The 110774-nt window shown below is 60.5% G+C and carries 116 protein-coding genes, 1 tRNA gene, 1 pseudogene and 2 riboswitches (1 of these 120 cut by a window edge); of the genes and pseudogenes, 57 read left to right on the top strand and 61 right to left on the bottom strand.

The genetic code is table 11. From position 1 onward, the window contains the following. Together ACSQ26_RS08755 and ACSQ26_RS08750 are read right to left on the bottom strand one after the other, a co-directional pair. On the bottom strand, positions 1-298 hold the beginning of the coding sequence (locus ACSQ26_RS08755; RefSeq protein ID WP_436008193.1) for an AAA family ATPase. Its footprint begins 632 nt before the window's first position; 298 of the gene's 930 nt are visible here — the first part of the coding sequence; its start codon is at positions 296-298; its stop codon lies beyond the left edge, outside the window. A gap of 42 nt (positions 299-340) precedes the next feature. Continuing rightward, positions 341-850 carry a flavin reductase gene (locus ACSQ26_RS08750; protein ID WP_436008192.1) on the bottom strand — a complete coding sequence of 170 codons (510 nt, stop codon included), beginning with the start codon at positions 848-850 and terminating at the stop codon, positions 341-343. 134 nt (positions 851-984) lie between these two features. On the opposite strand from ACSQ26_RS08750, the gene ACSQ26_RS08745 reads away from it, so the two are divergent. From ACSQ26_RS08745 to ACSQ26_RS08685, 13 genes are all read left to right on the top strand, one after another. Further along, on the top strand, positions 985-2064 hold the full coding sequence (locus ACSQ26_RS08745) for a branched-chain amino acid ABC transporter substrate-binding protein (protein WP_436008191.1): 1080 nt from the start codon (positions 985-987) through the stop codon (positions 2062-2064). Next, positions 2061-3059 (top strand): P1 family peptidase, encoded by a 999-nt coding sequence (locus tag ACSQ26_RS08740; RefSeq protein ID WP_436008190.1) that lies wholly within the window; start codon positions 2061-2063, stop codon positions 3057-3059. The genes ACSQ26_RS08745 and ACSQ26_RS08740 overlap by 4 nt, the downstream gene beginning before the upstream one ends. 315 nt (positions 3060-3374) lie before the next feature. Continuing rightward, positions 3375-4562, top strand: coding sequence for a hypothetical protein (locus ACSQ26_RS08735; protein WP_436008189.1), 1188 nt, complete (start codon positions 3375-3377; stop codon positions 4560-4562). Further along, entirely contained in the window at positions 4559-4765 is a 207-nt protein-coding gene (locus tag ACSQ26_RS08730) for a hypothetical protein (RefSeq protein ID WP_436008188.1), read from the top strand. The genes ACSQ26_RS08735 and ACSQ26_RS08730 overlap by 4 nt, the downstream gene beginning before the upstream one ends. Before the next feature lie 50 nt (positions 4766-4815). Further along, positions 4816-5208: a hypothetical protein gene (locus ACSQ26_RS08725; protein ID WP_436008187.1), complete on the top strand. Its 393-nt coding sequence runs from the start codon at positions 4816-4818 to the stop codon at positions 5206-5208. A gap of 18 nt (positions 5209-5226) precedes the next feature. Beyond that, the gene (locus tag ACSQ26_RS08720) at positions 5227-5691 is read left to right on the top strand and encodes a YaiI/YqxD family protein (RefSeq protein ID WP_436008186.1); all 465 of its coding nucleotides are present in this window, start codon (positions 5227-5229) and stop codon (positions 5689-5691) included. A 45-nt stretch (positions 5692-5736) separates the two neighbouring features. Continuing rightward, on the top strand, positions 5737-6114 hold the full coding sequence (gene crcB / locus ACSQ26_RS08715) for a fluoride efflux transporter CrcB (RefSeq protein WP_436008185.1): 378 nt from the start codon (positions 5737-5739) through the stop codon (positions 6112-6114). A 23-nt stretch (positions 6115-6137) separates the two neighbouring features. Then, on the top strand, positions 6138-7130 hold the full coding sequence (locus ACSQ26_RS08710; protein ID WP_436008184.1) for an RluA family pseudouridine synthase: 993 nt from the start codon (positions 6138-6140) through the stop codon (positions 7128-7130). Continuing rightward, positions 7127-7360, top strand: coding sequence for a hypothetical protein (locus tag ACSQ26_RS08705; RefSeq protein ID WP_436008183.1), 234 nt, complete (start codon positions 7127-7129; stop codon positions 7358-7360). The genes ACSQ26_RS08710 and ACSQ26_RS08705 overlap by 4 nt, the downstream gene beginning before the upstream one ends. Further along, a complete protein-coding gene (locus ACSQ26_RS08700; protein ID WP_436008182.1) occupies positions 7357-8007 on the top strand; it encodes an HAD-IA family hydrolase in 651 nt (216 codons plus the stop codon). The genes ACSQ26_RS08705 and ACSQ26_RS08700 overlap by 4 nt, the downstream gene beginning before the upstream one ends. A gap of 10 nt (positions 8008-8017) precedes the next feature. Next, a complete protein-coding gene (locus ACSQ26_RS08695) occupies positions 8018-8812 on the top strand; it encodes an ATP12 family chaperone protein (RefSeq protein WP_436008181.1) in 795 nt (264 codons plus the stop codon). A 33-nt stretch (positions 8813-8845) separates the two neighbouring features. Beyond that, a complete protein-coding gene (locus ACSQ26_RS08690) occupies positions 8846-9634 on the top strand; it encodes a GH12 family glycosyl hydrolase domain-containing protein (protein ID WP_436008180.1) in 789 nt (262 codons plus the stop codon). A 77-nt stretch (positions 9635-9711) separates the two neighbouring features. Further along, complete coding sequence (locus tag ACSQ26_RS08685; RefSeq protein WP_436008179.1) at positions 9712-10518, top strand: hypothetical protein; 807 nt, start codon at positions 9712-9714, stop codon at positions 10516-10518. Positions 10519-10537: 19 nt separating this feature from the next. Here ACSQ26_RS08685 and ACSQ26_RS08680 read toward each other — a convergent pair whose 3' ends face one another. From ACSQ26_RS08680 to ACSQ26_RS08630, 11 genes are all read right to left on the bottom strand, one after another. Then, positions 10538-11020 carry a VOC family protein gene (locus ACSQ26_RS08680; RefSeq protein ID WP_436008178.1) on the bottom strand — a complete coding sequence of 161 codons (483 nt, stop codon included), beginning with the start codon at positions 11018-11020 and terminating at the stop codon, positions 10538-10540. After that, positions 10996-11838: an S-formylglutathione hydrolase gene (fghA, locus tag ACSQ26_RS08675; protein WP_436008177.1), complete on the bottom strand. Its 843-nt coding sequence runs from the start codon at positions 11836-11838 to the stop codon at positions 10996-10998. Before fghA ends, ACSQ26_RS08680 begins: the two co-directional genes overlap by 25 nt. 2 nt (positions 11839-11840) lie before the next feature. After that, positions 11841-12875, bottom strand: coding sequence for a hypothetical protein (locus ACSQ26_RS08670; protein WP_436008176.1), 1035 nt, complete (start codon positions 12873-12875; stop codon positions 11841-11843). Positions 12876-12908: 33 nt separating this feature from the next. Further along, positions 12909-14216, bottom strand: coding sequence for a replication-associated recombination protein A (locus ACSQ26_RS08665; RefSeq protein ID WP_436008175.1), 1308 nt, complete (start codon positions 14214-14216; stop codon positions 12909-12911). After that, the gene (locus ACSQ26_RS08660; protein ID WP_436008174.1) at positions 14213-15601 is read right to left on the bottom strand and encodes a DegQ family serine endoprotease; all 1389 of its coding nucleotides are present in this window, start codon (positions 15599-15601) and stop codon (positions 14213-14215) included. The genes ACSQ26_RS08665 and ACSQ26_RS08660 overlap by 4 nt, the downstream gene beginning before the upstream one ends. 128 nt (positions 15602-15729) lie before the next feature. Continuing rightward, positions 15730-17361 (bottom strand): FMN-binding glutamate synthase family protein, encoded by a 1632-nt coding sequence (locus tag ACSQ26_RS08655; RefSeq protein ID WP_436008173.1) that lies wholly within the window; start codon positions 17359-17361, stop codon positions 15730-15732. Between the two features lie 420 nt (positions 17362-17781). Then, positions 17782-18969 carry a hypothetical protein gene (locus ACSQ26_RS08650; RefSeq protein WP_436008172.1) on the bottom strand — a complete coding sequence of 396 codons (1188 nt, stop codon included), beginning with the start codon at positions 18967-18969 and terminating at the stop codon, positions 17782-17784. A gap of 107 nt (positions 18970-19076) precedes the next feature. Further along, positions 19077-20240: an AI-2E family transporter gene (locus ACSQ26_RS08645; RefSeq protein WP_436008171.1), complete on the bottom strand. Its 1164-nt coding sequence runs from the start codon at positions 20238-20240 to the stop codon at positions 19077-19079. 107 nt (positions 20241-20347) lie between these two features. Then, positions 20348-20806: a hypothetical protein gene (locus tag ACSQ26_RS08640; protein ID WP_436008170.1), complete on the bottom strand. Its 459-nt coding sequence runs from the start codon at positions 20804-20806 to the stop codon at positions 20348-20350. Between the two features lie 287 nt (positions 20807-21093). Further along, on the bottom strand, positions 21094-21231 hold the full coding sequence (locus tag ACSQ26_RS08635) for a DUF1127 domain-containing protein (protein ID WP_436008169.1): 138 nt from the start codon (positions 21229-21231) through the stop codon (positions 21094-21096). A 162-nt stretch (positions 21232-21393) separates the two neighbouring features. Beyond that, the gene (locus ACSQ26_RS08630; protein WP_436008168.1) at positions 21394-21669 is read right to left on the bottom strand and encodes a hypothetical protein; all 276 of its coding nucleotides are present in this window, start codon (positions 21667-21669) and stop codon (positions 21394-21396) included. 191 nt (positions 21670-21860) lie between these two features. Here ACSQ26_RS08630 and ACSQ26_RS08625 point away from each other — a divergent pair, with 191 nt between their 5' ends. Beyond that, positions 21861-22217: a YbaN family protein gene (locus ACSQ26_RS08625; RefSeq protein ID WP_436008167.1), complete on the top strand. Its 357-nt coding sequence runs from the start codon at positions 21861-21863 to the stop codon at positions 22215-22217. A 658-nt stretch (positions 22218-22875) separates the two neighbouring features. After that, entirely contained in the window at positions 22876-23220 is a 345-nt protein-coding gene (locus tag ACSQ26_RS08620) for a hypothetical protein (protein WP_436008166.1), read from the top strand. A gap of 31 nt (positions 23221-23251) precedes the next feature. Here the strand turns inward: ACSQ26_RS08620 and greA are convergent, their stop codons facing one another. The 9 genes from greA to ACSQ26_RS08575 form a co-directional block, all read right to left on the bottom strand. After that, entirely contained in the window at positions 23252-23734 is a 483-nt protein-coding gene (greA, locus tag ACSQ26_RS08615) for a transcription elongation factor GreA (RefSeq protein ID WP_436008165.1), read from the bottom strand. Between the two features lie 417 nt (positions 23735-24151). Next, positions 24152-26074, bottom strand: coding sequence for a methyl-accepting chemotaxis protein (locus ACSQ26_RS08610; RefSeq protein ID WP_436008164.1), 1923 nt, complete (start codon positions 26072-26074; stop codon positions 24152-24154). A gap of 251 nt (positions 26075-26325) precedes the next feature. Beyond that, complete coding sequence (locus ACSQ26_RS08605) at positions 26326-27684, bottom strand: hypothetical protein (protein WP_436008163.1); 1359 nt, start codon at positions 27682-27684, stop codon at positions 26326-26328. 1 nt (position 27685) lies between these two features. Beyond that, positions 27686-31477, bottom strand: coding sequence for a vitamin B12-dependent ribonucleotide reductase (locus tag ACSQ26_RS08600; protein ID WP_436008162.1), 3792 nt, complete (start codon positions 31475-31477; stop codon positions 27686-27688). Positions 31478-32228: 751 nt separating this feature from the next. Then, the gene (locus ACSQ26_RS08595) at positions 32229-32804 is read right to left on the bottom strand and encodes a hypothetical protein (protein ID WP_436008161.1); all 576 of its coding nucleotides are present in this window, start codon (positions 32802-32804) and stop codon (positions 32229-32231) included. Positions 32805-32874: 70 nt separating this feature from the next. Beyond that, positions 32875-34779, bottom strand: coding sequence for a methyl-accepting chemotaxis protein (locus tag ACSQ26_RS08590; protein WP_436008160.1), 1905 nt, complete (start codon positions 34777-34779; stop codon positions 32875-32877). Positions 34780-34988: 209 nt separating this feature from the next. Beyond that, a complete protein-coding gene (gpt, locus tag ACSQ26_RS08585) occupies positions 34989-35486 on the bottom strand; it encodes a xanthine phosphoribosyltransferase (RefSeq protein WP_436008159.1) in 498 nt (165 codons plus the stop codon). A gap of 132 nt (positions 35487-35618) precedes the next feature. Continuing rightward, entirely contained in the window at positions 35619-36449 is an 831-nt protein-coding gene (locus tag ACSQ26_RS08580) for a universal stress protein (protein WP_436008158.1), read from the bottom strand. Between the two features lie 79 nt (positions 36450-36528). Continuing rightward, a complete protein-coding gene (locus ACSQ26_RS08575) occupies positions 36529-37311 on the bottom strand; it encodes a competence/damage-inducible protein A (RefSeq protein ID WP_436008157.1) in 783 nt (260 codons plus the stop codon). Positions 37312-37526: 215 nt separating this feature from the next. On the opposite strand from ACSQ26_RS08575, the gene wrbA reads away from it, so the two are divergent. Together wrbA and ACSQ26_RS08565 are read left to right on the top strand one after the other, a co-directional pair. Beyond that, positions 37527-38150, top strand: a complete 624-nt coding sequence (gene wrbA / locus ACSQ26_RS08570) for an NAD(P)H:quinone oxidoreductase (RefSeq protein ID WP_436008156.1) — start codon at positions 37527-37529, stop codon at positions 38148-38150. 120 nt (positions 38151-38270) lie between these two features. Then, positions 38271-38355: transfer RNA gene (locus ACSQ26_RS08565), tRNA-Leu, on the top strand. Positions 38356-38519: 164 nt separating this feature from the next. Here the strand turns inward: ACSQ26_RS08565 and ACSQ26_RS08560 are convergent. Then, on the bottom strand, positions 38520-39548 hold the full coding sequence (locus ACSQ26_RS08560) for a DUF2778 domain-containing protein (RefSeq protein ID WP_436008155.1): 1029 nt from the start codon (positions 39546-39548) through the stop codon (positions 38520-38522). 651 nt (positions 39549-40199) lie between these two features. Between ACSQ26_RS08560 and ACSQ26_RS08555 the strand changes: the two genes are divergently transcribed. Beyond that, positions 40200-40928, top strand: a complete 729-nt coding sequence (locus tag ACSQ26_RS08555) for an SDR family oxidoreductase (protein ID WP_436008154.1) — start codon at positions 40200-40202, stop codon at positions 40926-40928. A gap of 78 nt (positions 40929-41006) precedes the next feature. Here ACSQ26_RS08555 and ACSQ26_RS08550 read toward each other — a convergent pair whose 3' ends face one another. Then, entirely contained in the window at positions 41007-41543 is a 537-nt protein-coding gene (locus ACSQ26_RS08550) for a GNAT family N-acetyltransferase (RefSeq protein ID WP_436008153.1), read from the bottom strand. A gap of 207 nt (positions 41544-41750) precedes the next feature. Here ACSQ26_RS08550 and ACSQ26_RS08545 point away from each other — a divergent pair, with 207 nt between their 5' ends. The 7 genes from ACSQ26_RS08545 (at position 41751) to ACSQ26_RS08515 (ending at position 50065) form a co-directional block, all read left to right on the top strand. Further along, the gene (locus ACSQ26_RS08545; protein WP_436008152.1) at positions 41751-42092 is read left to right on the top strand and encodes a hypothetical protein; all 342 of its coding nucleotides are present in this window, start codon (positions 41751-41753) and stop codon (positions 42090-42092) included. A 126-nt stretch (positions 42093-42218) separates the two neighbouring features. Further along, positions 42219-42307: riboswitch (glycine riboswitch) on the top strand. Next, a riboswitch (glycine riboswitch) is annotated at positions 42308-42400 on the top strand. 70 nt (positions 42401-42470) lie between these two features. Continuing rightward, a complete protein-coding gene (gcvT, locus tag ACSQ26_RS08540; RefSeq protein ID WP_436008151.1) occupies positions 42471-43607 on the top strand; it encodes a glycine cleavage system aminomethyltransferase GcvT in 1137 nt (378 codons plus the stop codon). A 239-nt stretch (positions 43608-43846) separates the two neighbouring features. Continuing rightward, positions 43847-44209 (top strand): glycine cleavage system protein GcvH, encoded by a 363-nt coding sequence (gene gcvH / locus ACSQ26_RS08535; RefSeq protein ID WP_436008150.1) that lies wholly within the window; start codon positions 43847-43849, stop codon positions 44207-44209. Further along, a complete protein-coding gene (gene gcvP, locus ACSQ26_RS08530) occupies positions 44209-47073 on the top strand; it encodes an aminomethyl-transferring glycine dehydrogenase (protein WP_436008149.1) in 2865 nt (954 codons plus the stop codon). The genes gcvH and gcvP overlap by 1 nt, the downstream gene beginning before the upstream one ends. A 265-nt stretch (positions 47074-47338) precedes the next feature. Beyond that, on the top strand, positions 47339-49228 hold the full coding sequence (locus ACSQ26_RS08525) for an ABCB family ABC transporter ATP-binding protein/permease (RefSeq protein WP_436008148.1): 1890 nt from the start codon (positions 47339-47341) through the stop codon (positions 49226-49228). A 115-nt stretch (positions 49229-49343) separates the two neighbouring features. Then, complete coding sequence (locus ACSQ26_RS08520) at positions 49344-49640, top strand: alkylphosphonate utilization protein (protein WP_436008147.1); 297 nt, start codon at positions 49344-49346, stop codon at positions 49638-49640. A gap of 116 nt (positions 49641-49756) precedes the next feature. Next, on the top strand, positions 49757-50065 hold the full coding sequence (locus tag ACSQ26_RS08515) for a flagellar basal body protein (RefSeq protein ID WP_436008146.1): 309 nt from the start codon (positions 49757-49759) through the stop codon (positions 50063-50065). Positions 50066-50136: 71 nt separating this feature from the next. On the opposite strand, the gene sufA is transcribed toward ACSQ26_RS08515, so the two are convergent. The 10 genes from sufA to ACSQ26_RS08465 all read right to left on the bottom strand — a co-directional run bounded on the left by sufA (position 50137) and on the right by ACSQ26_RS08465 (position 58634). Continuing rightward, positions 50137-50526: a Fe-S cluster assembly scaffold SufA gene (sufA, locus tag ACSQ26_RS08510; protein ID WP_436008145.1), complete on the bottom strand. Its 390-nt coding sequence runs from the start codon at positions 50524-50526 to the stop codon at positions 50137-50139. A 69-nt stretch (positions 50527-50595) separates the two neighbouring features. Then, the gene (locus ACSQ26_RS08505; RefSeq protein ID WP_436008144.1) at positions 50596-50907 is read right to left on the bottom strand and encodes a type II toxin-antitoxin system RelE/ParE family toxin; all 312 of its coding nucleotides are present in this window, start codon (positions 50905-50907) and stop codon (positions 50596-50598) included. Then, on the bottom strand, positions 50904-51185 hold the full coding sequence (locus ACSQ26_RS08500) for a ribbon-helix-helix domain-containing protein (protein WP_436008143.1): 282 nt from the start codon (positions 51183-51185) through the stop codon (positions 50904-50906). The genes ACSQ26_RS08505 and ACSQ26_RS08500 overlap by 4 nt, the downstream gene beginning before the upstream one ends. A gap of 45 nt (positions 51186-51230) precedes the next feature. Further along, positions 51231-51614 carry an SUF system Fe-S cluster assembly protein gene (locus tag ACSQ26_RS08495; RefSeq protein WP_436008142.1) on the bottom strand — a complete coding sequence of 128 codons (384 nt, stop codon included), beginning with the start codon at positions 51612-51614 and terminating at the stop codon, positions 51231-51233. A gap of 11 nt (positions 51615-51625) precedes the next feature. Next, positions 51626-52858, bottom strand: a complete 1233-nt coding sequence (locus ACSQ26_RS08490; protein ID WP_436008141.1) for a cysteine desulfurase — start codon at positions 52856-52858, stop codon at positions 51626-51628. Between the two features lie 226 nt (positions 52859-53084). Then, the gene (gene sufD, locus ACSQ26_RS08485; RefSeq protein ID WP_436008140.1) at positions 53085-54356 is read right to left on the bottom strand and encodes a Fe-S cluster assembly protein SufD; all 1272 of its coding nucleotides are present in this window, start codon (positions 54354-54356) and stop codon (positions 53085-53087) included. Between the two features lie 15 nt (positions 54357-54371). Continuing rightward, entirely contained in the window at positions 54372-55127 is a 756-nt protein-coding gene (gene sufC / locus ACSQ26_RS08480) for a Fe-S cluster assembly ATPase SufC (RefSeq protein ID WP_258162410.1), read from the bottom strand. A gap of 482 nt (positions 55128-55609) precedes the next feature. Further along, positions 55610-55780 (bottom strand): hypothetical protein, encoded by a 171-nt coding sequence (locus ACSQ26_RS08475; RefSeq protein WP_436015163.1) that lies wholly within the window; start codon positions 55778-55780, stop codon positions 55610-55612. An 82-nt stretch (positions 55781-55862) separates the two neighbouring features. Then, positions 55863-57332, bottom strand: a complete 1470-nt coding sequence (gene sufB, locus ACSQ26_RS08470; protein ID WP_436008139.1) for a Fe-S cluster assembly protein SufB — start codon at positions 57330-57332, stop codon at positions 55863-55865. 138 nt (positions 57333-57470) lie between these two features. Continuing rightward, positions 57471-58634: a cysteine desulfurase family protein gene (locus ACSQ26_RS08465; protein ID WP_436008138.1), complete on the bottom strand. Its 1164-nt coding sequence runs from the start codon at positions 58632-58634 to the stop codon at positions 57471-57473. 222 nt (positions 58635-58856) lie between these two features. On the opposite strand from ACSQ26_RS08465, the gene ACSQ26_RS08460 reads away from it, so the two are divergent. Genes ACSQ26_RS08460 through ACSQ26_RS08450 form a run of 3 tightly spaced genes read left to right on the top strand, consistent with a single transcriptional unit; the run spans position 58857 to position 60168 of the window. Beyond that, entirely contained in the window at positions 58857-59534 is a 678-nt protein-coding gene (locus ACSQ26_RS08460) for an alpha/beta hydrolase (RefSeq protein ID WP_436008137.1), read from the top strand. Beyond that, positions 59462-59965 (top strand): putative toxin-antitoxin system toxin component, PIN family, encoded by a 504-nt coding sequence (locus tag ACSQ26_RS08455; protein ID WP_436008136.1) that lies wholly within the window; start codon positions 59462-59464, stop codon positions 59963-59965. The genes ACSQ26_RS08460 and ACSQ26_RS08455 overlap by 73 nt, the downstream gene beginning before the upstream one ends. Then, positions 59962-60168, top strand: coding sequence for a hypothetical protein (locus tag ACSQ26_RS08450; RefSeq protein ID WP_436008135.1), 207 nt, complete (start codon positions 59962-59964; stop codon positions 60166-60168). The genes ACSQ26_RS08455 and ACSQ26_RS08450 overlap by 4 nt, the downstream gene beginning before the upstream one ends. Here ACSQ26_RS08450 and ACSQ26_RS08445 read toward each other — a convergent pair. Together ACSQ26_RS08445 and ACSQ26_RS08440 are read right to left on the bottom strand one after the other, a co-directional pair. Beyond that, positions 60165-60641, bottom strand: a complete 477-nt coding sequence (locus ACSQ26_RS08445; RefSeq protein ID WP_436015161.1) for a GNAT family N-acetyltransferase — start codon at positions 60639-60641, stop codon at positions 60165-60167. The genes ACSQ26_RS08450 and ACSQ26_RS08445 overlap by 4 nt on opposite strands. Positions 60642-60665: 24 nt before the next feature. Next, positions 60666-61781, bottom strand: a pseudogene (locus tag ACSQ26_RS08440) (anhydro-N-acetylmuramic acid kinase); the annotation flags it as partial. 122 nt (positions 61782-61903) lie between these two features. Here ACSQ26_RS08440 and tyrS point away from each other — a divergent pair. Further along, complete coding sequence (gene tyrS, locus ACSQ26_RS08435) at positions 61904-63157, top strand: tyrosine--tRNA ligase (RefSeq protein ID WP_436008133.1); 1254 nt, start codon at positions 61904-61906, stop codon at positions 63155-63157. 18 nt (positions 63158-63175) lie between these two features. Next, positions 63176-63904 carry a class I SAM-dependent methyltransferase gene (locus tag ACSQ26_RS08430; protein WP_436008131.1) on the top strand — a complete coding sequence of 243 codons (729 nt, stop codon included), beginning with the start codon at positions 63176-63178 and terminating at the stop codon, positions 63902-63904. 10 nt (positions 63905-63914) lie between these two features. Here ACSQ26_RS08430 and ACSQ26_RS08425 read toward each other — a convergent pair whose 3' ends face one another. Then, positions 63915-67160 (bottom strand): YhdP family protein, encoded by a 3246-nt coding sequence (locus tag ACSQ26_RS08425; protein WP_436008129.1) that lies wholly within the window; start codon positions 67158-67160, stop codon positions 63915-63917. A 230-nt stretch (positions 67161-67390) separates the two neighbouring features. On the opposite strand from ACSQ26_RS08425, the gene bcp reads away from it, so the two are divergent. The 6 genes from bcp to ACSQ26_RS08395 all read left to right on the top strand — a co-directional run bounded on the left by bcp (position 67391) and on the right by ACSQ26_RS08395 (position 73001). After that, positions 67391-67858, top strand: a complete 468-nt coding sequence (bcp, locus tag ACSQ26_RS08420; RefSeq protein WP_436008127.1) for a thioredoxin-dependent thiol peroxidase — start codon at positions 67391-67393, stop codon at positions 67856-67858. Between the two features lie 43 nt (positions 67859-67901). Continuing rightward, positions 67902-68729: a ferritin-like domain-containing protein gene (locus tag ACSQ26_RS08415; RefSeq protein WP_436008125.1), complete on the top strand. Its 828-nt coding sequence runs from the start codon at positions 67902-67904 to the stop codon at positions 68727-68729. 119 nt (positions 68730-68848) lie between these two features. Next, positions 68849-70153 carry a M23 family metallopeptidase gene (locus ACSQ26_RS08410; RefSeq protein WP_436008123.1) on the top strand — a complete coding sequence of 435 codons (1305 nt, stop codon included), beginning with the start codon at positions 68849-68851 and terminating at the stop codon, positions 70151-70153. A 185-nt stretch (positions 70154-70338) separates the two neighbouring features. After that, positions 70339-71874 (top strand): DEAD/DEAH box helicase, encoded by a 1536-nt coding sequence (locus tag ACSQ26_RS08405; protein WP_436008121.1) that lies wholly within the window; start codon positions 70339-70341, stop codon positions 71872-71874. 8 nt (positions 71875-71882) lie between these two features. Further along, positions 71883-72296: an NUDIX domain-containing protein gene (locus ACSQ26_RS08400; RefSeq protein WP_436008119.1), complete on the top strand. Its 414-nt coding sequence runs from the start codon at positions 71883-71885 to the stop codon at positions 72294-72296. A 72-nt stretch (positions 72297-72368) separates the two neighbouring features. Beyond that, entirely contained in the window at positions 72369-73001 is a 633-nt protein-coding gene (locus ACSQ26_RS08395; RefSeq protein ID WP_436008117.1) for a LysE family translocator, read from the top strand. On the opposite strand, the gene ACSQ26_RS08390 is transcribed toward ACSQ26_RS08395, so the two are convergent. The 4 genes from ACSQ26_RS08390 to ACSQ26_RS08375 all read right to left on the bottom strand — a co-directional run bounded on the left by ACSQ26_RS08390 (position 73002) and on the right by ACSQ26_RS08375 (position 79142). Next, entirely contained in the window at positions 73002-73325 is a 324-nt protein-coding gene (locus ACSQ26_RS08390; RefSeq protein WP_436008115.1) for a TfoX/Sxy family protein, read from the bottom strand. Positions 73326-73383: 58 nt separating this feature from the next. Next, positions 73384-75555: a TonB-dependent receptor domain-containing protein gene (locus tag ACSQ26_RS08385; RefSeq protein ID WP_436008113.1), complete on the bottom strand. Its 2172-nt coding sequence runs from the start codon at positions 75553-75555 to the stop codon at positions 73384-73386. A gap of 195 nt (positions 75556-75750) precedes the next feature. Further along, entirely contained in the window at positions 75751-77370 is a 1620-nt protein-coding gene (locus ACSQ26_RS08380; protein ID WP_436008111.1) for an NTP transferase domain-containing protein, read from the bottom strand. 98 nt (positions 77371-77468) lie between these two features. Beyond that, the gene (locus tag ACSQ26_RS08375) at positions 77469-79142 is read right to left on the bottom strand and encodes an NAD+ synthase (protein ID WP_436008109.1); all 1674 of its coding nucleotides are present in this window, start codon (positions 79140-79142) and stop codon (positions 77469-77471) included. A 154-nt stretch (positions 79143-79296) separates the two neighbouring features. Between ACSQ26_RS08375 and ACSQ26_RS08370 the strand changes: the two genes are divergently transcribed. From ACSQ26_RS08370 to ACSQ26_RS08360, 3 genes are read left to right on the top strand one after another with little or no spacing between them, the layout of a single operon-like run. Continuing rightward, the gene (locus ACSQ26_RS08370) at positions 79297-79827 is read left to right on the top strand and encodes a DUF1003 domain-containing protein (RefSeq protein ID WP_436015159.1); all 531 of its coding nucleotides are present in this window, start codon (positions 79297-79299) and stop codon (positions 79825-79827) included. A gap of 51 nt (positions 79828-79878) precedes the next feature. Further along, positions 79879-80106 carry a hypothetical protein gene (locus tag ACSQ26_RS08365; RefSeq protein ID WP_436008107.1) on the top strand — a complete coding sequence of 76 codons (228 nt, stop codon included), beginning with the start codon at positions 79879-79881 and terminating at the stop codon, positions 80104-80106. After that, positions 80103-80393: a type II toxin-antitoxin system RelE/ParE family toxin gene (locus tag ACSQ26_RS08360; RefSeq protein ID WP_436008105.1), complete on the top strand. Its 291-nt coding sequence runs from the start codon at positions 80103-80105 to the stop codon at positions 80391-80393. Before ACSQ26_RS08365 ends, ACSQ26_RS08360 begins: the two co-directional genes overlap by 4 nt. A gap of 35 nt (positions 80394-80428) precedes the next feature. On the opposite strand, the gene ACSQ26_RS08355 is transcribed toward ACSQ26_RS08360, so the two are convergent. Continuing rightward, positions 80429-80848, bottom strand: coding sequence for a GFA family protein (locus ACSQ26_RS08355; protein ID WP_436008103.1), 420 nt, complete (start codon positions 80846-80848; stop codon positions 80429-80431). A 185-nt stretch (positions 80849-81033) separates the two neighbouring features. On the opposite strand from ACSQ26_RS08355, the gene ACSQ26_RS08350 reads away from it, so the two are divergent. Together ACSQ26_RS08350 and ACSQ26_RS08345 are read left to right on the top strand one after the other, a co-directional pair. After that, positions 81034-81264 carry a hypothetical protein gene (locus ACSQ26_RS08350; RefSeq protein WP_436008101.1) on the top strand — a complete coding sequence of 77 codons (231 nt, stop codon included), beginning with the start codon at positions 81034-81036 and terminating at the stop codon, positions 81262-81264. After that, complete coding sequence (locus ACSQ26_RS08345) at positions 81261-82316, top strand: metalloprotease (protein WP_436008099.1); 1056 nt, start codon at positions 81261-81263, stop codon at positions 82314-82316. The genes ACSQ26_RS08350 and ACSQ26_RS08345 overlap by 4 nt, the downstream gene beginning before the upstream one ends. 63 nt (positions 82317-82379) lie before the next feature. Here ACSQ26_RS08345 and ACSQ26_RS08340 read toward each other — a convergent pair whose 3' ends face one another. The 3 genes from ACSQ26_RS08340 to ACSQ26_RS08330 form a co-directional block, all read right to left on the bottom strand. Then, positions 82380-83753, bottom strand: a complete 1374-nt coding sequence (locus tag ACSQ26_RS08340; protein ID WP_436008097.1) for a class II 3-deoxy-7-phosphoheptulonate synthase — start codon at positions 83751-83753, stop codon at positions 82380-82382. 207 nt (positions 83754-83960) lie between these two features. Continuing rightward, entirely contained in the window at positions 83961-84131 is a 171-nt protein-coding gene (locus tag ACSQ26_RS08335) for a hypothetical protein (RefSeq protein WP_436008095.1), read from the bottom strand. A gap of 118 nt (positions 84132-84249) precedes the next feature. After that, positions 84250-84486 carry a hypothetical protein gene (locus ACSQ26_RS08330; RefSeq protein WP_436008093.1) on the bottom strand — a complete coding sequence of 79 codons (237 nt, stop codon included), beginning with the start codon at positions 84484-84486 and terminating at the stop codon, positions 84250-84252. 156 nt (positions 84487-84642) lie between these two features. Between ACSQ26_RS08330 and ACSQ26_RS08325 the strand changes: the two genes are divergently transcribed. Then, the gene (locus ACSQ26_RS08325; protein WP_436008091.1) at positions 84643-85503 is read left to right on the top strand and encodes a LysR family transcriptional regulator; all 861 of its coding nucleotides are present in this window, start codon (positions 84643-84645) and stop codon (positions 85501-85503) included. Here the strand turns inward: ACSQ26_RS08325 and ACSQ26_RS08320 are convergent. The 4 genes from ACSQ26_RS08320 to rpiA form a co-directional block, all read right to left on the bottom strand. After that, the gene (locus ACSQ26_RS08320) at positions 85500-85859 is read right to left on the bottom strand and encodes a VOC family protein (protein WP_436008089.1); all 360 of its coding nucleotides are present in this window, start codon (positions 85857-85859) and stop codon (positions 85500-85502) included. The genes ACSQ26_RS08325 and ACSQ26_RS08320 overlap by 4 nt on opposite strands. 9 nt (positions 85860-85868) lie before the next feature. Next, entirely contained in the window at positions 85869-87257 is a 1389-nt protein-coding gene (gene gor, locus ACSQ26_RS08315) for a glutathione-disulfide reductase (protein ID WP_436008087.1), read from the bottom strand. A gap of 101 nt (positions 87258-87358) precedes the next feature. Beyond that, positions 87359-87889, bottom strand: coding sequence for a DUF2059 domain-containing protein (locus tag ACSQ26_RS08310; protein WP_436008085.1), 531 nt, complete (start codon positions 87887-87889; stop codon positions 87359-87361). A 23-nt stretch (positions 87890-87912) separates the two neighbouring features. Further along, complete coding sequence (gene rpiA / locus ACSQ26_RS08305) at positions 87913-88611, bottom strand: ribose-5-phosphate isomerase RpiA (protein ID WP_436015157.1); 699 nt, start codon at positions 88609-88611, stop codon at positions 87913-87915. Between the two features lie 162 nt (positions 88612-88773). On the opposite strand from rpiA, the gene ACSQ26_RS08300 reads away from it, so the two are divergent. Then, complete coding sequence (locus ACSQ26_RS08300; protein WP_436008083.1) at positions 88774-89472, top strand: HAD family hydrolase; 699 nt, start codon at positions 88774-88776, stop codon at positions 89470-89472. 5 nt (positions 89473-89477) lie between these two features. Here the strand turns inward: ACSQ26_RS08300 and ACSQ26_RS08295 are convergent, their stop codons facing one another. The 3 genes from ACSQ26_RS08295 to ACSQ26_RS08285 all read right to left on the bottom strand — a co-directional run bounded on the left by ACSQ26_RS08295 (position 89478) and on the right by ACSQ26_RS08285 (position 92368). Next, positions 89478-89945 carry an SRPBCC domain-containing protein gene (locus ACSQ26_RS08295; protein WP_436008081.1) on the bottom strand — a complete coding sequence of 156 codons (468 nt, stop codon included), beginning with the start codon at positions 89943-89945 and terminating at the stop codon, positions 89478-89480. Beyond that, positions 89942-90274 (bottom strand): ArsR/SmtB family transcription factor, encoded by a 333-nt coding sequence (locus ACSQ26_RS08290; protein ID WP_436008079.1) that lies wholly within the window; start codon positions 90272-90274, stop codon positions 89942-89944. The genes ACSQ26_RS08295 and ACSQ26_RS08290 overlap by 4 nt, the downstream gene beginning before the upstream one ends. A 156-nt stretch (positions 90275-90430) precedes the next feature. Further along, positions 90431-92368: a L,D-transpeptidase family protein gene (locus tag ACSQ26_RS08285; RefSeq protein ID WP_436008077.1), complete on the bottom strand. Its 1938-nt coding sequence runs from the start codon at positions 92366-92368 to the stop codon at positions 90431-90433. Positions 92369-92856: 488 nt separating this feature from the next. Between ACSQ26_RS08285 and fumC the strand changes: the two genes are divergently transcribed. After that, positions 92857-94245, top strand: a complete 1389-nt coding sequence (gene fumC, locus ACSQ26_RS08280; protein WP_436008075.1) for a class II fumarate hydratase — start codon at positions 92857-92859, stop codon at positions 94243-94245. 18 nt (positions 94246-94263) lie between these two features. Here fumC and ACSQ26_RS08275 read toward each other — a convergent pair whose 3' ends face one another. Next, positions 94264-94494 (bottom strand): DUF4189 domain-containing protein, encoded by a 231-nt coding sequence (locus ACSQ26_RS08275; protein ID WP_436008073.1) that lies wholly within the window; start codon positions 94492-94494, stop codon positions 94264-94266. Positions 94495-94666: 172 nt separating this feature from the next. Between ACSQ26_RS08275 and ACSQ26_RS08270 the strand changes: the two genes are divergently transcribed. From ACSQ26_RS08270 to ACSQ26_RS08255, 4 genes are all read left to right on the top strand, one after another. Continuing rightward, the gene (locus ACSQ26_RS08270) at positions 94667-95731 is read left to right on the top strand and encodes a GGDEF domain-containing protein (RefSeq protein ID WP_436008071.1); all 1065 of its coding nucleotides are present in this window, start codon (positions 94667-94669) and stop codon (positions 95729-95731) included. 115 nt (positions 95732-95846) lie between these two features. After that, positions 95847-96185, top strand: coding sequence for an ArsR/SmtB family transcription factor (locus ACSQ26_RS08265; RefSeq protein WP_436008069.1), 339 nt, complete (start codon positions 95847-95849; stop codon positions 96183-96185). Next, positions 96172-96675, top strand: coding sequence for an SRPBCC family protein (locus ACSQ26_RS08260; RefSeq protein ID WP_436008067.1), 504 nt, complete (start codon positions 96172-96174; stop codon positions 96673-96675). Before ACSQ26_RS08265 ends, ACSQ26_RS08260 begins: the two co-directional genes overlap by 14 nt. 236 nt (positions 96676-96911) lie before the next feature. Next, positions 96912-97562 (top strand): L,D-transpeptidase, encoded by a 651-nt coding sequence (locus ACSQ26_RS08255; RefSeq protein WP_436008065.1) that lies wholly within the window; start codon positions 96912-96914, stop codon positions 97560-97562. Between the two features lie 75 nt (positions 97563-97637). Here ACSQ26_RS08255 and ACSQ26_RS08250 read toward each other — a convergent pair whose 3' ends face one another. The 6 genes from ACSQ26_RS08250 to ACSQ26_RS08225 all read right to left on the bottom strand — a co-directional run bounded on the left by ACSQ26_RS08250 (position 97638) and on the right by ACSQ26_RS08225 (position 101629). After that, positions 97638-98147: a GNAT family N-acetyltransferase gene (locus ACSQ26_RS08250; RefSeq protein ID WP_436008063.1), complete on the bottom strand. Its 510-nt coding sequence runs from the start codon at positions 98145-98147 to the stop codon at positions 97638-97640. Beyond that, the gene (locus ACSQ26_RS08245; protein WP_436008061.1) at positions 98135-98404 is read right to left on the bottom strand and encodes a DUF1778 domain-containing protein; all 270 of its coding nucleotides are present in this window, start codon (positions 98402-98404) and stop codon (positions 98135-98137) included. Before ACSQ26_RS08245 ends, ACSQ26_RS08250 begins: the two co-directional genes overlap by 13 nt. Positions 98405-98461: 57 nt before the next feature. Then, positions 98462-99079: a nucleoside 2-deoxyribosyltransferase gene (locus tag ACSQ26_RS08240; protein ID WP_436008059.1), complete on the bottom strand. Its 618-nt coding sequence runs from the start codon at positions 99077-99079 to the stop codon at positions 98462-98464. Positions 99080-99091: 12 nt separating this feature from the next. Further along, entirely contained in the window at positions 99092-99886 is a 795-nt protein-coding gene (locus ACSQ26_RS08235; RefSeq protein WP_436008057.1) for a M15 family metallopeptidase, read from the bottom strand. Positions 99887-100088: 202 nt separating this feature from the next. After that, on the bottom strand, positions 100089-100697 hold the full coding sequence (locus ACSQ26_RS08230) for a pyridoxamine 5'-phosphate oxidase family protein (protein ID WP_436008055.1): 609 nt from the start codon (positions 100695-100697) through the stop codon (positions 100089-100091). Positions 100698-100744: 47 nt separating this feature from the next. After that, positions 100745-101629, bottom strand: coding sequence for an alpha/beta hydrolase (locus ACSQ26_RS08225; RefSeq protein ID WP_436008053.1), 885 nt, complete (start codon positions 101627-101629; stop codon positions 100745-100747). Between the two features lie 43 nt (positions 101630-101672). On the opposite strand from ACSQ26_RS08225, the gene ACSQ26_RS08220 reads away from it, so the two are divergent. Together ACSQ26_RS08220 and ACSQ26_RS08215 are read left to right on the top strand one after the other, a co-directional pair. Further along, positions 101673-102173, top strand: a complete 501-nt coding sequence (locus ACSQ26_RS08220; protein WP_436008051.1) for a MarR family winged helix-turn-helix transcriptional regulator — start codon at positions 101673-101675, stop codon at positions 102171-102173. A 43-nt stretch (positions 102174-102216) separates the two neighbouring features. After that, the gene (locus ACSQ26_RS08215) at positions 102217-102957 is read left to right on the top strand and encodes a DUF3800 domain-containing protein (protein WP_436008049.1); all 741 of its coding nucleotides are present in this window, start codon (positions 102217-102219) and stop codon (positions 102955-102957) included. Between the two features lie 106 nt (positions 102958-103063). Here ACSQ26_RS08215 and ACSQ26_RS08210 read toward each other — a convergent pair whose 3' ends face one another. Further along, the gene (locus ACSQ26_RS08210; protein ID WP_436008047.1) at positions 103064-103438 is read right to left on the bottom strand and encodes a gamma-butyrobetaine hydroxylase-like domain-containing protein; all 375 of its coding nucleotides are present in this window, start codon (positions 103436-103438) and stop codon (positions 103064-103066) included. A 139-nt stretch (positions 103439-103577) separates the two neighbouring features. Here ACSQ26_RS08210 and moaA point away from each other — a divergent pair, with 139 nt between their 5' ends. The 7 genes from moaA (at position 103578) to ACSQ26_RS08175 (ending at position 108665) form a co-directional block, all read left to right on the top strand. Further along, on the top strand, positions 103578-104615 hold the full coding sequence (gene moaA / locus ACSQ26_RS08205) for a GTP 3',8-cyclase MoaA (RefSeq protein WP_436008045.1): 1038 nt from the start codon (positions 103578-103580) through the stop codon (positions 104613-104615). Continuing rightward, positions 104615-105268, top strand: a complete 654-nt coding sequence (locus ACSQ26_RS08200; protein WP_436008043.1) for a DUF1176 domain-containing protein — start codon at positions 104615-104617, stop codon at positions 105266-105268. The genes moaA and ACSQ26_RS08200 overlap by 1 nt, the downstream gene beginning before the upstream one ends. A gap of 107 nt (positions 105269-105375) precedes the next feature. Next, complete coding sequence (locus ACSQ26_RS08195; RefSeq protein WP_436008041.1) at positions 105376-106284, top strand: DMT family transporter; 909 nt, start codon at positions 105376-105378, stop codon at positions 106282-106284. 7 nt (positions 106285-106291) lie between these two features. After that, positions 106292-106930, top strand: coding sequence for a molybdenum cofactor guanylyltransferase (mobA, locus tag ACSQ26_RS08190; RefSeq protein ID WP_436008039.1), 639 nt, complete (start codon positions 106292-106294; stop codon positions 106928-106930). 278 nt (positions 106931-107208) lie between these two features. Beyond that, a complete protein-coding gene (mobB, locus tag ACSQ26_RS08185) occupies positions 107209-107715 on the top strand; it encodes a molybdopterin-guanine dinucleotide biosynthesis protein B (RefSeq protein ID WP_436008037.1) in 507 nt (168 codons plus the stop codon). A 59-nt stretch (positions 107716-107774) separates the two neighbouring features. Further along, a complete protein-coding gene (locus tag ACSQ26_RS08180) occupies positions 107775-108257 on the top strand; it encodes a hypothetical protein (protein ID WP_436008035.1) in 483 nt (160 codons plus the stop codon). Positions 108258-108278: 21 nt separating this feature from the next. Then, complete coding sequence (locus ACSQ26_RS08175) at positions 108279-108665, top strand: acyl-CoA thioesterase (RefSeq protein WP_436008033.1); 387 nt, start codon at positions 108279-108281, stop codon at positions 108663-108665. A 3-nt stretch (positions 108666-108668) separates the two neighbouring features. Here ACSQ26_RS08175 and ACSQ26_RS08170 read toward each other — a convergent pair whose 3' ends face one another. After that, a complete protein-coding gene (locus tag ACSQ26_RS08170; protein WP_436008031.1) occupies positions 108669-110645 on the bottom strand; it encodes a putative bifunctional diguanylate cyclase/phosphodiesterase in 1977 nt (658 codons plus the stop codon). Positions 110646-110774 lie beyond the last annotated feature (129 nt).

The raw sequence follows: 110774 nt of genomic DNA, 5'->3' as shown, positions 1-110774 counted from the left end.
CGAGCCGGATCTCCAGCATCTGGGCGGGATAATTCCACTCATAGACCGCCGAGGAAACGTCGAGCCCCTCGTAGCATTGCAGCCGTATCAGGTCGCGTCCCAGTGCCGTCGCAAGCACCTTGGCGATCTCGGTCTTGCCGACGCCGGCGTCGCCTTCGAGGAAGAGCGGCCGCTTGAGCTTCAAGGCGAGATAAACCACCGTCGCCAGCGACCGGCCGGCCAGGTAGTCATGCGCTTCGAGCAGCGCAATCGTCTCGTCTATCGATTGGGGTAGTGATGACTTCGAAGGTTCCGGCATAGGCACTCCAGGGAGCCATAAGCCGGCTCCATCCGGGCGACTCTATAATGTGCGGTACGACCGGTCCATATAGACAAGCGCCGGATTTTGCCCGCCGAGTCGCAAGGCTGCGACTTCGCCGACCACGATCGTGTGGGTCGACTGCGGTATCATATTGACGACCCGGCAGTCGTAGGTGGCGATCGCATCGACAAGCGCGGGCGCGCCGGTGACCAGCGTATCCCAGTTGCCATGCCCAAACCGCTCGTCCATCGTCAGCTTTTCCAGGCCTGAAAAGGCATGGCTCAACGCCTGGTGATGGAAGGCAAGCGAATTGAGCGCGAAAATGCCGCTCTCGAAGAAGATACGGTTCTTCTCGTTATGGTGATTGAGGCAGACGAGCACCGTCGGCGGGCTGTCGGAAACGCTGCAGGCGGCGGTCACGGCCAAGCCGCGGCGCTCGCCGTTGAACGCAGTGGTGACCAACTGCACATGACCCGCATAACGCGCCATGGCATCGCGATAGAGTTTCCCGTCGGCCACCGACAGTTCCGCCAGATTCCGCTTCAGCATGTAGCTCCTATATAGGCAAACAATTGAAAAAGTCGAAATCAGGTTGCGTCAAATTTTAGGGAAATGCGACAAAACCGGTAATCCGCCTTGCGGATGGTCAAATCACCGCTACATTCGCCGGCAATGATGATGGAATGACCATGAAACTGCGCTACGCCCTCGCCTGCCTCCTCCTCGCTGCCGCGCCCCAGGCCGGGTTCGCGGCCGAGCCCCGGATCGCCGTCGTCGCGCCGATGTCGGGCAATCTCCAGATCCTCGGCGACCAGATCAGGCTCGGCGCCGTGCAGGCCGCCGACGGCAAGGCGGAGATCGTCACCATCGACGAGACCTGCACCGAAAAATCCGGACCGTCGATTGCCGAACAGATCAGGCAAGCGAATGCCGTCGCTGCGATCGGCTTTCTCTGCGTCGATTCGCTGGATGGCGGATTGCCCATTCTCGCCGAAGCAAAAATCCCGGCAATCACGCTCTCCGTCCGTTCGCCGGTGCTGATGGAGGATTCGCTGAAGAAGGGGTGGCCGTTCTTCCGGCTGGCGCCCTCGACTTCAGCCGAACGCGACATGATCGTCCAGGAAATCTTTGCGCAGTGGAAGGACAAGCCCTTCGCACTACTCGACGACGGCACGATCATGAGCCGGGAAATGATCGACAATGTCAGGCAGGCCCTCGAGCAGAAGGGCATGAAAGCCGCCTTCATCGATAATTTCCGCCCCGCGCAGGAGGTCCAGACACAGCTGATCCGCCGCCTCGCCAAGGCTGGCATCACCCATGTCTTCGCCGCCTCCGACCGCAACGATATGTCTGTTATGGCTCGCGATGCGAAGGCAGCGAAAATCAACCTGACCTTCATGGGCGGCGATGCGCTCAACGGCACCAACCAGCCGGTGCCGCTGGAGCCCGGCACCTTCGCAGTGACCCTTCCGGACCCGCAAACGATTGCCAGTGCCAAGCCCGTTGTCGAGATAATCCAACAGCAGAAGAAAAGCGCCGAAGGTTATGTTCTACCTTCATATTCCGCTATCACCATAATCCTCGACGCAAACGAGATCGCATCCGGCAGCGGTGCGCCATTGGCCGATGCACTGTCCAATACACCGTTTGAAACACCCATCGGCGAAGTCCGCTTCAACAAGAACCACGAGCTTTCGACCAATCCCTTCCGGATGCTGGTCTGGGATGGCGATGCCTTCGTTCTGCCGCCGGTGACCGAGTGAAACCGGGACCGAAAAACCTCATCACCGATGTCGGCGGCCTGACCGTCGGCAATGCCGAGGATCGGGCACTGAAATCCGGCGTCACGGTGGTGGTCTGCGATTCCGCCGCCACGGCTGCTGTCCACGTCATGGGCGGAGCGCCCGGCACCCGCGAGACCGACCTGCTCGAACCCCACAATACCGTGCAGGCGGTCGATGCAGTGTTTCTCTCCGGCGGCTCTGCCTTCGGGCTCGATGCCGGTTCGGGCGTCCAGGCCGCCTTGCGCGAGGCGGGTCGCGGCTTCCAGGTCGGTCCCGTCCGGGTGCCGATCGTGCCGGGCGCCATCCTGTTCGACCTCATCAATGGCGGCAACAAGGACTGGGGGCGCTATCCGCCCTATCGCGATCTCGGCTTCGATGCCGTGCAGAACGCTGCTCGCGATTTCGCGCTCGGCTCGCATGGCGCGGGCACCGGCGCACTGACGGCGGGGCTGAAAGGCGGCCTCGGCTCGGCATCGACCCTGCTGTCGAACGGCGTGACGATCGGCGCGCTGGCGGCAGTCAATGCACTCGGCTCCGTCACCTATGGCAGTTCCCCCCATTTCCGCGCTGCGGCTTTCGAAATCGGCGACGAGTTTGGCGGCCTCGGCCTACCCCATCCCCTGCCCAACGACGCCAGCGACATCATCACCAAGATGAATCTCGGCCAGCCCCGGCAAGCCAATACGACGATCACGGTCATCGCCACCGATGCCGTGCTTTCCAAGGCCGAGTGCAAGCGGCTCGCGGTCGTTGCCCATGATGGCTTCGCCCACTCGATCTGGCCGTCGCATACGCCGATGGATGGCGATATCGTCTTCGCCCTCGCCACCGGCACTTCGGGCAAGACGATCGATGTCGCGGATTTCGTCACCCTCTGCGCGAGCGCCGTCTCCACCATGGCCCGCGCCATCGCCCGCGGCGTTTATTCAGCGCAAGCAGAATCGGGTGACGTGATGCCGGTATGGAAGGCATGAAGCGCGCGCAACCGTCTCGGTAAGCGGCCATTAAGCCTGTTTCCAGCACATTTTCCGAAATTAACGCGATATCAAATCACATCCGGCAGCGTCACTTCGACCGTTAGCGGGCATTGGGCTAAAGATCGTCGATGGTCAGATAGTGGCCGGTCCTCCAAGGCTACAGGTATCAAACTGCTCGGCTGGCCTTTCAGCCAGGTGCTCGTGTTACCGCCAAGGAAGAGGCCGCTCTGGATGCGTAGGCTGATTATCATAGTGACGGGTTTGATATTTGTCGGAATCATCGCTGTATTATGGAAACCCGTAACCCGGTTCTTGATTTCATCGACGAGCTTTGTTGAGAGAGCGACAGTCGATCGTAGCGTCTATTTTAGACTGAAAGTCGATTTTACCTATCGCGGCGAGCCGAAGAAATTCGATATCGTTGTCGGCTGCAGCGTTCTCAATATTCGCTACAAGGATGGCTCGGGAACGTACGAGCCCGGAATGACGCCGACGGTCTATGGCCAGCGAATGAGCGATGGCAAGGCCGTCGTCGTGCGGCCGCCCGATGCGTGCCGCGGTTCCACGACTGCAAATGGCGAGGTTCCGCCCAATTTCCTGCCGGTCATGATCGTCTACGACGATGCGAACACGATGGGTTTCGGCACGGCCTATATGTCCGACGAGGCCTATGACAGTCCCTATTCCCTGATGACCTTCGGCAAGGCGACGATCGAGAAGGCGACGCGCGAGGAGTTCATCGACTTCCGCGAAAACGGCCCGCCCAACGCCGTCACGCGCAGCCAGTATCACTCCGTGCAATGGAACGACACGCTGAAACGGCTCGGCCTGAAGCGCAGCCATCCAGCCTTCGGCTGGCATTGCTATGGCTATTCGCGCTGGAAGCTCAACGCGGAGCAGCAGGCGATCGTGCGGAAATACTGGCCGGCGGAGCGGCCGAAATATTGGACTATCGCTGACCCGAAGCGGCTAGGTGCTGTCACCGGCGAAATCGTCGACTCGACCCGGACGCCAGGCGGGGCCAGGATGATGCGAGACGATGGGCGCATTATAGCGTCGGGCGGCGTGAACAGGGATGTGGATTTGGGGGCGATGAGACGCGATGGCGTCTCTGCAGTGGGGTTCTCCCGGCCCTTCCTTGTAAACGCCATCTCTCTCTACCCCGCCGACATGTCAATGAGCCAGGACAAATGGCCGGAGCTTCCGGATGAGCGGGCGGCTGCCTATGCGGCTTTGAAGTCGATCACCACGGCCGGCATCGAAGTTGACGGCGGCAAGAAGCGGGGCTTTGCCTATTGCTACGACATGGAATGGCCACGGCAATTCCAGCGCGTGGTGGAAAGCGTTCCGGCTGGGGCAACTGTCGATGGGGAGGCAGTCCAAGGGACGATAGATCGGTGGAAGGGCTTTGGCAGAACCGTCCCCACGATCGTCGAGCGCGATCAATATCTGCTTCGCTACGAACAATATTATCTCGAAAGCACGAGGGGTGACGTATGAATTTCATCGATCAACAGATGGCCGCCGCTCTTTGCGAACAGGTGTACCGTCGCAGCGGAACGGAACAGCAACTTTTAAATGATGATGAAGCGTTTGGTGATCCGCTTGATGCGGAGGTCCGCAAACCGTCTTACCGGGACTCGGAAACCGGTATATCTGTTGTCGAGAAATTGGGGACAACATCCAGCCAGCCGGAACACTGACATGCCGCAGCCGGGATGCAATTTCGTTTGCTCAAAAACGGAGGAAGATTATGCGCCTGAAAATGCTTTTGACTGCCTGCCTTATGCTTCTGCCCGCCATCGCCGTCGCCGACCCCACCGGCACCTTTCAGGTGCTCGGCAAGAATCCCAACGGCCAGGAATACAAGGGCGTGGTGAAGGTCGCGCGGACCGGCGAGACCTATAGCGTTGCGTGGAATGTCGGCGGCACCGAATTCATCGGCACCGACCTCGGCGCGAAGTTCGTCGGTGATCGTTTCCAGATGGGTCCGGCAAGCCCGGATGACACGGCGATCTCGGTCGGCTATATCTCCGGCCAATCGTTCGGCATGGCGATGTATTTCCAGCAGCCGGACGGCACGTGGCAGGGCATCTGGACCTATGGCGGTTCCGACAAGGCCTCGCTCGAAAACTGGGTGAAGTAGCATTGGAAAGGCACGGATTTGGCAGCAATTGAAATCTTCGTCGATGCCGATGCCTGCCCGGTCAAGCCGGAAATCCTGAAGGTCGCCGAGCGTCACGGGCTGCGCGTGACGCTCGTCGCCAATTCGGGCCTGCGCCCGTCGCGCGATCCGATGGTGCGAAACATCATCGTCTCCGCAGGCTTCGATGCCGCCGACAACTGGATCGCCGAAAACTCCAAGGCCAATGACATCGTGATCACCGCCGACGTGCCGCTCGCCGTGCGCTGCGTGGCCAATGGCGCGCATGTGACCGGACCGACCGGCCGCATCTTCGACGAAAAGAATATCGGCATGGCGTCCGCCATGCGCGACCTCGGCCAGCACCTGCGCGAAACCGGCGAAAGCAAAGGCTACAACGCCGCCTTCTCGCCACGCGACCGTTCGGCCTTCCTCGAAACGCTGGACAAGCTCTGCCGACGGGCGAAGGCTGCGGCAAACACCTGAATTGCCGCATTCCCAGAGGGCGATTCTTGCGCTATGCCAAGCGCCATGAACCACATCCTTCTCGTTGCCGTCGGCGGCGCTCTCGGCTCGGTCGCCCGTTATCTCACCAGTCTCGCCACGCTTCGCTGGTTCGGCCCGGGCTATCCCTGGGGCACGCTCTCGGTCAATATCGTAGGCGGACTGGCGATCGGCATTTTCGCCGAGTTGATAGCCCGGCGCTTCGATGGGTCGCAGGAACTACGCCTCTTCATCATCACCGGCATACTCGGTGGCTTCACCACCTTCTCGGCCTTCTCGCTGGAAGTCTCCACAATGGCCGAACGCGGCGACTATCTTTGGGCCGCCTCCTATATCCTGCTTTCCATCGTCATATCCGTCGCCGCGGTATTTGCAGGACTCGCTTTGGTGCGTTCTTTCGTCTAAAGCCCCGGGAAAAGGATTTCTCGATGGCAGGCGTAGAACACAAGCAAGTAGGCGACGACGAGGCGGGCATGCGGCTCGATCGCTGGTTCAAGGTGCATTATCCCGGATTAGGATTTGGACCATTGCAGAAACTTCTGCGCTCGGGCCAGATCCGCATCGATGGCGGCCGCGTGAAATCCGATAGCCGCGTCCAGCCCGGCCAGACGGTGCGCGTGCCCCCGATGGATGTCGACGAGAAGAAATCCGGCAAGCCGCTGTCGGGCAAGGAACTCTCGCATTCCTCCGATCACGAATTGCTCTCGCGCATGCTGATCTACGAGGACAGGAAGGTCATCGTGCTCAACAAGCCGCATGGCCTGCCCGTGCAGGGCGGCTCCGGCGTCTATCGCAATGTCGACAAGATGCTCGAAGCCTGGACCAGCCCCAAGGGCGAAAAGCCGCGCCTCGTCCATCGCCTCGACCGCGATACGTCAGGCGTGCTGGTCGTCGCCCGCACGCGCGGCGCGGCACAGTCGCTGACCGGTGCCTTCCGCGAGCGGGATACGAAGAAGACGTATTGGGCGCTAGTCAAGGGCGTGCCCCGCCCGGCCGAGGGCAAGGTATCGTCCTGGCTGGTCAAGGAACAGACGCCCGACGGAGACCGCATGCGCACCGCCAAGCATGGCGAGGATGGCGCCGACCACGCAATCTCTTATTTCCGGGTTCTGGAAGCGGCGGCCCAGAGCCTCGCCTGGCTGGAAATGGAACCCTATACCGGCCGCACCCACCAGCTCCGCGTCCACGCCGCCCATATCGGCCACCCGATCATCGGCGATCCCAAATATTTCGAGGCCGAACAGGGCTGGACCTTCCCGGGCGGCATCCAGAACAAGCTGCATCTGCACGCCCGCCATATCGACGTGCCGCATCCCGACGGCGGCCGCCTGCGGGTCACCGCGCCACTGCCGCCGCATATGGTACAGACGTGGAACTTGCTGGGCTTCGAGGAACGCGACGGCGGAGATTTCGACGAATGACTACCGAAAAACTTGTCATCACGGCTGTGATGGGTTGTCTGGCGGTTGTCGTGATGGCCTATCTGATTGTCTGCATCCAACGCATGCGCTCCGCGCCCAAAGCACTTGCGGCGATGAAAGAGCTTTATGACACGAACACTCAAGCCGTTCGCGAAAATTCCGAGCTTCTCCGCGAGCTGACCGCTCTTAACAAAAAGATCTTGGAAAAACAAAACCGGTCCGACACATGAAACTCGTCCTCTTCGACTGCGACGGCACCCTCGTCGATTCCGGCAAGCTGATCCACGAAGTCATGGCCCGCACCTTCGAGAACCATGGCTACGAACGCCCGCATTACGATGCGACGAAATCGATCATCGGCCTGACGCTGGATACTGCGATCGCCCGGATCATGGGTGTCGAGGAGATCGACGATCACATCCGCACCATGACCCAGCACTACAAGGACCTCTACAGCCCGGTGCGCGCCGAACCGGGTTTCGAGGAGCCGCTCTACGATGGCGTCGCCGAGATGATCGAGACACTTGCCGCGCGCGATGACGTCGTGATCGGCGCGGTCACCGGCAAATCGCGCCGAGGCCTCGACCTGATCCGCAATAGCCACGGCTTCGAAAATGTCTTCACCGTCTCCCGGACCGCCGACGATTGCCCGTCCAAGCCGCATCCCGCCATGGTGCTGGAATGCTGCGCAGAGGCCGGTATCGATCCCCAGGACACTATTGTAATCGGCGATTCCGTCTACGATATCTTGATGGCGAAATCGGCCGGCGCCAAGGCGATCGGCGTTTCCTGGGGCTATGGCGAAACCGTAGCCCTACAGGCCGCGGGCGCCGATGTCGTGGTCCATGAAGTCGGCCACATCCTTCACCACGTCTGAGTAAAAAGCCATGCGCGATATCTTCCTCGATCTCAACGAGCAGCTTTCCCATCCCGATCCGGTGCGCCGCGCGCAGATCCAGATGAAGGCGCCGCTGCCGAAGCGCTTCTACAAGGAAGTCTCGGTCGGCGAGACTGCCGGCGAGCATTCGATCCTGCTCGATGGCCGCCCGGTAAAGACCCCGGCCAAGCGCCCCCTCACCCTGCCCACCCGTGCAGCCGCCGAACTCGTCGCCGCTGAATGGGATGCCCAGAAAGAGGTCATCAACCCGGTCAGGATGCCCCTCACCCGGCTCGTCAACTCCGCGCTCGATGGCGTCGCCGCCGAGATCGATGCTGTGTTCGACGACATCGTCAAATATGCCGGCACCGATCTGCTCTGCTACCGCGCCGACACGCCGCAGTCCCTGGTCGATGCGCAGGCCGCGAAATGGGATCCGGTCCTCTACTGGGCGGCCGAGGAAATCGGTGCCCGCTTCATCCTCGCCCAAGGCATCATCCATCAGAGCCAGCCCCAGACGGCGATATCAGCTTTCGCCAAGACCCTGAGCAAGTACCGGACGCCGCTCGAAATGGCCGCACTGCATAGCATCACCTCGCTCACTGGCTCTGCGCTCTTGGCGCTCGCATTCGCCGAAGGCAGGATCAGCGCCGAGGAAGCCTGGATCGCAGCCCATGCCGACGAGGACTGGAATATCGAGCATTGGGGCGGCGACGCGGAGGCCGAAGCCCGCCGGGCGGCCCGCTGGACCGACATGGAAGCCTCATACCAATTGTTTAATGCGGTGAGAAACACAACCGGCTAAAGTCCCGCCCGACGTGGAACGGGAGGTTCAAGCATGGCCAAAAAAGCCCTCAGGAAGGATTGGGCGACGTTTGCCGATGGCGACTATTCGCTCGTCAACAATCCCTGGAACCAGGGCAAGCTCGACAACTTCAGGGACTACACGCAGTCGATAAGCTTCGATACCGAAGATATCAATCATGACGTAACCTTCGTCTGGGACTGGCCACGAGTCGGCCATGTCGTGGCCTATCCCGAAATCATCGTCGGCTTCAAACCTTGGGGCAAGACAGGCACGGATACGCTGGTGACGCGCCTCGACGATCTCGACACGCTCAACGTTTCAATCGACTACGACATCACAGGCAACACGAACCAGTTCAACGTCGCCTTCGACATCTGGCTCTCGGATGCACCGCTCGCCGGCCCCAAGCATCTGACGACCGAGTTGATGATCTGGACCCATGACGGAAACCTTCGCCCCGCGGGCCACAAGGTCGGCGTCTATGACGACGGAGACTTCAAGGCTCAGATCTGGGTCGCCAACAATTTCGGCGACGACAGCGGCGACAGCGATGTGACATGGCGCTACATCGCACTGCGCGCCACCGAGGAAATACGCACTGACACGATCGACGTCGCCGCGATCATCGAGGACCTCGTGCAGCGCGGCCTGATCAGCGACCAGGATTATCTCAACGGCTATGAATTCGGCGCCGAAGTGACCGGCGGCAAGGGCAAGATGATCCTGCACGGCATCGAGCACGAGTTTTCCACGTTGTCAGATGGCGAGAAGCTGCTTGCATCCGCTGATGCCGAGGCAGCCGCGGACCAGCTTTTCTAGGGTGCATGCGCCCATTTTAACCCTTCCCTAACCATAATCAGCAACCTTCAGGTAACCATTCACTGAAGGATTCGCCGATGTTCCGCCTCGCCCTGCGCGCTCTCGTGCTCCTGGTTCTCAGCCTCACGCTCGCCGCCTGCGGCACACGGTCGAGGCAGGCGGTCGATCCGGCACGCATGTTCGAGATTCGCGCCGTCGCGGTCACCGCCAATGGCCGCGTGCCGAGGCGTGTGATTTCAGGCATCCAGCAGCAGATAAACCTGGCGATCGAAGCGACATCCTATGCCGTACCCATGCCGCACGCGGTGATGAACATCCACGTCGTCGGCGTGGACAAGGTCAGGAGCGATGGCGCCGGCCGCGCGCAGACGGAGATCTCGGTCATGCTGTCCGATGTCGATAGCGGCCAGACGGTGCTCGCCCGCAACTACCTGATCCTCGCCTTCTCCGAGCGCGGCCGCGTCTCCGACGCCGCCATCGTCGGCGCCGTCGCGGCCCGCCTGCGCTACGAATTCGCCCTGGTTACACCAACCATCCGGCCGCTTGTGAACCCGCGGCTATCGACACGCATGAAGTCGGACCCCGGCCGGGTCGTCGTGAGAGAAGAAAAGCCGCTGGTCATCCCGCTCAAGACCGCCCCCGTTCTCGGCGCCGATCAGGACCCGCTGCTCAATTCCAAGACCAGGATCGAAATCAAGCCGGAACCGGCCAAAGTCGAACCGGCTCTCAAGGCGCAGGAGAAAAAGCAGCCCCTCGCCGCAACGCCAGCCGAAAACACGCTCGAATCCGGCGCCAAGGCCAAGGTTGTCATCAAGCCGAAGGCCAGCGACACCGCTCCGGCAGACGACGAGCCCTGCGTCGAGACCCTCGACAAGAAATGCTGACAGGTATCAAGATCGGCGATCAATCCGGAGCATAGCAGACCGCCTGCAATTTATTCCCATCAGGATCGCGAATGTAGGCCGCGTAATAGTTGGGACCATAATGCGGGCGTGGTCCAGGATCTCCTTCGTTCGTACCTCCGAACTGCAGAGCTTTTTCATGAAAGCCATGAACTTGGGCTTTGGTGGCGGCGATAAATGCGACATGAGTTCCGTTACCCCATGTTGCAGGGCGGCCATCCTCCGGGCTGTAGATATAAATGATCGGCATTTGACCGTCACGTTCATAAGCCAACGGCTTCTCCGGCGGCTTGGGCAGCCTTGAAAAACCGATCGCTCCGAGCGCGGCGTCATAGAAACGAGCGGAACGATCTTTGTCGTTCGTTCCCAGCGTAATATGGCTGATAATCGACACTGAAATTCCCTCTTCAAATTCGTTCGCGACACTGCGGTCAAGTTTGCAAAGACCGCGCTTCCCTTCTATTTCAACCGTTCCGCATGCCATCTCAGATGGTCTTCCATGAAGCTCGAGATGAAATAGTAGGAATGGTCATAGCGCTCGTGGTTGCGCAGCGTGAGCTTGATGTCGGTCGCCTCGATCGCCTCTTCCAGCAGCCAGGGCCGCAGGCCGGTCTGCAGGAAATTGTCGCCGAGCCCCTGATCGACCAGGAATTCCGGGAAGGTCGCGCCATCCTCGATCAAGGCCACCGCATCGTATTTCCGCCAGGTCTGGCGGTCGGGGCCGAGATATCTCTCGAAGGCACCAATCGACCAGTCGGCCGTCGAGGGTTCGACGATCGGCGCGAAGGCCGAGGCGCTGCGGAACCGGTCGGGATGCTTGAGCGCAATCGTCAGCGCACCATGGCCGCCCATCGAGTGGCCGAAAATCCCCTGCCTGCTCATATCGGTGCGGAAGTTCCTGCCGACCAGCTCGGTCAATTCCCGTGTGATGTAGGTGTACATCCGGTAGTTCTCCGCCCAGGGCGCTTGCGTGGCATCGAGATAGAAACCCGCCCCCTTTCCCATCTGCCAGTTGCCGGCTTCATCCGGCACAGTATCGCCGCGCGGAGAGGTGTCCGGACAGACCACGATCAGCCCGAGTTCCGAGGCCAGCCTGCGATACTCGCCCTTCTCCATCACGTTTGCATGGGTGCAAGTCAGACCCGAGAGATACCAGACCACCGGGCAGAGGCTGGTAGCCGCTTGCGGCGGCACAAATACCGCGAAGGTCATCTCGCATTTGCACGCCTCCGACATGTGGGAATAGACGCCCTGTACGCCCCCGTGGCTGGCGACTTCGGAAACGATATTCAGTCCCTGCATGATCAAACGCCTCTCGATACCGCCAGGAGATAGCGGTCATATTGTTGTTTCAGGCCCGGCTTTAACCTGTCGGCGATCAGGCCCGCAAGGTGAAAGAATTGATCGAGATCCGGATCGCTGGATTCCACCGCCGCTCTCAATGGTTCCATCAGTTCGCCTGCTGCACCGTAAAGGTAGGGGCGCTCGTCGTAGCGGAAGAGGAGCCGCTTGAGAAACACCATAGCCGCGGCGTAAGCCGCCTTGTATCGCTCGATCGGCGGCAGGTTGGACGTCTGTCGGAACATCAGCACGTAGATATCGAGGAAATGCAGCAATGACATGTAGAGCCGCGTCTCCGGCGGCAGCCCGGCATCGGCGTAGAAACGGTCCAGCGATGTCCCGGCCGTCTCCATGTCATCCCATCGCGAATTGTCATAGCGCAGCACCGTCTGCGGATCATGCACGATGCGGCCGGAGGCAGCCAGTGCATAGACGGTCGCCCAGTCGGAATAGCCCGGCGACAGCGGATGATGCGCAATGAACGGCTCGTTGACGCCCACCAGCGCGCTGCGGCGGAAGAAGGAATAATAGGTCGTGTTCGCCTTGCCGGCCTTGCGCGTATATTCGAGCACCCGGGTTGCGGCGTCGCCCCCGTCGATCGTGAAGGTGTCGGTGGCACTGACCCCGCCTTTGCCGTCCGCAAGCTCGATATGCGGCTTCACGCCCACGATGTCGTCCGCGAGGCTTGAGAAATCGAAGGGCGTGCCGCCGTCCAGGAAATTGATGAAGTCGTCGTCCCCGAGAACCAGGATGAATTCGCTCTCGGCCTGCCGGAGCGCCGAAAGCAGGTTCGCGCCGCCATGTTCAGGCGTATCCGGCAAATAGGTCACATGGCTCGGCGCCGTGGAGAAGTAATCCTTTTTCTCCGCGTCGCCGGAATTGTCTGATATCACCACCTTCATTCCAGCCGTCGCTGCATAGTTGATAGCGCTCCACAAAGGCTCGACGGCCTCGACGAGCTTGCGGTTGCTGGGGATGCAGATCGTGGCGCTGGTCATGCGGATTCCGGTTCTGGAGGGATGGTATGCGTCTTACTTCTTCTGGCGTTCCTGGCGCAGCTTCGCCCAGTAATCGAGCCGCTTGTTGATCTCGCGCTCGAAACCACGGTCAGGCGGCTGGTAGAATTGCCTTCGGCCCATCTTCTCCGGGAAATAATCCTGGCCCGAAAAGGCATCCGGCTCGTCGTGGTCGTAGCGATAGCCGTCGCCGTAGCCCTCGCTGGTCATCAGCTTGGTCGGCGCGTTGAGGATATGCTTGGGCGGCAGCAGCGAACCGTGCTGCTTGGCGGCTAACGTCGCCGCCTTGAAGGCGGTGTAGACCGCATTGGATTTCGGCGCGGTGGCGAGATAGACCACCGCCTGCGCGAATGCCAGTTCGCCCTCCGGCGAGCCGAGGAAGTCATAGGCATCCTTGGCAGCATTGGCGATCACCAGCGCCTGCGGGTCAGCGAGCCCGATATCCTCGACCGCCATCCGCACCAGCCGTCGCCCCAAGAACAGCGGATCCTCGCCCGCATCCAGCATGCGCGAGAGATAGTAGAGCGCCGCATCCGGGTCGGAGCCCCGCACCGACTTATGTAGCGCCGAGATCAGATTATAGTGGCCGTCCTGGCCCTTGTCGTAGATCGGCGCGCGGCGCTGGACGACGCGGATCAGGCCCTCGGTATCGAACACCTCTTTGTCTCGTGCCGCGCGCCAAACTTCCTCGGCCAGCGTCAGCACCGCGCGGCCGTCGCCATCGGCCATGCCTATCAGCGACGCACGGGCATTCTCGTCGAGCGGCAGCGGCTTGCCGACCAGCGCTTCCGCACGGCGCAACAGTTCTTCCAGGCTCGCCTCGTCATGCGACTTGAACACCAGCACCCGGGCACGCGAGAGGAGCGCGGCATTGAGCTCGAAGGATGGATTTTCGGTTGTCGCGCCGACCAGCACGATCGTGCCGTCTTCCATCACGGGCAGGAAACTATCCTGCTGCGACCGGTTGAAGCGATGAATCTCGTCGACGAACAGCAGCGTCTGCCGTCCCTGGCTGCGGCGGAAACGTGCCGCTTCGAATACCTTCTTGAGATCGGCGACACCGGAGAATACCGCCGATATCTGCTCGAAATGGAGCTCGGTCTCGTTCGACAACAGCCGCGCCATCGTCGTCTTGCCGGTGCCCGGCGGCCCCCAGAAGATCATCGAGCCGAGCGAGCCGGCCTCGATCATCCGCGTCAGCGCCCCGTCCGGCCCGGTGAGATGTTCCTGTCCGGAAATCTCCGCGATGCTCTGCGGCCGTAGCCGGTCGGCCAGCGGCCGCTGGCTCTCGGGGATACCGGCACTGGTGAAAAGTTCGTTCATCGGATGAATTGCCTGATCCGCTGGCCGTTGCGCTCGATCTCGACCCGCCAGAAATCGGCCTGGCCGTCGATCACCTTCTGCAGGCTCTCGGTAGAGTCGATGTCCGTGCCATTAATATTGATGATGATATCGCGCGGTTCGAAGCCCAGCCGTCCCGCGGGAGAGCCGCGCGCGACATCTTCGACCACCACCCCTTGCGCCTCCACCGGCATCTGCATTTCCTCGGCAAGCTTGGGCGACAGGTTGGCGACCAATGCGCCGGCGAAGGGATTGCGGCCGTCGATCAGCCGCTCGTCCTTCGGCCGCGATTCCGGCGCCTGTTCGAGCTTGAGCGAGGCTTCGCGCTCCGTGCCGTTTTCCGAAACGGTCAGCTTGACCGAGGCGCCGAGCCCTGCCGTCGTCAGCCGGTAACCGAGCGCATCGGGATGCTCCACCGCACGGCCATTGACCGCCACGATCACATCGCCGGGCCTCAGTCCTGCCTTGTCGGCCGGGCTTTCTGAAATGACCTTCGAGACCAGCGCGCCGCGCGCGATCTTCAGCCCCAGCGCCTCGGCCATATCCATCGTGACCGCTTCGAAACTCGCGCCGATATAGGGACGGACGAATCCTGGCTGGCCGCCTTCGGCCGCTGCGATGAACACCTTCACGAGGTTGCCGGGAATGGCAAAACCGATGCCGTTCGAGCCGCCGCCAGAGGAGAGGATGGCGGTATTGATGCCGATCAGTTCGCCATGCATGTTGATCAGCGCGCCGCCGGAATTGCCGGGATTGATCGATGCGTCAGTCTGGATGAAGAAGGAAAAGTCACCTTCCCCGATCTTGTTGCGGGCAAGGCCCGAGACAATACCCGAGGTCACCGTCTGGCCGACGCCGAACGGATTGCCCACTGCCAGCACCAGGTCGCCGACCTCGACCGAATCGGAATCACCGACCGGCAGGAAGGAGAACTTCGGCGCCGGCGTCTGGATCTTCAGCACCGCGAGATCCAGCCGATCGTCTTTCAGCACGATCTTCGCCGCGAATTCCCGGCCGTCGGAGAGAGCAATCTTGATATTGTCGGCATTGGCGATGACATGGTTGTTGGTCACGACGAGTCCCGCTTCCGTGACGATGACGCCCGAGCCGAGCGAGCTCTGCCTCTCGGTCCGGTTCGGCATCTGTTGGCCGAAGAACTCCTCGAAGAACGGATCGCGCGAATAGAACGGCGTCACCCGCTTGTCCGCATAGACATTGACCACGGCGCTAGCCGTGCGCTTGACCAGCGGCGCGAAGGAAAGCTGAACCTCCGTCATGCTCTCGGGCACCTGCTTGACGTCCTGGGCCATAGCGGTCGTGGATAGAGCAATGAGGACTGTCAGGCTGGCGAGAGCGGCGCGGATCATATTGATTCCCTTTTGTCAAAGAGGACGGGTGACTCTTTACCATCCGCTCCTGCTTGAAAAGGGGCGAGACCGGCATCGAGTGGAGATTTTCTCCCTCCTTGACGGCCTGCGGCAGACGAACATTCACGTCAGGCCAGGGAAGCCGCCTTGAAGCTGTCGGCGCGCGCCAGATGCCAGGGGATCTTGTAGCGATGATCCTCCGTGCCGAACAGCAGTTCGCCATGATCGAGCGGTGGATAGAGATTGGTGAAGGTCGTCACCTGGGAATGGGAAACGCGCTTGTGAAAGTGGAAGGTCTCGAATTCACTGGGGTGATGCAGCCCCGCGCCGGAGACCACTTCGGCCAGCGCCTCGAGCGTCTTGCCGTGGAACTGTTTCACGCGGGTCGCCTTGTCTGGCACGACGAGGGCGCGCTGGCGGTCCGGGTCCTGCGTTGCCACGCCCACCGGGCAGGTATCGGTATGGCAGGCCTGGCTCTGGATGCAGCCGACCGCGAACATGAAACCGCGCGCCATGTTGCACCAGTCGGCGCCGAGCGCCATGACGCGGGCGATGTCGAAGGCCGAGATAATCATGCCGGAGGCGCCGATCTTGATCCTGTCGCGCAGGTTGGCGCCCACCAGCGCGTAGTGAACGAATGTCAGCCCTTCGCGCAGGGGAGATCCGATATGGTCGATGAATTCCGATGGCGCCGCCCCTGTGCCGCCTTCCTTGCCATCGACGACGATGAAATCGGGTGTGATGCCGGTTTCGAGCATCGCCTTGATGATCGCCAGGAATTCATGCGCGTGGCCGATGCAGAGCTTGAAACCCACCGGCTTGCCGCCTGAAAGCTCGCGGAGCTGGTTGATGAATGCCATCAGTTCGAGCGGCGTCGAGAAGGCCGGATGGGCGGATGGGGAAATGCAGTCCTGCCCCATCGGAATGCCACGAATCCGCGAGACCTCCTCGGTGATCTTGGCCGCCGGCAGCACGCCGCCATGGCCCGGCTTGGCGCCCTGGCTGATCTTGATCTCGATCATCTTGACCTGTTCGGAGGTCGCATTTTCCTTGAACCGTTCCGGCGAGAACGAGCCATCGTCATTGCGGCAGCCGAAATAGCCCGAGCCGATCTCCCAGATGATGTCGCCGCCATTTTCGCGGTGATAGGGCGATATGCCGCCCTCGCCCGTGTCATGGGCAAAGCCGCCCAGCTTGGCGCCCTTGTTGAGTGAGCGGATGGCGTTGGCCGAGAGCGAACCGAAGCTCATCGCCGAGATGTTGAGCACCGAGGCCTGGTATGGCTTGAGACAGTCCGGCCCGCCGATCTTGACGCGGAAATCCGAATTCTCGATACGGCTCGGCGCAAAAGAATGAGAGATCCACTCGTATTTCGGCTCGTAGACATCGTATTCGGTGCCGAACGGCCGCTTGTCGAGTTGGCCCTTGGCGCGCTGATAGGCGAGCGAACGCTTGTCGCGCGGAAACGGCCTGCCGTCCTTCTCGCCTTCGAAGAAATATTGCCTTATCTTCGGGCGGAGATCCTCCATGATGTAGCGGGCATGACCCGAGATCGGATAGTTCCTCAGAACCGCCCGCCTGGTCTGCAGCACGTCGTGAATACCGACGGCGGCCAGTAGTACAAAGATGAAGAAGAACACGACCGACACGGCGAATGGCCACTCGCGCGTCACGATCATCAGCGCCAGGAACAAGGCGATGATGACGGACGCCGTGAGCGGAAAGTACCGCATTGAAAAATAAAGCTTTACCCGTTCCATGGACTGTCGTCCCCCCGTGCACGTCCCCACCTGAGACGCATACGCAGAGTCTTATTGTGCGAAACGTGACATGCCGAAGACAGGGGATTTCAATTCCTGTCGAGGCATCCCACGGTCGGACAATTGCCCGCATAACCGTTCTCATCCCAATTGCACGCTACCACGGATTCGCCGCGGTATTGCATGCCCCTGCAGGCCGGATCTTTCATGCAGAAAAGCGCGTCCTTGTGCCTGCCGCAGGCACCGTCCTTTTCGGTCGTACACCAGTCGTCGGGGCCATAGCCGCAATTGTCATCGACAGTGCGGGCCGCAGCCGGGGAAAAGGATCGCGGAGGCGGTGAGAATGGCAAAAATCGATCTCCTGATCTGCATGACGCCCCCTGGAGCCAGTGATGGCGAAAGATCTCAATCCTCGTGATCTCAAAAGTAGAAGTCGTTGAAGTCCAGATCGCCGACCTTCGTATTTTCGAGGATCAGGGTGGCGTTGCCGACATGGATCGTCAGGTCGCCATGAGACGATGTGACATGGTTTGCAATCATGTCGTCGAAGTCGGCGATGATGTCCTGCGCGGACAGGTCTACATGATCTTCGGCATGCGTGAAATCCCTGATGATGTCGTGGCCGCCGCCCTTTGCGAACAGGAAGACATCGCCATCGGCACCGCCGGTCATGATGTCGTTGCCACGCGCGCCGTTGAGGATATCCGCCCCGCCGAGACCCGCCAGCCTGTTGTCGCCCTTGTTGCCGGTGAGCACATTACCGCCGTCATTGCCGGAACCATTGATGTCGGCTTTGCCGATGAGAACGAGATTTTCGACATTCTCGGACAGGGTGTAGCTGACGGTCGATTTGACCGAATCCACACCCATGTCGACATCTTCCTTCATATGGACGTTGGCGCTGTCGGTGATCAGCGTATCGTTGCCCTTCTGGCCATAGATTTCATGGTCGACCTTGCCGCCGCGGTTGTCGAACGTATCGTTTCCCTCGCCCATCCAGATCGAGCCTTTCATGACGCCGTGGTTGACCACTTTCTCATCGCCGTAAGCGGAGGCAAAGGCCCATCCTCCGCCTTTGATCACTCCCTCATTGGTCAAGGTCGATGACATGCCGTAGCCGCCATTGAGGTGGACAGCCACATTGTCCGCTACAGTGCGCCCGTCCTTGCCATTGAATATATCGACTGGATGTGCCCCACCGGTCATGATCCCGTCTTCATGGCCGAAGATGGTGCCAAAATTCCTGATCGTGCCATTGCTCTGAGCCCAGATGCCGAAGTGGGCGCCTTCGATCCTGCCGTAGTTCGTGACTTTCTGGTCGAAGGCGCCCATCTCGACTCCGACAGCGGCGTGAACCAGGCCTGTCTCGGCGACCCAGACCTCCGAATTCTTGCCGTCGAGCCCGATGCCGACATCGAGGCCGTCGTCGCTGCCCGTCACCGAGCCCTTGATGATGACCCGGTTGTTGCTGACGCCCGCTTGCTCATAAAGCGCATAGTCGGCTGCGACGTCGATGGAGGAATTCTTACGCAAGACGTAATAAGTATCGGACAATGTCATGGAATAGGCGAAGGTGATTTCGCCGGTGATCGGGTGTACCTGTATCATATTGTTCTGCCTTGCATTTGCGCTTTTCTGGTGCGGTAACGCGCCAGCAAGGCAAGTCCACTGAAATTTTGTTCGATTATTTCACAAAATAAAAATTGCAGAATCGCTTATGAAATATTCGTTACAGGCGTTGTTCCCGGCGCCGTCTCCTCCGCGTCTATCTTGATCGGCGGCTGGTGGGCGGAGAGGAAATTGCCGAACGGCTTGAGATTATCGAAATTGTCGCAGACGACCTTGATCACCACGAGCAGCGGCACCGCCATCAGCGCCCCGACAAAACCCCAGAGCCATGACCAGAACGAGATCGAGATGAACACCGCCACCGCATTGAGCTCGAGCCGCCGGCCGAGCAGGAGCGGCGTCAGGAACTGGCCTTCCATGATGTGCACCAGCAGGATGAAAGCGGGCGCCAGGAGGCTGTAGGCGAGGCTGTCGAAGCTCACCAGAGAAATGATGCCGGTGAGCACGATGGCGATCAGCGCGCCGACATAGGGCAGGAAATTCAGGATGGTCGCGGCCACGCCCCAGACGAAGGCGTTGGGAATGCCGATCACCCAAAGGCCGCAGCCGACCACCACGCCGACGATGATATTGATGAAGGTGATGGTGAACAGGTAGCGCGATATCTCGCGCTCGACATTATAGACCACGCGCAGCGCCTTCTTCTTGTCGGAGAGCAGGCTGAAGGACTGGATGATCTTCTGGTAGAACATCGTGCCCGAGGCGAGCAGGAAGAGCGACAGCACGAAGGTGATTGCCATGGTCGTGCCGACCGACAGCAGGTTACCGGCGGCGCGCGACAGGATACCCGGCTGGGCGATCACGACCTTCTGGGTTTTCCCATCCGATACGTTCTCGGCGACGTTGTCGATCTGGCTGGTCGCCTCGACCGCCTTGTCGATCGCCTGCCGTATCGTCGCGACCCGCTCGTTGAGCCTGGCGCCGATCTCGGGCGCCTGATTGATCATCTGGCTGACCGGCCCGCTCGTGGCATAGCCGATCATACCGAAGGCCATGACCGACATCACGATGAGCAGCGTCGCGGACACGACCGGCGGCACATACCATTTGGAGAGATAGCGGACGATGGGTGAAAGCGTGGTGGCCAGCATGAAGGCAAGCAGGACCGGGGTGAGGAAATCCCGGCCGAGAAACAGCCCGTAGATCGAAAGCAGGATGAAAATGCCGCCAAGGTATCGATTTGTCGCAATGCGGCTGTTGCGCACTCTCTGGGAGGAACCGGCGGCGGCATCTGTCGTTTCAACGGCCACGGACATTTCCCTTTGGTGGGGGACATTCCCCCTGCGGCATGAGTCGGCAAGGAACGCATGGCGCGCGGGATCGGTTCCGGAACACGCATCAGATCCGGAACGGACGGCTATTTCCGGTTCTTGGCATAGACCACGCAGCGGTCGACGGTCGAGACACAGAGGCCGTTGACGCGTGTAGCGGTATTGTTGTCGCCGGCGAATTCCACTTGGCTGACCTTGCCGTCGAGGAAGCGGATCTGGGTGTAGCAGAAGCCGGGCGTGCCGAGCCCGGTGCCGCCCGTCAGCCCCGGCGTCGGCCCCATGGCGAGCGTCGAGGCGCCGAAATTGATCGTGCCGCGGGCATAGATGCGCTGGTAGGTCCAGATCTTCTCGTTGTCCGCGATCTTGACGCCCATGGTGGGAAAGCCGGCGCACATGCGGACATCCGCCTCGCTCATGCCGACCATTATGGTACGCGACGCCTTGACCGTCCGGTCTTCTTCGACGACAGGCGACGTATCGGCGGGGACCGTGCACGAACCGAGGAACCCGAGGGCCACGATCGCGAAATATCTCAGTGCCATCATCGCCAGGGGGTCCTTGCGTTGCTGATCGGTTGATGTTTCGTTTTCGTCCCCGTCCCGGCCAACATGCGACCGGGCACTCCTCCGAGGCGGTGCGATACGAAATGCCCCCGGGACATGTCCTTAAGGCGCGAGTCACCGGTTCGGTTCCGCGAAGATTTGATGACTTTTGCACAGCGCCATTTTGCGTGGTGCGAACCGCACATAAAAAGACAGCCAGCCGAGGGGAGCGGCTGGCTGTGTCGAGGCGGACGGGAGGGAGGTATCGCCGCCGGTATCTGCTTTTCCGCTTAGCGGCCGAGAACGGCCTGGCGGATCTGCGAACGGGAAAGGCCGATGTCGCTGAGGGCATGATCGCTGAGAGCGGAAAGCTCCTGCACGGCCTTGCGATTTTCGACGTAATTGCGGATTTTCTTGCGGATGCTCATTTTCGTGTCTCCTGACATGTGCTTTGTTCGTGCACATCAGATAGGCATTCCTTTGCTTAATAAAAATGCATAAGGTCGCATTGTAGGCATGCAAAAAACGCAGGGGATTTTGGCGAATAAATTCAGGGTTTGGTAAGAAAGCGTCCCTGGGCCGACCGCGCCTCAGCGGATGATGCCGCGCACCCGCTCGCTTGGGCCGGCAACGTGCACAGCCTGCCGCTCGAAATCCGGGGCCGCGCTGGCGACGCCGATCGGATCGGCGTCGAGCGAGCGGTAACGGGTGAAAAGCTTGGCTTCTCGCGAAACCGGCGACGGCGCGGAAGAGAGGTAGATCTGCGATGCGACGTTTTCGGAGTGCCGCACGTCGGCAACCACGGCGGATGTCGCAAAGCCCAGGATCGCTGCGCAGCTTGCGATGACAGCGTTTGCCAAGCTCATTGTCCGTCTCCCTCTCCTTTGATGCTGATGGATTAGGATGGCTATGTTTCAGCTTTACGTCATTCGTTCGTATGCGAATGAAACATGCCGAAGCCGCGATGCCGCGGATTCGTAAAACGATCTTGCGCGAGCCGGGCAAATATGCGCTTGGATGCGCGGGTTCAGCGAGGCGTTTTCCCGGACGGGAACAGATGAGATTCATATACATATCGATCGGGGTTCTGGCGGTGGCACTCGGCGTGCTCGGCATCGCGCTGCCGCTGCTGCCGACGACGCCGTTCCTGCTGCTCGCCGCCTGGGCGTTTGCCAAGTCCTCGCCGCGGCTCGAGCACTGGCTCGTCAACCATCCCCGTCTCGGGCCGCCGATCGAAGCCTGGCGGGCGCGTGGCGCCATCCCCACCCGCATCAAGATCATCGCGCTGGCCACCATGAGCCTCAGCCTCCTTTATATCCTGATCCTGTCCGGCTTGCCGGTGATCGCCAAGACCGGTTCCGGCCTGATCCTCGCTGCCTGCGCCACCTTCATTGCCACAAGACCGGCGGCCTGATGGCGCCATACTCTTGAGGACACGCCTCTCCGTTCACGCGGGCGTTTCCGCCCCGTGGTTTGACCATGCATGTCCTCGATCCCTTCGCTTTGGGCAAATAGGATCGGCCGGGGCACGTCTCCGTGCCGAGTTATATGGCTACCTTTCGGCAGCCGGTAAGACACGCATCCGTGCCCCGTTCGGTGTCTTTTCATCCGCGAACTCGGTCGTCTGCACCCATCCTGATCCCGGACCTGAAATTTCCGGGGGGACGGGCTTGTGTGCGGTACAACGCACGCCACGCGTACGCGCCTTTGCAGGCGGTACCCGGGGGAGACCCTTTCTCGCGGACGCCCGGTGCGGGGACTTACGTCGCTTCCCCGCAACAGGCACCGGTCCTGCCTCGCCCGCATCGCCATGCGGGGTAGCCGAGGGCAGAACGGCAAGGATTGTGCCACAGGATGGCAAGGTTGGGAAGAGATTGCAGGTATTTATTCCTATATTCGTTCGCAACAGTTTGATTTAACTGGCAAGAAAATCGCTCTCGATCATTTTCAGTCGTTCGACCGAGAATATTTTCGCACGCCCGCCCGTCACGAATTCCGGGTCAGGGGAAACTTGCCCGCACATTCATAACCAGCCGCCGCAGCCCCCGCTGCGGGTATTGGAGGAGTCATTCATGCCGAACAAGCTTCTGGTCGCCACACTCGCGGCCGCGATCGCCACTATGAGCGCAATCGAGGCGCCTGCCGCGAGCAAAAAGAAGAAGCCCGTCAAGGAAGAGACGCAGAGCGAGGAAACCGCCGACACGGATGCGATGGACGACGTGGCGCTCGACATCGCCGCCGGCCTGCTGGGCGGCGCCATGAAGAAGGGCAAGATGCCGAAGGGCAGCAAGGAACTGCTCAAACATGGCCTCAAGGCCGCGAAGGATTCGGCCAAGAAAGACAAGGACGGCGACAAGAAGGATTCCGGCAAAAAGAAGGATCCGCTCAAAGCGCTGTTCGGTGGCAGCGACGACTGAGAGCCGCTGGGCACAAACGCTAAGCCCGGCTCTATGCGATGGCTGTGATCTCGAATTCGTGGTCGGCGGCGCTGACCACATCGCCGATCGCCTTGCCCATCAAGCTTCTTGCCACCGGCGAGACGAAGGAGATCGATCCCGATTTGGGATCGGCTTCGTCCTCCCCCACGATGCGATAGGTCTGCACGCGCCCGTCATCGCGGCTGAAGGTCACCGTGCTGCCGAAGGCCACGACATCAGACGACACGGGGTCGGGGATGACCTGCGCCGTGCTCACGCGTTCGGCGAAATAGCGCGCGTCCCGCAAGGGGATCGCGGCGTGGCGCCGGCGTTCATTCACGTCCTCGATTAGGCTTGCTGCCTCATAGGCTTCGCGCGCCTGGGCGAGCGCCAGTTCCAGCGCCTTCAATCCCGCTTCCGTGACGAGATTCGGATGCGGCGAAATCGGGCGATCCGGCAGCACGGTCTCCGAAGCGGTTTCGGAACTTTCTTCCTTGGTGAAGGCGACGCTCACAACAGAACTCCATATCAATGCAGCCAGCGCACAGGTTGAATGCCCGCGCGCCGTCGGAATGTGACTATAGGATGACAAGAGGCGAACCGCTACTGCCTAACTTGTCTGGTGTATCGATCACCGGTGCCAATCTCGTGTGATATGTCTCACGCGATGAAACGCGGGGCAATCCACGTGGATTTGTCACGAAGCGAGCCGCTTGCACCCTCTTCTCCCCTTGGGGAGAAGTGCCGAGCGCATGCGAGGCGATGAGGGGTTCCCAAATGCCGTCCGTGGCGCTTCGCGCAACCCCTCATCCGACCCTTCGGGCCACCTTCTCCCCAAGGGGAGAAGAGGGAGCAAAAAGCCGCGCCATCACCTCGAATGCAAACCCCTGCAATCGAACGGAATCGATAGCGCGAGGTTGAGCGGTCCTGGCTAGAATTCCTGCCAATCGCCCTGCGCGGCATGCGCGGCAGCCGCGCCCATACCTGCGGCCTTTCTCGGTGCCGCGGGCCGCTGCAACGGCTCGGCCATCGTCCGGGCCACCTGCCTGAGCGCGGAGGACTGGGCCGATGGCGCGCCATTGAGCTTGAACTGCCCGACAAGGCCCCTGAGCTTGGCTGCTTCCATGGCGAGCGTCGCGGAAGCCGCGGTCGTCTCCTCGACCATCGCGGCGTTCTTCTGCGTCGTCTGGTCCATGGAATTCACCGCCTGATTGACTTCCGACAGGCCGGTCGACTGCTCGCGCGCCGCCGTGGCGATCGAGTCCATGTGAATGTTGATGCCGGCGATCTGCTCGCCGATCGTCTTGAGCGAAACGCCTGTTTCCCGCACCAGTTTCACGCCGCCCGCGACCTCGGTCGAGGAATTGTGGATCAGCCCCTTGATTTCCTTGGCGGCCTGCGCCGAGCGCTGGGCCAGTTCGCGCACTTCCTGCGCCACGACGGCAAAACCCTTGCCGGCCTCGCCGGCGCGCGCCGCCTCGACACCCGCATTGAGCGCGAGGAGATTGGTCTGGAAGGCGATCTCGTCGATCACGCCGATGATGTTGGAAATCTGTTGCGAGGCGGTCTCGATGCGCTGCATCGCCTCTTCCGCCTGTGACACGACCTCGACGGATTTCGAGGCGCTGCGGTTCGCGTCGGTGGCCGCCGATCGGGCCTCCTCCGTGCGCTTGCTGGAACTGCCGACATTGGCGGTGATCTGGTCGAGCGCAGCGGCGGTCTCTTCGAGCGATGCCGCCTGCTGTTCCGTCCGCACCGACAGGTCGCCGGCGCCGGCGGAGATTTCCCGTGTACCGTCATCGATTGCGGCCATGCCGACCGAGATGGCGCTCAGCGTGTCGCCGAGTTGCTTGACCGAAAGGTTGAAATCCTGGCGCAAGGCCTCGAAATCGGGTGCGAATGCCTGATCGAGCTGGAAGGAAAGATCACCGGAGGCAAGCCGCTGCAGGCCTGCAGCCAATCCCGACGTCGCGATCCTCAGCCGTTCCGCGGCCTCGGCCTCGATCCGCTCCTGCGTGGCGATGCGGTCGATCTCGGACTGGCGGCGCTGGTCCTCCATCTGTTGCTCCGACGCCTTCTTCGCGATCGCCGCATGGCGGAAGACTTCCACGGATTTGGCCATGGTTCCGATTTCGTCGGAGCGCCCCTGCCCGGCGGAGTCGATGTCGGTGTCGCCGCCGGCGAGCCGCTCCATGGCGTTCGAAAGCGAGAGCATCGGCTTGGTGACCGTCTTTCTCGTCAGGAGGTAAAGCCCGATCGAGAATACCGCCGCGACGGCGAACAGCGCCGCCAGCAGCATGTTCACGGTCTCCTGCACGCTGCTACTCTGCTTCACAGCGTTTTCCGAGACAACACCGATCTGGTCGCCCGCCTGCTCCATCCCGGTTTCAAGATTCGAGAACTGCGCCATGAAATCGGGCAAGGCCTTCAGGGCATCGGCCGGTTTTGCACCGGCGAGATCGACCATCGTGGTCGCGCTGTCGATATAGGTCGCCATCGGGGCATCGAGATCGGCAAGCACCTTTTGCGTCACCGGGTCGGCGGCGAGCTTCTTGTTGGTCTCGACCATCTCCCTGAAAGTGGCACTGTGTTCGTCCAGGTCGGCCTTGACAGCGTCCTTGGAAACGCCGGCGGCGGGATCGGATGCCAGGATCGCCGCGAGCACATCCGCCCTCAGCGCATCGTGCATCATGTCCGCCTGCATGTGGTTTCTCAGGACGTCGGCGGAGCGGTTGACGTCGGCGCCGTTTCGCACCAGCACGTCAGCGGACCACATGCCCACCCCCGTGATGCCGCCCGCCAGCGCAAAGATCGCCACGCTCGCAAATGTAACTTTTCGTTGAATCGACGCCATGATTGAATCTCGCCCCCGGAAAAAACTTATTGAAGCTTATCCAGACATGCTTAATTAACGGTCAATTTAGGAATTGTTGGTGGGTATATTCGGGATTCGGTGGGGGTTGGTGGGGCGGGCGGTGAATTCCCCTCTAAGGACTGCGGGGAGGAGATTGGGCATGGGAGTGCTGGTGGGCCAACTCCGGCGGGGGTGGGGTAGCGCCGACTTCAAAAAACACTATTTGAACAGAAGAGTTAGTCTAAAACATTCTAGAATAGCTCCGCCGCCGACGTTTGTCTCAGTCGCCCAATAATCCCAGCCCTTGAGAATCCAAGGCGAACAAGAATATCAATTCTAAATATCACCAAGAACGTATTATGCAGCAAGGACATCGCGCCATAATCGTCCGCGCCGTAGTTTCGGCTTGATCCGTGCATTTCTCGGCCTCTCAAGTTCGAAATAAACCTTGGTTCGATCTCCCTTGCAGCTTTGAATTCTTGATTATCTTCGAATATTTTCCTGACTGTCGCCGCCAATGAGGCCTTGTTTTTAAATATAGGAGCCACACGCTCACGTATAAACGACGTCAACTCATCGTCTCCATCAGATCGCTGCAGAATCGTACTTAATTTAGAAACGGCGGCGCGATCTTGAAATTCGACCTTGAAATATTTCTCGACAATTCTGATTATATAACCGAATTTCTCCTCCAGATATCTCACGTTCAATTGCGAAGTTCGAAACCATTTAAATACAATCTCGTTTTGCTCCCATACATTTCGAAGCGCACCCAACATTTCACACCAATCTCGCTCAGGAGATATAACCGCCAGTACATCATGAAAATCAACGAAGTCAGAAATTTCAAATCCGACCCCATATCCCTCAAGTGGAAATTCATGTACCTTCTCGCCTTCCTCCTCCTCTATTAATACGCCGATTTTTATTGCGGAAAATCTCACGTACTTACCGGATATCACACCAATAAAATCATCAAGCATTCGAATATACTTGAGAGCCTCCTCGAGTTTCGCTCCAGAAGAGAATTTTAGCTCAAGGCAAGGACTTGCTTTCAACGTAACGCTGAGGTTTCCGGCTGAAGAAGATATATTCCTTAGAAAGCCAATACTTAGATCATAGTCTTTCCCAGTCCACTTAACCGGTTCATGTTCGCAAAAAAACGAATTAACGCCATCCACTTTGCTCCCTACCTGAGCAAAGGAGTAGTTTACCGGTCTTACTGATATCAAGCTTGCAAGTGTATCGCAGCATAGACTGATCGAACTAACCGCGTTTTCACTATTGCTAATACCAACGCCGTCCACAAGATATCGGAACGTAAACTCTATACGCAGTGAATCAAAATTCTTCCACTGTCTCTTGCGATACACAGGAAAGCAAATCGTCGCAAAGGTACCATCTTCTGTTTTTATTTGGAGATGAGGTTTCTGCAGCAAGTCCGGTAGTTCAAAGGTAGAAAATGCACCATTGGATGGAGAATAGTTGGCGATATAAATGCGCCCACGAAATCCGCTCTTCTCTTCAAACCAAAACAGACCCTGATAGAGAGAGATTTCTCTATCAGGGTCATATATTGAAAACATTATGTTCTGGCGAACAGCATTCACCTCAGCTGCACCCGCTCGTCGCGCCACACGTATTGCACTTCTCACACGTCCCGTTCCGCACCATGGTGAAGTTCTGGCACTCGCCGCACATATTGCCCGTATAGCCCTGCGCCAGGGCCTGGGCCCGGCGGTCGGCAGCGCGCGTCTTGGCATCCGCCTTGGCCGATGCCGCGTCGGCGGCGGCCTTGTCGGTGAAGAGGCCGGTGTCGGTGGAGGGTTCGACGACCTCCTCGTATTCCAGCTCCTCGGCGATTTCGGCCTGGCGTTGCTCGTAATCGCGGCGGAAGGCCGTGATTTCGGTGACCGAAGGTTCGACGTCGAGCTTGCGGGCCGCGTTGCCGCCGAAGGCAGCGGAGATCACGGAGGCGCCGAGTGCACCGCGGGCGCCCTCGCCGGCCGAGCCCTTGGGCTCGCCTGATATACCGCCCGAGACCAGCGTCGGCTTGTGGCCGCGCGTCCAGCCGGTCGAGATCAGGTTGGTCTTGCCTTCGGAAATGCCCTTGCCGAGCGCCGTATTGCTGAAATCGGACGTATCGACATGGGCGAGATCGTGGCGGCCGAGATAGGACACGGCGAGTTCGCGGAACACGTAGTCGAGGATCGACGTGGCGTTCTTGATCGCGTCATTGCCCTGCACGATGCCGGCCGGCTCGAACTTGGTGAAGGTGAAGGCCTCGACATATTCCTCGAGCGGCACGCCATATTGCAGGCCGAGCGAGATGGCGATGGCGAAGTTGTTCATCATCGCACGGAAGGCGGCACCTTCCTTGTGCATGTCGATGAAGATCTCGCCGATGCGGCCATCGCCGAATTCGCCGGTGCGGAGATAGACCTTGTGGCCGCCGACGACCGCCTTCTGGGTATAGCCCTGGCGACGGTTGGGGAGCTTCTCACGCTCGCGGGTGACGCGTTCGATGATCCGCTCGACGATCTTCTCTGTGACGGTGACGGCCTGGGCCGCAGCCGGGGCCGCGATGAAATCCTCCATCGCATCCTCGTCCGCTTCATCCTCGATCAGCGAGGCGTTGAGCGGCTGGGAGAGCTTGGAGCCATCGCGATAGAGCGCGTTGGCTTTCAGGCCGAGCTTCCACGACAGCATGTAGGCGTTCTTGCAATCCTCGACAGTGGCGTCATTGGCCATGTTGATGGTCTTGGAGATCGCCCCCGAGATGAACGGTTGCGCTGCCGCCATCATGCGGATGTGGCTTTCGACCGAGAGGTAGCGCTTGCCGATCTTGCCGCAGGGATTGGCGCAATCGAAGACCGCGAGATGTTCCTTCTTGAGGAAGGGCGCGCCTTCGAGCGTCATCGCTCCGCAGACATGGATATTGGCGGCCTCGATTTCCTTGCGTGAAAAGCCGAGGTGGTCGAGCAGGTTGAAGTCGATGGCGTTCATCTGCTCAGAGGAGACACCGAGCGAACCGAGGAACTCGGCGCCGAGCGTCCACTGGTTGAACACGAACTTGATGTCGAATGCCGACTTGAGCGCGGCGTTGACCGCCTCGATCTTGTCCTCCGGGAAGCCCTTCGCCTTCAGCGAACCGGGGTTGATGCCGGGCGCCTGGTTGAAATTGCCATGGCCGACGGCATAGGCCTCGATCTCGGCAAGCTGGCTCTCGGAGTAACCAAGGGTGCGGAGCGCTTCCGGCACGGCGCCGTTGATGATCTTGAAGTAGCCGCCGCCGGCGAGCTTCTTGAACTTGACCAGCGCGAAATCGGGCTCGATGCCTGTTGTGTCGCAATCCATGACAAGGCCGATCGTGCCGGTCGGCGCGATGACCGAGACCTGGGCATTGCGGTAGCCATGCTTCTCGCCAAGTTCGAGCGCCAGATCCCAGGCAGCCGTGGCGTGCTTGATCAGGTCCTGGTCGGGGCTGTCGGCATGGATCAGCGCTACCGGGGTAACCGACAGAGCTTCATAGCCTGATTTGGTGCCGTGCGCGGCGCGGCGATGGTTGCGGATGACCCGGAGCATGTTCTCGCGGTTCGGCTCGTACATCGGGAATGTCCCGAGTTCGCCGGCCATTTCGGCCGAGGTCGCATAGCAGACGCCGGTCATGATGGCGGTGAGCGCACCGGCAATCGCACGGCCCTCGTCGGAGTCGTAAGGGATGCCGGTCGACATCAAGAGGCCGCCGATGTTGGCGTAACCCAGGCCGAGCGTGCGGTATTCATAGGAGAGTTCGGCGATCCGCTTCGACGGGAACTGCGCCATCATCACGGAGATTTCGAGCACGATGGTCCAGAGGCGGACGGCGTGTTCGTATTCCGAGATGTTGATGCGCGCGGTCTTCGGATCCTTGAACTGCATGAGGTTCAGGGATGCGAGATTGCAGGCGGTGTCGTCGAGGAACATATATTCCGAGCACGGATTGGAAGCGCGGATCGGGCCGGCCGCCGGGCTGGTGTGCCAGTCGTTCATCGTCGAGTTGAAATGCAGGCCAGGATCAGCCGAAGCCCAGGCGGCGTAGGAGATCGACTCCCAGAGGTCGCGCGCCTTCAGCGTCTTGACGACCTTGCCATCCTTGCGGGCGGTGAGGTTCCAGGTGTCGTCACGCTCGACGGCGCGGAGGAAGTCGTCCTTGATCGAGACGGAATTGTTGGAGTTCTGGCCAGCGACGGTCAGATAAGCCTCGGAATCCCAATCCGTATCATAGGTCTTGAATTCCATGTCGGTATAGCCCTGGCGGGCGAACTGGATGACGCGGCCGATATAGTTCTCGGGCACCATCGAAGCCTTGGCGGCCTTGATCTCGCGCTTGAGGGCGGGGTTCATCTTCGGATCGAAGCAATCACCATCGGTGCCTTCGCAATTGACGCAGGCCTTCATGATCGCCTTCAAATGCTTGGCGACGATCTTCGAGCCGGTCACGAGCGCCGCGACTTTCTGCTCTTCCTTGACCTTCCAGTTGATGTAAGCCTCGATATCGGGATGGTCGATGTCGACGACGACCATCTTGGCCGCACGGCGGGTCGTGCCGCCCGACTTGATGGCGCCGGCAGCACGGTCACCGATCTTGAGGAAGCTCATCAGGCCGGACGAACGGCCGCCGCCGGAGAGCTTTTCGCCCTCGCCGCGCAGATAGGAGAAGTTGGAGCCGGTGCCGGAGCCGTATTTGAACAGGCGCGCCTCTCGGACCCAGAGGTCCATGATGCCGCCTTCGTTGACGAGGTCGTCCTCGACCGACTGGATGAAGCAGGCATGCGGCTGCGGATGCTCATACGCCGACTTCGACTTGACCAGCTTGCCGGTGACGGGGTCGACATAGAAATGGCCCTGGCCGGGGCCGTCGATGCCGTAAGCCCAATGGAGACCCGTGTTGAACCATTGCGGCGAATTCGGCGCGACGCGCTGGGTGGCGAGCATATAGGCAAGCTCGTCGCGGAACGTGAGCGCATCTTCCTCGGACGAGAAATAGCCGCCCTTCCAGCCCCAATAGGTCCAAGTGCCGGCGAGACGGTCGAAGACCTGGCGGGCGTCGATCTCGGAACCGGACTGTTCGTCCTTCGGCAGCTTCGCGAGCGCTTCCTTGTCGGGCTCGGAACGCCACAGCCATGAGGGAACGTTGTTCTCCTCAACGCGTCTGAGATGCGTCGGCACGCCGGCCTTGCGGAAATACTTCTGGGCGAGGATATCGGCAGCCACCTGGCTGAACTGCTCCGGCACCTGGATGTCGGCGAGGCGGAACACGATGGAACCGTCCGGGTTGCGGATTTCGCTGGTCGCGGTGCGGAATGCAACGCTGTCATAGGCCGACTTGCCGGCTTCCGTGAATTTCCGTTCTATGCGCATCTTTTCAACCCCTAGCCTTGGTCACGCCTATGAAAAGGCGCATGAATTCCCGTTCTGGAAACGCGCGGGTTTTGTTGACCTTGCGTGCCAGTTGCCTTGTTCTCAAAATGTGGAGCGGTGATTCCCGTACCCCTGCATCTTGTGGCATTGTTGGCTGCAAACACTAAATATAGTATTAACGCCGCATTAATGCCAGTCTTTTGTCCGTCCCGGGGCAAAAAAATCCGCGTGTTCTCACTCGTCGCCAAGGCACGGAAATGCCCTGGGCTGACGCCCCTTGATCACACGCAGATTTTTTAAAAATGGACCGGGCCTCGTTACAATCCGATCCCGCTGCCGCCGCAACGAGGTTCATTAAGCGCGTGCAACGCGATTCCGTCAAGAGCTTGTTCGTGACGAAATTATTAACACCACATCTAGTATCAACAGGATGTGGAAAACTGGGAAAACGTCCAAGCCTCGGGAATACCTGCATTTCTCGATGGGGTTGCAATGCCGCCCTCAGCCGATGTCATTAAAATCGTCTTGAAATTATTTATTTTTCGGTCCGAATGGCCGATCGTCTGTAAAAATTTGGGGCTTTATGGCAGCGGTGCGCAAAACTGATTCGTTGCGGCTTTCAAGCGGCGGCAATCACTACATCTTGTGTTCGGGCACTCAAATGTCACCCACAAGATGTCATAGAACGGAAGTTGTGGGCAGGCGGAAACCCCGTGGTCGCCGCCTGCCCTTTCAGTGGTCCAAAACGTGCTTAGAGCTGGTCGAGATTGACGCCGATGGTGACGGCGCCGATCGGCTTGCCCGCTTCGTCGACGATGGTCATCGAGGCCTGGCTCTGCAGCATCTGGGTGGACTCGTCCTTCTCCGCCACATCGACGAACAGCGCGCCAGCGCCGGCACCGAAGGACTTGGTGAACTTGTCCTCGTCGCCCTGCCAGAAGTCCGACGTGATGTCGCTCTGGCCGACATTCAGGCCCTTGGCATCGGTGACGAAGATCTCGGTGATCGTACCGCCGGATGCTTCCTGCTTGGCCTTGAGGAAGGCCGAGACCGGATTGGCAATCACTGCGTCGATCATCGGATGGCTGTCGGCTTCCACCTCGGCGCGCCATTTCTGGTCGAGCGCATCGACGCCCGCCTGGTCGAGCGCGGCATTGGCCGCGTTCTGTGCCGTAATCGCGGCGACGATGGTCGGATCGGACAGCCAGGTCTTCACATTCGCATTGACATATTCGGTGACGGGGCCGACATGGGCCTCTTCACCCATCGCCGGCATGGCGATGGTAAGCGCAAGCATGGCGACAGCGCCCAGCAGATATTTCTTCATTCGCATTTCCCCTTTTGAGATCGGCTACCCCGAGCCGTTGGACGCGCCAAAACCTCTTGGCGCGAATTGCTTAGAATTCTTCCCAATCCTGCGACTGCGCCGCAGCCGACTGGCTGCTTGCGACAGCGCGGATAACCGGTGCCGCATAGGTCCTGCGGACGGGCGCCGCGACAGGCCTGACCGCGCGAATCGGCTCCGGCGTAATGATACGCGCCGAAGATGACGCGCTAGTGCCATCGAACTGGAAGTCGCTGAGTGCCGCCTTGAGCTGGTTGCTCTGCGTCTGCAGTTCCTGGCAGGCGGCATTGGTCTCCTCGACCATCGCCGCATTCTGCTGCGTCGCCTGGTCCATCTGGCGGATGGCGTTGTTGACCTCGTTGAGGCCCATCGCCTGCTCCTTGGAGGAGGAAACGATCGCCGAGATGCTGTCATGGATCTCGTTGACCTGGCTCTCGATCGACAGCAGCGAATTGCCCATCGAATTGACCAGCGACACGCCGGAGCCAACTTCCTGGCCGGATGCCGAGACGAGCTGCTTGATCTCCTTGGCGGCACTCGCCGAGCGCTGGGCGAGTTCGCGCACTTCCTGGGCGACCACGGCAAAGCCCTTGCCCGCGTCGCCGGCACGCGCCGCCTCGACCCCGGCATTGAGCGCGAGAAGATTGGTCTGGAAGGCGATCTCGTCGATCACGCCGATGATCTTGCCGATCTGGCTCGATGAATTCTGGATGCGGTCCATGGCGGAGACTGCATCGCGGACGATGCCGGCAGCCCCATGGGCGTTCTGCTTGGTCGAAAGCACCAGCTTCGAGGCCTGATCGGCCTTTTCGGATGCGAGCGTGACCGTGCTGGTGATCTCTTCGAGCGCGGCGGCCGTCTCCTCAAGCGCGGCAGCCTGGATTTCCGTACGCTTGGCAAGCTGGTCGGCGGAGCTTGCAATGTCGGCCGCACCGCCATCGAGTGCGAAAGCGGTGTCGGAAATGCCCGAAAGCGTTTCGGCAACAGCCGTCACCATCGTATTGAAATCGCTACGAAGCTTCTCGAAGTCAGGGTCGATATCCCCGAGGCGCGCCGAGAAATTGCCGCTTGCGAGCTTTTCCAGCGACGCACCAAGCACCGCCATCGCCTTGGCCTGGGCCTCGGCGCTTTCCCGTGACTGTTCGGCGAAGCGCGCACGCTCGCCATCCATTTCCAGCTGACGCTGGTGGGCGGCATGTTCCTGCTCGGCCTTTTCCTTGATCGACGTGATCGATCCATCGAGCGCCCGGGCAATCACGCCGACCGCGTCGCTGCGATCGAGCATCGGCACTTCAGAGACCAAATCGCCGTCCTGCATAGCCGAGATGCGCCTGGCGAGCTGTCCGAGCGGCTTTCCCGCGAACTGGCGCATGGCGATGAGGAATGCCGCGATGACGAAAGCGATCACGAGAGCCTGCTTGGCGGCAAACCACAGAGCCTGGTTGCGGGCGGCATCCACGACAGGTGTCGACGACCAGCTGGCCGCGACATAGCCGATGCGCTTGCCTGCCTTGTCGAGGCCGAGCGGCGAAACCACCAGCACTTCGCCCGGCTTGGATTTGTCCACAACGATGGTTTCGGGGGTCTGGCTGAAGATTGCCTGCGCCCGCTGATCGTGATCGGCGCTGGCTTCCGTGGACCCGGCCCAGCCATCGGCGGCTTCCAGCTTGGCGTTGACGGCCAGGAAGGCGACGAGCCCGAGCGACGGGTCGTTGCGATAAAGTGCGTAGGCCTCCTGGATGACGGAAGCCTTCTTCCACTTGACCGCGCCCTCGGCGGTGGCGCCGACCTGCTGGGTCGCCTTGCTCCAGTCCTTTTCCGCCCGTTCCATCGAGGCCGACAGGTCCGCCGACCACGACAGCCAGGTTGTGACTGCAAGCCCCGTCAGATTGGCCGCAACGATAACGACTGCAACTTTTGCGGTTAGCGAAAGCCTGGAAAAAACGCCCGATACCATCAGTTCCCCACCGAATTCTTGACTGTCTCAAAACAGTCCATGGGACTAGGCTTAGGCGATCAGGCTTAATCGCCTGTTAAATACGAACCTATCCGGCCCATAGCAGGCACAAATATTCAAAAAAACTGAAAAACGTCAGAAACGCCGGGCACCGCCGATTGAATGACGCGACGTACATGAAATCAATGGATGCAATTTACTCCGGGCGGTCAACCGGCATGACCCTTGGCGATCGGCTCCTGGTAGGTGAAGCCCATATCCCAGGGAAAATAGATCCAGGTATCCTGGGACACTTCGGTGACGAAAGTGTCGATCATCGGCACGCCTTTAGGCTTGGCGTAGACGGCGGCGAAATGCGCCTTGGACAGCATCGCACGCACCTGTGCCGCGGTCTTGCCGGTATCGGTCAGGTCATCGACCACCAGCAGGCCCTCGCCACCGTCCTTGAGGAGTTCCGGCGAGATCGACTTGAGCACGGCCATGTCACCCTGGTTGAGGTAATCATGATAGGAGGCGACGCAGACAGTCTCGATCAGGCGGATATTGAGTTCGCGCGAAATGATCGCCGCCGGCACCAGCCCGCCGCGCGTGATGCAGACCATGCCGGTGAAATTGCGATTGAGACCGGCAAGCCGCCAGGCCAGCGCCCGCGCATCGCGATGGAACTGGTCCCAGGAAACGGGAAATGCTTTTTCGGGAAGGGACATGGCGGCGGACTTTCGCATATCGGATGATTCTGGAACGTCATTATGGGATTGCCGCCTGCCGCGTAAAGCGCAAAAGCAGGGCGCGGCGGGCAAGCCGCGCGCTATCCACACCGATACAGTGCGGAATGCGCGCTATCGCGACATCAGCACCGGCACCGTCATCGATTCCAGTAGCACATGGGTGACGCCGCCGAAGATGCGCTCCATGATGCGCGAGGTGCCATAGGCGCCCATGATCATCAGGTCGGCCGAGAAGTCGCTGCAGCGGTTTTCGAGCACGGCGGAGATGGGCAGGCCTTCCTTGGCCTGCGACCGCGTCGTGACGTTGAGCCCATGCCGCGAGAGCGATGCGGCAATCTCGGCGCTGAGCATATCGCCGGGCTGGCCCTCGCGCTCCTTCGGCTGGACGCTGAAGATTTCGATATCGGTTGCCTTTTCCAGGAGCGGCAGCGCATCGAAGACCGAGCGGGTCGCGCCGCGCGAGCCATCCCACGCGATGAGCACGCGCTTGAATGCCTTGAACTCCTTGTCGATCCACGGAATGAAAAGCACCGGCCTTCCGCCTTCGAACAGCACCGTATCGTGTTCGCTGACCATCCCGGCCTGCGGCTGCGGGGCGATGACGAGGTCGGCTGCCCGCACGCTGTCGATCACGCCGGCATTGGCGGCCCCGGTCGAGCCTTTGAACGGCCGCCACTCGTAGGAGACGCCCGAGCGCGCGCCGCAATCCTCGAACACTTTCCTGATGGCGTTGGTCTTCTCCGCCGCCGCATCGTAGAGGCTGGATATGACGGAGGAATCCGGCAGGTCGAGCGGGGAGAGAACCGGCGGCGGATCGATCACCTCGCCATGCAGCCCGATGACATGCGCGCCATGCTCGCCGGCGATGGCAGCGGCCGCATCGAAGACCGGCCGGCAGGTCTCGGCCTGGGTGAGGATCGTGGCAATGGTCTTGACGGGCATCGGTTCCTCCTGGGGTCAACGTGATTAAGTTATAGATTTTAATCTGTTACGCCTGGATGTCTATCAACGCGCAAGGGGCTCACGGAGTTCCCTTCGCTTGTGCAGCGGCGATCTCCGCCACCATTGCGGCAACCGCCTCGGCGGCGGCATTGAGCACCCCGTCCGAGCGCGCCCGCACCACCAGATCCGTCGAATAGGTCTTGCCGTCGAATTTCGGGTATGAGCCGATCACCGTTTCGGGGTGTTCGGCCTGCACGGCGCGCAGCGCCGAGCCGATCATGCCCTCGCCGAACGGACAGGGAATCGTTCGCGACAGCATCCGCGTGCCCGTCCGTAGCGTCGGCAGCACGTTGTCGAGCATCGCCTGGAAGATCGACGGCACGCCGGCCATGACATAGACATTCTCGACATTGAAGCCGGGTGCGGCCGACACCGGATTGTCGATATGGACGCTGCCCTCCGGCATCCGCGCCATCCGCATCCGCGCCTCGTTGAACTCCATGCCGCGCTCGGCATACATCCGGCCCATGATCCGCATCGCCTTCTCGTCGTGCACGACCTTGCGGCCGAAGGCCTTGCCGATCGCATCCGCGGTGATGTCGTCATGGGTCGGCCCGATGCCACCCGAGGTGAAGACGTAATTGTAGCGGCTCCGAAGCGCATTGAGCGCCGTGACGATCTCGTCCTCCTCGTCGGCGACGATGCGCACCTCCTTGAGGTCGACGCCGTTGAGCGTCAGCATCTCGGCGAGATGGCCGATATTCTTGTCCTTGGTGCGGCCCGACAGGAGTTCGTCGCCGATCGCCAGCATGGCGGCGGTGACGATGTTGGCAGGATCCTTCATGATTTGTCCCTTGGTCATGCATGTTTTGCCGGTGAATTGATACCCCGCCGCCGACCCTGTCAAGCGCGGCTGTCGCCGCATGTTCGTTTCTCAAACTGCGATGACAGACGCATGATTGTTCACCAGGAGTGAACACTGCGGGCGCCATTTGCTGGGCTGCAAAGTTGCGAAATGACGTCTATCTACAGGTCTGCCGCAGCCCTTGACGCTGTCGAAACATAAGGATCATCAGAATGGCAAAAGTTCTCGTTCTCTATCACTCGGCTTACGGCCATATCGAAAAGATGGCCGAGGCCGTTGCCGAAGGCGCCCGCGAAGGCGGTGCGACTGTCGATATCAAGCGCGTGCCGGAAACCGTTTCCGAAGAGGTCGCCAAGGCCTCCTATTTCAAGCTCGACCAGGCCGCTCCGGTCGCCAAGGTCGATGATCTCGTCGAGTACGACGCGATCATCTTCGGCGCCGGTACCCGCTTCGGCACGGTCGCCTCGCAGATGCGTTCCTTCATCGACCAGACCGGCGGCCTGTGGGCCAAGGGTGCCTTGGTCGGCAAGGTCGGCTCTGTGTTCACGTCGTCGGCCACCCAGCATGGCGGCCAGGAATCGACCATCCTCGGCTTCCTGCCGACCCTGATGCACTACGGCATGGTCACTGTCGGCCTGCCCTACGCCTTCCAGGGCCAGATGGGCCTCGACGAAATCACCGGCGGCTCGCCCTACGGCGCCTCCACCATCACCGGCGGCGACGGCTCGCGCCAGCCAAGCGAAAACGAACTCGCCGGCGCCCGCTTCCAGGGCAAGTACGTCGCCGAGATCGCCGGCAAGATCGCCGGTACGGCTGCATCCAAGGCTGCGGCATAACGGATTTGGATCGCAGCATGAGGCGGTCCGGCAGCAACGCCGGGCCGTTTTTTCGTTCAGGGCGAAATCCGTCGAACGGCTCTTCTCAAATCAATCGCACCACGTTAGGGATGACGCAATGCGGACGTGGCGGAACTGGTAGACGCAAGGGACTTAAAATCCCTCGGGCTTGCTCGTACGGGTTCGATTCCCGTCGTCCGCACCATTTTGATTTTGTTGAGTTATTTGAAACGCACGAGGATGATCTTGGCGGTTCCACGGCACCAGAAGGGTAGAATGTCCGTTTGTGGGTGCCGGCTGCAGTAGACTCTTCATCCGATATGAGGCGCGTAGCTACCCTAGCGAGAATAGAGGGCGCGCGGAGATCGATCAGGCGCCGGCCTTGCGATAGAGCGCGGCGAGTTGCGTACGTGATGATGGTAGCTCCGGCACCACGACCAGCATCGTGATCCGACCACGTTTGAAGGCCTTGAGGAATGGTTGATAGTTCTGGAAGGCGACACAGCCGTGCGAGCCCTTCTGACCGCGCAACAAATTGGTATGCGTCAGCAACCCGGTTCGGTTCTGCGGGTCGCGCCCGTCGATCGACGTCATACGAATTGCCTCCACGCCGTAAAAGCGCTTCTCGCGCATCGACAGGCGATAGATGCCGGCGGGCGTCGGGCCTTTCATTGTAACGTGCTCGTAGCGCGGATTGTCGCGCATTCTGCCTATGCCGGAATGGGCGCGCAGCTTGGTTCCATCGGGCAGGTAGACGGTCGCGTTGGAAACGTCATAGATCGCGACCCTCGTGCCCTTTCCCGGCCAGGCGGTGTCGCTGGCCTTGCCCTTGAACAGATCGGAAAACAGCGAGCGCTCGGGTTTTGCATAGGCGACGTCTTCCTTGCTGTCCTTGTTGTCGAGGTTTCTGCGCGCGACAGGTTTTTCGTCGGCTGGCTTTTGCTCAATAACCACCGTCTCAATCAATGGTCTGGCTTCAGGCAGCGGAATCCGGCTGGGAAGAGCCACGTCTTCTTCCGTTTCGGGCTTCGCCAGCACAAGGCCGAAGGGCTGAAGGGAGCGGACCGGAACATCTTCCAGGAGTGCAGTTACCAAAGATGGCTTGCCGCTGATTTTCTCTTCCCGTTCCACCGAACTTTTTGCACGCGCAACCGCGGCCACGATCTTTGCTTTCTCAGCATTCCTGCTTTTTTCCGAAAAGGCGAGTTGGGCGGCAAGGCTGCGCTGGTGGGCCATCCGGATCGCCGCGACGGTAAGCTGCCCCCGGCGGATCTCGCTTTCGGACGGCTTCAAAACGCGTGCGGACTTGGCGGCTCTCAGCGCGCGCGGGAGGCGGCGTTCGTCGGCCACCGCTACCTTGACATGGAGGGGCGTGGCGAGGCTCATGTTTTCGGACAATGTGCGAGCCGCCTCGTGCATTACACTGAGCGTCGAAGCGAGGCCCCAAGCGGATCCGGCGATAACGCTGCAGAAAAGCAAGGCGCTCACAGCGATACTGAGGGAAAGACCCCGGCGGGATTTCGATGCGGAATGCGCGGACTTATTCTGAGACGCCATGACTAAAGTTACCCGATACTCGTTACTCGACGCGGCTGTGAAAACACTGTCCGCAGGTCGTTACGCTGCCAACGAAGTGCGGAGCGATCGCTCCCGCAACTGCGCCGAACGGGCAAAGCATGAAGAAATATGGTCAACAAATCTTAAACGGTGCCCCGATCTCTGGAAGGAATGTGGCGGGTGGTGGTCCCCAGCGCCCGGCAGCGCGTGCCTCGCACGAGAATGCGGCGCTGGCATGTCCACAATAGTCCCAAGAACTGGGGATGCACGGAAAGCGGCCGTGGCCTTGATACGCGGCAACTGAAGTTGCGATCGCAATGGTGTCGGTTCAAACCGCGTCGGGCACGATGATCCGCGTCCCTTGGCACACCTCCTAAGAGCTTGTCGGTCGCCGGGTCTGGCAGTACCGTCTGCATCCTCTCAGGTGTTGTTCAGACTGGGAGAGCTAAGTTCGTTCGATATTTTCTAAATCGGCTTTGGAGGATTTTACAAATGACCCAATCGCTTGCGGGCAAGACCGCCATCGTCACAGGCGCCAGCTCCGGCATTGGCCGCGCAGCTGCCCGCGCGCTGGCCAAGGAAGGCGTCCAGGTCGCATTGGTGGCACGCTCGAAGGACAAGCTCGACGCGCTGGCCCAGGAACTTGGCGCCCAAACGCTGGCGGTTCCGGCTGACCTCACCGTCGCGGCGGAGGTCAACGCCATGGTGGAGACAGTTACAGCCGCATTCGGCAGGATCGATATCCTGTTTGCCAATGCGGGCAGCTATGTACCGGGCGTTGTGGCGGAAGGCGATGCCGACCTGTGGGACGCGATGCTTTCGGTCAACGTCAACTCGATCTTTCGCGCCATAAGGGCCGTTTTGCCGGGAATGATCGAACGCAGGACCGGCGAGATCGTTGTCACCAGCTCGATTTCGGGCCATCAGGCCTTGCATTGGGAACCGGTCTATTCGGCGTCCAAGCACGCCGTGCAGTCCTTCGTCCACGGCCTGCGCCGCCAGGTCGCGCCGCACAACATCCGGGTGGGTTCGCTTGCACCCGGCATCGTACTCAACGAATTGTGGGGCATAATCGACCCGGAGGAAATCGAGCGCCGGGTTGCCGCCCATGAAGGGCTGCGCAGCGAAGACGTGGCTGATGCCCTGATTTTCATGCTGACCCGCCCCGCCAACGCCACTGTCCGCGACCTCGTGCTACTGCCTCAGAACCAGGATATTTGACAGCACGCCGCGCGGAGCTGACGCGATAGATCCGAGCGATGTTGAAAACTGCAGTCTCCGGGATGATCCGTCCCGGGGTCAGAATTGTTGGCGCTCGGAGCCCATTGAGTGGTTGGGCCGCCTCAATTCCATATACACGCTGTCGCACCATTCATCTCCGATCAGCCATGTCGCCTGCTTGCGCCCCGTCTCGACGAATCCAAGTTTTCCCAGCAGCCCGAGCGAGGCCTGGTTGCGGGGGTCGACGTCGGCGGTGATGGCGTCCATGCCGCGACGCTGGAAGGCGCGGGCGATGAGGGCGGACAGGCATTCGTGGGCGAGCCCCTGCCCCCAGCAATCGGGATGGAAGATGTAGCCGATCTCGGGCAGGCGCCAGAAGCCGGCCTTGCCGATCACGCGGTCCTCGAAGGTGACGACGAAGTCGTCGCTCTCACCTTCCGGCGAGGCCATCATGGCCTTCAACCACTCCCGGCTCTCGCCGAGATTCTTGTGCGGCAGCGTCGACCAGTAGCGCATGGCGACGGGATTGGAGAGGATGGCGTGCATCGCGCCGAGATCGCGCACTTCGGGCCGCCGCATGGTGAGACGGGCCGTTCTGATGATGTTGTCTTCCATGCGGCTCTCCGGCTTTGGCCCGGACTGTCTATCGCGGCTGATATGATCGCTCAATCCATATCTAGCCTCGTGAATCGAAGGTGGTCGATATGCAGTCACGCGCAAACAGGGAAGAATCGAATGTCGTTAAATGTTTAACGACCGTTTCAACCGTTCCGACATCGGCAACGGATAGTGTGCCGAGAGGTATATGGTCCGGTAAAGCAGATGGTGCAGGTCGTTACAGTTTCCGCCAACACAGCAGCCTATGCGGCCGAGCCGCTCAAGGCCAGCGCCCGTGTGAGCGGCAGCTCGCCGTCCGAGCAGACCATGAAGGCGCTCGCCGCCCAGGCGCGCAAATCCGGCGACCTGCAGCAGAAAGTGCTGATGAACGTGGTGCAGCCGCCTGCGCTGGCGCTGTTCTTCCTCACCGCCGAACAGCAACCGCAGTCCACACCCGATATGGCAAGGCAGGAATATATGCTCAACGCCGGCGAGGATGAACCGGTAGCCGAGGATCAGCCGGAATCCCCGGATGTCCTTTCCGACGATCGCGTCGATCCTGTCTGACCGACACGCCTGATCCTGAGCGGGCCGGCACCCCGCTGGTTGTCGCGTCTTTCACATCAACGACAAATGTTGCGACAAAAGCGTCATCGCCTCTTGCCAGAGCGACGCTGGCGGGTCTATCAAGTGGCGTCCCGCTGGGAGAATCCACGTCGAAAACGTGGTGCCGAAGGAGCAACCGCCCCGGAAACTCTCAGGCCAAAGGACCAGCGGACAGGTTACGGAACTCTGGAGAACGGCGCGTTTGCGAGGAGCAGATAGGCGCCTGCCGAAGGGATAACAATCTCAGGCATCAGGACAGAGGGGGCTTAAGTCACGCGGGCGCCTGCCAAAGGCCCCGTTCTTGAGCAGGTGCGTGAGCGCCGAACCGGAGACCGCCTCGTGGACGATGCACCCCTTCTTAAAACCCCGCTTCACGCCCTTCATCTCTCGCTCGGCGCCCGGATGGTGCCGTTTGCCGGCTACGACATGCCGGTGCAATATCCCGCCGGTGTGCTGAAGGAGCATCTCGCGACCCGCTCCGCCTGCGGCTTGTTCGACGTCTCGCATATGGGACAGGTCGCGATCCGGGCGAAATCCGGGCGCATCGAGGACGCGGCGCTGGCGCTCGAAAGCCTGATCCCGGTGGATATTCTCGGGCTGAAGCCCGGCCGCCAGCGGTATGGCCTGTTCACCAATGACGCGGGCGGCATTCTCGACGACCTGATGGTGGCCAATCGCGGCGATCATTTCTACATGGTGGTCAACGCCTCCTGCAAGCACGCCGACTTTAAGCATATGCAGGACCATCTCGGAGATCGTTGCACGTTCGAGATCCTGTCCGACCGCGCGCTGGTGGCGCTGCAGGGGCCGCATGCCGAGCAGGTGCTGGCCGAGTTTTGCCCTGAGATCACCAGCATGAAGTTCATGGATGTCGAATTCGATGATCTCCATGATGTCGATTGCATCGTCTCCCGCTCCGGCTATTCGGGTGAGGACGGGTTCGAGATTTCGATTCCGGCGGATAAGGCGGAATTGGTCGTCAGTCGCATGCTCGACCATCCCGATTGCGAGCCGGTGGGGCTTGGCGCGCGCGACAGCCTGCGGCTCGAGGCGGGCCTTTGCCTCTACGGCAACGATATCGACACAACAACGAGCCCGGTCGAAGCGGGATTGGAATGGGCGATCCAGAAGGTGCGCCGCAAGGGCGGTGCTCGTGCAGGGGGCTTTCCGGGCGCCAGTCGCATTCTGGACGAACTGGAAAACGGCGCGACACGCAGGCGCGTGGGCCTGAAGCCCGACGGCAAGGCGCCTGTCCGGGCGCATGCGATCCTCTATGGCGACGAGGGTGGCGCCACGCGACTCGGCGAAGTCACCTCGGGCGGCTTCGGGCCAAGCGTCGATGGCCCGGTTGCCATGGGTTATGTGCCGATCTCGCACGCCATGCCGGGTACCCGCATCTTCGCTGAGGTGCGTGGAAAGTTCCTGCCGGTCACCGTGACCGAGCTTCCGTTTATCAAACCGACTTACAAGCGGTGATCATGAGCGTTTTCGATCTTGGAACACCCCCCTCTGCCCTGCCGGGCATCTCCCCCTCAAGGGGGGAGATCGGGTGTAGCGCGATCCTCGCCAATATCTCTACGCTTCGTGGGGACGCGGCATTTCAACGAGTTACCGATCTCCCCCCTTGAGGGGGAGATGTCGCGAAGCGACAGAGGGGGGTGATCGCCCCGTCCTCTGCCAGAACACAATCAAACTGATCCAGAGGATAAACCAATATGCTGAAATTCACCGAAGAGCACGAATGGCTGAAGATCGAGGGCGGCATTGCTACTGTCGGCATCACGACGCATGCCGCCGAACAGCTCGGCGACCTCGTCTACGTTGAACTGCCCGAGGTCGGCGCGACCTTCTCCAAGAACGACAATGCCGCCACTGTGGAGAGCGTAAAAGCCGCATCGGATGTCTTTTGTCCGCTCGACGGCGAGATCGTCGAGGTCAATGACGCCATCGTGGCACATCCCGAGATGGTCAATGCCGATCCGCAGGGTGCGGCCTGGTTCTTCAAGCTCAAGCTCGCCAATCCCTCTGATGCCGACGGCCTGATGGATCAGGAAGCATATGAACGGATGATCGCATAATGGCACTTCCCAAGGACTTTACCTTCACCGATTACGACCCCTACAATTTCGCCGACCGCCGCCATATCGGCCCCTCGCCCGAGGAGATGGACGCGATGCTTGGCGTGATTGGCTATAAGAGCCTCGACGCTCTGATCGACGACACCGTGCCCGGCTCCATCCGCATCCAGACGCCGCTGAAGTGGGACAAGCCGCTGACCGAGCGCGAGGCCCTCGACAAGATGCGCGAGACGGCGAACCTCAACAAGAAGCTGGTCTCGCTGATCGGCCAGGGCTATTACGGCACGATCACGCCGCCGGTCATCCAGCGCAACATCCTGGAAAGCCCGGCCTGGTACACGGCCTATACGCCCTACCAGCCCGAGATCAGCCAGGGCCGGCTCGAGGCACTGCTCAATTACCAGACCATGGTGAGCGACCTGACGGGGCTGGACATTTCCAATGCCTCGTTGCTCGATGAATCCACCGCCGCCGCTGAAGCCATGGCGATGGCCCAGCGCGTCGCGAAATCCAAGTCGCTGACCTTCTTCGCCGACGAGAACTGCCACCCGCAGAATATCGCACTGCTCAAGACCCGCGCCGAGCCTCTCGGCTGGAATGTCGTGGTCGGCGATCCCTTCCGCGATCTCGACACCAACAATGTGTTCGGCGCGATCTTCCAGTATCCCGGCACCTACGGCCATGTTCGCGATTTCACCGGGATCATGGAGAAGCTGCATGAAGCCGGCGCCATCGGCATCGTCATTGCCGACCCCCTCGCTTTGTGCCTACTGAAATCGCCCGGCGAAATGGGCGCCGATATCGCGGTAGGCTGCACCCAGCGCTTCGGCGTACCGGTCGGCTATGGCGGCCCGCATGCCGCCTACATGGCCGTCAAGGACGAATGGAAACGCTCGATGCCCGGCCGCCTCGTCGGCGTGTCGGTCGATGCGCGCGGCAACCGCGCCTATCGCCTGTCGCTGCAGACCCGCGAACAGCATATCCGCCGCGAGAAGGCGACGTCGAATATCTGCACCGCGCAGGTGCTGCTCGCCGTCATGGCCTCGATGTATGCCGTCTTCCATGGCCCGAAGGGCCTCAAGGCCATTGCCCAGAGCGTGCACCAGAAGACGGTGCGGCTGGCGCGCGGGCTGGAAAAACTCGGCTACAAGGTCGAGCCGGAAACCTTCTTCGACACCATCACCGTCGAAGTCGGCAAGCTGCAGGGCGTCATCCTGAAGGCCGCCGAGGCCCAGGAAGTCAATCTCCGCAAGATCGGCGAGGACCGAATCGGCATATCGCTCGACGAGCGTTCGCGGCCGGTGACGCTGGAAGCGGTCTGGCGCGCCTTCGGCGGCGACTTCACGTCCGACGACTTCGAACCCGGCTACCGCCTGCCCGAGGACATGCTGCGGGTGAGCGAATATCTCACGCACCCGATCTTCCACATGAACCGCGCCGAGAGCGAGATGGTACGCTACATCCGACGCCTGTCAGACCGGGATCTGGCGCTCGACCGGGCGATGATTCCGCTCGGCTCCTGCACCATGAAGCTCAACGCCACGGCGGAAATGCTGCCGATCACCTGGCCGGAATTCTCCGAGATCCACCCCTTCGTGCCGCCGCATCAGGCGCTCGGCTACAAGGCGATGCTCGACGATCTCTCGGCCAAGCTCTGCGATGTGACCGGCTACGACGCATTCTCCATGCAGCCCAATTCCGGCGCGCAAGGGGAATATGCGGGCCTGCTCACCATCCGCAACTACCACATTGCCAATGGCGACACCCATCGCGATGTCTGCCTGATCCCGACCTCGGCGCATGGCACCAACCCCGCCTCGGCTCAGATGGCGGGCATGAAGGTGGTGCCGGTGAAGGTGTCGGACGACGGCGATATCGACCTCGCCGATTTCCGTGCCAAGGCCGAGCAGCATGCCACCAACCTCTCCTGCATCATGATCACCTATCCCTCGACGCATGGCGTGTTCGAGGAGACGGTGCGCGAGATCTGCGAAATCACGCATGCCAATGGCGGCCAGGTCTATCTCGACGGCGCCAACATGAATGCCATGGTCGGCCTGTCGCGGCCCGGCGATATCGGCTCGGATGTCAGCCATCTCAACCTGCACAAGACCTTCTGCATTCCGCATGGCGGCGGTGGTCCCGGCATGGGGCCGATCGGGGTCAAGACGCATCTCGCACCGTTCCTGCCCGGCCATCCGGAAACCGGTGGCGGGCACGGTGCAGTGTCGGCGGCGCCTTACGGTTCCGGCTCGATCCTGCCAATCTCCTGGAGCTACATCCTGATGATGGGCGGCGAAGGGCTGACGCAGGCGACCAAGGTGGCGATCCTCAACGCCAACTATATCGCCGCACGGCTGAAAGGCGCCTATGACGTGCTCTATTCCTCGGACAAGGGCCGCGTCGCGCACGAATGCATCATCGACACGCGGCCGCTACAGGCTCTCTGCGGTGTCACGGTCGATGATGTCGCCAAGCGCCTGATCGACTGCGGCTTCCACGCGCCGACCATGAGCTGGCCGGTCGCCGGCACCCTGATGATCGAGCCGACCGAAAGCGAGACCAAGGCCGAAATCGACCGCTTCTGCGAAGCCATGCTGGCGATCCGCGAGGAAGCCCGCCAGATCGAGGCCGGCACGATGGACAAGGACAACAACCCGCTCAAGAACGCCCCGCACACCGTGCAGGACCTCGTCGGCGAGTGGGACCGGCCCTATTCCCGCGAACAGGCCTGCTTCCCCCCCGGCGCCTTCCGCGTCGACAAATATTGGCCTCCGGTCAACCGGGTGGACAACGTGTATGGCGACAGGAACCTGGTGTGCTCCTGCCCGCCAGTGGAGGATTATCTGGAGGCTGCTGAGTGAGGCAAAGAGGCCGCCAGAATCACTCCGGCGGCCTCACCTCTTGCCGAACCTTGCAACACCCGCGACGTCATACTCGGCCCTGTGCCGAGTATCTGGTGCCGCCTGCCAAACAATCAAGGTGAAGGTCGAGCATGACGACCGAGAGGTAATCGGCCGTCCTTTTCCCTCCCACCGTCTCAGCTAACTTCGTTGCCCCATTCGTCCCGAGACGCTATCACGCCTAAGGACAGTCCCGCTTTCGGGCGCATGATTTGCGGTGAGGTGAATGGCAGCAGCGAAAAAGACCGTCTCAGTCGAATCGGGCCGCATCGTCCAGACGATCCGCAATCTCTGGCCCTATATGTGGCCATCGGATCGGCCGGACCTGAAAATGCGGGTGGCGCTCGCGACGTTCTTCCTGGTGCTATCCAAGATCGTTCTGCTGACCGTTCCGTATTTCTTCAAGTGGTCGACGGACGCACTGTCGGGCAAAACAGATGCTGTCGGCAACATGATGTCGCTCGGGTTGGGCGTGCTGGCGCTGGTGGCTGCGTATAATCTCGCCCGCGTCATCCAGGCGGGCTTTAACCAGCTGCGCGATACGTTGTTTGCCAGCGTCGGGCAATATGCGGTGCGGCAGCTGTCGCTGAAGACCTTCCTGCATCTGCACCAGCTTTCGCTACGGTTTCATCTTGAGCGCCGCACCGGCGGCCTGTCGCGCGCCATCGAGCGCGGCACCAAGGGCATCGAGATCATTGTCCGCTTCGTGATCCTCAACACGATCCCGACGATCCTCGAATTCGCCATGACGGCGGCGATCCTCGGCTGGACCTATGGGTTGAGCTACCTGGCGGCCGCAGCGCTGATGGTCGCCTGCTACATCTGGTTCACGATCCGAGCGAGCGATTGGCGCATCGACATCCGGCGCGGCATGAACGCCTCCGACGCCGAGGCCAATTCCAAGGCGATCGACTCGCTGCTGAATTTCGAGACAGTGAAATATTTCGGCAATGAGCAGATGGAGGCGAAACGCTTCGACCAGTCGATGGAGGCCTACGAAAAGGCTGCCACCAAGGTCTGGACTTCGCAGGGGTTGCTGAACTTCGGCCAGATCGTGATCTTTAGCGCAGGCATGATGGCGATGATGACGATGTCGGCGCTGGCGATCCGCGCCGGCACCCAGACGATCGGCGACTTCGTGTTCATCAATGTGCTGCTGATGCAGCTGGCGCTGCCGCTCGGCGTCATCGGCTTCATCTATAGCGAAGTCCGCCAGGGATTGGCCAACATCGAGCAGATGTTCGACCTGCTCGATACCGATGCCGAGATCGAGGATGCGCCGGATGCCCGGCCATTGGTGGCCACGGCTGGCGCGCTGGCGTTCAGGGACGTGCATTTCGCCTACGACCCGGCGCGGCCTATCCTCAAGGGCATTTCATTCGATGTACCGGCTGGCCACACTGTGGCGGTGGTCGGCCCTTCGGGCGCCGGCAAATCGACGATCTCGCGATTGCTCTACCGGTTCTACGATGTCCAACAGGGCGCGATCACGATCGACGGGCAGGATGTCCGAGAGGTCACGCAGACCAGCTTGCGCGCTGCGATCGGCATGGTGCCGCAGGACACGGTGCTGTTCAACGACACGATCGGCTATAACATCCGCTACGGCCGCCCTTCGGCAAGCCAGGCGGAGGTCGAGCGCGCGGCCGAGGTCGCCCAGGTCGATCATTTCATCAAGAGCCTGCCCGACGGCTACGAGTCGACCGTTGGTGAGCGCGGCTTGAAACTTTCGGGCGGCGAGAAGCAGCGTGTCGCCATCGCCCGCACTATCCTCAAATCGCCACCGATCCTCATCCTTGACGAGGCCACGTCGGCGCTCGACACCCGCACCGAACAGGAGATCCAGACCGCGCTCGACGAGGTCTCGAGGAACCGGACGACACTGGTGATCGCCCACCGCCTCTCGACCGTGGTCAATGCCGACGAGATTATCGTGCTGAAAGACGGGTTGATTGCCGAGCGGGGCAAGCACGGCGAACTGCTGGCCGAGGGCGGTCTCTACGCCTCGATGTGGAGCCGCCAGCGCGAGGCGACCGAAGCCGAGGAAAATCTCAAGCGCGTGCGCGAGACCGACGAGTTGGGCGTGGTGCTGCGCGGCAGGCCGGCGGGTTCGTAATCCTCGGGCGCGCATTGCCGTGTGCGGTTGCATGCCCGCCTCGCCTGGTATACCCCACACGCAGTATCCGGGACGTGATCCGGAGCATTTCACGATTTGACGATTGGAAGAGCAGATGGCTGACGACGATTACGTCTATGACGAGACAACGGGCGAATGGCGTCCCGCGTCCGAAGTCGCGGCCGCCGCCGCTGCAAAGCCGGTCGCACGCGATGCTTCGGGCACGGAACTGGCCGATGGCGATTCCGTCACCCTGATCAAGGATCTCAAGGTCAAGGGCGCCGGCCAGACGCTCAAGCAGGGCACGGTGATAAAGTCGATCCGCCTCACCGACAATCCCGAAGAGATCGATTGCCGGCACGATGCGATCAAGGGCCTGGTCCTGCGGACGGAATTCGTACGCAAGCGGTGAGTGCCTTGCATGTGCCGATCCGGGACAGTGGGTGCCAACACCGGTAACCCTCGTGTTTCACGCTTTTTTCATCGGCCGCTTATATAGATCGCTCATGTCTCTGGGAAATGAGCTTGATGAGCATCGCATCGATCACCGGCATCGCCCTCTCGGGCATAAATGCGCAAACCAACAGGCTCGCGGCGGTCGCCGACAATATCGCGAACGCCGACACGCCGGATTACAGGCGGCAGACTGTCAGCCTGGCATCGACGTCGGATCCCGCAGGTGTTGAAACGACGGTCACATCCGGTCCCGAGGGTGTCGATCTCGCGACCGAAATGCTTGAGCTCACGGAAGCCGAACTTGGCTATAAAGCCAATGCCGCCATGTTCGAGGCAGGCGCCGATCTCTGGGATGTGCTTGCCACGATCAAGCGGGATTGACCGGATGCAGATCGTCTAACGCAAAACGGCGCCCGCGGGCGCCGATTTCGTTTCAAATCTTGATGGGGCGCTCAGCCAGCCCGAACCACCGCATCGCCCTTGGCTGCCAGTGCCGCGAGATCGGCGGGCTTAAGCTCGACGGATTCGCCGCAGCCGCAGGCCGAAGTCTGGTTGGGATTGGTGAAGGTGAAGCCCGAACGCAACGTCGTGGTCTCGAAGCCCATTTCGGTGCCGAGAAGATAAAGAACCGCCGCGGGCTCGACCCAGACCTTGGCGCCATCGCGCTCGATCAGGTCGTCCCTGGCATTCGGCTCGCTCACGAGGTTGATGGTATATTCCATCCCGGCGCATCCGCCCTTCTTGATACCGACGCGGATACCCTGCGCGCTATCGGAATTTCCAACGATTTCCCGGACGCGCGTCGCGGCACCGTCCGTCATGGTCATGACTGCAAAGCCCATCGGCTCTTTCTCCTTCAACGACCGGGTTCAAGGCCCGATGTTTTCGTCACTCAATGTAGTGGACCCGGGTTAAGGGATCAATAGCGGCGAGCCTAATCGCACAAGCTTCGGCCAATCTCGGGCGCCGTGGATGACGCGGAGAATCCGGGCCGCCGATCGGCCTGTTTCGAACACAATGAGGTAGTTTCCCTTTGGAAACGTGCGCAGTCCTGCCCGCACATCGTCACGAGGCTGTCCGATCTCGGGCAGGTCACCAATCATTGCGCAAGCATCGAGAATCTCTCGATGCCATCTTGCCGACGCGGCGAGATTGTGATCTGCGATATACTTGGCGATTGATATGATGTCTGCCTTCGCGCGCGGACGAAGAATATAGCTCATTGTCCACGCTTGGCCGCGATATAGGCTTCGAGTTCTTCTTCAATCTCGCGTCGAGCAGTCTCGCCATCTATGAATTCGCCACTCGCATCTGCTTCGTCGACAAGCGCGCGCAGTTCTTCCACCGTATAGCCGTGGATAAGCCGGGTTGACTTCCACTCCGCTAGCGCCGAAGAAACCATCTCGCTCGCCGAGGTGAATTCGCCGGACGCCACCGCCTCCTCAACGATCTCGTTCACTTCACGCGGAATATCCACGCTTAGTCTTTCCATTCGGCCCATGCTTCAATCTCCATTCGGCATAGACAGGCTAATCCAGAATCGCCCTCAATACCAGCCGAGCGCGACCTGCGCTTCTTCGCTCATGCGGTCTGCCGACCACGGCGGATCGAAGGTCATTTCGACATCGACGCCCATCACGCCTTCTACGGCGCCGACGGCGTTTTCGACCCAGCCGGGCATCTCGCCGGCCACCGGGCAGCCCGGCGCGGTCAGCGTCATCAGGATCTTCACCGTGCGGTCGTCCTCGATGTCGATGCGGTAGATCAGGCCGAGTTCGTAGATATCGGCCGGGATTTCCGGGTCGTAGACGGTCTTCAGCGCCGCGATGATATCGTCGGAGAGCCGTGCGATCTCGTCGGTAGACAAGGCGGACTGGACGATGCCTTGCCGGACGTCGACTTTCTCGACCGTGGTTTCGCTATTGGCCATATCTCAATCTCCTACGCGAAGAACTTGCGGGCGTGTTCGAGCGCCTCGACCAGCACATCCACCTCGGCGCGCGTATTGTAAAGCCCGAAGGATGCCCTGCATGTGGAGGTGACGCCGAAGCGGTTCAAGAGCGGCTGGGCGCAATGGGTGCCTGCGCGCACGGCAACGCCCTGGCGATCGATTACCATTGAGACATCATGGGAGTGGATGCCCTGGAGTTCAAAGGAAAAGATGCCGCCCTTGCCGGGTGCATTGCCGAAGATGCGCAGCGAATTCACCGAGCGCAAGCGCTCGGCGGCATACTGGGCGAGCCCGGCCTCATGCTCGGCGATGGCGGCGCGGCCGATGCCCTCGATATAATCCAGCGCATAGCCGAGACCGATCGCCTGCACGATCGGCGGGGTGCCGGCCTCGAAGCGGTGCGGCGGATCGTTATAGGTAACGTTGTCCGTCGTCACTTCGGCGATCATCTCACCGCCGCCCTGGAACGGCCGCATGGACTGCAGGCGATCCGCCTTGCCATAAAGCACGCCGATGCCGGAGGGGCCGTAGAGCTTGTGGCCCGTCATCACATACCAGTCGCAATCGATATCACGGACATCGACGGGCATGTGGACAGCGCCCTGGCTGCCATCGATCAGCACCGGAATGCCGCGCGCATGCGCGATGCGGCAGACTTCCTTGACGTTGACCACCGTGCCGAGCGCATTCGACATATGGGTGATCGCGACCAGCTTGGTCTTGTCGGTCAGGCATTTCTCAAAATCGTCGAGATGGAAGGCGCCCTCGTCATCGACCGGCGCCCAGACCAGCTTTGCACCCTGCCGTTCGCGGATGAAATGCCAGGGCACGATATTGGAATGATGTTCCATGATCGAGATGACGATCTCGTCGTCCGCCCCGATATTGGGCATGCCCCAGCCATAGGCGACGGTGTTGATCGCCTCGGTCGAGGATTTGGTGAAGATGATCTCGTCCACCGAGCCTGCATTGAGGAACCGCCGCACCTTCTCGCGCGCCGCCTCGTAGGCATCGGTCGCGGCATTGGAAAGGAAATGCAGCCCGCGATGGACATTGGCATATTCGTTGGCATAGGCATGGCTGACGGCGTCGATCACCGACTGCGGCTTCTGCGCCGACGCGCCATTGTCGAGATAAACCAGCGGCTTGCCATAGACCTCTCTCGACAGGATCGGAAAGTCCTTGCGGATGGCTTCGACGTCGTATGTGGCGGTGGTAGACATGAGCATCTTTCCGTATTCGCGAGGGGAACCCCTCATCCGGCCCTTACGGGCCACCTTCTCCCCAAGGGGAGAAGAGTTTTCGTCGCACCCTCATCTTTGATCAACGACCGCCCGAGTGCCGATTGAGGTCGAACCGCCCCGCGATCTCCCGCTTCTCCCCTTGGGGAGAAGGTGGCCCGCAGGGCCCAGGCGCAAGATTTGCGCCGGGGATGAGGGGTTCTACAGACTACCCGTGCTTCTCAAGCCAATCGGTGATCACGCCTTCCAGCGCTTCAACCAGCACCTCGTCCTCGAGTTCCTCGACGGTCTCCTGCACGAAAGCCTGCACCAGCAGCGCCCTCGCCTGCTTCTCGGGAATGCCGCGCGACTGGAGATAGAAGAGGTGGGTGGCGTCGATATCGGCGACCGTCGCACCATGGCCGCAGATCACGTCGTCAGCGAAGATTTCGAGTTCGGGCTTCGCGGAGAAATCCGCTTCGTCAGAGAGCAGCAGCGTGTTGCAGCTCATCTTGGCATCGGTTTTCTGCGCGCCGGGCGCGACCCGGATCTGGCCCTGGAACACGCCCTTGGCGCGGTCGAAAACGACGTTGCGCATGATCTCCGTCGAGTTGGTGTTCTCGGCATTGTGGCCGAGCACCAGCGTCACGTCGGTATGGGTATCGCCGCCGAGCAGGTTGATGCCGCGCAGCGTCAGTTCCGAATGCTCGCCATCGACATCGATATAGAGATCCTGGCGCACCAGCTGGCCGCCGGCATTGATGACATAGAGCCGGAGCTTTGAGGACTTGCCGAGCTTGATCCGCAACTGGCCGAAATGGCTGTCGTCCTTGCCCTGCTGCTGCATGACGATCCAGGTCACCTCGGAGCCCTCGCCAAGCGTGATATCGCTGACGGAGGAGATCAGCGCGGCGGTCTCGCCCTGGGCGACATGCCGCTCGATGACGGTGGCCTTGGCCGACTTGCCGAAACGCACCGGAATGCGGCTATGGCTCTGGCCACCGCCCTGCACGGACTGGATCTCGACCGGCTTTTCACTTTCGAAGCCATCGGGAAAGTCGAGCACGAAGCCGTCGCGCACGAAGCTGCCGTTCAGGCGGCCGGTGAAATCATCGTTATCGCGTACGGTCAGGCCCTTGAGCGCCGAGCCATCGGAGAGGCTTTCGGCGAAGGACTTGACGTTGAGGCCGCCTGTGTTGGCCGCCTTGATCGCCTCCCCATTGAGAAGCGCCAGAACGGTGGAGCCTTCGACGATGGGTGCCACGGCTTTCACCGCCGTCGCGCCCGGCGCCGGCACGTTGCGCAGCAGCGAGCGCAGGTCGGTGTAATGCCAGCTTTCGCGGCGGCGGGTGGGAAGCCCGGTTTCCTTGATCGTGCGCAACAGCGTCGAGCGCTGGGTGGTGATTGCCGCATCGCCGGGCAACGAGCCGACGGCCTGCCCGAAGGCATCCATCAGGGCCTGCTCGGCATTGGTCGGCTTGATCGCAGTCTGGATGTTCATAACAGTGCCTCCGGCCTAAGCCGCCTCGCCGATGATCTCGGCATAGCCGTTGGCTTCCAGATCGTGCGCCAGTTCCTTGGGACCCGACTTGATGATCTGGCCCTTGTAGAGCACATGCACCGAGTCCGGCACGATGTAATCGAGCAGACGCTGGTAATGGGTGATGACGACGATGGCGCGATCGGGCGAGCGCAGCGCATTGACGCCATCGGCGACGATCTTCAGCGCATCGATGTCGAGGCCGGAATCGGTCTCATCGAGTACGCAGAGCGAGGGTTCAAGCAGCGACATTTGCAGGATCTCGGCGCGCTTCTTCTCGCCGCCCGAGAACCCGACATTGAGCGGGCGTTTCAGCATGTCCATGTCGATCTGCAATTCGGCGGCCGAGGCTTTGACGCGCCTGATGAAATCGGGCGTGGTCAACTCATCCTCGCCGCGCGCCTTGCGCTGCTCGTTCATTGCGACCTTGAGGAACTGCATCGTAGCGACGCCGGGGATTTCGACCGGATACTGGAAGGCCAGGAACAGGCCCTTGGAGGCGCGCTCGGCCGGATCGAGTTCGAGGATGCTCTCGCCATTGAACAGGATATCGCCTTCGGTGACCTCGTAATCGTCGCGACCGGCGAGAATATAGGACAGCGTCGACTTGCCCGAGCCATTGGGGCCCATGATGGCGGCAACTTCGCCCTTGTTGACGGTCAGGTTCAGCCCGCGAATGATCTCGGTGCCGTCCTCGGCGATGCGGGCATGGAGGTTCTTGATTTCAAGCATAGTGTTCTTCCTGTTCATACGGCGGGTTTCAAGGACCCGCATATTCATCCGATTGCGTCGATGGCGTTCTTGGTTATGCCGTGCGACGTTTCTTGTTCTCTCTCGTAGGCGTCGTCAGCAAGTCGTGCCCTTCATTCCGCTCACCAGATCCTCGGGACAAGCCCGAGGATGACGTCGAGAGGGTTGAGCCACCTACGATCATCTCGACCGAGTCCTTATCAATGCGGCACCTCTATTCCAACAAGTCCGGTACCTCGATTTGGTACGCCGACACCCACCACGGTCGTCATCCTCGGGCTTGTCCCGAGGATCTGGTGAGCGGACTGGCGAACACACAACGCCTCAATTATAGTTGTCCCACATCACCGTATTCGGATGCGGATGGTACACATTCTCGATCTCATCAATGCGTTCGAACAAATCGTCCCACGTCGGGTTCAGTCCTTCGATCAGTTCGATCTTCCACTCACGCCGATATCGTTTCAGCGACTTCTCTCGTTGGATCGCAAGAACGATATTCGGATGCTCACCAGTCTCTCCGCCCTGTATTTCGACGTGAAACCCTGATGCACATGGTTTCGATGTTCCCAAATCCTTCCCGTCAAATCCGACGTCACGCCGGTGTAGATTACTCCGCGAGGTTTGTCGGACATCATATAGACGAAGCCTGTCATCGCGCCACCGCCTGCTCACCAGATCCTCGGGACAAGCCCGAGGATGACGTCCGCGATTGGATTACCCTACACTGCCTTCCAGCGAGATATTGATCAGCTTCTGCGCTTCCACCGCGAACTCCATCGGCAGTTCCTGGATCACCTCACGGACGAAGCCGTTGACGATCAGGGCCACTGCGGCTTCCTCGGGAATGCCGCGCTGCATGCAGTAGAACTTGTGGTCCTCGGAAATCTTCGACGTCGTCGCTTCGTGCTCCAGCTGGGCCGAACTGTTCTTCGCCTCGATATAGGGCACCGTATGGGCGCCGCACTTGTCGCCGATCAGCAGCGAGTCGCACTGGGTGAAATTGCGGGCATTCTCGGCGCGGCGGTTGACCGCCACCTGGCCGCGATAGGTGTTGTTGGAATGGCCGGCGGAGATGCCCTTGGAGATGATGCGGCTCGACGTGTTCTTGCCGAGATGGATCATCTTGGTGCCGCTGTCGACCTGTTGGTAGCCGTTCGACACCGCGATCGAATAGAATTCGCCGCGCGAACCATCGCCGCGCAGGATGCAGGACGGATATTTCCAAGTGATCGCGGAGCCGGTCTCGACCTGGGTCCAGGAGATCTTCGAGTTCTTGCCTCGGCAATCGCCCCGCTTGGTGACGAAATTGTAGATGCCGCCCTTGCCGTCCTTGTCGCCTGGATACCAGTTCTGGACGGTGGAATACTTGATCTCGGCATCGTCGAGCGCCACGAGCTCGACCACTGCGGCATGCAGCTGGTTCTCGTCGCGCTGGGGTGCCGTGCAGCCTTCGAGATAGGAGACGTAAGCCCCCTCCTCGGCAATGATCAGCGTGCGCTCGAACTGGCCGGTATTCTTCTCGTTGATGCGGAAATAGGTGGAGAGCTCCATCGGGCAACGCACGCCCTTCGGCACGAAGACGAAGGAGCCGTCGGTGAAGACGGCGCTATTCAGCGTCGCATAGAAATTGTCGGTGATCGGCACGACCGAGCCGATATATTTGCGAACGAGGTCCGGATACTCCTGCAGCGCCTCGGAAATCGACATGAACAGCACGCCGGCCTTCTTCAGCTCGGCCTTGAAGGTCGTCACCACAGAGACGGAATCAAAGACGGCATCGACGGCGATCCGGCGGTTCTCGACGCCGGCGAGGATTTCCTGCTCGCGGAGCGGAATGCCGAGCTTCTCGTAGGTCCTCAGCAGTTCCGGATCGACATCTTCGAGCGTCTTCGGTCCCGAAGTGCCTTTCGGCGCCGAATAGTAGCTGATCGAATTGAAATCGATCTTCGGATAGTGGACGCGCGCCCATTCCGGCTCTTCGAGTGTCAGCCAGCGCTGGTAGGCCTGCAGGCGCCATTCCAGCATCCATTCCGGCTCGTTCTTCTTCGCCGAAATCATCCGGATGACCTCTTCGGAGAGGCCCGGGGCGATCTTGTCGGATTCGATTTCGCTCTCGAAGCCGTATTTATACTGGTCCACGTCGATCGCGCGGACCTGGTCTATGGTCTCTTGTACCGCAGCCATTTCTGGTCTCCAATCTTGCCGGGTCAAGGCCGGCAGCTTGTCGTCTCTTCGATAGCTTGCGCCATCCCTATATAGGTGCGCCAGAAGCGAATTTTCACTCGATCTGGCAAGCGGAAAATTGTTTTTCCGCAAATTTAGTTACGCCGCACGGGCATTCTTCAGACGCCCCGCAATTTTGCCGAATGCGGCAAGCGTGCGTTCAATATCCCGATCCGATGTCGAAAACCCGATCGAAATTCGCAAGGCGCCCATGCGCGGATCGAGCCCCATGGCTTTGAGCACATGGCTCTCGCCGACCTTGCCCGATGTGCAGGCCGAGCCCGCGGACAGCGCGATACCTTCGATATCGAAGGCGATCTGGCCGGTCTCGGACTTCAATCCATCGAGCGAGAAGAAGCTCGTGTTCGGCAGGCGCTCCGACCTCTCGCCATGCATGATGAGTTCCGGTGCCACCGAGCGCATTTCGCGCTCCAGCAGATCACGCACTGCCCGAACCTTTGCGGATCGTTCCTCGAGTCCGGCAGCAACTGCTTCCGCAGCGGCACCAAAGCCCGCGATCGCCGCCGCGTTCTCGGTGCCCGAACGATGGCCCTTTTCCTGGCCGCCGCCACGGATGAGCGCTACCGGCATCATCGCCTCGCCACGCGATACAAGTGCGCCGGCACCTTTCGGCCCGCCGATCTTGTGCGAGGAGACGATCAGAAAATCGGCATTCAGCGCCTGGATATCAAGAGGGATGCGACCAAACGCCTGCACTGCATCGACCACAAGGATGCCGCCCGCGGCATGCGCAAGCTTTGCCGCCTCGGTGACCGGCTGGATGACACCTGTCTCGTTGTTGGCAAGCATAAGCGCCACCATCGGCAGCCCAAGGGAAGCATCGTGACCGGCGAGCATTGCTTCGAGCGCGGTGAGGTCAACCACCCCATCGGCATGAACCGGGATGATTTCGATATCGGCCTTGGCGAAACGCCCGCCCTCGAACACTGCCTTGTGCTCGATAGCCGAGACATAGAGCTTGCCGATCTTCAGTGCCGAACGGCCCATCCGGAAATCCGGCGTCAGGACGAGGTTGGCCGCCTCCGTCGCACCGGAGGTAAAAACGACCTCTGTCGATTTCGCACCCAAAGCCGAAGCAACCTTGCGGCGCGCAGCTTCGATCTCGGCGCGGATGGCACGACCCTCGCGATGAACCGACGAGGGATTGCCATCCATCAGGCTGACGCGCAGGAATGCTTCGCGCGCTTCGGGGAGAAGCGGAGCGGTCGCATTCCAGTCCATATAGGCGCGCGTGCTGTCCATTGGTCGTTCAAGTCCTGGCGGCGGGAGCGGGGAATCGCATTTTTCTTGATATTCCGGTCCGGCCTGTCTTATGAAGCGTCACACGAAGCGGGCCGCAGGAAATCGCCTTGGCCCAAACTTTCGAATGGTTCTAAACTAGGTCATAGAAAAGCTGACTGGTTTCGTCAAGACTGGTTTGTTGTTGAAGCCCGGTTTTTGTAACTTTCAACTCCTGGAGTACCAATGCCCGAAGTCATCTTCAACGGTCCTGCCGGCCGGCTGGAAGGCCGCTACCAGCCCTCCAAGCAGAAGAGCGCCCCGATCGCCATCATCCTGCATCCGCATCCGCAGTTCGGCGGCACGATGAACAACCAGATCGTCTACCAGATGTTCTACATGTTCCAGAAGCGCGGTTTTACCACGCTCCGGTTCAATTTCCGTTCGATCGGCCGCAGCCAGGGCGAATTCGATCACGGCGCGGGTGAACTCTCGGATGCCGCTTCGGCGCTCGACTGGGTGCAGAGCCTGCATCCTGATTCGAAGAGCTGCTGGGTTGCCGGCTATTCCTTCGGTTCATGGATCGGCATGCAGCTTCTGATGCGCCGCCCGGAGATCGAAGGCTTCATCTCGGTCGCACCGCAGCCGAACACCTATGATTTCTCGTTCCTCGCCCCCTGCCCGTCCTCCGGCCTGATCATCAACGGCGACGCCGACAAGGTGGCGCCCGAGAAGGATGTCCTCGGCTTGGTCGACAAGCTCAAGCAGCAAAAGGGCATCCTGATCACCCACAGGACGATTCCCGACGCCAACCACTTCTTCTCCGGCCAGATGGACACGCTGATCGAGGAATGCGGCGACTATCTCGACCGCCGCATGGCGGGCGAACTGGTGCCGGAACCGGCGGCCAAGCGGATAAGGTAAGCAGGCGGATGCGGGTCGTCGTCGATACGAATGTATTCGTCGGCGCCTGCATTGGTAGAGGTGCGTCATCACGGATCATAGAGGCTTGTATTCGAGAAGAACTCGTACCGCTGATGAGTTCTACGCTTTTCCTCGAATACGAAGATGTCTTGGCGCGTCATGAACCCTTCGTGAGGGCGCGTCTGGATCAGCGCGAACGCACGGCCCTCCTCGAAATCTTTCTTTTCAAATGCAGGCCCATTGCGGTACATTTCCTTTGGCGTCCCAACTTGCGCGACGAGGCCGACAACCATCTCGTTGAACTTGCGGTCGCCGGAAACGCTGATGCGATAGTGACCCATAACACACGCGATTTTAGCGATCCGCAACTGACATTCCAGCATCTTCGCGTGCTGAAGCCAGAACAGCTAGTCCAGGAGTTGGGTAGATGAATGCGATCACCATCAACCTTCCGAACGATCTGATCGAGAAGGTTCGTTCGATAGCACTTGCGCGGAACATCGACGTCGATACGCTGGTTTCGCAAGTTATGACCGAGGCGGTTCGGCAAAACGAAGCATATGATCGCTTCCAGGAAATGGCCGAGCGTGGACGTGGACGAGAAGAAGAAGCTCTCGCTCTCCTCCGCCGCTAATCTTTTCGACGAAGCTCGAAAAACCGCGCCCAGCCGCGCGGGATTTCCTTTGGCTCGATTTCCGTCATCCCGATCTTCTGCATGACGTGGATCGACGCCTCGTTCTCGGCATAGGCGAAGGCGACGAAGCGTGGCTCCGATCGGCTGGCGAAGAACCAGTCGGCCAGGCCCCTGGCGATTTCGGTCGCGTAGCCTTTGCCCCATTCCGCGGGCATGATCGAATATCCGAGTTCGAAGACGTCGCGCTCCTCCATGTAAGAAAAACCGGCGCGGCCGATGAAGCGTCCGTCGTCCCTCGCCGAAAGCCTGAATTTCGATAAGCCGTTCTTGGCGAGTTCCTCGCGCCAGCCGGTGATGCGGCCTTCGGCATAATCCAGCGTCCAGGGCTCACCGGTGCTGACATAGAGCGCTGAATCCGGGGTGGCATGGAGAGCCACGAGGTTCTCGGCATCGCCCGGTTCCCATTCGGACAGGACCAGGCGTTCGGTGACGAGAAGCGGTGGCTTTGCGAGAACGCCTCCAGTCACCGGCGCGCGAACACCCGTCGTGCCGGGAAATGTCAGCGGCAATCCCCTCGCCGAACGCACTGCCAGATAGGCCCAGGCCTCGGCCTCCATGGAATCGCCGTTGAAGCCGAACTCCTCGGCTGCGGCAACCTTTGCGCCGTCTGCCAGAGCCGTGAGATCGCTCATGATAACGCGATTGAGCCGTCCGCCGCCGCAGACCACGATCAGTTCGGGCTTTTCAGGGAGATGCCGTGCGGATTTGATGATCGCCGCAGCCGATACGTTAGCCAGTGTGCGCGCGCCATCGTGAAGCGCGGCTTCGTCCGCTTTGGGCGGACGAAAGTCATTGCGGTCGAGCGACATCCGTTTCTTGGATGTGAAGAACGCCTGATTGAGATAACGATCCGCGAGCGAGGCGATGACACTGCCTTCGGATGCGATGGCGCCACCAGCGTCATAGGGAATGCCGGCCTGGCTCTCGACCCATTGGTCGATCAGCGTATTGCCGGGGCCGGAATCGAAGGCGATGATGTCGCCTCTGGAGCCGATGAAGGTCAGGTTCGAGATACCGCCGATATTGACGAACATGACCGGCTTGCCGCGATAGTCTTCCAATCCCGCAGCAAGCGCGGCGTGATAGACCGGCACCAGCGGCGCGCCCTGCCCGCCATGCACCATATCGTTGGCGCGCATGTCGTAAACGACCGATATACCGGTTTCCCGGGCCAGCAGCCGACCATCGCCGATCTGCACGGTCAGGCCTTCCAGCGGGCGGTGCAACACCGTCTGGCCATGAAATCCAATGAAATCAATATCTTTCGCGACGATCTTGTTACGTTCGAGGAATGCGGCGACTGCCGACGCATGACGCAGAGTGAGGTCACGCTCGGTCTCGGCCATATCGCGGGGGCGTTCCTCCCGCGTGCGGATTGCCTTGGCGATCTCCAGCGTTTCAGCCAGCCGCTTGCGAAATGCCGGATCGTAGCTCACCCCCATCGCCGGACCGCGCTCGACGACGCTTTCGCCATCCGTGCGGACCAGCGCAACATCGATGCCATCCATCGATGTGCCGCTCATCAGGCCGATCGCGGTCTTCAATTCGGGCATTGATGGGCCTCATTTGAAACATTGATCACTGAAAGGGATGCACGAGCCGGAAAACTTTGCTAAAGGCCCGCCAAATCTAGCATCGACCAAATTCCACATCGATATGTCCGAGAGTGACCTTCATGGCAAGCTTCAAGTCCGAATTCCTTCACACCCTGTCCGAGCGCGGCTTCATCCACCAGATTTCGGATGAGACCGGCCTCGATGATCTGCTCTCGAAGGAAGTGGTGACCGCCTATATCGGGTTTGATCCGACAGCGTCCTCCCTGCATGCGGGCTCGCTCATCCAGATCATGATGCTGCACTGGCTGCAGAAGACTGGCCACCGAGCGATCTCCCTGATGGGCGGCGGCACCGGCATGGTCGGCGATCCCTCGTTCAAGGAAGAATCGCGCCAGCTGATGACCATCGACATGATCGAAAGCAACATCGCTTCGATCAAGCGCAGCTTTGCCAATTACCTCAATTATGGCGACGGCCCCAAGGACGCACTGATGATCAACAATGCCGATTGGCTGCGTTCGATCAACTATCTCGAATTCCTGCGCGACGTCGGCCGGCATTTCTCCGTCAACCGGATGCTCTCCTTCGACAGCGTCAAGACACGGCTCGACCGGGAACAATCGCTGAGCTTCCTCGAATTCAACTACATGATCCTTCAGGCCTATGATTTCGTCGAGCTTGCCAAGCGTTACGATTGCCGCATGCAGATGGGTGGCTCCGACCAATGGGGCAATATCGTCAACGGCATCGATCTCGGCCACCGCATGGGCACCAAGCAGCTTTACGCGCTGACCTCGCCCCTGCTCACGACCTCCTCGGGCGCCAAGATGGGCAAGTCGGCCACCGGTGCGATCTGGCTCAACGCGGATATGCTCTCGGCCTACGATTTCTGGCAATACTGGCGCAACACCGAGGATGCCGATGTCGGCCGGTTCCTGAAGCTCTACACGACGCTTGATATGGATGAAATTGCCCGGCTCGAGAAGCTCGGCGGCTCGGAGATCAACGAGGTCAAGAAGCTGCTCGCCACCGAGGTCACCGCGATCCTCCACGGCCGCGCTGCCGCCGATCAATCGGCAGAGACCGCGAGAAAAGTGTTCGAGGAAGGTGCGATCGACGCCAACCTGCCGACGGTCGAGATCGCAACCAGCGAACTCTCCGCCGGCACCGGCCTGCTCTCGCTCTTCGTCGTGGCAGGTCTCGCGGCCTCGAACGGTGAAGCCCGCCGCCACATCCAGGGCGGCGCGGTGCGGGTCAACGATACGCCGGTCAGTGACGAAAAGCGGATCATCGGTACCGGCGATCTCAATGCCGAAGGCGTCATCAAGCTCTCGCTCGGCAAGAAGAAACACGTTCTGGTCAAGCCAGTCTGAGAATTCCGGAGCGCCCGCATGCCCGATGCCCATTACGAACTGCCGGAACTCGCGGCGCTCTACGACATTGAATGCGGCTGGTCCGAGGACCGCGAATTCTATCTTCAGCTGCCCGGCTCGCCCCCAAAAGCCGTGCTCGAACTGGGCTGCGGAACCGGCCTGATTGCGCGCGCCATGGCGGGCGATGGCCACGACGTGACCGCCGTTGACCCGGCACAGGCCATGCTCGATGTCGGCCGGCAGTCACCGAATGGCGATCGTGTGCGATGGGAACAGGGTTTCGCGCAGCATTTCCGGCTCGATCGCCGTTTCGATCTGGCCTTCATGACCGGCCATGCCTTTCAGGTGCTTCTGACCGACGACGACGTCAACGCCGCGCTCGACAATATCCACAGGCACCTGAAGCCAAGCGGCGTCTTCGCCTTCGAGACCCGCAATCCCGCGCTGCCCTGGGAGCGCCTCTTCGAGGAAAGCGAAATTCTCCAGGCACCCGACGGCCCGGTGCCGATCGATTGGCGCGTCCATTGGCGCCGAGGCGAATTCATCCGCTTCAACACGCATTACCAGTTCACGGATGGCGAACGCATTTCGGAAAGCACATTGCGTTTCCTGCCATTCGATCGCCTCTCGGAAATGCTGGTCGATCGCGGCTTTGAAATCGAGCACGTCTACGGCAATTGGGACCGGACAGCATTCGACCCCGAACACTCCGCCGAAATCATCTTCATCGCCCGCGCAAAGCCGTGAGCGGCGCTACTCACTGAAACTCGAAAATGTTGCGGAACACGCCCGGCGCGATCAGCGACAGCGGGTTCACCGTCATCTTCGGCCCTTGATAGGGCCCTTCCAGCTTGAAGGTGATGCCGAGCAAGCCGCGATCGCGGCCATTGCCGAGAATCGCACCGATCAGCGGCAATTGCCCGAACAGGCTGTTGATGCCATAGGCGGGCATGAATGTGCCGGTCATATCCATGTTGCCACGCCGCGAACGCACCGTGCCCTGGAAGGTCGCTCCTAGCTGGTCGCCGCGAACGATGCCGTTCTCGACTTTGATCGCGCTACCGTCGATGATCAGACGAGCAAACGCGCGCCTGAATTTCTGCGAACTCGTGTCGATATCGGTCTTCAGCGCATCCGAAAGGCTGCGGCCATCATCGCCGTTGCGGGCCGAGACGATCGATTTCAGCCGTGCCTCGTTGATCAGCGCGAAATTCCGGATGTCGAGCGAACCGCGCCAGGAATCGGCATCGCGCGCCTTGAGCGTGATATTGAGCAGGCCGCCATTCATGTTACGGTAGATGTCGGCGAAACGCGCGATGGCGCCGGCGTCGCCGCTGGTGATCTCCATCGCGCCCTGGTCGGAATCCTTGCGGATGACGAGCGCCTGTTCGCTGGCGGTCACGCCTGTCAGGCTCAGCGTCGAGATGCGTCCCTCCGACGTGGCCAGCGTGAGATTGAGGCGGAAAAGCGACTCCTTGTTGTAGCCCACAGCCCGCTCAAGTTTGACATTGATGGTGTTGGAAGACTTCACGCCATTCGCATCGGCGTCAGGCGGCGATTTCGTCGCCTCGATGAACGGCTTGGCATCGATCGATTCACCACTCACGTTGATCGACAAGCCGCTGCTCTTGCGCTGAAGCGTGAGCGAAAAGTTGTCGGCAGGGGAAAGCTTCACTCGGGTGAATTTGCCCGAGACGAGCCCCTTCTTGTCGATCACCATATCGCCACGTGCGCCAAACCCCTCGCCCTCGAGCTTGAAGTCGCTGATGCGCGTCTGCCCGTCGCGGGCGGCCATGGTGAATTCGGCGCTGGCGCGGATTCCCGGCCCCTTGCGCCAGTTGACGAAGGGTATCGAGAGACTGGTATCGGTGAGCGACACCTTGGCGCGCTGGCCGCCGGTGGCGCTATCCATGGTGATGCTGACGCCGCCCTGGAGATAGGGGGCCAGCGCTGGCGCGAATTTCAGCACTTCCGCCTCGCTCAGCTCGCCCTTGGCCTCCCATTCGCGGGTGGTGGTCGCGGCGGCACTCACGGGCTGGGAGAACTTCACCTGGAAACCCATGCCGTCGACTTCGGCCTTGCCGTCCAGCGCCGCTGTCTTGTTGTCGATCTTCAGCATGCCGTTGATATCGGTCAGCTTGCGGTTCTCGACCGGCTTGGCGAGGCTGACATCCTTGAGCGCAAGCGCCACGTTCCATTCGGGCTTGGGCGGATTTTGCGAGGGGTTGAGGCCGAACACGGCCGAAATGTCGCCCTTCAGCGTGCCGCTGAGGTCAACTGCCGCAAACGGCGCCTTGGCCATCGCATTGATCGGCTTGAAGCTGGCATATTCGGCCGCGGCCGAAGCGTCACCGTCCGCCTTGAGCGAAATCGACGCCATCAGCGGCTTGACTGCCGTATCGGCGATCGTCAGCGTCCCCTTTTCGGCATTCAATATCTTTCCCGAGGGCAGCGGTATGTCGCCCTTGTCGATCTCGACGACCATATTGCGATCGACCATGCGGAACGTGCCGGATGTGTTCGCTGCGGCGGGCAACTCACCGAGATAATGGATATCGAGCCCATTGGCGGCGAAGCTCATCTTGAACTCGCCTCCCGCGAAGCGGAAAGGCGTGGGATATTCCGGCAATCGTCCTGCCGCGAGCGACAGGTCGATCTCGGCGTTCTTGACTTCGCCGCCCCTGATATGGGTCAGCACCCAGGACCGCGGTTTTGCCGCGAACCAGTAGGGCCATAGCTGCTTCACTGATTTGGTGGACAGCGAATCCGAGCGCGCCGAGAAGCTGATCGCCGGCGAGCCTTGGCCGAACACCATCTTGAGCGATCCCACCATCATGCCGGATGATGTGGCGATAGACATTTCATCGAACTGCAACTCATGGCTTGCGGTTAGGAAGCGGCCCGACGCCTTGGCATTGAAGGGCTCGGGTTCCTCACCCGCCTGATCGGCATTGGCTATGGCATCATTCGCCAGAAGATCAAAAGCGTAACCATGCGGCCCACCCGGCGAGACCTTGTCGAGATCGGTGATCGCGCCGTTGAACGGGATCATCGTGTCGCCAAGATCGAAGCCGCCCTCGGAGACTTCGATCTTCAGCTTGCCGAAATCATAGGTGAGCAGGGCCCGGCCGGATTTCACCTCCTGCGCGATCCCGTCGGCATGGAACGTGCCCGTGCGCGCCTGCACCTGCGCTGTCAATGATTTGTCGCGGATGGCAGCAAGCGTGATATCGATCGGTACATCGAATCCTATGCGCCGTTCGCCGGTGATCTTGCTGTATTTCATCGCGAAGGGTTCGGTCTGGATGCCGCTGATCTTCGCGTCGATCGAGCGGACAGCGTCATCCGCCACACCCAGCGTCATTGCGATACGCGGCTTGAACTTGCCGATGCCGAGCCCGGTAGCCAGCGTATATTCCCCATCGCGCTGGCGTGAAAAATCAAAGCCGTCGAGCCTGACCACGCCGCCCTGCGGTCCGGGAAGCTTCAGCGTAACGGCGCCGGCAACCACCTCGCGCGTTCCGGCACGATCGAGCTGGGCCACGGCCTGGTCGAGCTGCGGGTAAAGCAGCGTCAGCCAGCCGGGCACGCCATCGACACGCACCGCTTCCCAGTCGATGCCGGGGCTGGCGGGCAGGAAGCTGATATCGCCGTCGGCCGAGCCGATTTCCGCGCGAGCCAATGCCACCTTGCCCTGAAAAAGCGACAGCGGATCGAGCACGGCCTTGATGGAATTGGTCCTGAGCGCGGTGACGCCGGATTCGACATGGGTTACGTTGACGTCGACGGCTTCGAGCGCCAGCATCCAGTCGCTCGAAAATCTCAGGCGAACGGCCTTGACCTTCGGTTCGAAATTGCTGCCCAACGCCCGGCTCATTGCGTTTTCCGCCTGTGCGGTCAGCGTCGAGTCGAGGCTGCCGTTCTCCAGCGCGAACCAAAGACCGCCAATACCCAGGATCACAAGGAAGACGGCAAGAACGCACAGCTTGAGGATGCTCCGCATCCAGCTTTTCTTGCGCGGCGGCGCCAGAACGATCGCCTCATGATGTTCGCAGGACGGCAGCGCATCGAGGGAGCAAAAATCTCCTTTCCCGAAGACGACCTTTTCCCCGCGCACGTGATGGACCATTCAGAGCATACCTTTCGCTACAAAATCCCCGTACAAGACCGGCAACGGGATAATGATTCCCGGACCTTGTGCAGAGTTATTCAAACACGGGATCGATTGGCAACATGACCCACCTCAAGATCGGCGACCTTGCCCCTGACTTTACCTTGCCGAAAAACGGCGGCGGCGTGGTCTCTCTTAGCGAATATCGGGGCAAAAAAGTGGTGCTCTACTTTTATCCGCAGGATGACACCCAGACCTGCACACTGCAAGCAATCGATTTCACCGGCAAGGCCGAGGCGTTCAGGACAGCGGGCGCGACTGTCATCGGAGTCTCCCCCGATAGCGTGAAGAAGCACGACAAGTTCTGCGCCAAGCACAAGCTCGGCATCACGCTCGGCGCCGACGAGGACCGGAAGGTGATCGACGCCTACGGCGTCTGGCGCGAGAAAAAGACCTTCGGCATCACCTATATGGGCGTGGTGCGCTCGACATTCCTGATCGACGCGGAAGGCCGGATTGCCGGCGTGTGGGACAATGTGCGGCTGAAGAACCATGTCGATACGGTGCTGGAAGCGGCCAAGGCGCTCTAACAACTGGAATCCAAATCGCAGCAAACTGGCCCAGGTGACTCATATGACTCGCGATTTTCCCTTCGACACGCTGCGCGCCGGTGCTATCGCGGCGATCTCGGCTGCCGATCTCGACGAGAAGGTGCGGCTTACCCAGGCGACCGCGAAGGCCTGGTACGCGCGGACGCTCTCGTTGCGCTCGCCGCTCGACCCGCCCTCACCCACGCGGCCCGGACGACCGGACAAGCCGCTTCTCGTTCCGCCCAACCAGATGAAGAAGCGCTCGCTGCATACGAAACACGGCCGCGTCGCGCTGCTCCACGCGATCTGCCATATCGAACTCAACGCGGTCGATCTCGCGCTCGACATCGTCGCCCGTTTCGCCGACCAGCCCGTGCCGCGCTCTTTCTTCGACGGCTGGATGCTGGTGGCATCGGAGGAAGCCAAGCATTTCGGCATGGTGCGCCAGCGTCTCCGCGACCTCGATGCCGACTATGGCGACCTGCCCGCCCATGACGGTCTCTGGGAGGCAGCCCACCACACCCGCAACGACCTGACCGCCCGCCTCGCCGTCGTGCCGCTCATTCTCGAAGCGCGCGGGTTGGACGTCACACCCTCGATGCGCGACAAGCTGATCGAACTCGGCGACACCGAAAGCGCCGAGATTTTCTCCGTCATCTACGAGGATGAGAAGGGCCATGTCGCCGTCGGCGCCAAGTGGTTCCGCTTCTTGTGCGCCCGCGAAAAGCGCGATCCGGCCGCCGCCTTCAAGGAGCTGGTGCGCACCAATTTCCGTGGCGGGCTGAAGCCACCCTTCAACGATATCGCCCGCGCCGAGGCCGGCCTGACCCCGAGTTTCTACCGCTCGCTGTCCTCGATATCGAATGCCTGACACACACTGCATTCCCCAGCATAGACGGATTGTTAACCTTAATAGTTTGTAATCACCGGCATGAAGGAGTCTTGCTGGACCCCTCTGTTATCAGCGTTATCCCGGTGGAGGATATTGAGGTGTCAGGCACAGGAGCGAACCGGATCTTCGGACGGCGCGAGGAAAGCCATGTGCTTATTCTTGCGAGCGGCGAACGTGTCCGCCATATGACGATCCGCCCCTGGATGGCGGCACTCACCGTCTCCTTTTTCGGACTTTTCACCATCGGATATCTCTCGGCCACCGCCTATCTCGTCCTGCGTGACGATCTGATGGGCGCCTCCATGGCCCGCCAGGCGCGCATGCAGCACGAATACGAGGACCGGATCGCGGCACTCCGCGCCCAGGTCGATCGCATCACCTCGCGCCAGCTTCTCGACCAGCAGGTCGTCGAGGACAAGGTCGAGAAGTTGATGGAACAGCAGATGGCGCTCGCCAACCGCCAGGGCAAGCTTGGTTCCGTGCTGGAACGCGCCGAGAATTCCGGCCTCGACACCGATATCGCCACACCGACTGAAGATCAGCCGCTCGACTCGACCGGGAGCCTCGACACGACCGACGGCGACAAACATGCAAGCATCGAGAGCTTCGACACCCTGATGGGCAAATCCAAGCCGGCAAAGACCCGCGCGCTGTCCTTCGCCGCAATCGACGGCAATGTCGCCGACCGTGCCGACAAGCTCTTTTCGACCGTGACACTGTCGCTCAAGGGCATCGAGCAGGAACAGCTCGACCATATCAGGTCGCTGACTGCCAATGCCGATGCCCGCGCCGACAAGATCCACGATATCCTGAAAAACACGGGCCTGAAGCTCCCCGCCAAGCTTGCCGAAGCCGAGCTTGACCCCGACAGCGCCATCGGCGGCCCCTTCGTCGAGCCGGAAACGGCAAGCGAATTCGAAGCCTCGATCTCCGGTCTCGATATCGCGCTCGACAGGCTCGAACGCGTCAAGGCCGTGGCGCGCAAGCTGCCCTTCGCCAACCCGGCGCCCAACCGCCAGATCACTTCGCTGTTCGGCAATCGCGTCGATCCCTTCTTCGGCAGGCTCGCCATGCATGCCGGCATCGATTTCCGCCAGAAGACCGGCGGCAAGGTGCGGGCGACGGGCGCCGGCATCGTCATCCACGCCGGCACATCAGGCGGTTATGGCGTGATGGTCGAGATCGACCACGGCAATGGCATCACCACACGCTACGGCCATCTCTCCAAGGTGCTGGTCAAGGAAGGCGACATCGTCAGCGAAGGCGACCTGATCGCGCTGTCCGGCTCGACCGGCCGTTCGACCGGCCCTCACCTCCACTACGAGGTCCGCCGCAATGGCACGGCCGTCGATCCCATGCGCTTCCTGAACGCCGGATTGAAGCTCACATCCTACATCGAATAGCGTACGCCACGCTTTTGTCAGGAAATACTTGCGCCGAATTTACCACAGACGGCGTTATATCGCCGCAAGCCGGTGATTTTCTTGACTTCCCGGCCATAAGGCACTAAGTGCAGCGCAACCTCGCGCGGCATGCTTTCTGCGCGATTCTGTTTTCCTGAACAAAGCAAACCGGAAACGCCTCTCCTTTGACAACATTCCAAGACCTTGGCCTGAGCCCGAAAGTCCTCGCAGCCGTCACCGATTCTGGCTACACGATCCCGACGCCGATCCAGGCTGGCGCCATTCCTTTCGCGCTCCAGCGCCGCGACATTCTCGGCATTGCGCAGACCGGCACGGGCAAGACGGCATCCTTCGTGCTGCCGATGCTGACGCTGCTCGAAAAGGGCCGCGCCCGGGCACGCATGCCGCGCACGCTGATCCTTGAGCCGACCCGCGAACTCGCCGCTCAGGTGGCTGAGAATTTCGAAAAATACGGCAAGAACCACAAGCTCAACGTTGCGCTGCTGATCGGCGGCGTCTCCTTCGAGGAGCAGAACCGCAAGCTTGAGCGCGGCGCAGATGTGCTGATCTGCACCCCGGGCCGCCTGCTCGACCATTGCGAGCGCGGCAAGCTGCTGATGACCGGCGTCGAGATCCTGGTTATCGACGAAGCCGACCGCATGCTCGACATGGGCTTCATCCCCGATATCGAACGCATCGCCAAGATGATCCCGTTCACGCGCCAGACCCTGTTCTTCTCGGCCACCATGCCGCCGGAAATCCAGAAGCTGGCCGATGCCTTCCTGCAGAACCCGGAACGCGTCGAAGTCTCGGCACCTGCCTCGACGACCAAGACCATCACCCAGCGGCTGGTCGCCAGCCATGGCCAGGATTACGAGAAGCGCGCCACCCTGCGCGATCTGATCCGCGAAGTCGAAGGCGACATCAAGAACGCCATCATCTTCTGCAACCGCAAGAAGGATGTCGCAGACCTCTTCCGTTCGCTCGAACGCCACGGCTTCGAGGCCGGCGCGCTGCATGGCGACATGGACCAGCGTTCGCGCACCAACATGCTGCAGGGTTTCCGCGACGGCAACCTGAAGATCCTGGTGGCGTCCGATGTCGCCGCCCGCGGCCTCGACATCCCCGATGTCAGCCACATCTTCAATTTCGATGTGCCGATCCATGCGGAAGACTATGTCCACCGCATCGGCCGCACGGGCCGCGCCGGCCGTTCCGGCGCCGCCTTCATGATCGTCACCAAGCGCGATTCCAAGCATCTCGACGCGATCGAGAAGCTGATCACCGAAAAGATCGAGTGGCACAATGGAGATATCTCGGCGCTGCCGCCGAGCGAGGCCACTGCCGATTCCGGCCGTTCCGACCGCCGTCCGGCCAAGGGTGGCCGCGACCGTGATCGCGACCGCCGCAAGCCGAGTGACCGCGGTAACAGACAAGAGGCTGCTCCGGTTCATAAAACTGACACCGATGCGGGCGTAAACCAGCCCGCACGTGAAGCGGAATCAGCAAAGACGGAGACTGCCATGGCAAAGAGCAATGCGGCGGCGAAGAAGGAACACGCTCCCCGGCAGGAACGCCAGGAACGTCCCTACCCCGCCAACGACGACCACCGCGCACGCCAGAACCGCCGCTATCATCAGAACGATGACGGCCCGACCCCGGTCGGCTTCGGCGACGACGTGCCTGCCTTCATGCTGACCAGCGCCGCGCTCAAGGGCTAAGCCCCTCCATGAGCCTGCCTGGTATCGATTTCCCCGGCGTGGGAACTGGTCTTGCCATCCTTCGGGATGGCAAACTGCTTTTATACAGGCGCACGCGCCCGCCGGAAGCCGGCCATTGGAACATCGTCGGCGGCAAGGTCGACCACATGGAGCACTCCATGCAGGCCGCGCGGCGTGAGGCCGAGGAAGAAAGCGGCCTCGAGATCGGCAGCCTCGAATTCCTCGCGATTTCCGAACAGATATTCGACAGCGACCGGCATCACTGGATCTCCGTCATCTACAAGACGACCGATATCTCGGGCGAAGCTCGCGTGATGGAGCCGGAGAAGCTCCCCGAATTCGGCTGGTTCGCGCTGGATGATTTGCCAGCGCCGCTGTCGCGATTTGCTGCGGATGCGGTCCGGGCGCTGGCCTCGGCATAAGACGCTCGCGCAAGGACTGCGTTGCGCTTTTCGCGGTTTACTGTATCGCTGAGCCGACCCGAGGAGCCCGCCATGCCGTCCACCGAATTGCTGATCGCGTTCTTTGTCACCACAGTGATCTTCGCCTACATTCCGGGGCCGGCCATGCTCTATGCCGCAGCCCAGACGCTCGCCCGCGGCAGGCTGTCGGGGCTGATGGCAACGTTTGGGATTCACGTTGGCGGCTATGTGCATGTGATTGCCGCCGCGGCCGGGCTCTCGATGCTTTTTCACGCGGTACCGACGCTCTATGTCGCGGTCAAGATCATCGGCGCGATCTATCTGATATGGCTTGGGATTTCATTGTTTCGAGCACGCGCGGGTGGTGAGCCGGTAGCCGGCGCTACAACGGCGAAATCCGCGCGTCGTGCTTTCCTCGAAAGTGTCGCGGTCGAAGTCCTCAACCCCAAGACGGCGCTGTTCTTCCTCGCCTTCCTCCCGCAATTCGTCGATGCCTCGGCCGCATTTCCTGTCTGGCTACAACTCCTGCTGCTGGGCACGATAGTCAATCTGATTTTTTCGTCAGCGGATGTGGTTTGCGTGTTCATGGCAGGCGCCATTATCAATCGCCTGAGAAGTTCGAACGGCGCCAGGCGCATGATGCAGCGCGCCGGCGGAACTATCCTGGTCGGGCTCGGACTGCATCTCGCATTCCAGAAAAGCTGATTACTTCGCCGCGCGCACCGACGCCCCTACCGCAATCCGCGCCCATTTCTCCGCCTCATCCGGATCGTCGAAGGCGCCCTCCGGTATCGTCCAATAGGGCATGGCGACCTCCTTGCCCGACTTGTTGTGGGTGTAGCGCCAATGCCTGCCGCCGGCTTCCTCATAGAGCGGTCCGGCCTCGGCATCGCCCTTGAGCATCAGACCGCCACGCAACTCGACGGCAATGATACGGCCATCGACATAGATGCCCTTGCCGCCGAACATGCGCTTGATCGTGACCGGCCCGACGGAGCGGAACAGGTCCTGGATATCATCGTGATCCATCTCAACCTCCGGAAATTATTCCGGAGAATTTAGGAATATTTTCTGACGCGTGTCAAGGTCAGAAGCGCGTCGTGGCGCCGATCATGATCGTCCGGCCGCGGCCGTTCGCGATATCCTGCACACTCGACGTGCCGGCGACGGCAGAGAAATAGCTCTTGTCGAGGAGATTATCGACGGAGAAGAACAGTTTGGCATTCTCCGTGACCTTGAATGAACCGTAGAGGTCGACGAGCGTGTAGGATGGCCGGTCGATTGAATTTTTCGCGTCGAGATAGGCCTGAACGCTGTCGCCGGTATAGCGTATGCGACCGCCGAGCGTCAGCCGCTGCTCGAAGAACCTGAGGCCTGCATCGAGCGTGGCATAGTCGTCCGGAAGGCGGCCCACATCGTTGCCGATGCCTGCGAACTCCGGCAGCGGCTGGCGGGTGTCGGCGATGGTCAGCGAGAGATTGGTATAGGCAAAACCCGTATCGTAGCCGCCCTCGATTTCCACGCCTTCCATGGTGGTGATTCCCGGCAGGTTCGCCCAAATGGCGTCGGTTGCCCCTTCTTCGGTGACGAAGGTGATGTAGTTGTCGATGCGGTTCTTGAAATAGCCGATCTTCAGGTAGCCCATATCCTCGGCCATGAAGAGCCCGTCGCCACGCAGGTTGACACCGATATCCAGTCCCTTCTGGTATTCGGGCAGCAGGTTCGGGTTGTTCTGGACCGGAAGCGCATTTCCGCTGAAATTGTGCCCGCCCGGATAGAACATTTCCGAGACGGTGGGCGGCCGCATCGTATGGGCGTACGTCGCGTATAGCTGCAGCCACGGCAGGGGATCGACGGTGACACCGACCTTCGGGTTCCAAATCCCATCGTCCCTTGTAAGCTCGTGCGCGTGGCAGTCCAGGCTGGGCGTGCCGCAGCTGGTACCGTTCGAATTCCAATAGTCGTAACGCAGGCCGCCTGTCAGGCCGATGATACCGTATGTAAGCGTTGCGTCGGTGAAGGCACCACTTTTGATGAGCCGTCCATCGGGATTGGCGCCGCTCTCCTTATTGCCATTGTAATCGTCCGAGCTGATTCCCGCGCCATAGAAGAACTTGAGCGACATCGTGTCGTTCAGATCGACGACAGAGGTGTTGGAAACATCCAAGCCCAATCCGGTATTGGTGCCGTCGCGGCCGTCGAACTCCCCCTCGCCGTCAATCCCAGCCATCTTGATGTCGGTGATGTTGACATAGGCATTGACCTTCAGATCGATCAGGTTGTCGCCTGGCTGGTAGGCATATTTCAGCGTATAGGTCTGGTTGTTGATCTGCCAGTCATAGCCCGCGCTCTCGACGGCGAATGCATTCTGGTAGAACACGCCGCCCAGTTCGAGCGAGTGCTCGCCATCCGGCTCGTAATTGATCTTGAAGAGGCCGCCACGCGGGTGATTGGACGCATCGTAGGGATACATGATCCCGTCGCCGTTCCTATAATTCGACTCGTCCGAACCGCTGATGGCGCCGATCACCGAAACCTTGCCGTCGATGCCGATATTGCTGCGCCAGCCGCCCGCCGTGAGGCGGGAAAAATTCATGCCGTTGGTGCCGGCCTGAAGCGTCACCAATCCGCCGACATCCTTGCCGGGCAGGAGTATGTCGTCGACGCCCAGCGTGCGGAAATTGGCGGCGCCCGAAAGCGTTCCCAGGCCGTCTGCGCCGGGAACAGAACCGCGCGTTATATCGATGCCCGCCAGCAGGTTCTTGTCGATATAGACCATGTTATCGAAGGTGCCGGAATGGCCCGACAGGTTGCGGAAAGTCTGCGGCACGCCGTCGATCATCTGATTGACGCGGCCGTTACCTTGCATGCCGCGAATATTGACGACCACACCGGGCTGCTCGTCCATCTGGCGGGTGTAGGCCCCGGGCGTCATGCGGATCGCGGTGTCGACCTTGCCGTTCATCCGCTCGCGGATCGTCTCACCATCAATGATCGAGACCGGGGCGGGCGTATTCACGATGTCAGCCGGGGTCTCGGAATCCGAGCCGATCACGATGCGCTTGAGCTTCGTGACGCCGGGCTCCACTGGCGTCGAGTCATCGGCGCCGGCCGCCGTGTCCTGGGTTTCCGTATCGGGCGCCGCACCATCGTCATCGAGGACGATGACATCTTCCTGCGCAAAGGCAGGAACAGACAGGACCATCGCAAATGTCGTCGACGACATCAGCGCGGCGGCAAACGCCCAATGGATTCTCACGGCATACCCTCGCCAAACAGGGAACTCAGTGCCTGGCTTGCGTCTCCGTGGCCTTTCAGGCCCGTGCGCTGGCGGTGGCGATATAGGTCCGGATCTTCGAGCCCGGAACCGGGTTACGAATGAAGAACTGGACTGAAAGTGTCAAGTTATAAACTGAATCAAAAGGGAAATATCCCCGTGTTCACCGCCATGTGATCAGTCGGTCAAAATCCCGCCGGCCGCGGCGATCTCCTCGGGCGTATCGGCATCGATATGGGCCGCCTCGCCGATGTCGATATCGATCACGGCAAGGCCGCTTCTCTCGATCACCGGCCGCGCGCCGATATCGCCGGTGAGCTTCGAAATCGCGTCGAAGGTTGCGGCCGGCAGGATCACCGGATTGCCGCGCTTGCCGCCCGAAACGGCGCGCACGATCGCCTTTCCCTCCTCGGCGCGGAAGGCGTCGATCATCGCATCGATATGTTCGGGCCTCACGCCGGGCATGTCGGCCAGGACGACCAGCAGACCGTCAGCCCCATCGCGAACGGCAGTTAGCCCGGCCTTCAGGCTGGACGCCATGCCGCTCGCGAAATCCGGATTGTGGACGGTGGGACAGTCGAGGCCCGCGATCACCCGCTCGATATCCCCCGACCGGTAGCCGGTGACCAGCACCATTTCGTCCGCGCGGGACTGCTTGACGGTCTCGACGGAGCGGCGCACCAGCGGCACGCCATCGAACACCGCGAGCAGCTTGTGCTTACCCGATGCCGCCATGCGGCTGGCACTGCCGGCGGCCAGCACGACGGCAGCGACGTGAAGCGCCCGCTTTTCGCTGCCTGTCCCCAATCGTGGCAGCGGCCGGGTCGGAATTTCCATCAGCAATCCTCCGACGCCAAGGCCCGTCAACTCGTCATGACCCGGCGTCTCGCCCGCCAGTATACGCGAGAGCACCCAATCGAAACCATTCTCCTTTGGGCTCCGCGCGCAGCCCGGTGCGCCAATAACCGGCACACCATACGCCGCGCCCAGCACCAGCAGGTTGCCCGGATCGACCGGCAGTCCCACCTGCTCGACCACGCCACCCGCCTGGCGGATCGCCGCAGGAATCACGTCATCCGCATCCGCCACGGCCGAAGCGCCGAAGACGATGATCATGTCATGGCCGCCGACGACCTCGCTAATCGCGCGGGCAACTGCCTCGGCCCGGTGCGGCACGCGCTTCTCGACCAGCAACCTGCTGCCGGACGCAACGAGCCGCGCTTCGAGAATCTGCCGCGTCTTGTCCATCACCGATGGCTTCAGCGACGGCAGTTCGGTGGCGATCAGCGCCACGCGCCGAGCGGCATACGGCTTGACCTCGAAAGCGATCTCCGTCGCCAACAGCGCCATCGCCTGCTCTACCGCCTTACCCGCGACGGCCAGCGGAATGATCTTGATCGTGGCCACCATATCGCCCGCCTTGACGTCGGCGCAGTCATTGAGACAGGCAAGGGTGATGGCCGGGTCGATGCGGTTCAGCCGATCGACGACATCTTTCGATGCCCGAAAAAGCCCGTTGACGGTGGAGAAGATATTCACCCGGCCCGTCGTGGCCGGCGAGAATTTCAGGTGATCCGGCGCGATGGCAGCGGCGATGTGGCTCGCCGCCTCGTCCTCCATCAGGTCGCCGGCATCGAGCGCTGCAGCAATCACGCTCGCGACACCAGCGGCCATGAGCACCTCGACATCACCGTGAGTCAATCGGCGCCCCTTGGGGAACTTGATGTCCCCTGCCCGCACCGAATGCGCGAGCACCGCGCCTGCCGCTTGCTCCAATGCCAGTTCGCCGAATTTCATGCGCGCCCATTTCCCATTTCAGCGAAGATAGGAAGCGCAAGCCGCGCCGTAAACGGCTGGCCTTGTCCATCAGTCTGTTTCTGACGCAATTCTGCGCCTCAGCTACGATCCCGGAACCGGTTTGTGATGGGATAGCGGCGGTCGCGGCCGAAATTCTTGCGCGTGATCTTCACACCCGGTGCCGACTGCCGGCGCTTGTATTCGGCAATGTAGAGCAGGTGCTCGATGCGATGGACGGTTGCCGCATCATGCCCGCGCCCGATGATCTCCTGCGTGCTCATCTCGTGCTCCACCAGGCATTCCAGGATATCGTCGAGCACCGGATAAGGCGGCAGCGAATCCTGGTCGGTCTGGTTGGGCCGGAGTTCGGCCGAGGGCGCCTTGTCGATGATGTTCCTGGGGATCACCTCGCCCGACGGCCCGAGCACATTCGGCGGCACATGCGCATTGCGCCAGCGCGCCAGCCCATAGACCTGCATCTTGTAGAGATCCTTGATCGGGTTGAAGCCTCCGTTCATGTCGCCATAGAGCGTGCAGTAACCGACCGACATCTCGCTCTTGTTGCCCGTGGTCACCACCATCGAGCCGAACTTGTTGGAGATCGCCATCAGGATCGTGCCGCGCGCGCGGCTCTGCAGGTTCTCCTCGGTGATGCCCTCTTCCGTGCCCTCGAACATATCAGAGAGAGCGGACAGGAAGCCCGCAACCGGTTCCTCGATCGCGACGATGTCATAGGTGGTGCCCAGTGCCTTGGCGCAAGCTTCAGCGTCGACGAGCGAATCCCCCGACGTATAGCGATAGGGCATCATCACGGTGCGCACCCGCTCCTCCCCCAGCGCATCGACCGCGATGGCCGCGCAGATCGCCGAGTCGATACCGCCCGAGAGGCCGAGCACGACATTCTTGAACCCGTTCTTGTTCACGTAATCCTTGAAGCCGAGCACGCAGGCTCGATAGTCCGCCTCGTCGATCGAGGGCAGCGGTGAATGCGGGCCGCGCTCGCAATGCCATTTGCCATCGCGGCGCTTCCAGGTGGAGAGAACCACCGCCTCCTCGAACTGGCTCATCTGAATGGCCAGCGACTTGTCGGCATTGTAGACGAAGCTGGCACCGTCGAAGACCAGTTCGTCCTGCCCGCCGAGTTGGTTCGCAAAAACCAGCGGCAGGCCAGTCAGTTCGATCTGCCTGAGCACCACGTCGTGCCGCACATGGATCTTGCCGCGATAGTAGGGCGAGCCGTTCGGATGCAGGAAAATCTCGGCGCCATCGGCGGCCAAAGCCTCGCAGACGCCGGCATCGTTCCAGATGTCCTCGCAGATGGGCGTACCGATGCGAATGCCCCTGAAATCCACCGCCTGCGGCTTGCCGCCGGGGACGAAGACGCGCTTTTCGTCGAACTCGCCATAATTCGGCAGGTCGACCTTGTCACGGATCGCGATGATCTTGCCACCATCGAGCACGGCGACCGAATTGTGCCGGCCTGTCTCGCCCTGGCGGGGAAAGCCGATGATGACGCCCGGACCACCATCTGCGGTCTCCGTGGCAAAAGCCTCGATGGCCGAAAGACAAGCCGCCAGGAACGCCGGCTTCAACACCAGGTCCTCCGGCGGATAGCCGGACAGGAACAGCTCCGTCAGCAGCAGCAGGTGGGCGCCCTGGCGGGCAGCGTCGGCACGTGCCTCCCTCGCCTTGGCGATGTTTCCCTGGATGTCGCCCACAGCCGGATTGAGCTGGGCGATGGCGATGCGAAGCGTGTCTTTGATCGTGCTCATGATACCCAAGAGTTAGCGCGGCTGAGAATGGCTTGCAACGTTGGAAACATGAAACTTTTTCATGGGCGCCATTCCTTGGGCGGAATGTGCCACATTGCATGCGGCACGATTTTGTTGGATCGATGATCGCGACACCATATCTGGGAGATGCATGATGCACGCCGAGTTCGTGAAACAGATTTTTGGCAAACCCGGCGACGAACTCGGCGAGGCCGAGCGACGCATTCTCTTTCACGCCAGGGAAAAGAAGATCGTCTCAACCAATGCCGACGACGATTTTCAGGCCAATGCCAGCTACGGCCAGCGGCTCGCGGACGGCATTGCCCGCGTCGGCGGCTCGTGGGCCTTCATCATCGCCTTCGTACTGTTCCTGGTCATCTGGGCGCTGACCAATACGCTGATCCTGACACGAGAAGCCTTCGACCCCTACCCCTTCATCTTCCTCAATCTGATTCTCTCGATGCTCGCGGCAATCCAGGCGCCGATCATCATGATGAGCCAGAACCGGCAATCCGAACGCGACCGCTTCTTCGCCGCCAAGGACTATGAGGTGAACCTGAAATCCGAGATCGAAGTGATGGCGCTCCACCACAAGATCGATATCGCTGTGCTGAAGGAATTGCAGGATTTACGGGCTGACGTGGCGAGGCTTGCGGAGGGGGTGAAAGGGGCGAAAGGCGTTTGATAACGTCAAGCCATGCGCTATGTTGCCCAGAGCGCTGCAGGAAGTGAGAAAATGACCAAGCTTTTTGAAAAGGCGGTTGCGACGACCAGCAAGCTGCCAGCCGAGATGCAGGACGACATTGCCAGCATCATGCTTTCCCTTGCGGGAGAAGATTTGCCACCGATAGAACTGTCGGATAATGAAATCGCGTCCTTCGGAAAATCGCGGGCGCAAGCAGCGCGGCGCGAATTTGCTCCGGATTCCGATGTTCAGGCGGTCTGGTCCAAGCACGATCTATGAGACTGCGATACACACCCGAGGCTCTTGTCGAACTGGACGGCGTGCTCGCAGACATTGCTGAACATTCTCCCCAAGGTGCCCGGCGGGTCCAGGCCCGCATCAAAGCCATTATCGACCTGTTGCTTCGACATCCAAATGCCGGTCAACTGACGAGCCTTAAGCCGATGCGGAGAATCGTCGCGACCCCATATCCCTATCTCATCTTCTATGAACCGCACGCGGAAGAAATCATCGTCATCGGCGTTCGACATAGCGCCCGAGACCCCCGGTCGATGCCGGATCAATAGCCGCGCCACTCGGTTTTGATCGGTAGCCGAACCGATCAATCCGAATTCGTCACGAGCCCCGGCGACGCCTTCGCATATTGCGGCAGGTCGTCGTTGATCGCGTAGAAATCGCCCTTGTCGGCGCAGAAGATGTGGTAGCCGGGCGTCAGTTCGGTTGGCTTGTCGAGCGATCCGGCCTGGATGGAAATGTAGTCCTGGCCGACATACTTCCAGAACAGCGCCGAGCCGCAATGCTTGCAGAAGCCGCGCCTGCCCTCGTCGCTCGATTGATACCAGGTGATGTTCTCGGCACCCGTGATCGTGAGATCGCTCTCGGCTGCGTTGGTGGATGCATAGTACAGCCCCGTCTGGCGGCGGCACTGGCCGCAATGGCAGAACACCACCTCGCGCAACGGCCCATCGACCCGGAATTTCACTTCGCCGCACAGGCACGAACCAGTCTGGATTTTCGGCATGCTTTCCCCTCCGGATTTAATCAGATGGATTGCGTGCATCCGTCGCCGACGTCAAATGAATTGCGATCGTTTTGCGTTCAATTATTTTGAAGCGTTCCCGGGCATCAGGAATCGCTTGCTATAAGGCCCTCACTCAATCTATCCGTGTTTGACTTAATGCCATTGCCCAGGAAATCGCGCCCTTCATGTTCTCCCTGCAATTCACCCTCAATGCTGCCCTCATCCTTGTCGCCCTGACCTGCCTGCAAATGATCCGCCGCGCTGGCGGCGGTCGCGAAATCGTCACGCTCCGGCGGCGTTCGGCGGCTGACGTCCAGACAACCTGGGAGAACCTGAATGCCATATGGCAAGCCACCGGCCTGACATTCCAACCTTCCAGCGTGGAGACCAATCCCAACGATGGGCTGAGCGGGTGACGCCGCGATCAGGCGACGACAGCGCCACAATCGCGATCAAGCCGCTGGCGCCGCCGACGGATCGCTCGATCATTTTTTCGGTGCTTAGCATGGGCGACCATACTTATCCGCCGGCCGTCGGTCATTTCGAGCATTGGCGGGTTGAAGCCGATGGCACCGGGTCCAGTATCATCATAGAAACACGCTTTGCTTCGACTCTATGGGGCACGATAGCGATCTTGCGGGGTCTGTGGCGCCAGGCCGGCTTGGTCGTATCGCCGAACGCGCAAGAAACTATCGTTGGTTTTGGCAAGCCGGCAGCTGACGCCACTACGCCGTCTGCGCGCCCGTCACCTGCCAAAAATACGCTCAGGAAGATCGCGCCCACGCAACTGCCCGCCCATTATGGCAGGGAAGCTGCCATCTCGCTGCTGGCTTTCGCCTATATGCTGACCCAGTTCGACTGGCAGACCGCCGTGGTATTGGCACTGGTGATCCTCTGGCATGAATACGGCCACTTGGTCGCCTATCAACTGACCGGCCGCACCGGTAACCGGCTCATGCTCGTGCCGTTCTTCGGCGGGATCGCGGTGGCTGGTGCGCCGCATAGAAACGAGTTCGAAAGGGCTTTCTGCGCCTTGATGGGTCCGGCAATTTGCGTTCCGGTCACGCTCGGGTGCTTCGCACTCTGGTACTTCGATGTGATGCCGGATTACGATCGATGGCTCTGGAGCTTTTTCCAGCTCAGCGCGATCGTGAACTTACTGAACCTGCTGCCGATTTATCCGCTCGATGGCGGACAGGCCGCCGAGAGTTTCCTGCGATCGTATTTCCCCTCGTCGATCGTCGTGCACCTCTCCGGCCTCGCTGTTGCGAGCCTCGTCGTTCTTGTGGCCTTGGAATATTACCAGATGGCGGTGTTCATCGGGCTTTTCTGTTTCCTCGGCCTGCGAAACGTGGCGTATCGTTCGCCACTTCCCGCGATGGGGGCATGGCAGGGCTTGTTGATGGCGATCTTCTACGCCATCACGGTTGCCTCGCATCTGAGTGTATTGGTTTATTTCAAACTCTGAGCGCACTGGAACGAAAAAGGGCGCCACATGGGCGCCCTCTTAGCCTTATGTCGCTTACGCTCTTTAAGCGTTGACGGCCAGCTTGCGCTCGTCGCGGCCGCTCTTCAGCTTTTCGGCCAGCAGGAAGGCCAGTTCCAGCGCCTGGTCGGCGTTGAGACGCGGGTCGCAATGGGTGTGGTAGCGGTCCTGCAGGTCCTCGGCCGAAAGCGCACGCGCGCCGCCGGTGCATTCGGTCACGTCGTTGCCGGTCATCTCGATATGGATGCCACCGGGATGAGAACCCTCGGAATGGTGGATCGCGAAGAAGTTCTCGACCTCGGTCAGGATCCGGTCGAACGGCCGGGTCTTGTAGTTGTTGAGCGTGATCGTGTTGCCATGCATCGGGTCGCAAGACCAGACGACCTTGCGGCCCTCGCGCTCTACGGCGCGGATCAGGCGCGGCAGGTGCTCGGCGACCTTGTCATGGCCGAAGCGGCAGATCAGCGTCAGCCGGCCAGCTTCGTTGGCTGGGTTCAGGATGTCGATCAGCTCGAGAAGGCCGTCGGCGGTAAGCGACGGGCCGCATTTCAGGCCGAGTGGGTTCTTGATGCCGCGGCAATATTCGACATGGGCGTGGTCCGGCTGGCGGGTGCGGTCGCCGATCCAGATCATGTGGCCCGAGGTCGCATACCAGTCGCCCGAGGTCGAGTCGACGCGGGTGAATGCCTGCTCATAGCCGAGCAGCAGCGCCTCGTGGCTGGTGAAGAAATCTGTCTCGCGCAGCGACGGATTGTTCTCCGACGTGATACCGATCGCGCCCATGAAATCCATGGTCTCGGAAATCCGGTCGGCGAGCTTCTTGTACTGCTCGCCCTGCGGGCTGTCCTTGACGAAGCCGAGCATCCACCTGTGCACGTTATCCAGATTGGCATAACCGCCCGCTGCGAAAGCGCGCAGCAGGTTGAGTGTCGCGGCGGACTGGCGGTAGGCCATGATCTGCCGCTCCGGATCGGGAATGCGCGCCTCCGGCGTGAATTCGATGCCGTTGATGATGTCGCCGCGATAGCTCGGAAGCTCGACGTCGCCCTTCTTCTCGATACCGGATGAACGCGGCTTGGCGAACTGGCCGGCGATGCGGCCAACCTTCACCACCGGCTGCTGGGCGCCGAATGTCAGCACCACGGCCATCTGCAGGAAGGCGCGGAAGAAGTCGCGGATCGTATCGGCGCCATGTTCGGCGAAGCTCTCGGCACAATCGCCGCCCTGGAGCAGGAAGCCCTGACCTTCGGAAACCTTGGCGAGAGAGGCCTTCAGACGCCGCGCCTCGCCTGCAAAAACCAGCGGCGGATACTTGGCAAGGGTGGCTTCCGTGGCTTCGAGTGCAGCCATGTCCGGATAGTCCGGAACCTGCTGAATGGGCTTTTGCCTCCAGCTTGTCGGGTTCCAATTCTGTGCCATCTTACTCACCTGTTTCGTCAATGGTCGTGTTCTCAGTGCCCAGCTGTCTCGCGGGGTTGGCGGCTATATATACATTCATCGGTAAAATGCAAAGCGCTTGGCGGCGCCAATGACGCCATTGTGCGCCATTCGCAAGAAATCCGGCGTGCCCAGGGGAACGCCGGATTTCATAGCTTCGTGGCGGACGGTAACGCGACCTGCTTGCTGTTATTTCGCAAGCTCGGCGGCCGCAAACGCCAGTGCCGAAAACGCAATCAGCGGAAACAGCAGAAGCGCCAGGAAACCACCGCCACCTCGTTGTGTATTGAGATCGCGATCGTCAATGCCAATCCAGCCGTCAGGGCCGGCTGTCGTCTTTGTGTTTGTCTGCGTGATCATGGTCTCTCCTCCCGGGATCAAAACGCACGCACCGACACCAAACCTCAAGCACGCACCTCCTATGCCAGCTTGAAATCAATGCAGATCGGTATTCACAATTGCTAATATAACAGGAAATTTACGAAATACAAATACCGTGATCGGGCGCAGCCTTGACGGATCCATGGGCCCTGCGCCGAATCGGGAAACCGGTCCAGAAATTGGCTATCCGGCGGGCAACTGACGCCGCGAGCACAGGCGCCCAGACCAAGCCTTCCCATTCAGAACCGTCCAGCGGATCGGCAAACGCGCCGCGCTTGGTCTTCTTGCCCACTGCATTCGAATACTGCCAGATCGTGCTCCATTGCGTGTCCATGACATCACTCCGTTTCTGAGATGATGCTGAGGTAATGTTAAGCCATTCCGCGTTGTAGACGCATGAATGAAAGGTGTGTTTCATCGGTGCAAGACCCGCAACCATCGACTCTTCTCGCGGCAATACAGATATTCTTGTCGAGAATGGAGAAACCGGATGACCGATTCAGCCTGGGATGACCTGAAGCTTTTCCTGCATGTCGCCGGCGAAGGCGGCCTCAGCGGCGCATCGCTGCGCACCGGCCTCAGCGCACCGACGATCGGCCGGCGCATGTTCGCGCTCGAGCGTGGATTGGGCCGCGCCCTTTTCGTCCGTAGCCAGCAGGGCTATCGGCTGGCGCATGATGGAGAGATCTTGCTGGAGCATGTGAAGAGCATGCAGAAGGCGGCCGAGAACATCGCCGACTGGCACCGGGGCGCATTCACCCAGCCGATTGTCTCCATCGCCAGCGATCCGTGGATCGCAGGCTTCGTGGCCGATCACGTCGGCGAAGTTCGCACGCATGATGACGCCTATCGGATCTGCTGCAAGGCGGCGCGCCCAGGGCTCGACCTCACATTCCGCGAGGCCGACGTTGCGCTCGTCCGGGATCGGCCGGAAACCGGGAACGTTGCGGTCCAGCGCTCGGTCGGCGTGCGCTACGCGGCCTATCGCGCGGTCAGTCTGTTTGAAGGCAACGACATCCGCTGGATTTCCATGAGCACCGACATCTCGTTCACGCCGGCGGAGAAGTGGGTGTTCCAGAACCGGGAATCGCAGATCTACACCTGGACCTCCGGACACGATCTGTATCACCGCCTGGTGCGTCAGGGCGCAGGCCGTGGCGTCATGCCGGTCTTCGTCGGCGATGCGGATCCCGAACTGGTGCGCGAAGATGAGATCATCAGCGAACTGGACCACGACCTCTGGATCGTTGCCAACGACGACGATCGTCATCGGGTCGAGGTCCGCACCGTGATCGACAGGCTCGCCGACATCCTCAAGCGAAATGAGAGATGCTTCGCGGGCGTAGATTAAGCAGTGCCGAACAGAACCTTGCGTCCATCGGGATCGATGACCGTCACCACGACATCGTCGATCGCATATGGCTGAAGACCGAGCACGTCGAGATGCGCGAGGAAAGCCCGCAGGTCCGCGATCTTGAAATAGAGATGCGTCAGGTTGGAGCCAGCAAGAGCCGGATGGCTGTAATCGGCAAAGGCATTGGCGTCGTGGATGGCGATCTGCATGCCATCGGCATCGAGCCGCCAGTAGACATAAAGCCCACCCTCGCCGACAATCTCCAGCGCCAGGCCCGCGACATCGCGGTAAAAGCCCGCCGTCTTTTCGGGCTGGTCGGAGGTCAGGAAGACGCCGCGGAATGTCGCCTTCATATTCTCACCTCAGACCCGCTCGCCATTGCGGATACGATAGCTCGGCGCATACATCGTTACCAGTTCCTCCGACGCCGTCGGATGCACCGCCATGGTCCGGTCGAAATCATCCTTGGTGCAGCCGGCCTTCAGCGTGATGCCGAGAAGCTGGGCCATCTCGCCGGCGTCGTGGCCGAGGATATGGGCACCGACGACCTTGCGGTCGGCGGCATTGACCAAGAGCTTCATGATCATCTTCTCCACCCGGCCCGAAAGCGTCGCCTTCATCGGGCGGAATTCGGCGCGGTAGACTTCGATCTCCGGGAATTTCTTCGCCGCGGCTTCCTCGCTCATCCCTACCGTGCCGATCTCCGGCTGCGAGAACACGGCCGTCGGGATCAGCTCGTGGTCGGGCGAGGTCGGATTGTTCCTGTACTCCGTTTCGATGAAGCACATTGCCTCATGGATCGCCACCGGCGTGAGTTGCACCCGGTCGGTGACGTCGCCCAGGGCAAAAATGTTGGGCACATTGGTGCGCGAATAAAGATCGACCTTGATCGCGCCCTTCTCGTCGAGTTCGACGCCTGCCCTGTCGAGGCCGAGATTGGCCGTATTGGGGCGGCGGCCGATCGCGAACATGATCTGGTCTGCGAGGAGGGTCTCGCCCTTCAGCGTCGTCCCGGCAAGCCGGCCATCGCCGCGTTTCTCGATTTTCTCAAAGACATCCTCGAGAATGATGCGGATGCCTTTCTTCTCCATAGCCTTGTGCAGCCCTCGCCGTAGATCACCATCGAACCGCGAGAGTATCTCCATGCCGCGATAAATCAGCGTCGTATCGACACCGAGGCCGTGAAAGATGTTGGCAAATTCGACGGCGATGTAGCCACCCCCGGCAATGGCGATCGCCTTAGGCAATTCCTTGAGATGGAACGCTTCGTTCGAGGAAATGCCATATTGATGGCCTGCAAGCGTCTCCGGCATGCCGGGTGAACCTCCGGTCGCGATGACGATCCGCTCAGCGGTCACGGTCTGGCCCGTCTTGACGATCTTCACCGTATGGGCATCGACCAGTTCGGCCCGGCTGTCGAAGATCGTGGCCTTGTTGTTCTCGAGCCCCAAGCGGTAGAGGCCTTCCAGGCGCCCCACTTCGCGGTCCTTCGCTTCGATCAGCTTTTCCCAGTTGAACGTGCTTTCGCCGACGGACCAACCGAAACCCGCGGCATCCTCGAAATGCTCTCGATATTGCGAGGCATAGACGAAAAGCTTCTTCGGCACGCAGCCGCGGATCACGCAGGTGCCGCCGAAACGGTATTCCTCGGCCACGCCGACCTTCTTACCAAGCGAGGCAGTGACACGCCCTGCCCTCACGCCGCCGGAACCGCCGCCGATGACGAAGAGATCAAAATCGAATGATGACATGGAAACACCTGCTGAATCTGTTCATCTGTAGATATGGAACGGCGGCCCAAAAGAAAAGCCCGCCGGGCGGCGGGCTTCATGTTCTCTTTGCAAGGCAGGCCTTACTGTTGCGGAGCCGTCTTGTTCGCCTCGGCGAGCTTGGCTTCGATCGCTTCGCTGGCGGACTTGGTCAGGTCGCGCGAGACGCCGGTCGCCCAGATGTCGGCGGCCTTGTTCATTTCACGCAGCGCAATCGGCCCATTGGCGATCAGCTTCTTGCCGGCCGGCGAGGTGTAGAAGGCGGTGATCGCGTTCAATTCCTCAAGGGTGAAGCTCGTCGCATAAACCTTTGCCGCTTCGTTTTCGAGATCGGTGCGGCGCTTGGCGAATTCGATCGCCTTGGCATCAACCACCTCGTTAATGACAGGCTCGAAATTCGGCGTCGCCTGGATCAGCTGCTGCTTGAGCTGTTCGGCAATGGTGGGAAGGATGACGTCGAACTTGGTCGTGGCGCCGACTGCTGCGATCGTCGCACGTGCCGCCTTGAGCTGTTCGGGGGTCACGTCATCGGCCGCGCGCACGGCCGTCGCACCAAGAGCTGCAACAATGATCGCCGCTGCCGTAAGCTTGCCGAGCTGTGATAGTTTCATCATGGATATCCGTCTCCTAAATCGTCTTACGCTTCCAGCGTCCGCAAGCCTGCCGGTCCGGCAATGATCGCAAGGGAAGCCAGGTTAATGAAGAGCCCGTGTTCAACCACGCCGGGGATGGTATTGAGGCCGTTTGCCAATGCCTCTGCATCAGGAATGAGGCCAAAAAAAGCATCGAGTATAAAATGCCCGCCGTCGGTCCTGAAAGGCGTGCCATTGGTCGCCCGCTGGATGATATCTCCCGCTAGGCCCGACCGTTCCGCCAGTCTTTCCACCGCGATCCGGGTCGCCGCCAAGCCGAAGGGGTTGACCTCGATCGGCAGCGGATACGCGCCAGCACCAAGGGTTTCTACCACCTTGCTCTCGTCTGCGATGACGATCATGCGGCGCGACGCGGCTGCAACGATCTTCTCGCGCAAAAGCGCGCCACCGGCACCCTTGATCAGTCGCAGTTTGGGATCGATTTCGTCGGCGCCGTCTATCGTCAGGTCCAGTTCCGGCAATTCATCGAGCGAGTTCAGCGGCACGCCGAGTTCGAGACAAAGCCGCGCGGTACGTTCCGAGGTCGGAACGCCGCGAACGGACATGCCTTCGGCGACCTTCTCCGCCAGCAGCCGGACGAATTCCTCGGCCGTCGAGCCGGTGCCTATGCCCAGGCGCATGCCGTTTTCGACATTTTTCAGCGCCTCGGCCGCCGCCTCGATTTTCATTTGCCGGGCGTCCATGCACCAGCTTCCCCCGCTGTTTCGAATGGTTGACGTATCTACACGCGGTTCAGAGTAAACAAAAGTGCTATTTGAAGGAAATGGCGGAATTTCGAAGATGTGGCGATTGCCAAGCCAGACCACGTCATTTACGCGGATTGCAATCAGAATCTGGAGATCGCCTTGTCCGCCCCCACAGTCGTTTTCGACCTCGACGGCACCCTCGTCGATACCGCCGCCGATCTCGTCTCGAGCCTCAACCATACGATATTGGCCAAGGACTTGGCGCCGGTGACCTACGAGGATCTCACCCATCTCGTCGGACATGGTGCGCGTGCCATGATCGAGCGGTCGTTCCGTCTCAGAGGCCACCCGCTCGACGAGGCCGAGATGCCCGCGATGATCGACCGTTTCGTCGAGCATTATCTCGCCGAAATGCCCGGCAAGAGCCGTCCTTATCCGGGGCTGCTCGATGCTCTCGACAGGCTCAGGGCGGCAGGCATGATCCTCGCCGTCTGCACCAATAAGATGGAGAGCCTTGCCCGGCCACTGGTCGAAGGCCTCGGCATGTCGGCCTATTTCGCCGCGATCACCGGCGGCGATACGTTTGCCGTGCGTAAGCCTGATGCCGAGCACCTCGTCGGAACCGTCCGCCTTGCCGGCGGCGATATCCGGCGCACGGTCATGGTCGGCGACAGCCTCAATGACCTGAAAGTCGCGGTCAATGCCGGCGTACCCTCGATCGGCGTACCCTTCGGTTATTCCGACGTGCCGATCCAGACGCTCGATCCGACGGTGATGATCGAGCATTTCGACGAATTGACGCCGGAACTGGTGAGGTCACTTCTGACAGATCGGCAACACGCGTCCCGAAGCGCCTGAGATCGTCAGGCGCGCATGGCGCCGGCATTTGCGATGGTATCTTCCTCGAGATAGCTGCCCAGGCTATCGAGCAGCACACCCCATCCATGGCTGCGGCCCTTGGCACCGTCGCTGGGTGGCAAGACGCACATCTGCTCGGTATAGCGCAGCCGCGTTCCACCATTCTCGTCCGTGAAGGCGATCGTGGTGAGCGAGACGGTGTGCACCCGCCCGTTCATCGCCATGGAATAACCGAGCACGATAAGCGCCTCGTCGCGGATCTCGAAATAGCGGGTCTCGTTGGTGTGCTCGCCCATCTCGTTGCGAAAACTCTTGCGCTCGCTGCCCCCGATCCGGAAATCCATGTCCGCGGTGCCGCCGCCAAACCATTTCGCCTTCTTTTCGGGAATGCTCCAGGCGGACCAGACATGCGCCACGCAGTTGGGGTAGACGCGCTCGATCGTGTAGCTGTCGTGGCTGTAAATATCGGTCATTTCTCATTCTCCTCGTTTAGGAAGGTTCCAAGATCATCCAGCCGGCGCTCCCAAAGCTGGCGATGCCGCTTCACCCATATTTCGACCCAGGCGAGCGCATCGGGTGCCAGCCGCACGGTCCGCACCCTGCCGCGCTTTTCGCTCGCGATCACACCGGCATCCTCCAACACCTTGAGATGCTTGAGAAAAGACGGTGCCGCCATTCGGAAAGGCTGGGCGAGTTCGGACACCGATGCCGGTCCGGATACGAGCTGTTCGACCACGGCCAATCGTGTTGGATCGGCAAGTGCGCCAAAGATCGCGGGAAGTTGGGTTTGAAAGGTAGCCATAAAGCTACCTAATGCGATCGAGCCGGAGAGTCAACAAAAGAAAGCCAAAAGGCTATCTTTTGTTGACTGCGATACCGGCACGAGATTTGAAAAGCAAAAGGCCCCACAAGATGAACTTGCGGGGCCTTCGCGAATATCGTCAGGCGCAGAGAAAGCTCAGCCTTCGGCAGCGCGCGCTTTGGAGGTCGCCTTGAATGCCTTGTCCATGGCCGCATCGCGGCTGTAGACGTCGTCGAAATATTCCACCACGCCATCCTTGTTGGGGAAAGCGGTGAAATAGGCGACATAGACCGGGAATTTCTCCGGCACCTTGACCTGATGGTTCTGGCCGGTGGCGATCTCGGCGTCGATTTCCTCGACGGAAATACCCATCACTGCCGCAGCCATCTTCTTCGGATCGGAGAGACGCACACAGCCGTGGCTGAGCGCCCGCATGTCGCGCTCGAAGAACTTCTTCTGCGGCGTGTCATGCATGTAGATGGCATGCGAATTCGGGAACATGATCTTCAGCTGGCCAAGCGCATTGCCACGGCCCGGCGGCTGGCGGACGTCGACCGAGTCGGTCGAATTCCAGTCGATGTCGGACGAGGAGACCTGCTGGCCATTGATCGATGTCTCATAGCCCTGTCGGTCGAGATAGGATGGGTCGGCACGCAGTTCCGGCAGCATCTCGTTGACGATAATCGACCGCGGCACGCCCCAATAGGGGTTGAACTCGACGAGTTCGATCTCATCCTGGAAGAAGAAGGTCTGGTTGCGCGGCGAGCCGACAACCACACGCATGTTGAATTCTTCCTTGTTATTGTTGTGATAATAGGCGGTGAAGGCCGGCTGGTTGATGAACACATAGCGCGAGCCGAGATCCCCAGGAAGCCACCGCAGCTGTTCCATCGCCACCTTGATCTTCTCGATCTTGGAGCCGCCGGTATCGCCGCCCATCAGCTTGCGGATCGTGCCCGCACCAATCACGCCGTCACCCTTCAGGCCGCTTTCGACCTGGAATGCCTTGACGACATCGACCAGTTCAGGCGTGTATTCGGGCGTATCCTGATAGGACGCCAGCGTCAGCGAATGATCGACCTTCAGCGTATCGGAGCCACGGATGCGGATCGCAGCGATCACGTTTGCGAGTTCTTCATTGGTCTGGCCCGGCTTGAGCAGCGTGCCCGGCGCGATTTCCACACGGGCTTCCTCGGTGCCGTCGGCTGCCTTGAGCTTGATCAGTTCGGCCTGCAGCGCCGCGAACTCAGGGCTCATCGGCGTGCGGCTTTCGAGATAGGCCGCGATGTCGCCGCTGGCGCGGATGACGTTGAGTGCGCCATCGAGATTGACCGTCTTGCGCTTGAAATCGTAATATTCCGCGATCCGGTTGGGATCGATACGGCCACGAACGGTGTCCTGCGTGTAGGTGAGGACAGCGGCGGACAATTCAATCTCGAATTGCATCAGCAGGCGCTGACGGGTCACCTCATCGACAGCCGAAACCGTATCGGTCGGGTCCATGACCTTGTATTCCGAGGGATCGAGGCCAACGCCGTCGACACCTTCGAGGGCCTTCAGCGCCGCGCGCGCCTTGTCGGTCACGCCATTGGCATCGACCCACAGCAAACCGTCATTGGACGAATAGAATTTTTCGATCGCAGCAGCCACATCGGCGGGTGCCTTGACGCGCACGTCGGTCATGTGGGCGCGCGGGTTCTGGGCGAAATCGACCTGCTGGATAATATTCGGGGTCTGGATAGATCCGGTCTGGTTGGGATCGGCAACGGGATCAGCCGCGGCTGTTTCCATGGTCGGCGCGAATTTCGCCACCGCGACAAACCGGAGCGCATCAGCCTTGTAGGTGAAATACTTGGGCGCAGAGACCTTGGGCAATGCCTTTGCCGGCCTGGCGGGATCGGGAAAAGCGCCGTAATCGTCGTCATCGTCCAGCGAACTGCCGAAAATGCTGTGCGACGGCCTCTTGCGCTCGTTGCTGGTCTTCTTTCCCTGCAGGAAATCGAGCAGCGTTGCGGAATGGGCTGCTGGTGCGCCGAATGTGATTGCGCAGGAAATCGTCAGCGCCGCGATGGCCGCATTCTTCAATATTTTCATCTGTAAATCGATCCCGGCGCTTCGCCGCCCTCACCCATGTTCAAGTGCGCTCATCCTTATCTGATTGCACACCGGTTGAAAAGAAAACGGATGACTCGGCCAGTTCATTCAAGGGGTCACATCTTTGTGACGGGAATCTGGCGAGACCTCCAGCATGACAGCCACAACACTATGATATCCTTAAATGTTTATTAAAATATTTATTGCGCGTGGATGTGTCTGCGGCCCGGGCGGCATGGTGCGCCGGAGCAAAACCCGCTTCATGTGACGAAAATGGCACGTCGGGTGAGGTGCCGCGGCCAGACAAAAATGACCGCCATCACCTAAACGGAGGATTGTCCGGATTCGATTTGCCCAATCTCTCCCGTGGAAATGAGGGTATGGTGCTCCTGGACAAACCGATACTGAAATCCGCTTTTCGCTATTTCCAAACCTGCGCGCTCGGCCTAAATAGCTGGCATCAAGGCATCGAGGAATGGAGACCGGCAGTGAGCAAGCGCACCGAAACCGATACGTTCGGCCCGATCGAAGTGGAGAACGACAAATATTGGGGCGCGCAGGCTGAACGCTCGCTCGGCAACTTCAAGATCGGTTGGGAGAAGCAGCCAGCCTCGATCGTCCGAGCACTCGGTATCGTCAAGCAAGCAGCGGCCCGCACCAACATGGCGCTCGGCCAGCTCGATGCAAGCCTCGGCGAGACCATCGTCGCCGCCGCACAGGAAGTCATCGACGGCAAGCTCAACGCCCATTTCCCGCTCGTCGTCTGGCAGACCGGCTCGGGCACGCAGTCCAACATGAATGCCAATGAAGTGATCTCCAACCGGGCGATCGAGATGCTCGGCGGCACGATGGGCTCGAAGAAGCCCGTCCACCCCAATGATCACGTCAATATGAGCCAGTCGTCGAACGACACCTATCCGACCGCCATGCACATCGCCTGCGCGGAACAGATCTCACACCACTTGATTCCGGCGCTCAATCACCTCCACAAGGCACTCGACGCCAAGGCCAAGGCCTTCGCGCACATCATCAAGATCGGCCGCACCCACACGCAGGATGCCACGCCGCTCACGCTCGGCCAGGAATTCGGCGGCTATGCCGCCCAGGTCCATTCGGCGATCAAGCGGATAGGCGATACGATGCCAGGCCTCTTGGAACTCGCCCAGGGCGGCACAGCCGTCGGCACCGGCCTCAACGCGCCGATTGGATTTGCCGAAAAGGTCGCGGGGGAAATCAGCAAGATCACCGGCATGCCCTTCGTCACGGCGCCCAACAAGTTCGAGGCGCTCGCCGCACATGACGCGATGGTCTTCTCCCACGGCGCGATCAACACCGCCGCCGCAGCCCTGTTCAAGATCGCCAACGACATCCGGTTCCTTGGCTCCGGGCCGCGCGCGGGCCTCGGCGAATTGTCGCTGCCGGAAAATGAGCCTGGGTCCTCGATCATGCCCGGCAAGGTCAACCCCACCCAGTGCGAGGCACTGACCCAAGTCTGTGTCCATATCTTCGGCAACAATGCCGCCATCACCTTCGCCGGCAGCCAGGGCCATTTCGAACTCAACGTCTATAATCCCGTCATGGCGTATAATTTCCTGCAGTCGGTCCAGCTTCTCGGCGACGCCGCCCGCTCCTTCACCGACAATTGCGTCACCGGCATCGAGCCGCGCGAGGACAATATCAAGGCCGGCCTCGACCGCTCGCTGATGCTGGTCACCGCGCTCGCCCCGACAATCGGCTACGACAATGCTGCCAAGATCGCCAAGACCGCGCACAAGAACGGCACGACACTGAAGGAAGAGGCGCTGGCGAGCGGGCTGGTGACTTCGGAACAGTATGATGCGGTCGTCCGGCCGGAAGACATGATCGGGCCGAAATAGGCCCGCTAGTCTAAGCACTCACCCCCCTGCATCATGATCGCAGGACTCGGTCTGGCAATCATTGGTCTTGGTATACTTGTCGCACTGCTTCAGGGCCGTCAGTTCGGCATCCTGTTCGCTCGGCCAGTCATTGCTGTAGCCATAGGCGCCCTGGCTATCGACGGCAACGCAGCCCCAGGCAAGCGCCTCTCCGGACGTCGCGACACCGACGGCGCCGATGGCAAAACAAGCCAGTATCAATTTCCGCATTTTTCTCTCCTTTATTCGGCGGCCACCAACAATCGCTCAAGACTTGACGTTATCGGGGACAAGAGCAGTATTTACCTAGTATTTTCGGGATCTTCCATACGCCAGGTTAACCGATTCCCAACACTTGAGGTCTAGAACAAATCCAGTAATCACGGGTTTCAGGAGTTGGCAGATGAGCGTGGCGCAGCCGAGGGTGCAGGTGCCGGATATCGCCGCGCAGGTATCGTTCGCAATGCGCCAGATGGGTGTCGCACCGATTCCGCGGAACTACGAGCTCTTCTACGAAGCCTATATCGGCTCCAACCCCAAGCTCACCAAGGAACTGGCGGCACTGGGCGCACGCGCGACCCAGGAGGAACTCGACGCCGTCGGGGCGCAGTATTTCGGCGTCCATCAGGCAGACGGCGTCCAGGGCGCCCATGGCAAGATCGCGAACGAGCTTGAAGGACTGCTCACGCTGCTCAAGGAGGAGCAGACCTCGCTCGAAAGCTACAATCGCCTTCTCGAAGAGACCCATTCCCGCATCACCTCGAAGAGCGCCGCAAGCACCGATCTCCTGCGCAACGCGATCAGCGTGCTGTCTGAAGCCACCGGCACGACGATGGCGCAGGGCCGTGTCACCGTCGAAGGCGTCGAAGCCAAGTCCCGCGAGATGGAAGACATCAAGAAAGAGCTCGACGAGTACAAGCGTATCGCCAATACCGACTCGCTGACCCGGCTCTTTAACCGCCGCGCCTTCGATGACCGTCTCGCTTCCATCTATGACAGCCAGCGCGGACGCACCACCACGGCGCTTGTCATCTGCGACATCGACCATTTCAAGAAGATCAACGACACCTACGGCCACCCGGTCGGCGACAAGATCCTCGCCACCGTAGCCAATGTCATCAAGGCCAATGTCCGCAAGGATGTCTTCGTCGCGCGCACCGGCGGCGAGGAATTCGCCATCGTACTCGACCTGACCACGCCGGAGGAAGCGCATCTGATCGCCGAGCGCGTGCGCCGGGCGCTCGAACATACGCCGTTCAAGAATTCGAAGACGGGCGTCGATTATGGCCCGGTCACCATCTCGATGGGCCTGTGCATGGCCGGCCAGACGGAAGACCCGCAGGACCTCTATCACAAGACCGACATCGCGCTCTATTGCGCCAAGACCAACGGCCGCAACCGCACGCTGATCTTCGAGGACGGCATGAAGAAGGAGCCATCCAAGACCTGGCTCCTCTACCGGAAATAACCTTCCGCATTCATCGATATGAAAGCCGGCCATCGCGCCGGCTTTTTTGTTGCGTTGACTCCTGGCGTTTCATCCATTATAGAACCATTCAGTTCCAGAACTGATGGGTTCCTAAATGATTGATCAGTTGAGTGCCACTTTCGCCGCCCTTGCCGACCCCACGCGCAGGGCGCTCCTCGATCGTCTCTCCAGGGGCGACGCGTCGATCGGGGAACTGGCCGAACCGTTCGACCTGACCACCAGGGCAATCTCCAAGCATGTCGCCGTGCTGGAAAGTGCCGGCCTCGTCACCAGGAGCCGTGACGCCCAGAAGCGCCCGAGCCACATCCGCATCGAACCGCTGGTCGATATCGACCTGTGGCTCCAATCCTACCGCCGTCTCTGGACCGGCCGCTTCGCGCGGCTCTCCGTAGAACTTGAAAAGCAGCAGGAGCAAGACAATGAACCATCATGAGACTGTAACCGCCGTCCGCGACATCGTCATCGAACAGTATTTCGATGCACCGCCTTCCCTCGTCTTCAAGAACTGGATCGAGCCTGATCTCGTCAGCCGCTGGTTCGCTGCCGATACGTTCAAGGTCACGGCCGCCACGCTCGACGTCCGCCCGGGCGGCGCATGGCGGGTCGATTTTCGCCGCGATACCGGCTGGACCTATTTCGAATTCGGCTCCTTCCGCGAGATCGTTCCACCCTCTCGACTCGTCTTCACGCTCACCCAACAGGATGGCGAGAACGCCGGCCCTGAAACGCTCGTCGCTGTCACACTCGCGGAAGATGGCGAGGGTACGCTCATGACCTTCAGGCAGTCGGGTTTCGACGACGCCGCCCGCCGCGACGCCAATGCCGAGGGCTGGGGCGAATGCATCCGCAAGCTCGGCGAATCTCTCGCGGAACAGGAGATCGGGCCGGAGACCGGCAAGGCAGCCTTCGATCAGCAGCCCTGAACACGGCCCCGGCGTTAACCGACGCCGATCTCGAAACATAGCAATATCAATAATATGGGAGGTCCATTGCGGCCTCCCTACGTCGTTAGAAGTAAATAAGTTCCTTAAATATTTACCATGTTACCGAAGAAACAGCGCGCCCCCCTTGCGAGTTCTAAAACCACGTCATGGACAACGGGATGAGGCGCGGCCAGGGCAAACACGGCCCCTCTCCCACAGCGAACGGAGAGACTGGCATGAAAAAGATGATCGCACTCGCAGCGGCAGCCTTCGCAACAATGATGCTCGTAGCCCCGGCCAATGCCGGCTTCCTCTTCAAGAACAACCCGGAAAAGCAGATCGAAGTCGCCGCCCTTTCCGACCAGATCGGCTGGATGTCGGTTCTCTCGGATGACAAGCCGGTTGCCAAAAGGAAGAAGACGGTCAACACCTCGCCGATCGCCCGCAAGCTCGTCAAGTTCGCAAAGTCGGTCCCGGTCGGCACGATCATCATCGACAATTCCGAGCGCCGCCTCTACCACGTCATTTCCAAGGGCGTCGCCATGAAATACGGCATTGCCATCGGCAAGGAAGGCTTCGGCTGGACCGGCGAAGAAGTCGTGACCGCCAAGACCGAATGGCCGACCTGGACTCCGCCGGAAGAAATGCGCGTCCGCGAAGCCAAGAAGGGCCATATCCTGCCTGCCAAGATGGAAGGCGGCATCGAAAATCCGCTCGGCGCCCGCGCCATGTATCTCGGCTCCTCGCAGTACCGCATCCACGGCACCAACCAGCCGAACTCGATCGGCAAGGCTGCATCCTCCGGCTGCTTCCGGATGGCCAACGAAGACGTCGAGCACCTCTACGCCCACGTCAAGATCGGCACCCGGGTGATCATCCAGGAGTGATTGAATAAGATTTCAGACATCAAAAAGCCGGCCCCGCGCCGGCTTTTCTATTGTGTACTACCTTCGTATTTATGTTCAGCCAAGGTCGTTGAACTCCAAGTCCTTCACACGCACGATCATACTTCGTCTGGGGTCTCCTGGAAGATCGACAAATCCAAAGCCTTGATAAAATTGCCTAACGTTCTCATCAAGAGGATGTGTCATAACGCCAAAGCAGCCGATCTCCCGCGAAAATCGCACAACTGTCCGAAGAGCGTGCAGCATCAACGATGCAGCGTGGCCCTGCCTTTGAAAGCGAACATCAATGGCGAGTTGCCCAAGTAGGGCCATCGGCACCGGGTCCGGCCGGTTTCGCTGGTCGGCTTTAGGGAGATGCGCTCGCTCTATTTGGGCGGCGCTCAATGTCACGTAACCGACAATCGTCCGCGACTCATGTTGTGCGACGACGCTGACCCTAGACATCCCGGTGACATGATTGCGCCATCCGTTTCGCCGCAACCAATTGTTCATCGAGTCTCGGCCACAATCGAACGCATCGCGGTCATCGGTTTCGAGAAGCGACCGGGGCCGTATCAACTCTGCCATTCCGGACGCGACCTAGCGAGCCTTTGCAACGCGGGAATCTTTTTGGGCTCCTCGTCGGCCCAAGCCTCGAACTTTTCCCATTCCTCGACGGGAATGGTGACGATCCGTCGTTCCGTCAGCTCAATCTCGGCGGCTTCAACCGCGCGCCGGCGAATGAAATCGCTAAGGTTGGTACGAGATTCGAGGGCGGCGTTTTTAACAAGCTCGCGCTCTTCCGGGGTCAATCTTACGCTGACCGGTTGCATTGGGCTGGACATAATTGCCTCCTGTTCGTATGACATTAGCATACGAGCGTCTCGACAACAATATGTCCCTCAATCGTCGTTGCTGGCATCCAGTTCTTCCGGCCGCATGCCCTCATCGCGCTCGTCCCGTCTTTCCGCAAGGAACTTCAGGCATTCCTCGAACGCGGTGAGATCCGTGTACATCTCATCCGCCGCAGCCGCATGCACCGCCACGATCCCGCCCCGGCGTTCCACGCCACCGTCCAGCATCAGGTTGTCGGTCATCTCGAAATCCTCGAGCGACAGCCCGTCCGGCCCGCGCCTGTAGCCCTTGGCATCCTCGGTGATCTGGTTGTCGTAGAAATCGAGCGTGCGCTGGTAATGGTCGCTGGCGACATTGGTATAGGCAGCGACCATCTTGCCCAAGGCGCACATATAGCCGAGCTCGAACACCGTGCCGACATCGGCCCACTGGCCCCGGAACGGCGTGAGATTGGCGATCACGCCGTCGGCGGCGTTCATCATGCCCTCGTTGACCTTTGATATCGCCAGGCCGAACGCCTTCTTGGTCTTTTGCGCGGGGATATCGAGATCGCCGGGACACAGCGGCTCGAAGCCGTATTGCCGGACAAGTGCCGCCTTGCGGTCCATCTGTTCGCGGGCATTGACGAGAAAAACTTCCGGGCCGGCGATATAGAGCTTCTTCATGGGATCAACCTGTCACTTGCAGGCCGAGACCCCCGCGCGTTTCGCGATTTCAAGGAGTTCCGGCCGGTATTCGAAATGCATCGTGTCATAGTGATACCAGCGCCCGCCCCAGATGAAACCGTGTTTTTCGAAGATCGCCACGATTTCCATCGGAAACTTGTTCTTGTAGACCGGCACATTGCCCGGCTTGCCCCTCGACCAGACCCAGTAGTCGGCGAATTTGGTGTTGAGATCGATCGCCGCGCCGAAACTATGCACGGAGAGATTCTTCTGGCCCGCCACCTTGCGGAAGTTGAACACGCCTGCCGAGGGCGCGAGATATTTCCGCAAATCCGAGCGGGGAACCAGTTCGTCGCGCACCGCTTCCAGCGCCGTATTGACACCGTTGATCGACGTCACCTGCAACGTCTCGCCGAACCATTTCACCGGAACGAGGTTGCGCGCGACTTCCTTTTTCGAGCCGCCATACATCAGCGTCATCAGCTTTTCGGAGCGGATGCGGCCGGGATCGAAGTTCACGTCGGGCCGGGTCTCGCAGGCACCGGCAGGATAGACCTGCTGGAGACTGTCTTCGATATCGCCAGCTTCGAGCATCTGGAAATGGTCGCGCTTCACGCCATCATCGACCTCCAGAATCTGCGCGTGCCTGATGAAGCCCACGCCCTTTTCCGAACCCATGTTCAGCGTCTCGGGATAGGCTTTGACGAGGATGTCGATCTTTTCGGAGAGGGTTAGATCCTTGGCAAGGACAGCCGAGGACGAAACCAACGACAAAACCACGCCCATAGCCAATAAAACTTGCTTCATAGCCGCCTCCACCACCATCCATTGGACAAAAGACGAGTACCACGCAAAATCTATTCAGAATCGCAACGCTCAATGAAATCCTTCAGGCCGGAGCGAAAATGGTGTGCTTCGAGAACCGGAGCGGAGTGTACTTAAGTATATGAGCACCGGAAGCGCAGAAGCACGCCATTTGCAGCCCGGCCTCAAGGATTTCCGCCCTACCCTACCACATGGTCTTGGCAGCGCGGTCCGGCCAGTCACGGTCGTAAGTCTCGCCGTCGAAACCGTCCTTGATCGTCTTCATCATCTGGCCGACCGTCGGCAGTGATCCAGCCGTTACGAACTTGTCCGGGTTCCAGAGATCCGCTCTGATGACGGCGCGGGCACATTGCACATAGACTTCGTCGATGGTGATCACGATGACGGATCGCGGATGCTTGCCGTCCATATCGAAACGCTCCGTCATCGCGGGATCGATCACTACCACCGCCCGGCCGTTGAGACGCATCGTCGATGTTGAACCCGGGATGAGGATCATCAGCGCCACGCGCGGGTCGCGCACGATGTTGGAGAGCGAGTCGACGCGGTTGTTGCCGCGCCAGTCCGGCATCAGGATCGTCCTGTTATCCTCGACATAAAGCACATGGCCGGCGTCACCGCGTGGTGAACAATCCAGCCCCTCGTGGCCTACCGTCGCCAGTGCCACGAAGGGCGAGGCTTCGATCATGCGCCGGTATTCCGGCGTCAGGAACGGCGTGACCTTGATGATCGACGCCTCCACGGGCTGGCCGTAGAGTTCATTCAATTCCGCAACCGACTCGATCTTCTGCATAGCCGTCTCCATCTCGGACGGCCCGCTATACAATCGTTTCATGACGATTAAACGAGAAATTTCTTGATGGCATCGATCGTTGCGGGTGAATTGACGATGCGGCGATGGCCGAGCCCGTTCAACCATTCGAGTTTCACATGCGGGCCAGCGCCGACATAAGCCCGCGCGGCGCGCGAGGAAACTTCCTTGTCCTCGTCCGCATGCAGCACCAGAACCGGCAATTGCGGCACCGATTCCAGCATCCGCCCGGCCGAGAAGAAGGCGATCGGCTGGCCGGCAATGCGCTTGACCTCGCGATCGAGCGCGGTATGCACCCGGCGGGTAAAGCCCATCGCGCCGGAGAAATTCGAGAACACATGCTCGGCCGCCACGGGTGCCGCGATCAGTACCAGCTTGTCCGGCGTATGGCGCGTCAGCCAGTCGGCTGGACAGGACGCGGACATGGCCGCAACGAAGCCGCCGAAGGAATGGCCGATCACAGCATCGAAATGGCCGTATTGCCGCCATGCCGCGTCGATCGCATCGATCCCGATCGGCACCGTCAGCCGCCGGCCGGTGGAGCCGCCATGGCCCGGCAGGTCGAGGCCCACCACGGTCGCGCCGGTCTGGCGCAGGCCGCGGATCAGCCCCTGCATATAGTCGATGCGCGATCCCCAGCCATGCACGACCAGATAGGTCTTGCCGCTTGGTTCGCCAATCGGCGGAAAACGGTGCGTCGCCACCATGCCCGCCGGCACCGGCAGCATCAGCAGTTCGGCCTCGCGCATCGCCGCGCGCGACAGGCCGAGCAGCTTGCGCTCCTTTTCGTTCTTCGGCTCCGGCGAACTGGTGCTCGAAAACAGGCTGAACGCGATGCGTCCCGCCAGCCTGGGCGAGACGACGCCTGTGAGATTGATCGCTTGCCCCGCGACCTTGTGCAGGTAAGATTGCATTGCTATGATCCATAAGTTCAACAATGAACAATAAAGTACAACTATGAACAAAAATCAAGCCCTGCCTTGGGATCATCCACGCTTTCGTACATGGATCGGCGTGGCGCGCGCCTGCCAGCTGATGCAGCTGACCCTGCAGCGCAACATGGCCCATCTCGAGATCAAGCCGCCGCATCTCGATATCCTGCTCAATCTCTATAAACGCGAGGGCATTTCCCAGCAGGAATTGGCACGCAAGCTGCTGGTCGGCCGCTCCAACATGTCGATGCTGCTGCCGCATCTGGAAAAGCGTGGCCTGATCGAACGCCGCGGCGACGGCAAGGACAAGCGCGTGCTCAGGCTGTTTCTCACCGACCAGGGCAAGGATGTCACGGAAAAGGCGATGAGCATCCAGACGGCGCTGATCGACACGGTGATGGCGACATCGACCGAGGAGCGCTGCCTGATGGTCGCCGAGCAGATGGAGAGGATCGTCGACGTGTTGCTGCGCGAAGGCCGGAATGAAGAGCCTAGCGTCAATCTCAGACAGAGGTCGACGCGGTAGTCAGATGCGAACTTGAAGGTACATCGCCAGACCGAGGTAGCGGATGTCTGAATTCAGTGAATACATTGTGTATGTGGACGAAAGCGGTGACCACAGTCTCGCACCTATAAATCCCGAAAATCCTGTCTTCGTTTTGGTTTTCCTCGTCATTCGAAAAGTAGAATACAGCGCCAGCATCGTCCCTCACTCACAAAATATAAAATTTCACTTTTGGGGGCACGACTGCGTAATTTTCCATAACTACGAAATTCGGAAACGACGTGGTGAATTCAATATCCTCTTGAACGAGAACACCCGCAATGAGTTCTTTGATCGGCTAAACATGTTTGTTGCTGACGCGCCTTTTACGATAATCGCCGCCGCCATCAACAAGCAAAGGCACATCGACAGATATGTTGATCCTCAGAACCCTTACGAGATCGCATTGGGTTTTTGTATGGAGCGTCTGCAATACTGGCTTCGCGAAAATAATCAGGACGACAGACTTACTCACGTTCTCGTTGAGAAACGGGGAATGCCTGAGGACACGAAACTCGAACTGGAGTTTCGGCGAATAGCAGATGGCAAGAACCGAGTGGGCAAGATGCCAAATCTCGATATTCGATTCATGGACAAGAAACACAATTCAACCGGTCTCCAGTTGGCCGATCTCGTCGCATATCCTATCGCCCGTCATGTCATCGATCCAAATCAACCCAATCGAGCTTATGAATTGATAGAGCCCAAATTTCGCAGAGGACCTCGTGGGAAGCTCGAAGGATACGGGCTCAAAATTTTCCCATAGAAAGCGAAAAGCCTCCGGGTAGTCCCAGAGGCCAGACGCCGAACGAGCAGTCCCGTTCCATTTCATACAAAGATAGGCTCATAAGAATTCTTGTCAAGCACCGACCTCACCGCGGCCGTTCACTCACATCCCGGCTCATGCCTTTTTCCGCAAGCTTCGCCTCGTATTCGCCGAACAACTCCCCGCCGCGCTCGCCGAGTTCGCGCAGATAGTTCCAGGTGAATATCCCGGTATCGTGGCCGTCGTCGAAGCCGATGCGGATGGCGTAATTGCCGGTCGGCTGCACGCTGAGGATCGCGACATTGCGCTTGCCCGGCACGGTCACTTCCTGGCCCGGTCCATGACCCTTGACCTCGGCGGATGGCGACAGCACGCGCAGCATCTCCGCCGACAGCTCATAGGCCGCACCATCGTTGAATGCCACGGTCAGCCGCTGCCGGTCCTTGGAAACCCTGATCTCGGTCGGCCAGATTTCGCTCATAATTTCATCCCTTTTCTCGCGCATTAGCGATCCACTGTCGCATCCGCAAGACAAATTCACTTCAATCCGCGCTATCAAATCCCTATATAGGCTTGACGGAAGCGCGTACCCAACACGATATGGGGTGCGGGAGTAATAGATGAATATTTTCTCAGGTCATTTCCGGCCATTGGGCACACCGGCCCCCATGATCGACCCCTTCGGGCGCATGGTGAGCTATCTGCGCGTCTCGGTGACGGATCGCTGCGATTTCCGCTGCACCTATTGCATGGCCGAGCACATGACCTTCCTGCCGAAGAAGGACCTGTTGACGCTCGAGGAACTCGAGCGGCTCTGTTCCGCCTTCATCGACAAGGGCGTCCGCAAGATCAGGCTCACCGGCGGCGAGCCGCTTGTGCGCCACAACATCATGTACCTCGTCCGCGCGCTCGGCCAGAAGGTGCGTCACGGCGTGCTCGACGAACTGACGCTGACCACCAACGGCTCGCAGCTCGCGCGCTTCGCCGACGAGCTCGCCGACAACGGCGTCAAGCGCATCAACGTCTCGGTCGATACGCTCGACGCGCAAAAATTCCGCGAGATCACCCGCACGGGCGACCTGAACAAGGTGCTGGCCGGCATCGATGCCGCGCAGAAGGCCGGCATCCACGTCAAGCTCAACGCCGTGGCGCTCAAGCATTTCAACGGGCAGGAAATCCCGGAGATCATGCGCTGGGCGCATGGCCGTGGCATGGACATGACCGTGATCGAGACCATGCCGATGGGCGAGGTCGAGGAAGATCGCACCGATCGCTACCTGCCGCTGTCCGAACTCCGCCGGGACCTCGAAGAACAGTTCACGCTGACCGACAATGACTATCGCACCGGCGGCCCCGCCCGCTACGTGACCGTCGAGGAAACCGGCGGCCGGCTCGGCTTCATCACGCCGATGACGCATAATTTCTGCGAGACCTGCAACCGCGTGCGCCTCACCTGCACCGGCACGCTCTACATGTGCCTCGGCCAGAACGACGCCGCCGATTTCCGCGACCTGCTGCGCTCGACCGACGACGACGCCGTCATCAAGAGTGCCATCGACGAGGCGATCAGCCGCAAGCCCAAGGGCCATGATTTCATCATCGACCGCGAGCATAACCGTCCCGCCGTTGCCCGCCACATGAGCATGACGGGCGGCTGATGCGGCGCGCATTCCTCGCCGCACTTGGAATTCTGTTCACAGGCGCCCTGCCCGCCCTTGCCGATGATGCCTCGGATACCGCCGACATCGCCGCCGCCCGCAAGTTCATCGAGCCGGTCATGGGCAAGACCTGCGATTTCCAGACCAATGATGACGGCACGCCGGATGGCGACAACAATGTCTTCCCGCTCAGCTATCGCACCAAGGGACAGGACCAGGATTCGCCGGATTACAAGCTCACCCTCGTCCAGCTTGCCTGCTCCTCGGGTGCCTATAACTTCAATTCGATCTATCTGACTCGCAATGCCGACGGCGTCTGGGAACTCCTGACCTTCGCCGAGCCGACACTCGATTTCGATTACACGGACGTGAACTTCTCCAAGCTCAAGGCACCGCCGAAGGTCGCCGGATTCATCACCACGACCCAGCTCACCAACAGCGAGTATGATCCTGAAACCAGAGTGTTGAACTCCTCGGCCAAGTGGCGCGGCATCGGCGACGCCTGGTCGGCGGGGCAATACCAGTTCGTCGAGGGCGTCTTCGTGCTGAAGAAATACGAGGTCGATCCCACCTTCCAGGCGCCGGGCGAGGAAGAGCCGGACCCCAGCGTGCCGGAAAGCTATGTGGTCTTCGACGCGGCTGCTGTGAAATAGCGCGCGCTGATCGATTGCAATCCCCGTTTCGCGTTGATTAGACAGTTGTGCAAACAGCCTGCGGCAGTCTATAGACCAGCCTGCCTACCGAACTGGATTCCCGCCGCATGGCCTTCAATGACAATATCAAGGGCGCGATACTGATGTCGCTCGCCATGGCCAGCTTCACCATCAACGATGCCATGGTCAAGCTTGTGACGGACGATCTGACGACCGGCCAAATCATGTTCATTCGTGGCGCGATAACCTCCGTGCTGATCCTGCTCGTCGCCTGGCGGATGAAGGCGCTGAGGCCGTTGAAGACGGTGCTTCAGCCCTGGTTCATGCTCCGCACGGCAGGCGAGATCGGTGCGTCGATCACCTACATCCATGCCCTGTCGAAGATTCCGCTGCCTAATGCATCAGCGATCCTGCAGGCTTTGCCGCTCGCCGTTACCATGGGTGCGGCGCTGCTGCTGGGCGAACAGGTCGGCTGGCGGCGCTGGTCGGCCATAGCAGTCGGCTTTGTCGGCGTGATGATCATTATCCGTCCCGGCGCGGAAGGGTTTACCGCAGCCTCTCTGCTGGTCGTCGGCTCGGTGATCACCGCGGCCACGCGCGATATCGCGACGAAGAAAATCGGTCCCGATGTTCCATCGCTCTTCATCTCAGCCACAACCTCGGTCACAATCACCATCGTCGGCGCGTTCCTGATCGTACCGTTCGGCGGCTGGAACCCGGTGCCATTAGATGACCTTGGTGAACTTGCCTTCGGCTCGGTCATGCTCTTCGCCGGCTACCAGACGCTGATCATGGCGATGCGCACCGGAGAGATTTCCTTCATCGCGCCGTTCCGCTACACCAGCCTGATCTGGGCGATCATGCTCGGCCTGTTCCTGCTCGGCGATATCCCCGACATTTGGATGCTGACGGGTTCGGCCATCGTGGTTTCAGCGGGCCTCTATGCCTTCTACCGCGAAACGGTGCTACAACGCCGCAGACTGGCGGAGATCGAAAACAATCTCACCGTATCCTGAGCCTGAAATGGAAGCTATCCTCACCCCACCCCGTTTTCCCGCCGTCATTCTCGCCGGCGGGAAATCGTCGCGCATGGGCGAGCCCAAGGCGCTGCTGCCGTTCGGCCAAGGCCAGCTGATCGACCATGTCGCGGCACGTCTAACGCCCCAGGTGACCGCGATCGCGTTGAACGCCAACGATCCATCGATCACCCTTCCGGGCGTCGCTGCATTCCCGGACCTTTTTACCGACTATCCCGGCCCGCTCGCCGGCATTCACGCCGGCCTCGCCCATATCAGAGAGAATGAACCAGGCGCGACGCATGCGTTTATGGTCCCCGTCGACGGCCCCTTCTTCCCCACGAACCTGGTGGAAACGCTGGCCGCGACACTGACCGGCCCGGCCGATATCGCACTGACCGCCTCCGGTGGCCGGCTGCATCCGGTGCTTGGCCTCTGGCCGGTGTCGCTGACTGATCGTTTGGCGGATTGGCTCAAGGCCCCGCCGACCTTGAAGGTCCGCGCCTTCCTCGATGGCCTGCCGGTCCACGTCACGGAATTCCTCTTCCTCGAAACCCCGCTCGGGCCACTCGATCCCTTCTTCAACATCAACACGCGCGAGGATCTTGATCACGCGCGAAAAATGCTGGAAGTTGTGGTCAATTGAGGGATTGGGACGGAAGCAGCGCCAGCCAACCGGCGCGACCGGATAAGATAGGCTAATCCGGCTGTGGCGACAGCCTCGTCTCACTTCAGGAGGTAATGCGAATGAGGTTTCGACCGATTTCCATTACGCTGGAATTGAAAAGAACCCGGACTGGTTGGCAAATCACGATCCGGGTTCAATTCAGCGTCTAGCAAAGAGGGTCGGGCGAAAGCCCGATCCTCACTCCTGAAAAATAACCCATCATCATCTCTTTTTCAAGTTTGCCTCCAGGACAGCATATGACCCCACCCAAAATCTTCGGCATCGCCGGCTGGAAGAATTCCGGCAAGACAGGTCTCGCCGTCCGGCTGGTCACCGAGCTCACCGCGCGTGGCCACAAGGTCTCGACCATCAAGCACGCGCACCACGATTTCGATATCGACAAGGTCGGCGCGGATTCGTACCGCCACCGGCAGGCCGGCGCGCACGAAGTTGCCCTCGTCTCTGGCACCCGCTACGCCATCATGCACGAATTGCGCGGCGCGCCTGAACCGACGCTCGAAGAAGTACTGGCACGGCTTGCACCCTGTGACATCGTGCTGATCGAAGGCTACAAGCGCGAGCCCGTGCCGAAGATCGAGGCGCGAAGGCTCGAAGCCGCCAATCGGACGCCGCTCGCGCCCACCGATCCATACATCTGCGCCATCGCCTCCGATCACCCGGTGGACGATGCCAGCATCCCGGTCTTCGATCTCGATGACACGATCACGATCGCCGATTTCATCCTTGGGACGCTTAATCTCTGAATATCGCTTGCCTCCCGCGCGTTTCTCCTTAGCCTGATCCAGCCAACGGAGGAACCGCCATGAGATTGCCAGTTGCCCTCGCCATCCTGCTTCTGTCGACCCCGGCCTATGCGGCAGAGGACTGCAAAGCCTGGACCGCCGCCGTGGAAGAGGACGAAGGCGGTCCCGTCATGACGGCGCGCGTCTGCGCCGGCACCGGCGACATCGTCAATCAACTGTCCTTCCAGTGCGGCGCCAAGGGCGAATTGATGATCCGCTATGTCCCCGTCGCGCCCGAGAATTACCCGCCGGCCGGCAACGGGAATTTCGAGACCGATCTCGAATTCTCGCTCGGCCAGGAAATGTTCACCCGTCACGCACGCTACGAAGATATGGACGGCGCGATGGCAACCGAGACGGAGATCGATCCCTTTGTCTCCACTCTCATGGTTCAGAAAAAGGTCGATGTGAATGACGTCACCGGCAAGGTGCCGAGCGCGACCTTCACGCTCAAGGGCGCGAAGAAGGCTCTCGAAAAGCTGATCGCGACATGCGAAAAGTAGGAATCGGATACTGAGGACAGCATGCAGGACAAGACAGGACCGGGCGGAGAACTGACGCTCAGGACACTCGCCATGCCGGGCGACGCCAATGCCGCCGGCGATATTTTCGGCGGCTGGGTCATGGCGCAGATGGATCTCGCCGCCGGCATCCGTGCCGCCGAGATCGCCCATGGCCGCGTGGTCACCGTGGCGGTCAAGGAGATGGTCTTCGAAATGCCGGTCAAGATCGGCGACACCCTCTGCATCTACACCAACCTCGAACGGATCGGCCATTCGTCGATCACGCTGATTATCGAGGTCTGGGCGCAGCGCTACCTCACACCCCACATGGACAAAGTCACGGCGGCGACCTTCGTGATGGTGGCTCTGGACAAGGAAGGCCACCCGACTGCGGTGAAGGCCGGGTAAGAGTTAAGCCACCGCTCTCGCCCTGGAATGGTGCCGGTTGAGCCAGGTCAGCACTTCCGCTTCCGGCATGGCCTTGCCATAGAGCCAGCCCTGGCCGATGCGGCAGCCCAGCGCCCGCAATGTCTCGGCATCGGCTGTTGTTTCCACGCCTTCCACCACCAGTTCCATGTCGAGCGAGCGGCTTACGCTGACCAGTGCCGCCACCAGCGCCTGATTGTGCGCGCTCGCCGAAATGCCGGTCACAAAATGGCGATCGACCTTCAGCCGGTCGATCTTCAGGCTGATCAGGTGGGCGAGCGAAGAATGTCCCATGCCGAAATCATCGACGGCAAGGCGGAAGCCCGCGCGCCGGAGTTCGAAGAATGCCGCCTCCACCTTCTGCGGATCGAGGATCGCCTCTTCGGTGATCTCCACCTCGATCCGGTTGGGGTTGATGCCGTGGCGCCTTGCCAGTTCGCCCAGCGTCAGTGCCGGTGAATAGAGATCGAACTCGCTCGGCGACATATTTACCGAGACGATTGCGTCGGCGTGGCCGGCCCTGTCCAGGGTCCGTATAAACCGGCAGGCGCATTCCGCTACGTAGGCGGTCAACCGCTCGGAGAGCTGCAACTTGGTTGCGGCCGACACGATGTCGGGTGGCGATATCGCGCCGATATCCGGATGCCACCAGCGCACCAGTGCCTCGAAACCGGTGACGCGGCCGCATGTCATGTCGATCTGCGGCTGGAAATGGACGTCGAGACCGCCTTGTGCCAACGCCGCGCCAAGGTCGCGGTCGATCGCTCTCTGGTAATCCAGTTGGCCCTTCAGGCCGCTATCGAACAGTTTCAGGCGGCGCCGTCCTTCAATTTTGGCGCAGTAGAGCGCAAGATCCGCACAGGCATAAAGCTCATCCTCATCGGCCGCGTGGTCCGGTGCGCAGGCGATGCCGATCGAGGCGCCGATCGGTATCTCCGTTCCGCCGAACGAGACAGGCTCCGCTGCGGCATCGATAAACCGGCGCGCGAGATCGTCTGCGCGCGCCGCGGCGCTCCGGCCTGACAGGATCACTGCGAATTCGTCGCCGCCGAGCCGGATCGGCAGGTCCCCGGACGCACAAAGAGCCGCAAGCCGGGTGGCGGCGGCTTTCAGCACCGTATCGCCCGCATGGTGTCCTCGCGTGTCATTGATCGTCTTGAACTTGTCGAGATCGATCAGCAGCAGCGCAATCTCGCGGCGCTCCCGCCCGCCCTGATAAAACAGTGCTTCCATGCGGCGGTTGAACACCGCCCGGTTGGCGAGCCCGGTCAGCACGTCGGTATTGGCCAGACGCTCCAGCCGGTGGCTCGACTCGTTGATCTCGGTGTTGGCCACCGCCAACGATTGGGCCAGTTGCGTGGTCCGCATCGCGACGTTCTGGCTGCGCACGAAGGCGCGCTCGCTCAGCACGCTTGCCCGAAACAGCATCAATGTCAGCAGGGCGACGTTCAGGGCGAGGAGATAATTGCTGACGGTGCTGCTCTCGATCAGCATCGAAAGGAGCGTGGCGCCCATGACAGGCGCTCCGAAAGCGATGGCGCTGCGCCAATAGGGGAGGCTCTGTATGATCGCGCCCGTGGCGGTACCCGCCATGACGAAAACGATATAGTCGCCGTCCGATGCCGCGAAAAGAAGCGGCAACGGTGTCCAGGAGACGCCGCTGACCAGGGCAGCGACCGTCAGGAATTTCAGCACGGCATCGGGCCGGGTCTGGTGCAGGCCGAGGCGCATGATGCGCTCGAGCACCATGAAGCGCGCGGCGCTCAGCGAAATCACAAAGGCGAGCCAGGACAGGATCGAGGCGCCGTTTGTGCTCGACCAGATTATCCCTGCGGTGGTCAGGGCAACGAAGATGTTCGACGCCAATGTCAGCGCGATATTACCCAGAACGCTCTCGGCCTGCGCGGCCCGCAGGCGGGCATAGTGGTCATGGTCTTCAGGTCTTGCGCTTTGCGCGTCCATTTGGCCTCGTCCCGCCCCAGGAGATCAGCTTCATGACAGGCAATAGCGTGGGTTGAATAAGCAAAGCTGAAGAGGCCACCCCGACTTTGCACCCGTAAATATCAACGGTGTGATTTATCGCACGCTGAT

This window comes from Rhizobium sp. LjRoot254 (genome assembly GCF_964254105.1).
Lineage (GTDB): Bacteria > Pseudomonadota > Alphaproteobacteria > Rhizobiales > Rhizobiaceae > Rhizobium_E.
Note: the sequence above shows the minus strand (reverse complement) of the source record. Positions and strands in the feature narration are given on the sequence as shown.

Coding starts and splice junctions, on each gene's coding strand:
- ACSQ26_RS08680 (WP_436008178.1), bottom strand. CDS start 11,020: ATGGCATGCGGAACGGTTGAAATAGAAGGGAAGCGCGGTCTTTGCAAA.
- ACSQ26_RS08745 (WP_436008191.1), top strand. CDS start 985: ATGACCATGAAACTGCGCTACGCCCTCGCCTGCCTCCTCCTCGCTGCC.
- ACSQ26_RS08705 (WP_436008183.1), top strand. CDS start 7,127: ATGACTACCGAAAAACTTGTCATCACGGCTGTGATGGGTTGTCTGGCG.
- ACSQ26_RS08390 (WP_436008115.1), bottom strand. CDS start 73,325: ATGGATCACGATGATATCCAGGACCTGTTCCGCTCCGTCGGGCCGGTC.
- ACSQ26_RS08465 (WP_436008138.1), bottom strand. CDS start 58,634: ATGGACAGCACGCGCGCCTATATGGACTGGAATGCGACCGCTCCGCTT.
- ACSQ26_RS08255 (WP_436008065.1), top strand. CDS start 96,912: ATGAAAAAGATGATCGCACTCGCAGCGGCAGCCTTCGCAACAATGATG.
- ACSQ26_RS08380 (WP_436008111.1), bottom strand. CDS start 77,370: ATGAAATTCGGCGAACTGGCATTGGAGCAAGCGGCAGGCGCGGTGCTC.
- gor (WP_436008087.1), bottom strand. CDS start 87,257: ATGTCATCATTCGATTTTGATCTCTTCGTCATCGGCGGCGGTTCCGGC.
- ACSQ26_RS08700 (WP_436008182.1), top strand. CDS start 7,357: ATGAAACTCGTCCTCTTCGACTGCGACGGCACCCTCGTCGATTCCGGC.
- ACSQ26_RS08670 (WP_436008176.1), bottom strand. CDS start 12,875: ATGACCAGCGCCACGATCTGCATCCCCAGCAACCGCAAGCTCGTCGAG.
- ACSQ26_RS08365 (WP_436008107.1), top strand. CDS start 79,879: ATGACCAAGCTTTTTGAAAAGGCGGTTGCGACGACCAGCAAGCTGCCA.
- fghA (WP_436008177.1), bottom strand. CDS start 11,838: ATGCAGGGACTGAATATCGTTTCCGAAGTCGCCAGCCACGGGGGCGTA.
- tyrS (WP_436008133.1), top strand. CDS start 61,904: ATGGCAAGCTTCAAGTCCGAATTCCTTCACACCCTGTCCGAGCGCGGC.
- ACSQ26_RS08295 (WP_436008081.1), bottom strand. CDS start 89,945: ATGACCGATATTTACAGCCACGACAGCTACACGATCGAGCGCGTCTAC.
- ACSQ26_RS08640 (WP_436008170.1), bottom strand. CDS start 20,806: ATGATGGCACTGAGATATTTCGCGATCGTGGCCCTCGGGTTCCTCGGT.
- ACSQ26_RS08635 (WP_436008169.1), bottom strand. CDS start 21,231: ATGAGCATCCGCAAGAAAATCCGCAATTACGTCGAAAATCGCAAGGCC.
- ACSQ26_RS08260 (WP_436008067.1), top strand. CDS start 96,172: ATGAACCATCATGAGACTGTAACCGCCGTCCGCGACATCGTCATCGAA.
- gcvP (WP_436008149.1), top strand. CDS start 44,209: ATGGCACTTCCCAAGGACTTTACCTTCACCGATTACGACCCCTACAAT.
- ACSQ26_RS08360 (WP_436008105.1), top strand. CDS start 80,103: ATGAGACTGCGATACACACCCGAGGCTCTTGTCGAACTGGACGGCGTG.
- ACSQ26_RS08335 (WP_436008095.1), bottom strand. CDS start 84,131: ATGATCACGCAGACAAACACAAAGACGACAGCCGGCCCTGACGGCTGG.
- ACSQ26_RS08400 (WP_436008119.1), top strand. CDS start 71,883: ATGAGCCTGCCTGGTATCGATTTCCCCGGCGTGGGAACTGGTCTTGCC.
- ACSQ26_RS08275 (WP_436008073.1), bottom strand. CDS start 94,494: ATGCGGAAATTGATACTGGCTTGTTTTGCCATCGGCGCCGTCGGTGTC.
- ACSQ26_RS08620 (WP_436008166.1), top strand. CDS start 22,876: ATGCCGAACAAGCTTCTGGTCGCCACACTCGCGGCCGCGATCGCCACT.
- ACSQ26_RS08575 (WP_436008157.1), bottom strand. CDS start 37,311: ATGACCAAGGGACAAATCATGAAGGATCCTGCCAACATCGTCACCGCC.
- ACSQ26_RS08270 (WP_436008071.1), top strand. CDS start 94,667: ATGAGCGTGGCGCAGCCGAGGGTGCAGGTGCCGGATATCGCCGCGCAG.
- ACSQ26_RS08505 (WP_436008144.1), bottom strand. CDS start 50,907: ATGAGCTATATTCTTCGTCCGCGCGCGAAGGCAGACATCATATCAATC.
- ACSQ26_RS08330 (WP_436008093.1), bottom strand. CDS start 84,486: ATGGACACGCAATGGAGCACGATCTGGCAGTATTCGAATGCAGTGGGC.
- sufC (WP_258162410.1), bottom strand. CDS start 55,127: ATGCTTGAAATCAAGAACCTCCATGCCCGCATCGCCGAGGACGGCACC.
- ACSQ26_RS08625 (WP_436008167.1), top strand. CDS start 21,861: ATGAGATTCATATACATATCGATCGGGGTTCTGGCGGTGGCACTCGGC.
- ACSQ26_RS08230 (WP_436008055.1), bottom strand. CDS start 100,697: ATGCAGAAGATCGAGTCGGTTGCGGAATTGAATGAACTCTACGGCCAG.
- ACSQ26_RS08630 (WP_436008168.1), bottom strand. CDS start 21,669: ATGAGCTTGGCAAACGCTGTCATCGCAAGCTGCGCAGCGATCCTGGGC.
- ACSQ26_RS08515 (WP_436008146.1), top strand. CDS start 49,757: ATGAGCATCGCATCGATCACCGGCATCGCCCTCTCGGGCATAAATGCG.
- ACSQ26_RS08610 (WP_436008164.1), bottom strand. CDS start 26,074: ATGGCGTCGATTCAACGAAAAGTTACATTTGCGAGCGTGGCGATCTTT.
- ACSQ26_RS08590 (WP_436008160.1), bottom strand. CDS start 34,779: ATGGTATCGGGCGTTTTTTCCAGGCTTTCGCTAACCGCAAAAGTTGCA.
- ACSQ26_RS08525 (WP_436008148.1), top strand. CDS start 47,339: ATGGCAGCAGCGAAAAAGACCGTCTCAGTCGAATCGGGCCGCATCGTC.
- gcvH (WP_436008150.1), top strand. CDS start 43,847: ATGCTGAAATTCACCGAAGAGCACGAATGGCTGAAGATCGAGGGCGGC.
- ACSQ26_RS08600 (WP_436008162.1), bottom strand. CDS start 31,477: ATGCGCATAGAACGGAAATTCACGGAAGCCGGCAAGTCGGCCTATGAC.
- ACSQ26_RS08370 (WP_436015159.1), top strand. CDS start 79,297: ATGCACGCCGAGTTCGTGAAACAGATTTTTGGCAAACCCGGCGACGAA.
- ACSQ26_RS08460 (WP_436008137.1), top strand. CDS start 58,857: ATGCCCGAAGTCATCTTCAACGGTCCTGCCGGCCGGCTGGAAGGCCGC.
- moaA (WP_436008045.1), top strand. CDS start 103,578: ATGAATATTTTCTCAGGTCATTTCCGGCCATTGGGCACACCGGCCCCC.
- ACSQ26_RS08245 (WP_436008061.1), bottom strand. CDS start 98,404: ATGTCCAGCCCAATGCAACCGGTCAGCGTAAGATTGACCCCGGAAGAG.
- rpiA (WP_436015157.1), bottom strand. CDS start 88,611: ATGGACGCCCGGCAAATGAAAATCGAGGCGGCGGCCGAGGCGCTGAAA.
- ACSQ26_RS08320 (WP_436008089.1), bottom strand. CDS start 85,859: ATGAAGGCGACATTCCGCGGCGTCTTCCTGACCTCCGACCAGCCCGAA.
- ACSQ26_RS08290 (WP_436008079.1), bottom strand. CDS start 90,274: ATGGCTACCTTTCAAACCCAACTTCCCGCGATCTTTGGCGCACTTGCC.
- sufA (WP_436008145.1), bottom strand. CDS start 50,526: ATGGGCTTTGCAGTCATGACCATGACGGACGGTGCCGCGACGCGCGTC.
- ACSQ26_RS08555 (WP_436008154.1), top strand. CDS start 40,200: ATGACCCAATCGCTTGCGGGCAAGACCGCCATCGTCACAGGCGCCAGC.
- ACSQ26_RS08325 (WP_436008091.1), top strand. CDS start 84,643: ATGACCGATTCAGCCTGGGATGACCTGAAGCTTTTCCTGCATGTCGCC.
- mobA (WP_436008039.1), top strand. CDS start 106,292: ATGGAAGCTATCCTCACCCCACCCCGTTTTCCCGCCGTCATTCTCGCC.
- ACSQ26_RS08455 (WP_436008136.1), top strand. CDS start 59,462: ATGCGGCGACTATCTCGACCGCCGCATGGCGGGCGAACTGGTGCCGGA.
- sufD (WP_436008140.1), bottom strand. CDS start 54,356: ATGAACATCCAGACTGCGATCAAGCCGACCAATGCCGAGCAGGCCCTG.
- ACSQ26_RS08495 (WP_436008142.1), bottom strand. CDS start 51,614: ATGGCCAATAGCGAAACCACGGTCGAGAAAGTCGACGTCCGGCAAGGC.
- sufB (WP_436008139.1), bottom strand. CDS start 57,332: ATGGCTGCGGTACAAGAGACCATAGACCAGGTCCGCGCGATCGACGTG.
- ACSQ26_RS08250 (WP_436008063.1), bottom strand. CDS start 98,147: ATGGCAGAGTTGATACGGCCCCGGTCGCTTCTCGAAACCGATGACCGC.
- ACSQ26_RS08200 (WP_436008043.1), top strand. CDS start 104,615: ATGCGGCGCGCATTCCTCGCCGCACTTGGAATTCTGTTCACAGGCGCC.
- ACSQ26_RS08665 (WP_436008175.1), bottom strand. CDS start 14,216: ATGAACGAACTTTTCACCAGTGCCGGTATCCCCGAGAGCCAGCGGCCG.
- ACSQ26_RS08265 (WP_436008069.1), top strand. CDS start 95,847: ATGATTGATCAGTTGAGTGCCACTTTCGCCGCCCTTGCCGACCCCACG.
- ACSQ26_RS08725 (WP_436008187.1), top strand. CDS start 4,816: ATGCGCCTGAAAATGCTTTTGACTGCCTGCCTTATGCTTCTGCCCGCC.
- mobB (WP_436008037.1), top strand. CDS start 107,209: ATGACCCCACCCAAAATCTTCGGCATCGCCGGCTGGAAGAATTCCGGC.
- ACSQ26_RS08655 (WP_436008173.1), bottom strand. CDS start 17,361: ATGGAACGGGTAAAGCTTTATTTTTCAATGCGGTACTTTCCGCTCACG.
- ACSQ26_RS08660 (WP_436008174.1), bottom strand. CDS start 15,601: ATGATCCGCGCCGCTCTCGCCAGCCTGACAGTCCTCATTGCTCTATCC.
- ACSQ26_RS08685 (WP_436008179.1), top strand. CDS start 9,712: ATGTTCCGCCTCGCCCTGCGCGCTCTCGTGCTCCTGGTTCTCAGCCTC.
- ACSQ26_RS08240 (WP_436008059.1), bottom strand. CDS start 99,079: ATGAAGAAGCTCTATATCGCCGGCCCGGAAGTTTTTCTCGTCAATGCC.
- crcB (WP_436008185.1), top strand. CDS start 5,737: ATGAACCACATCCTTCTCGTTGCCGTCGGCGGCGCTCTCGGCTCGGTC.
- ACSQ26_RS08475 (WP_436015163.1), bottom strand. CDS start 55,780: ATGTCCGACAAACCTCGCGGAGTAATCTACACCGGCGTGACGTCGGAT.
- ACSQ26_RS08170 (WP_436008031.1), bottom strand. CDS start 110,645: ATGGACGCGCAAAGCGCAAGACCTGAAGACCATGACCACTATGCCCGC.
- ACSQ26_RS08695 (WP_436008181.1), top strand. CDS start 8,018: ATGCGCGATATCTTCCTCGATCTCAACGAGCAGCTTTCCCATCCCGAT.
- ACSQ26_RS08750 (WP_436008192.1), bottom strand. CDS start 850: ATGCTGAAGCGGAATCTGGCGGAACTGTCGGTGGCCGACGGGAAACTC.
- ACSQ26_RS08450 (WP_436008135.1), top strand. CDS start 59,962: ATGAATGCGATCACCATCAACCTTCCGAACGATCTGATCGAGAAGGTT.
- wrbA (WP_436008156.1), top strand. CDS start 37,527: ATGGCAAAAGTTCTCGTTCTCTATCACTCGGCTTACGGCCATATCGAA.
- ACSQ26_RS08500 (WP_436008143.1), bottom strand. CDS start 51,185: ATGGGCCGAATGGAAAGACTAAGCGTGGATATTCCGCGTGAAGTGAAC.
- ACSQ26_RS08235 (WP_436008057.1), bottom strand. CDS start 99,886: ATGAAGCAAGTTTTATTGGCTATGGGCGTGGTTTTGTCGTTGGTTTCG.
- ACSQ26_RS08195 (WP_436008041.1), top strand. CDS start 105,376: ATGGCCTTCAATGACAATATCAAGGGCGCGATACTGATGTCGCTCGCC.
- ACSQ26_RS08550 (WP_436008153.1), bottom strand. CDS start 41,543: ATGGAAGACAACATCATCAGAACGGCCCGTCTCACCATGCGGCGGCCC.
- ACSQ26_RS08375 (WP_436008109.1), bottom strand. CDS start 79,142: ATGAGCACGATCAAAGACACGCTTCGCATCGCCATCGCCCAGCTCAAT.
- ACSQ26_RS08220 (WP_436008051.1), top strand. CDS start 101,673: ATGAACAAAAATCAAGCCCTGCCTTGGGATCATCCACGCTTTCGTACA.
- ACSQ26_RS08310 (WP_436008085.1), bottom strand. CDS start 87,889: ATGATGAAACTATCACAGCTCGGCAAGCTTACGGCAGCGGCGATCATT.
- ACSQ26_RS08520 (WP_436008147.1), top strand. CDS start 49,344: ATGGCTGACGACGATTACGTCTATGACGAGACAACGGGCGAATGGCGT.
- ACSQ26_RS08650 (WP_436008172.1), bottom strand. CDS start 18,969: ATGATACAGGTACACCCGATCACCGGCGAAATCACCTTCGCCTATTCC.
- ACSQ26_RS08595 (WP_436008161.1), bottom strand. CDS start 32,804: ATGAAGAAATATCTGCTGGGCGCTGTCGCCATGCTTGCGCTTACCATC.
- ACSQ26_RS08175 (WP_436008033.1), top strand. CDS start 108,279: ATGCAGGACAAGACAGGACCGGGCGGAGAACTGACGCTCAGGACACTC.
- ACSQ26_RS08355 (WP_436008103.1), bottom strand. CDS start 80,848: ATGCCGAAAATCCAGACTGGTTCGTGCCTGTGCGGCGAAGTGAAATTC.
- ACSQ26_RS08215 (WP_436008049.1), top strand. CDS start 102,217: ATGTCTGAATTCAGTGAATACATTGTGTATGTGGACGAAAGCGGTGAC.
- ACSQ26_RS08730 (WP_436008188.1), top strand. CDS start 4,559: ATGAATTTCATCGATCAACAGATGGCCGCCGCTCTTTGCGAACAGGTG.
- ACSQ26_RS08710 (WP_436008184.1), top strand. CDS start 6,138: ATGGCAGGCGTAGAACACAAGCAAGTAGGCGACGACGAGGCGGGCATG.
- ACSQ26_RS08430 (WP_436008131.1), top strand. CDS start 63,176: ATGCCCGATGCCCATTACGAACTGCCGGAACTCGCGGCGCTCTACGAC.
- ACSQ26_RS08580 (WP_436008158.1), bottom strand. CDS start 36,449: ATGCCCGTCAAGACCATTGCCACGATCCTCACCCAGGCCGAGACCTGC.
- ACSQ26_RS08395 (WP_436008117.1), top strand. CDS start 72,369: ATGCCGTCCACCGAATTGCTGATCGCGTTCTTTGTCACCACAGTGATC.
- ACSQ26_RS08490 (WP_436008141.1), bottom strand. CDS start 52,858: ATGTCTACCACCGCCACATACGACGTCGAAGCCATCCGCAAGGACTTT.
- gpt (WP_436008159.1), bottom strand. CDS start 35,486: ATGTCCCTTCCCGAAAAAGCATTTCCCGTTTCCTGGGACCAGTTCCAT.
- ACSQ26_RS08210 (WP_436008047.1), bottom strand. CDS start 103,438: ATGAGCGAAATCTGGCCGACCGAGATCAGGGTTTCCAAGGACCGGCAG.
- ACSQ26_RS08425 (WP_436008129.1), bottom strand. CDS start 67,160: ATGCGGAGCATCCTCAAGCTGTGCGTTCTTGCCGTCTTCCTTGTGATC.
- ACSQ26_RS08180 (WP_436008035.1), top strand. CDS start 107,775: ATGAGATTGCCAGTTGCCCTCGCCATCCTGCTTCTGTCGACCCCGGCC.
- ACSQ26_RS08690 (WP_436008180.1), top strand. CDS start 8,846: ATGGCCAAAAAAGCCCTCAGGAAGGATTGGGCGACGTTTGCCGATGGC.
- bcp (WP_436008127.1), top strand. CDS start 67,391: ATGACCCACCTCAAGATCGGCGACCTTGCCCCTGACTTTACCTTGCCG.
- ACSQ26_RS08225 (WP_436008053.1), bottom strand. CDS start 101,629: ATGCAATCTTACCTGCACAAGGTCGCGGGGCAAGCGATCAATCTCACA.
- ACSQ26_RS08415 (WP_436008125.1), top strand. CDS start 67,902: ATGACTCGCGATTTTCCCTTCGACACGCTGCGCGCCGGTGCTATCGCG.
- ACSQ26_RS08285 (WP_436008077.1), bottom strand. CDS start 92,368: ATGAAAATATTGAAGAATGCGGCCATCGCGGCGCTGACGATTTCCTGC.
- ACSQ26_RS08350 (WP_436008101.1), top strand. CDS start 81,034: ATGTTCTCCCTGCAATTCACCCTCAATGCTGCCCTCATCCTTGTCGCC.
- ACSQ26_RS08545 (WP_436008152.1), top strand. CDS start 41,751: ATGGTGCAGGTCGTTACAGTTTCCGCCAACACAGCAGCCTATGCGGCC.
- ACSQ26_RS08340 (WP_436008097.1), bottom strand. CDS start 83,753: ATGGCACAGAATTGGAACCCGACAAGCTGGAGGCAAAAGCCCATTCAG.